General features: G+C 72.2%; 103 protein-coding genes and 1 tRNA gene (2 of these 104 only partly in view). 49 read left to right on the top strand and 55 right to left on the bottom strand.

Features of this window, described 5'->3' with window-relative positions; translation table 11 throughout:
* From ACIQPQ_RS32965 to cseC, 5 genes are all read left to right on the top strand, one after another.
* Positions 1-452: the 3' portion of an A/G-specific adenine glycosylase gene (locus tag ACIQPQ_RS32965; protein ID WP_401311303.1), read on the top strand. The gene continues 622 nt to the left of window position 1, outside the view; only the last 452 of its 1074 coding nucleotides appear in the window; its start codon lies off the left edge, out of view; it ends in the stop codon at positions 450-452.
* A 405-nt stretch (positions 453-857) separates the two neighbouring features.
* On the top strand, positions 858-1400 hold the full coding sequence (locus ACIQPQ_RS32960; RefSeq protein ID WP_383772115.1) for a SigE family RNA polymerase sigma factor: 543 nt from the start codon (positions 858-860) through the stop codon (positions 1398-1400).
* Positions 1385-2050 carry a hypothetical protein gene (locus tag ACIQPQ_RS32955; protein WP_401311300.1) on the top strand — a complete coding sequence of 222 codons (666 nt, stop codon included), beginning with the start codon at positions 1385-1387 and terminating at the stop codon, positions 2048-2050. The genes ACIQPQ_RS32960 and ACIQPQ_RS32955 overlap by 16 nt, the downstream gene beginning before the upstream one ends.
* Before the next feature lie 371 nt (positions 2051-2421).
* Entirely contained in the window at positions 2422-3123 is a 702-nt protein-coding gene (gene cseB / locus ACIQPQ_RS32950) for a two-component system response regulator CseB (RefSeq protein WP_401311297.1), read from the top strand.
* Positions 3124-3133: 10 nt separating this feature from the next.
* A complete protein-coding gene (gene cseC, locus ACIQPQ_RS32945) occupies positions 3134-4477 on the top strand; it encodes a two-component system sensor histidine kinase CseC (protein ID WP_383772109.1) in 1344 nt (447 codons plus the stop codon).
* A 277-nt stretch (positions 4478-4754) separates the two neighbouring features.
* On the opposite strand, the gene ACIQPQ_RS32940 is transcribed toward cseC, so the two are convergent.
* Positions 4755-6374 (bottom strand): MDR family MFS transporter, encoded by a 1620-nt coding sequence (locus ACIQPQ_RS32940; protein WP_401311294.1) that lies wholly within the window; start codon positions 6372-6374, stop codon positions 4755-4757.
* Positions 6375-6546: 172 nt separating this feature from the next.
* Here ACIQPQ_RS32940 and ACIQPQ_RS32935 point away from each other — a divergent pair, with 172 nt between their 5' ends.
* A complete protein-coding gene (locus ACIQPQ_RS32935) occupies positions 6547-7143 on the top strand; it encodes a TetR/AcrR family transcriptional regulator (protein WP_383772105.1) in 597 nt (198 codons plus the stop codon).
* Positions 7144-7165: 22 nt separating this feature from the next.
* On the opposite strand, the gene ACIQPQ_RS32930 is transcribed toward ACIQPQ_RS32935, so the two are convergent.
* A complete protein-coding gene (locus ACIQPQ_RS32930) occupies positions 7166-7798 on the bottom strand; it encodes a M23 family metallopeptidase (protein ID WP_383772103.1) in 633 nt (210 codons plus the stop codon).
* A 518-nt stretch (positions 7799-8316) separates the two neighbouring features.
* Between ACIQPQ_RS32930 and ACIQPQ_RS32925 the strand changes: the two genes are divergently transcribed.
* The gene (locus tag ACIQPQ_RS32925) at positions 8317-8961 is read left to right on the top strand and encodes an HAD family acid phosphatase (RefSeq protein WP_401311290.1); all 645 of its coding nucleotides are present in this window, start codon (positions 8317-8319) and stop codon (positions 8959-8961) included.
* Positions 8962-9053: 92 nt separating this feature from the next.
* Here ACIQPQ_RS32925 and ACIQPQ_RS32920 read toward each other — a convergent pair whose 3' ends face one another.
* Positions 9054-11582 (bottom strand): ATP-dependent Clp protease ATP-binding subunit, encoded by a 2529-nt coding sequence (locus tag ACIQPQ_RS32920; protein WP_401311288.1) that lies wholly within the window; start codon positions 11580-11582, stop codon positions 9054-9056.
* A gap of 533 nt (positions 11583-12115) precedes the next feature.
* On the opposite strand from ACIQPQ_RS32920, the gene ACIQPQ_RS32915 reads away from it, so the two are divergent.
* Positions 12116-12763 (top strand): SCO3374 family protein, encoded by a 648-nt coding sequence (locus ACIQPQ_RS32915; protein ID WP_401311359.1) that lies wholly within the window; start codon positions 12116-12118, stop codon positions 12761-12763.
* On the opposite strand, the gene ACIQPQ_RS32910 is transcribed toward ACIQPQ_RS32915, so the two are convergent.
* The 10 genes from ACIQPQ_RS32910 to ACIQPQ_RS32865 all read right to left on the bottom strand — a co-directional run bounded on the left by ACIQPQ_RS32910 (position 12694) and on the right by ACIQPQ_RS32865 (position 21301).
* Positions 12694-13032, bottom strand: a complete 339-nt coding sequence (locus tag ACIQPQ_RS32910) for an Lsr2 family protein (RefSeq protein WP_383772097.1) — start codon at positions 13030-13032, stop codon at positions 12694-12696. The genes ACIQPQ_RS32915 and ACIQPQ_RS32910 overlap by 70 nt on opposite strands.
* Before the next feature lie 236 nt (positions 13033-13268).
* Entirely contained in the window at positions 13269-13802 is a 534-nt protein-coding gene (locus ACIQPQ_RS32905) for an amino-acid N-acetyltransferase (RefSeq protein ID WP_383772095.1), read from the bottom strand.
* Positions 13803-13811: 9 nt separating this feature from the next.
* Complete coding sequence (locus ACIQPQ_RS32900; protein WP_401311356.1) at positions 13812-14303, bottom strand: BlaI/MecI/CopY family transcriptional regulator; 492 nt, start codon at positions 14301-14303, stop codon at positions 13812-13814.
* A 191-nt stretch (positions 14304-14494) separates the two neighbouring features.
* Positions 14495-14674 (bottom strand): hypothetical protein, encoded by a 180-nt coding sequence (locus ACIQPQ_RS32895; RefSeq protein ID WP_383772093.1) that lies wholly within the window; start codon positions 14672-14674, stop codon positions 14495-14497.
* A gap of 78 nt (positions 14675-14752) precedes the next feature.
* Positions 14753-15481, bottom strand: coding sequence for a hypothetical protein (locus tag ACIQPQ_RS32890; protein WP_401311354.1), 729 nt, complete (start codon positions 15479-15481; stop codon positions 14753-14755).
* 200 nt (positions 15482-15681) lie between these two features.
* Positions 15682-16479 (bottom strand): type III pantothenate kinase, encoded by a 798-nt coding sequence (locus ACIQPQ_RS32885; protein WP_383772091.1) that lies wholly within the window; start codon positions 16477-16479, stop codon positions 15682-15684.
* Positions 16480-16495: 16 nt separating this feature from the next.
* Positions 16496-17494 (bottom strand): carboxylating nicotinate-nucleotide diphosphorylase, encoded by a 999-nt coding sequence (nadC, locus tag ACIQPQ_RS32880; protein ID WP_383772089.1) that lies wholly within the window; start codon positions 17492-17494, stop codon positions 16496-16498.
* A complete protein-coding gene (locus tag ACIQPQ_RS32875; RefSeq protein WP_401311352.1) occupies positions 17491-19191 on the bottom strand; it encodes an L-aspartate oxidase in 1701 nt (566 codons plus the stop codon). The genes nadC and ACIQPQ_RS32875 overlap by 4 nt, the downstream gene beginning before the upstream one ends.
* A 137-nt stretch (positions 19192-19328) precedes the next feature.
* Complete coding sequence (gene panC / locus ACIQPQ_RS32870; RefSeq protein ID WP_401311282.1) at positions 19329-20336, bottom strand: pantoate--beta-alanine ligase; 1008 nt, start codon at positions 20334-20336, stop codon at positions 19329-19331.
* Entirely contained in the window at positions 20333-21301 is a 969-nt protein-coding gene (locus ACIQPQ_RS32865) for a Rossmann-like and DUF2520 domain-containing protein (RefSeq protein ID WP_383772085.1), read from the bottom strand. The genes panC and ACIQPQ_RS32865 overlap by 4 nt, the downstream gene beginning before the upstream one ends.
* Positions 21302-21629: 328 nt before the next feature.
* Here ACIQPQ_RS32865 and ACIQPQ_RS32860 point away from each other — a divergent pair, with 328 nt between their 5' ends.
* Together ACIQPQ_RS32860 and ACIQPQ_RS32855 are read left to right on the top strand one after the other, a co-directional pair.
* Entirely contained in the window at positions 21630-22826 is a 1197-nt protein-coding gene (locus tag ACIQPQ_RS32860) for a threonine aldolase family protein (protein WP_401311279.1), read from the top strand.
* Between the two features lie 102 nt (positions 22827-22928).
* Entirely contained in the window at positions 22929-24035 is a 1107-nt protein-coding gene (locus ACIQPQ_RS32855) for a DUF5937 family protein (protein WP_401311277.1), read from the top strand.
* Positions 24036-24118: 83 nt separating this feature from the next.
* Here ACIQPQ_RS32855 and ACIQPQ_RS32850 read toward each other — a convergent pair whose 3' ends face one another.
* The 3 genes from ACIQPQ_RS32850 to ACIQPQ_RS32840 form a co-directional block, all read right to left on the bottom strand.
* Entirely contained in the window at positions 24119-24748 is a 630-nt protein-coding gene (locus ACIQPQ_RS32850) for an AAA family ATPase (protein ID WP_401311275.1), read from the bottom strand.
* 85 nt (positions 24749-24833) lie between these two features.
* Positions 24834-25505, bottom strand: coding sequence for a response regulator (locus ACIQPQ_RS32845; RefSeq protein ID WP_383772077.1), 672 nt, complete (start codon positions 25503-25505; stop codon positions 24834-24836).
* Between the two features lie 98 nt (positions 25506-25603).
* Entirely contained in the window at positions 25604-26809 is a 1206-nt protein-coding gene (locus ACIQPQ_RS32840; protein ID WP_401311272.1) for a sensor histidine kinase, read from the bottom strand.
* A gap of 118 nt (positions 26810-26927) precedes the next feature.
* Between ACIQPQ_RS32840 and ACIQPQ_RS32835 the strand changes: the two genes are divergently transcribed.
* Entirely contained in the window at positions 26928-28055 is a 1128-nt protein-coding gene (locus tag ACIQPQ_RS32835) for an SAM-dependent methyltransferase (RefSeq protein ID WP_401311269.1), read from the top strand.
* A gap of 68 nt (positions 28056-28123) precedes the next feature.
* Here the strand turns inward: ACIQPQ_RS32835 and ACIQPQ_RS32830 are convergent, their stop codons facing one another.
* Entirely contained in the window at positions 28124-29293 is a 1170-nt protein-coding gene (locus ACIQPQ_RS32830; RefSeq protein WP_383772071.1) for an NADH-quinone oxidoreductase subunit D, read from the bottom strand.
* Positions 29294-29353: 60 nt separating this feature from the next.
* On the opposite strand from ACIQPQ_RS32830, the gene ACIQPQ_RS32825 reads away from it, so the two are divergent.
* Positions 29354-29947 (top strand): PH domain-containing protein, encoded by a 594-nt coding sequence (locus ACIQPQ_RS32825; protein ID WP_401311265.1) that lies wholly within the window; start codon positions 29354-29356, stop codon positions 29945-29947.
* A 182-nt stretch (positions 29948-30129) separates the two neighbouring features.
* Positions 30130-31404: a PH domain-containing protein gene (locus tag ACIQPQ_RS32820; protein WP_401311349.1), complete on the top strand. Its 1275-nt coding sequence runs from the start codon at positions 30130-30132 to the stop codon at positions 31402-31404.
* Positions 31405-31526: 122 nt separating this feature from the next.
* Here ACIQPQ_RS32820 and ACIQPQ_RS32815 read toward each other — a convergent pair whose 3' ends face one another.
* Both ACIQPQ_RS32815 and ACIQPQ_RS32810 read right to left on the bottom strand, forming a co-directional pair.
* Positions 31527-33182: a hypothetical protein gene (locus ACIQPQ_RS32815; protein ID WP_401311262.1), complete on the bottom strand. Its 1656-nt coding sequence runs from the start codon at positions 33180-33182 to the stop codon at positions 31527-31529.
* Positions 33183-33253: 71 nt separating this feature from the next.
* Positions 33254-34387, bottom strand: a complete 1134-nt coding sequence (locus ACIQPQ_RS32810; protein ID WP_401311259.1) for an alpha/beta hydrolase — start codon at positions 34385-34387, stop codon at positions 33254-33256.
* 232 nt (positions 34388-34619) lie between these two features.
* Between ACIQPQ_RS32810 and ACIQPQ_RS32805 the strand changes: the two genes are divergently transcribed.
* The 6 genes from ACIQPQ_RS32805 to ACIQPQ_RS32780 all read left to right on the top strand — a co-directional run bounded on the left by ACIQPQ_RS32805 (position 34620) and on the right by ACIQPQ_RS32780 (position 39890).
* Positions 34620-36449 (top strand): phosphatidylglycerol lysyltransferase domain-containing protein, encoded by a 1830-nt coding sequence (locus ACIQPQ_RS32805; protein ID WP_401311256.1) that lies wholly within the window; start codon positions 34620-34622, stop codon positions 36447-36449.
* Positions 36450-36572: 123 nt separating this feature from the next.
* Positions 36573-37433, top strand: a complete 861-nt coding sequence (gene folP / locus ACIQPQ_RS32800; protein ID WP_401311253.1) for a dihydropteroate synthase — start codon at positions 36573-36575, stop codon at positions 37431-37433.
* Positions 37430-37987 (top strand): nuclear transport factor 2 family protein, encoded by a 558-nt coding sequence (locus tag ACIQPQ_RS32795; RefSeq protein ID WP_383772059.1) that lies wholly within the window; start codon positions 37430-37432, stop codon positions 37985-37987. The genes folP and ACIQPQ_RS32795 overlap by 4 nt, the downstream gene beginning before the upstream one ends.
* 290 nt (positions 37988-38277) lie before the next feature.
* The gene (folB, locus tag ACIQPQ_RS32790) at positions 38278-38637 is read left to right on the top strand and encodes a dihydroneopterin aldolase (protein ID WP_401311250.1); all 360 of its coding nucleotides are present in this window, start codon (positions 38278-38280) and stop codon (positions 38635-38637) included.
* Complete coding sequence (folK, locus tag ACIQPQ_RS32785; protein ID WP_401311247.1) at positions 38634-39245, top strand: 2-amino-4-hydroxy-6-hydroxymethyldihydropteridine diphosphokinase; 612 nt, start codon at positions 38634-38636, stop codon at positions 39243-39245. The genes folB and folK overlap by 4 nt, the downstream gene beginning before the upstream one ends.
* Positions 39246-39404: 159 nt before the next feature.
* The gene (locus ACIQPQ_RS32780; protein WP_401311244.1) at positions 39405-39890 is read left to right on the top strand and encodes a DUF3180 domain-containing protein; all 486 of its coding nucleotides are present in this window, start codon (positions 39405-39407) and stop codon (positions 39888-39890) included.
* Positions 39891-39969: 79 nt separating this feature from the next.
* Here ACIQPQ_RS32780 and folE read toward each other — a convergent pair whose 3' ends face one another.
* From folE to dacB, 6 genes are all read right to left on the bottom strand, one after another.
* Positions 39970-40575, bottom strand: coding sequence for a GTP cyclohydrolase I FolE (gene folE / locus ACIQPQ_RS32775; RefSeq protein WP_401311241.1), 606 nt, complete (start codon positions 40573-40575; stop codon positions 39970-39972).
* Between the two features lie 149 nt (positions 40576-40724).
* Complete coding sequence (gene ftsH, locus ACIQPQ_RS32770) at positions 40725-42761, bottom strand: ATP-dependent zinc metalloprotease FtsH (protein ID WP_401311238.1); 2037 nt, start codon at positions 42759-42761, stop codon at positions 40725-40727.
* Between the two features lie 182 nt (positions 42762-42943).
* Positions 42944-43483 (bottom strand): hypoxanthine phosphoribosyltransferase, encoded by a 540-nt coding sequence (gene hpt, locus ACIQPQ_RS32765; RefSeq protein ID WP_383772159.1) that lies wholly within the window; start codon positions 43481-43483, stop codon positions 42944-42946.
* Between the two features lie 95 nt (positions 43484-43578).
* Complete coding sequence (gene tilS / locus ACIQPQ_RS32760) at positions 43579-44604, bottom strand: tRNA lysidine(34) synthetase TilS (RefSeq protein ID WP_383772047.1); 1026 nt, start codon at positions 44602-44604, stop codon at positions 43579-43581.
* Between the two features lie 222 nt (positions 44605-44826).
* Positions 44827-45966, bottom strand: coding sequence for a zinc-dependent metalloprotease (locus tag ACIQPQ_RS32755; protein WP_401311235.1), 1140 nt, complete (start codon positions 45964-45966; stop codon positions 44827-44829).
* 164 nt (positions 45967-46130) lie between these two features.
* Positions 46131-47822, bottom strand: a complete 1692-nt coding sequence (gene dacB / locus ACIQPQ_RS32750) for a D-alanyl-D-alanine carboxypeptidase/D-alanyl-D-alanine-endopeptidase (RefSeq protein WP_401311232.1) — start codon at positions 47820-47822, stop codon at positions 46131-46133.
* Between the two features lie 79 nt (positions 47823-47901).
* Here dacB and ACIQPQ_RS32745 point away from each other — a divergent pair, with 79 nt between their 5' ends.
* Both ACIQPQ_RS32745 and ACIQPQ_RS32740 read left to right on the top strand, forming a co-directional pair.
* Positions 47902-48393, top strand: coding sequence for an inorganic diphosphatase (locus tag ACIQPQ_RS32745; RefSeq protein ID WP_007452023.1), 492 nt, complete (start codon positions 47902-47904; stop codon positions 48391-48393).
* Positions 48394-48639: 246 nt separating this feature from the next.
* Positions 48640-50298 (top strand): threonine/serine exporter ThrE family protein, encoded by a 1659-nt coding sequence (locus ACIQPQ_RS32740; RefSeq protein WP_383772040.1) that lies wholly within the window; start codon positions 48640-48642, stop codon positions 50296-50298.
* Between the two features lie 43 nt (positions 50299-50341).
* Here the strand turns inward: ACIQPQ_RS32740 and ACIQPQ_RS32735 are convergent, their stop codons facing one another.
* Positions 50342-51442 (bottom strand): DedA family protein, encoded by a 1101-nt coding sequence (locus ACIQPQ_RS32735; protein ID WP_401311228.1) that lies wholly within the window; start codon positions 51440-51442, stop codon positions 50342-50344.
* 137 nt (positions 51443-51579) lie between these two features.
* On the opposite strand from ACIQPQ_RS32735, the gene ACIQPQ_RS32730 reads away from it, so the two are divergent.
* Complete coding sequence (locus tag ACIQPQ_RS32730; RefSeq protein ID WP_401311225.1) at positions 51580-51945, top strand: YbjQ family protein; 366 nt, start codon at positions 51580-51582, stop codon at positions 51943-51945.
* Between the two features lie 55 nt (positions 51946-52000).
* On the opposite strand, the gene ACIQPQ_RS32725 is transcribed toward ACIQPQ_RS32730, so the two are convergent.
* Positions 52001-52765 (bottom strand): MerR family transcriptional regulator, encoded by a 765-nt coding sequence (locus tag ACIQPQ_RS32725; protein WP_401311222.1) that lies wholly within the window; start codon positions 52763-52765, stop codon positions 52001-52003.
* 211 nt (positions 52766-52976) lie between these two features.
* Between ACIQPQ_RS32725 and ACIQPQ_RS32720 the strand changes: the two genes are divergently transcribed.
* Positions 52977-54260 carry an ion channel protein gene (locus tag ACIQPQ_RS32720; RefSeq protein WP_401311219.1) on the top strand — a complete coding sequence of 428 codons (1284 nt, stop codon included), beginning with the start codon at positions 52977-52979 and terminating at the stop codon, positions 54258-54260.
* A 64-nt stretch (positions 54261-54324) separates the two neighbouring features.
* Positions 54325-55725, top strand: a complete 1401-nt coding sequence (locus ACIQPQ_RS32715; protein ID WP_401311216.1) for a glutamate decarboxylase — start codon at positions 54325-54327, stop codon at positions 55723-55725.
* Positions 55726-55880: 155 nt separating this feature from the next.
* Here ACIQPQ_RS32715 and ACIQPQ_RS32710 read toward each other — a convergent pair whose 3' ends face one another.
* From ACIQPQ_RS32710 to ACIQPQ_RS32685, 6 genes are all read right to left on the bottom strand, one after another.
* Complete coding sequence (locus tag ACIQPQ_RS32710) at positions 55881-56639, bottom strand: ABC transporter permease (protein WP_401311214.1); 759 nt, start codon at positions 56637-56639, stop codon at positions 55881-55883.
* Complete coding sequence (locus ACIQPQ_RS32705; protein ID WP_401311211.1) at positions 56636-57742, bottom strand: ATP-binding cassette domain-containing protein; 1107 nt, start codon at positions 57740-57742, stop codon at positions 56636-56638. The genes ACIQPQ_RS32710 and ACIQPQ_RS32705 overlap by 4 nt, the downstream gene beginning before the upstream one ends.
* Positions 57743-57848: 106 nt before the next feature.
* Positions 57849-58490, bottom strand: a complete 642-nt coding sequence (locus tag ACIQPQ_RS32700; RefSeq protein WP_401311208.1) for a PadR family transcriptional regulator — start codon at positions 58488-58490, stop codon at positions 57849-57851.
* Positions 58491-58556: 66 nt separating this feature from the next.
* On the bottom strand, positions 58557-59105 hold the full coding sequence (locus tag ACIQPQ_RS32695; protein ID WP_401311205.1) for a DinB family protein: 549 nt from the start codon (positions 59103-59105) through the stop codon (positions 58557-58559).
* Between the two features lie 138 nt (positions 59106-59243).
* Entirely contained in the window at positions 59244-60704 is a 1461-nt protein-coding gene (locus ACIQPQ_RS32690; RefSeq protein ID WP_401311203.1) for an aldehyde dehydrogenase family protein, read from the bottom strand.
* 135 nt (positions 60705-60839) lie between these two features.
* On the bottom strand, positions 60840-61664 hold the full coding sequence (locus ACIQPQ_RS32685; protein WP_401311346.1) for a helix-turn-helix domain-containing protein: 825 nt from the start codon (positions 61662-61664) through the stop codon (positions 60840-60842).
* A gap of 376 nt (positions 61665-62040) precedes the next feature.
* On the opposite strand from ACIQPQ_RS32685, the gene ACIQPQ_RS32680 reads away from it, so the two are divergent.
* Positions 62041-62523: an ATP-binding protein gene (locus ACIQPQ_RS32680; RefSeq protein ID WP_401311200.1), complete on the top strand. Its 483-nt coding sequence runs from the start codon at positions 62041-62043 to the stop codon at positions 62521-62523.
* 121 nt (positions 62524-62644) lie between these two features.
* On the opposite strand, the gene ACIQPQ_RS32675 is transcribed toward ACIQPQ_RS32680, so the two are convergent.
* From ACIQPQ_RS32675 to rpmG, 5 genes are all read right to left on the bottom strand, one after another.
* Entirely contained in the window at positions 62645-62905 is a 261-nt protein-coding gene (locus ACIQPQ_RS32675) for a DUF397 domain-containing protein (RefSeq protein ID WP_383772016.1), read from the bottom strand.
* An 883-nt stretch (positions 62906-63788) separates the two neighbouring features.
* Positions 63789-64022: a 30S ribosomal protein S18 gene (gene rpsR, locus ACIQPQ_RS32670; RefSeq protein WP_401311197.1), complete on the bottom strand. Its 234-nt coding sequence runs from the start codon at positions 64020-64022 to the stop codon at positions 63789-63791.
* Between the two features lie 5 nt (positions 64023-64027).
* Complete coding sequence (locus ACIQPQ_RS32665) at positions 64028-65254, bottom strand: GTP-binding protein (RefSeq protein ID WP_401311194.1); 1227 nt, start codon at positions 65252-65254, stop codon at positions 64028-64030.
* Positions 65251-65505 carry a type B 50S ribosomal protein L31 gene (locus ACIQPQ_RS32660; protein ID WP_383772009.1) on the bottom strand — a complete coding sequence of 85 codons (255 nt, stop codon included), beginning with the start codon at positions 65503-65505 and terminating at the stop codon, positions 65251-65253. The genes ACIQPQ_RS32665 and ACIQPQ_RS32660 overlap by 4 nt, the downstream gene beginning before the upstream one ends.
* A 6-nt stretch (positions 65506-65511) precedes the next feature.
* Positions 65512-65676, bottom strand: a complete 165-nt coding sequence (gene rpmG, locus ACIQPQ_RS32655; RefSeq protein WP_003999141.1) for a 50S ribosomal protein L33 — start codon at positions 65674-65676, stop codon at positions 65512-65514.
* A gap of 62 nt (positions 65677-65738) precedes the next feature.
* Here rpmG and rpmB point away from each other — a divergent pair, with 62 nt between their 5' ends.
* The 4 genes from rpmB (at position 65739) to ACIQPQ_RS32635 (ending at position 67985) form a co-directional block, all read left to right on the top strand.
* On the top strand, positions 65739-65975 hold the full coding sequence (rpmB, locus tag ACIQPQ_RS32650) for a 50S ribosomal protein L28 (protein ID WP_383772007.1): 237 nt from the start codon (positions 65739-65741) through the stop codon (positions 65973-65975).
* Positions 65976-66078: 103 nt separating this feature from the next.
* Entirely contained in the window at positions 66079-66384 is a 306-nt protein-coding gene (rpsN, locus tag ACIQPQ_RS32645; RefSeq protein ID WP_383772005.1) for a 30S ribosomal protein S14, read from the top strand.
* A gap of 290 nt (positions 66385-66674) precedes the next feature.
* Positions 66675-67229, top strand: coding sequence for a hypothetical protein (locus ACIQPQ_RS32640; RefSeq protein WP_401311189.1), 555 nt, complete (start codon positions 66675-66677; stop codon positions 67227-67229).
* Positions 67230-67439: 210 nt separating this feature from the next.
* The gene (locus ACIQPQ_RS32635; protein WP_401311186.1) at positions 67440-67985 is read left to right on the top strand and encodes a DUF4232 domain-containing protein; all 546 of its coding nucleotides are present in this window, start codon (positions 67440-67442) and stop codon (positions 67983-67985) included.
* A 173-nt stretch (positions 67986-68158) separates the two neighbouring features.
* Here the strand turns inward: ACIQPQ_RS32635 and ACIQPQ_RS32630 are convergent, their stop codons facing one another.
* Positions 68159-69283, bottom strand: a complete 1125-nt coding sequence (locus tag ACIQPQ_RS32630; protein ID WP_401311184.1) for a DUF2786 domain-containing protein — start codon at positions 69281-69283, stop codon at positions 68159-68161.
* Between the two features lie 85 nt (positions 69284-69368).
* Between ACIQPQ_RS32630 and ACIQPQ_RS32625 the strand changes: the two genes are divergently transcribed.
* Both ACIQPQ_RS32625 and ACIQPQ_RS32620 read left to right on the top strand, forming a co-directional pair.
* Positions 69369-70151 carry a Clp protease N-terminal domain-containing protein gene (locus ACIQPQ_RS32625; protein ID WP_401311181.1) on the top strand — a complete coding sequence of 261 codons (783 nt, stop codon included), beginning with the start codon at positions 69369-69371 and terminating at the stop codon, positions 70149-70151.
* Between the two features lie 58 nt (positions 70152-70209).
* Positions 70210-71925 (top strand): bifunctional 3'-5' exonuclease/DNA polymerase, encoded by a 1716-nt coding sequence (locus tag ACIQPQ_RS32620; RefSeq protein WP_401311179.1) that lies wholly within the window; start codon positions 70210-70212, stop codon positions 71923-71925.
* Positions 71926-72013: 88 nt separating this feature from the next.
* On the opposite strand, the gene ACIQPQ_RS32615 is transcribed toward ACIQPQ_RS32620, so the two are convergent.
* The 5 genes from ACIQPQ_RS32615 to ACIQPQ_RS32595 all read right to left on the bottom strand — a co-directional run bounded on the left by ACIQPQ_RS32615 (position 72014) and on the right by ACIQPQ_RS32595 (position 80776).
* Positions 72014-75547 (bottom strand): BTAD domain-containing putative transcriptional regulator, encoded by a 3534-nt coding sequence (locus ACIQPQ_RS32615; RefSeq protein ID WP_401311177.1) that lies wholly within the window; start codon positions 75545-75547, stop codon positions 72014-72016.
* A 443-nt stretch (positions 75548-75990) separates the two neighbouring features.
* Complete coding sequence (locus ACIQPQ_RS32610; protein ID WP_401311174.1) at positions 75991-76896, bottom strand: glycosyltransferase family 2 protein; 906 nt, start codon at positions 76894-76896, stop codon at positions 75991-75993.
* Positions 76897-77098: 202 nt separating this feature from the next.
* Complete coding sequence (locus ACIQPQ_RS32605; RefSeq protein WP_401311170.1) at positions 77099-77614, bottom strand: Lrp/AsnC family transcriptional regulator; 516 nt, start codon at positions 77612-77614, stop codon at positions 77099-77101.
* Between the two features lie 54 nt (positions 77615-77668).
* Positions 77669-79066 carry an NAD(P)/FAD-dependent oxidoreductase gene (locus tag ACIQPQ_RS32600; protein ID WP_401311167.1) on the bottom strand — a complete coding sequence of 466 codons (1398 nt, stop codon included), beginning with the start codon at positions 79064-79066 and terminating at the stop codon, positions 77669-77671.
* 261 nt (positions 79067-79327) lie between these two features.
* Positions 79328-80776 carry an aldehyde dehydrogenase family protein gene (locus ACIQPQ_RS32595; protein WP_401311164.1) on the bottom strand — a complete coding sequence of 483 codons (1449 nt, stop codon included), beginning with the start codon at positions 80774-80776 and terminating at the stop codon, positions 79328-79330.
* A gap of 660 nt (positions 80777-81436) precedes the next feature.
* On the opposite strand from ACIQPQ_RS32595, the gene ACIQPQ_RS32590 reads away from it, so the two are divergent.
* The 4 genes from ACIQPQ_RS32590 (at position 81437) to ACIQPQ_RS32575 (ending at position 85603) form a co-directional block, all read left to right on the top strand.
* On the top strand, positions 81437-82912 hold the full coding sequence (locus ACIQPQ_RS32590; RefSeq protein WP_401311162.1) for an APC family permease: 1476 nt from the start codon (positions 81437-81439) through the stop codon (positions 82910-82912).
* Between the two features lie 415 nt (positions 82913-83327).
* Entirely contained in the window at positions 83328-84434 is a 1107-nt protein-coding gene (locus ACIQPQ_RS32585; protein WP_401311159.1) for a DUF5677 domain-containing protein, read from the top strand.
* A 139-nt stretch (positions 84435-84573) separates the two neighbouring features.
* Positions 84574-85035, top strand: coding sequence for a GntR family transcriptional regulator (locus ACIQPQ_RS32580; RefSeq protein ID WP_401311156.1), 462 nt, complete (start codon positions 84574-84576; stop codon positions 85033-85035).
* A gap of 1 nt (position 85036) precedes the next feature.
* Complete coding sequence (locus ACIQPQ_RS32575) at positions 85037-85603, top strand: HD domain-containing protein (protein WP_401311154.1); 567 nt, start codon at positions 85037-85039, stop codon at positions 85601-85603.
* Here the strand turns inward: ACIQPQ_RS32575 and ACIQPQ_RS32570 are convergent.
* Together ACIQPQ_RS32570 and ACIQPQ_RS32565 are read right to left on the bottom strand one after the other, a co-directional pair.
* On the bottom strand, positions 85591-86064 hold the full coding sequence (locus ACIQPQ_RS32570; protein ID WP_401311151.1) for an NUDIX hydrolase: 474 nt from the start codon (positions 86062-86064) through the stop codon (positions 85591-85593). The two genes, ACIQPQ_RS32575 and ACIQPQ_RS32570, sit on opposite strands and share 13 nt — an antisense overlap.
* A gap of 2 nt (positions 86065-86066) precedes the next feature.
* Positions 86067-86792, bottom strand: a complete 726-nt coding sequence (locus tag ACIQPQ_RS32565) for an XRE family transcriptional regulator (RefSeq protein ID WP_401311149.1) — start codon at positions 86790-86792, stop codon at positions 86067-86069.
* Positions 86793-87501: 709 nt separating this feature from the next.
* Here ACIQPQ_RS32565 and ACIQPQ_RS32560 point away from each other — a divergent pair.
* The 14 genes from ACIQPQ_RS32560 (at position 87502) to ACIQPQ_RS32495 (ending at position 98607) form a co-directional block, all read left to right on the top strand.
* Positions 87502-87759, top strand: coding sequence for a DUF6284 family protein (locus ACIQPQ_RS32560; RefSeq protein WP_401311146.1), 258 nt, complete (start codon positions 87502-87504; stop codon positions 87757-87759).
* Positions 87756-88103 carry a hypothetical protein gene (locus tag ACIQPQ_RS32555; RefSeq protein ID WP_401311143.1) on the top strand — a complete coding sequence of 116 codons (348 nt, stop codon included), beginning with the start codon at positions 87756-87758 and terminating at the stop codon, positions 88101-88103. The genes ACIQPQ_RS32560 and ACIQPQ_RS32555 overlap by 4 nt, the downstream gene beginning before the upstream one ends.
* Positions 88100-89113: a DUF2637 domain-containing protein gene (locus tag ACIQPQ_RS32550; RefSeq protein WP_401311141.1), complete on the top strand. Its 1014-nt coding sequence runs from the start codon at positions 88100-88102 to the stop codon at positions 89111-89113. Before ACIQPQ_RS32555 ends, ACIQPQ_RS32550 begins: the two co-directional genes overlap by 4 nt.
* The gene (locus ACIQPQ_RS32545) at positions 89110-89766 is read left to right on the top strand and encodes a GGDEF domain-containing protein (protein ID WP_401311139.1); all 657 of its coding nucleotides are present in this window, start codon (positions 89110-89112) and stop codon (positions 89764-89766) included. Before ACIQPQ_RS32550 ends, ACIQPQ_RS32545 begins: the two co-directional genes overlap by 4 nt.
* Positions 89763-90092 (top strand): hypothetical protein, encoded by a 330-nt coding sequence (locus ACIQPQ_RS32540; protein ID WP_401311136.1) that lies wholly within the window; start codon positions 89763-89765, stop codon positions 90090-90092. Before ACIQPQ_RS32545 ends, ACIQPQ_RS32540 begins: the two co-directional genes overlap by 4 nt.
* An 83-nt stretch (positions 90093-90175) precedes the next feature.
* On the top strand, positions 90176-92404 hold the full coding sequence (locus ACIQPQ_RS32535) for a cell division protein FtsK (protein WP_401311133.1): 2229 nt from the start codon (positions 90176-90178) through the stop codon (positions 92402-92404).
* A gap of 141 nt (positions 92405-92545) precedes the next feature.
* Positions 92546-92821, top strand: coding sequence for a hypothetical protein (locus tag ACIQPQ_RS32530; RefSeq protein ID WP_401311130.1), 276 nt, complete (start codon positions 92546-92548; stop codon positions 92819-92821).
* Positions 92818-93009, top strand: a complete 192-nt coding sequence (locus tag ACIQPQ_RS32525) for a hypothetical protein (protein ID WP_401311127.1) — start codon at positions 92818-92820, stop codon at positions 93007-93009. Before ACIQPQ_RS32530 ends, ACIQPQ_RS32525 begins: the two co-directional genes overlap by 4 nt.
* Positions 93010-93025: 16 nt before the next feature.
* Positions 93026-93487 carry a hypothetical protein gene (locus ACIQPQ_RS32520; protein WP_401311125.1) on the top strand — a complete coding sequence of 154 codons (462 nt, stop codon included), beginning with the start codon at positions 93026-93028 and terminating at the stop codon, positions 93485-93487.
* Positions 93488-93497: 10 nt separating this feature from the next.
* Positions 93498-94280: a hypothetical protein gene (locus tag ACIQPQ_RS32515; protein ID WP_401311122.1), complete on the top strand. Its 783-nt coding sequence runs from the start codon at positions 93498-93500 to the stop codon at positions 94278-94280.
* A gap of 86 nt (positions 94281-94366) precedes the next feature.
* Positions 94367-95272: a bifunctional DNA primase/polymerase gene (locus tag ACIQPQ_RS32510; RefSeq protein ID WP_401311119.1), complete on the top strand. Its 906-nt coding sequence runs from the start codon at positions 94367-94369 to the stop codon at positions 95270-95272.
* Complete coding sequence (locus tag ACIQPQ_RS32505) at positions 95269-96792, top strand: phage/plasmid primase, P4 family (protein ID WP_401311116.1); 1524 nt, start codon at positions 95269-95271, stop codon at positions 96790-96792. Before ACIQPQ_RS32510 ends, ACIQPQ_RS32505 begins: the two co-directional genes overlap by 4 nt.
* Before the next feature lie 121 nt (positions 96793-96913).
* Complete coding sequence (locus tag ACIQPQ_RS32500; protein WP_401311113.1) at positions 96914-97117, top strand: helix-turn-helix domain-containing protein; 204 nt, start codon at positions 96914-96916, stop codon at positions 97115-97117.
* 89 nt (positions 97118-97206) lie between these two features.
* Positions 97207-98607, top strand: coding sequence for a tyrosine-type recombinase/integrase (locus tag ACIQPQ_RS32495; RefSeq protein ID WP_401311110.1), 1401 nt, complete (start codon positions 97207-97209; stop codon positions 98605-98607).
* A 45-nt stretch (positions 98608-98652) separates the two neighbouring features.
* Here the strand turns inward: ACIQPQ_RS32495 and ACIQPQ_RS32490 are convergent.
* From ACIQPQ_RS32490 to ACIQPQ_RS32450, 9 genes are all read right to left on the bottom strand, one after another.
* Positions 98653-98726, bottom strand: a tRNA-Thr gene (locus tag ACIQPQ_RS32490).
* A 327-nt stretch (positions 98727-99053) separates the two neighbouring features.
* On the bottom strand, positions 99054-100637 hold the full coding sequence (locus ACIQPQ_RS32485) for an alpha/beta hydrolase (protein WP_401311107.1): 1584 nt from the start codon (positions 100635-100637) through the stop codon (positions 99054-99056).
* A gap of 163 nt (positions 100638-100800) precedes the next feature.
* The gene (locus tag ACIQPQ_RS32480; RefSeq protein ID WP_401311105.1) at positions 100801-102006 is read right to left on the bottom strand and encodes a DNA polymerase III subunit delta'; all 1206 of its coding nucleotides are present in this window, start codon (positions 102004-102006) and stop codon (positions 100801-100803) included.
* A gap of 234 nt (positions 102007-102240) precedes the next feature.
* Positions 102241-105600: a dTMP kinase gene (gene tmk / locus ACIQPQ_RS32475; RefSeq protein WP_401311102.1), complete on the bottom strand. Its 3360-nt coding sequence runs from the start codon at positions 105598-105600 to the stop codon at positions 102241-102243.
* A gap of 184 nt (positions 105601-105784) precedes the next feature.
* Positions 105785-108616, bottom strand: a complete 2832-nt coding sequence (gene topA / locus ACIQPQ_RS32470; protein WP_401311100.1) for a type I DNA topoisomerase — start codon at positions 108614-108616, stop codon at positions 105785-105787.
* A 389-nt stretch (positions 108617-109005) separates the two neighbouring features.
* Positions 109006-109203 (bottom strand): hypothetical protein, encoded by a 198-nt coding sequence (locus ACIQPQ_RS32465; protein ID WP_383771973.1) that lies wholly within the window; start codon positions 109201-109203, stop codon positions 109006-109008.
* Between the two features lie 600 nt (positions 109204-109803).
* Positions 109804-111330 (bottom strand): methyltransferase, encoded by a 1527-nt coding sequence (locus ACIQPQ_RS32460; RefSeq protein ID WP_401311096.1) that lies wholly within the window; start codon positions 111328-111330, stop codon positions 109804-109806.
* 83 nt (positions 111331-111413) lie between these two features.
* A complete protein-coding gene (locus tag ACIQPQ_RS32455) occupies positions 111414-112016 on the bottom strand; it encodes a small secreted protein (protein WP_401311093.1) in 603 nt (200 codons plus the stop codon).
* 239 nt (positions 112017-112255) lie between these two features.
* Positions 112256-113254: the 3' end of a sodium-translocating pyrophosphatase gene (locus tag ACIQPQ_RS32450; protein WP_401311091.1), read on the bottom strand. The gene runs 1425 nt beyond the window's last position; the window shows 999 of its 2424 coding nt (coding positions 1426-2424); the start codon falls outside the window, past its right edge — the gene reads right to left on this strand; the stop codon is at positions 112256-112258.

The following is a 113254-nucleotide window of genomic DNA, read 5'->3' as shown; positions in this document are numbered from 1 at the left end:
GTGTGTTCGCGCGGGCCGTCACCGGCGTGCAGTACCCGCCGAACGCGACCACCGCCGCCGAGCGGAAGCTGGCCCGCGCGCTGCTCCCCGAGGACGAGGCGACCGCCGCGCGGTGGGCCGCCGCGTCGATGGAGCTGGGTGCCCTGGTCTGCACCGCGAAGAACGAGACGTGCCACCGGTGCCCGATCACCGCGCAGTGCGCCTGGCGGCTCGCGGGCAAGCCGGACCACGAGGGACCGCCGCGCCGGGGACAGACGTACGCCGGGACGGACCGGCAGGTCCGCGGCAAGCTGCTCGCCGTCCTGCGCGACGCGCACACGCCCGTGCCGCAGGCCGTCCTGGACCGGGTGTGGCACGAGCCCGTACAGCGCGCGCGGGCCCTGGACGGCCTCGTCGCGGACGGCCTGGTGGAACCCCTGCCCGGCGGCCTCTACCGGCTGCCCCTCACCTGACACGACGCGAGGCCACCCACCACCCGACGTCCCGACGTCCCGACGTCCCGACGTCCCGACGTGCCTCGCGCGCGATGCGCGTTCCACGCGCGTACGGCCGCAGCCGGACACCTCGTCCACGGCTGCGGCCGCACTTCTTCACAGCCGTGAACGGCCCTCTGTCACATGTCCCGTGGGCATAAAAACCACCAAACCCTGCCCAGAGGGTGCCGCTCTTTACCCCGGACCTACTTCCGTTACACAACCGACGGACAGCCGAGTGCTAGCCGCAGGCTGCCTCGGACAGTGCCGTGACAACCGCTCCGTAGCTTCTCTTCCGTGCCCGGGACGGCACGAGCGAGAGACCCAGGCAGGACACACCGACAGGGACCAGCCCGTCGGTACGGGGACACGGAGGCGGTTGATATGGCGCAGGGCGAGGTGCTCGACTTCGAGGAGTACGTCCGCACCCGGCAGGACGCGCTGCTGCGCAGCGCCCGCCGGCTGGTCCCGGACCCGGTCGACGCCCAGGACCTGCTCCAGACGGCCCTGGCCCGGACGTACGGCCGCTGGGACGGCATCGCGGACAAGCGCCTGGCCGACGCGTACCTGCGCCGGGTCATGATCAACACCCGGACCGAGTGGTGGCGGGCCCGCAAGCTGGAGGAAGTGCCCACCGAGCAGCTCCCGGACGCCTGCGTGGACGACGCCACCGAGCAGCACGCGGACCGCGCCCTCCTGATGGACGCCATGAAAGTTCTCGCTCCGAAGCAGCGCAGCGTCGTGGTGCTGCGACACTGGGAGCAGATGTCCACCGAGGAGACCGCCGCCGCCCTGGGCATGTCGGCGGGAACGGTCAAGAGCACGCTGCACCGGGCGCTCGCCCGCCTCCGCGAGGAGCTGGAGGCCCGCGACCTGGACGCACGCGCGCTGGAGCGTGAGGAGCGGGAGCGTTGCGCGGCGGCCTGACAGAGGCCGGGCCCCCGGCGGCCCGAGGCGCTTATCCGGCGGCGATCACGGCAGTGGCCGGGCTCGCCGCCCTCGGCCTTTTCGTGTCCTCCTGCGGAACCGGCGGCACGGGCGCGCGCGACGAGGGCCCGGCGCACGCGGACGTCGTGAGCGGCGCGACCAACGCGCCGACGGCCGCCGCCACCCCGGGGCCCGACCGTGAGGGGGCCGTCCGCATCGTGAAGGACGACCCGGCGGTCTCGGCGGAGGTCCGACGCGACCTCCAGCCCTGCGTGGGCGACGAGTACCCGGTGGACGTGTCCTACGGCCAACTGACCGGCGGCCCCGGCAGCGACGTGGTGATCAACGTGCTGACCTGCGGCGACGCGGTCGGCGTCGGCTCGTACGTGTACCGGGAGACCGACGGCCGCTACGAGAACGTGTTCAAGGACGAGGACCCCCCGGTCTACGCCGAGATAGACCGGGGCGACCTGGTCGTGACCAAGCAGGTGTACGAGAAGGGCGATCCGGTCTCCAGCCCGTCCGGCGAGAACGTGATCACGTACCGGTGGTCGTCCGCGGGCCGCTTCGTCAAGGAGTACAGCTGGCACAACGACTACAGCAGCGTGGTCGGGTCGGAGCCCACGGCACCGGTCGACGACGGCGGCTGAACGCGGCGGGAGCGGCCGACCGGGAGCGGGGGGCGGCGGGGACCGGGGCTGACGGGGCCGCGTTCGGTGGGGCCGAGTTCGCTGAGGCCGGGTTCGGTGGGGCCGTGGCCGCGAGGCGGGCAGCAGTGGCAGCCGGTCGGTGGGGCGGGAAAAATCTCCGGCAGAAAGTTCGTCGTGGCGTGAACCGATCGGGCCGGTCGGACCGATGAACGGGTGGAGACCACGGACAGCGGGAAAGCGGCGGACCGCCGGATGAACGCTCCGGGCGCTCCCGGCGTCCCCCCAAGGGAACACCGACAGCGGATCGACAGCCGCGCCCTGGATACCCATGACCTTCACGTACGACCTTCACGAGGACTGAGAGCACCGGGATGGCAGACCAGACACACGTCCTGTTCGTCGAGGACGACGACGTCATCCGCGAGGCCACCCAGCTCGCCCTGGAGCGGGACGGCTTCGTGGTCACGGCCATGCCCGACGGCCTGTCCGGCCTGGAGGCGTTCCGCGCCGACCGGCCCGACATCGCCCTGCTCGACGTGATGGTGCCGGGACTGGACGGGGTGAGCCTGTGCCGACGCATCCGCGACGAGTCGACAGTGCCAGTGATCATGCTCTCCGCGCGCGCCGACTCCATCGACGTCGTCCTCGGCCTGGAGGCGGGCGCCGACGACTATGTGACCAAGCCGTTCGACGGCGCCGTCCTGGTCGCGCGCATCCGCGCGGTGCTGCGCCGCTTCGGCCACGCGGGCGGCAACGACCGGGGCGAGCCCGACACCTCCCCCGTCGGCGGTGTGCTGACCTTCGGAGACCTGGAGGTCGACACCGAAGGCATGGAGGTACGCCGATCGGGGCGCCCGGTCGCCCTCACCCCGACCGAGATGCGGCTGCTGCTGGAGTTCTCCTCCGCGCCGGGCACGGTGCTCTCCCGCGACAAACTGCTCGAACGGGTGTGGGACTACGGCTGGGGTGGTGACACCCGCGTCGTCGACGTCCACGTCCAGCGGCTGCGGACGAAGATCGGCCAGGACCGGATCGAGACGGTCCGCGGCTTCGGCTACAAGCTGAAGGCCTGAGCGGACGGGGATGCGGGGGATGTTGCGGCACCTGGTTCCGGTCCGCGTGGAGCGCGCGGGCATCCGTTCCGGACTGCGGTGGAAGCTCAGCGCGGCCATCGCGTTCGTCGGCGCCCTGGTGGCGATCGTGCTCAGCCTGGTCGTGCACAACGCGGCCCGGGTCTCCATGCTGGACAACGCGCGCGACCTGGCCGACGAGCGCGTCCAGATCGCCCAGCGCAGCTACGAGCTGTCCGGCCGCCCCAACTTCCCGAACATCAAGATCGACGACCCGGCTCTCCCGGCCGAGCTGCGGAAGAAGGTCCGCGAAGGACGCCGGGCGACGTTCGTCTCCGACCACGGGGGCGAGGCACCCGACATCTGGGCGGCGGTGCCCGTGAAGGGCGGCCACGTCCTGTCGCTGCACACCGGCTTCACCGACCGCAGCACCGACATCCTCAACGACCTCGACCAGGCCCTGGTGATCGGCTCGATCGCTGTCGTCCTCGGAGGCAGCGCGCTCGGCGTGCTCATCGGCGGTCAGCTCTCCCGTCGGCTGCGCAAGGCGGCGGCCGCCGCCAACCAGGTCGCCAAGGGCGACACGGACGTGCGGGTGAGGGACGCCATCGGCGGGGTGGTCAGCGACGAGACCGACGACCTGGCCAGCGCCGTGGACGCGCTGACGGACGCGTTGCAGCAGCGCCTGGAGGCCGAGCGCCGCGTCACCGCGGACATCGCGCACGAGCTGCGTACGCCCGTGACGGGACTGCTCACCGCCGCCGAACTGCTGCCCCCGGGACGGCCCACCGAGCTGGTCCTGGACCGGGCCAAGGCGATGCGCACCCTCGTCGAGGACGTCCTGGAGGTGGCCCGCCTCGACGGTGCCTCCGAGCGGGCGGAACTCCAGGACATCCTGCTGGGCGAGTTCGTCACCCGGCGGGTCGCGGCCAAGGACCCGGAGATCGAGGTGCGCGTGGTGCACGAGTCGATGGTCACCACCGACCCACGGCGCCTGGAGCGCGTGCTGTTCAACCTGCTCGCCAACGCCGCCCGGCACGGCAAGCCGCCGATCCAGGTCACCGTGGAGGGCCGGGTCATCCGGGTCCGCGACCACGGCCCCGGTTTCCCCGAGAACCTCCTGGAAGAAGGCCCGAGCCGGTTCCGCACCGGCAGCAGCGACCGGGCGGGCCACGGCCACGGCCTCGGCCTGACCATCGCCGCCGGACAGGCCCGCGTCCTGGGCGCCCGCCTGACCTTCCGCAACGTCAGACCCACCGGCACCCCGGAACACGTCCCGTCCGAGGGCGCCGTAGCCGTCCTCTGGCTCCCCGAACACGCCCCCACCAACACAGGCAGCTACCCGACCCTGCCGTAACAACGGGCCCCCGCCCCCGTCAGGGGCGCGGGGAACCGCGCACCCAGCCCCGACCTCCCCGCACACACCCACGGACGCCCACCCCCACCCACCTCAGGGGCGCGGGGAACTGCGCGACCAGCCCCCACCCACCCGCACCCGCAAACTCCACCTGCTTCCCTCCCCCCGCCTCCCCTCCTCCCCCACACACGGGGAAAGGCCCCCGGAGGCGGACACCACCCGAGGGCCTTCCTGACAGAACCCCGCCCACGCAAGGCGGATCTCCGCGCGAGGCGGATCAGACCGGCTCGACGACCGGAGGCCGCACGGCCTCCCCTTCCGCGTCCTTCGCCCCGGGCGCAGCCCCCCGCAGGGGCACCTCCTTGACGAAGAACGCGGCCACCAGCCCGATCACCGTCACCGCCGCCCCCAGCACGAACGCCGCGTGCGTACCGTCCGACACCGCGAACTGGTAGGCCTCCCGCGCCGCCGCCGGCAGCTTCGCGAGGCTCGCCGCGTCCAGCTGCGCGGACTGCTCGGTCACCTTGGACCCCAGCGCACCGGCCCGCTCGGACATGACGTCCTGGACCCGGCTGTTGAACAGCGCGCCCATGATCGCGACACCGAAGGAGGACCCGAGCGTACGGAACAGCGTGGCCGAGGAGGACGCGACGCCCATGTCCTTCATCTCGACGCTGTTCTGCGCGACCAGCATGGTGATCTGCATCAGGCAGCCCATACCCAGACCGACCACGGCCATGAAGACACCCGAGGTGAAGCGGGAGGTGTCGGTGTCCATGGTCGACAGCAGGTAGAGCCCGATGGTCATCAGCACGCCGCCGAGGATCGGGAAGATCTTGTAGCGGCCGCTGTTGGTGGTGATCCGGCCCACGACCAACGAGGTCAGCAGCATCGCGCCCAGCATCGGCAGGAGCAGCAGCCCCGAGTTGGTGGCCGACGCGCCCTGCACGGACTGCTGGTACAGCGGCAGGAAGAGCGTCGCACCGAACATCACGAAGCCGGTGATGAAGCCGATGATCGACATCAGGGTGAAGTTGCGGCTGCGGAAGATGTGCAGCGGCAGGATCGGCTCGGAGGCCCTGGTCTGCCAGAACACGAAGCCGACGAGGGCGGCGACACCGATGCCGATCAGTTCCATGATCCGCGCGGAGGACCAGGCGTACTCCGTGCCGCCCCAGGTGGTGACGAGGACGATGGAGGTGATGCCGACGGTCAGCAGGATCGCGCCGAGGTAGTCGATCCGGGCCTGCGAGCGCTTCTTCGGCAGGTGCAGGACCGCGGTGATCAGGCCGAGGGCGACGATGCCGAGCGGCAGGTTGATGTAGAAGGCCCAGCGCCAGCCGAGGTGGTCGGTGATGGTGCCGCCGACGAGAGGTCCGCCGATCATCGCGATCGCCATGACGCCGGCCATCATGCCCTGGTACTTGCCGCGCTCCCGCGGCGGGACCAGGTCACCGATGATCGCCATGACGCCGACCATCAGACCGCCCGCGCCGAGACCCTGCACAGCGCGGAAGGCGATGAGCTGGCTCATGTCCTGCGCCATGCCGCTCAGCGCCGAACCGATCAGGAAGATCACGATCGAGGCGAGGAAGGCGCCCTTGCGCCCGTACATGTCGCCGATCTTGCCCCAGAGCGGGGTGGAGGCGGCCGTCGCGAGGGTGTAGGCCGTGACCACCCACGACAGGTGTTCGAGGCCGCCCAGTTCGCCGACGATCGTGGGCATCGCGGTGCCGACGATCATGTTGTCGAGCATCGCGAGCATCATGGTGATCATGAGCGCGAGGATCACGACCCGCACGCTCTGGGGCTGCTTCTCCTGCGCTTCCGTGCCGTCGCCGCCCCCGGAACGGCCGGTGCCGCCGGTGCCCGGCGCTTTGGTCTGTGTGTCCGCCATCGTTTCTCACTCCCCCAGAGCAGCCACTTACTTGCCGCCCGGCTAGTTCACTACACTGGAGGAAGTTAGACCCCGAACTAGCCGGGCGTCAAGTAAGTTCGATGCGGGTGGCGGGTAAGTTTTTCTTACCGGGAGCGGCCCCGGTTTCGGCGGCGGCACGAGGAGTACGAGGATGGACGTCACCATGGACGGCACGAAGCAGCAGCGCCGGGGCAACACCCGTCAGCGCATCCAGGACGTGGCCCTCGAACTCTTCGCCGAGCAGGGCTACGAGAAGACGTCGCTCCGCGAGATCGCCGAACGTCTGGAGGTCACGAAGGCGGCGCTGTACTACCACTTCAAGACCAAGGAAGAGATCATCGTCAGCATCTTCGCGGACCTGACGAGGCCGATCGGTGATCTGATCGAGTGGGGGCGGCAGCAGCCCAGCACCCTGGAGACCAAGCACGAGATCGTGCGCCGCTACAGCCAGGCACTGAGCGAGGCCATGCCGCTCTTCCGTTTCATGCAGGAGAACCAGGCGACCGTGCGCGAGCTGGAGATCGGCGACACCTTCAAGAACCGCATGCGCGACCTGCGGGACATCATCATCGACCAGGACGCCCCCCTCACCGAGCAGGTGCGCGGCGTGAGCGCCCTGGTGACGCTCCACGCGGGCGTGCACTTCCTCCAGGACGTCGAAGGCGACCCCGAGGACAAGCGCAAGGCCGTCCTGGAGGTCGCCACCGATCTGATCACCCGGGCCCATCAGGGCTCGCGGTCGTCCTGACCGCCGGGGGTCGTCACCGTCCTCAGACGGTCACGCCCTTGCCTCGGAGGAACTTGACCGGGTCGATCGCCGAACCGTAGTTGGCGGTCGTACGGATCTCGAAGTGCAGGTGCGGGCCGCTGGAGTTGCCCGTGTTGCCGGACAGGGCGATGCGCTGACCGGTCTTGACGATCTGGCCGACCTTCACCTTCACCTTGGACAGGTGGGCGTACTGCGAGTAGACGCCGTTCGCGTGCTTGATCACGACGGCGTTGCCGTAGGCCGGACCGTCACCGGCGCCGTTGCCGCCGGCCTTGACGACCTTGCCGCCGTGGGCGGCAAAGACCTTGGTGCCGCTCGGGACGGCGAAGTCCTGGCCGCTGTGGGTGGAGTTCCACATGTTGCCGGCCTGGGCGAAGCTGGCGGACAGCTTGTACTTCTTGACCGGGTCGACCCAGCTCGGGGCCTTCTTGGCCGGAGCCTTCTTGGCCACCGGGGCGGCCTTCACGACGGAGGCGGTCTGCGCCGCGGGGGCCGCGGTCTTGGCCTGGGGGGCGACGGCGGACGCCACTCCGGTCCCCAGCACGACCGAGGCGCCGACTGCGACGGCGCCGACGGCCACGCGGGAGCGGAGCTTGGGCGTACGGGAAGAACGGAACGTGACGTGCTGGAACATCGAAACCTCATGAGGCCGGGGACGGGGTCTGCCGCCCGGAGCGAGGACGCTCGCCGGACGGCCATCCCTTGGTAACCCGCACTCCGCCAATGCCCCAAACGTGTGATCTACGACGGAAGCTAGTACTCCGCCTCAAATCAGACACTTGAGGGCACAAGGCCCCCTGAACCCCCCATGCGGCACCCGTCTACGCACGTAGCCTCCGCACCCCGAGGGGACCCAGAACCTTACGCGCGGTATGTCCGAATTGCCCTTACGACTATTCCGCGTAGTACGTGACGTAGCTCCTGTGCCCCAAGTCACCGGCCGCGCCCCGTAGGGCACTTGGGAATGTGACCGCGGCTACTCCCTTGCCCCGCATGGCACTTGTGACCCACGTCACGATGCATGCACGGGGGTGTGACGGGGGTCTCGCCGACCACTACCGTCCAGTAACCCGCTGGTTGCCCTCAAGCCATCACCACCGATGAGCATGCCCACGACACCCGCAGCGCTTGGACGTGAGAGGACCCCCACCCATGACCAGAGGCACCTGGAAGCGCCGTATCGGCATGACCGCCGTGGCCACGGCCGCCGTCACCGCGATGGCCGTCCCGGTCGGCGCCCAGGCCGCACCGGCCAGCGGCACCTCCACCGTCGCCACGGCCAGCGTCGGTGCCGCGGCGGCGGACGTCGACTACGCCACCTGGCAGGCCGACTGCCGGGCCGTGATGAACGAGGCCCTGCCGTATCTGAAGCAGCGCATCGCCGCCACCGAGCCGGGTGAGAAGCAGGCGATCGTCCTCGACATCGACAACACCAGCCTGGAGACCGACTACGGCTTCAGCTACCCGCAGCCGGCCAACAAGCCGGTCCTCGACGTCGCCCGGTACGCCCAGGACCACGGCGTCGCGCTGTTCTTCGTCACCGCCCGGCCGGGCATCATCTCCGGCGTGACCGACTTCAACCTGAAGTACGCGGGCTACAAGGTCGCCGGTCTCCACGTGCGCGGGCTGTTCGACTTCTTCAAGACCGTCGACGCCTACAAGACGGCGCAGCGCGTCAAGATCGAGTCCAAGGGCTACACGATCATCGCGAACATCGGGAACAGCACCACCGACCTCTCCGGCGGCCACGCCGAGAAGACGTACAAGCTGCCGGACTACGACGGCCAGCTCTCGTAGGTCGCGACCCCGCGTCCGCGCGGTGACGTCGCGCAGACACGCGTAGGGGGCCGGTGCCTGTGGCACCGGCCCCCTACGGGCGTTCGGACCGCTTACGCGTCCTTGCTCAGGTTCGGTCCGGCACCGCCGGCCGCCTGCTCGATCGGCGGGACGTCGGGCAGCGCCGACTTCTCCTCACCGCGGAAGGTGAAGGTCTGGGTCTCGCCCTCGCCCTCGGTGTCCACGACCACGATGTGACCGGGACGCAGCTCGCCGAAGAGGATCTTCTCCGAGAGGGTGTCCTCGACCTCGCGCTGGATCGTGCGACGCAGCGGACGCGCGCCCAGCACCGGGTCGTAGCCCTTCTTGGAGAGCAGCTCCTTGGCGGACTGGGACAGCTCGATGCCCATGTCCCGGTCCTTGAGGCGCTCGTCCACCTTGCTGATCATCAGGTCGACAATCCGCAGGATGTCGGCCTGGGTCAGCTGCGGGAAGACCACCACGTCGTCGACGCGGTTGAGGAACTCGGGCCGGAAGTGCTGCTTCAGCTCGTCCGAGACCTTGTTCTTCATGCGCTCGTAGTTGGTCTTCGTGTCGCCCGCGGCGGCGAAGCCCAGGTTGAAGCCCTTGGAGATGTCCCGGGTGCCGAGGTTGGTCGTCATGATGATGACCGTGTTCTTGAAGTCCACGACCCGGCCCTGGGAGTCGGTCAGGCGACCGTCCTCCAGGATCTGCAGCAGCGAGTTGAAGATGTCCGGGTGGGCCTTCTCGACCTCGTCGAAGAGCACGACGGAGAACGGCTTGCGGCGGACCTTCTCGGTGAGCTGGCCGCCCTCTTCGTAGCCCACGTAGCCGGGGGGCGAACCGAAGAGCCGGGAGACCGTGTGCTTCTCGCTGAACTCCGACATGTCGAGGGAGATCAGCGCGTCCTCGTCGCCGAAGAGGAACTCGGCGAGCGCCTTGGACAGCTCGGTCTTACCGACACCGGACGGACCGGCGAAGATGAACGAGCCACCCGGACGCTTCGGGTCCTTCAGACCGGCGCGGGTACGGCGGATCGCCTTGGAGAGCGCCTTGACGGCGTCGACCTGGCCGATGACCCGCTTGTGCAGCTCGTCCTCCATGCGCAGCAGACGAGAGGACTCCTCCTCGGTCAGCTTGAAGACCGGGATGCCGGTGGCCGTGGCGAGGACCTCGGCGATCAGCTCGCCGTCGACCTCGGCGACGACGTCCATGTCGCCGGCCTTCCACTCCTTCTCCCGCTTGGCCTTGGCGGCCAGGAGCTGCTTCTCCTTGTCGCGGAGGGAGGCGGCCTTCTCGAAGTCCTGCGAGTCGATCGCGGACTCCTTGTCGCGGCGCACGCCCGCGATCTTCTCGTCGAACTCGCGGAGGTCCGGCGGCGCGGTCATCCGGCGGATGCGCATCCGGGAACCGGCCTCGTCGATCAGGTCGATCGCCTTGTCCGGCAGGAAGCGGTCCGAGATGTACCGGTCGGCCAGGGTCGCGGCCTGGACGAGGGCCTCGTCGGTGATGGAGACCCGGTGGTGGGCCTCGTACCGGTCGCGCAGGCCCTTGAGGATCTCGATGGTGTGCGGCAGCGACGGCTCGGCAACCTGGATGGGCTGGAAGCGGCGCTCGAGGGCCGCGTCCTTCTCCAGGTGCTTGCGGTACTCGTCGAGCGTGGTGGCGCCGATGGTCTGCAGCTCACCGCGGGCCAGCATCGGCTTCAGGATCGAGGCCGCGTCGATGGCGCCCTCGGCGGCACCCGCACCGACCAGCGTGTGCAGCTCGTCGATGAACAGGATGATGTCGCCGCGGGTGCGGATCTCCTTGAGGACCTTCTTCAGGCGCTCCTCGAAGTCACCGCGGTAGCGGGAGCCGGCGACCAGGGCACCGAGGTCGAGGGTGTAGAGGTGCTTGTCCTTGAGGGTCTCGGGCACCTCGCCCTTGACGATGGCCTGAGCGAGGCCCTCGACGACGGCGGTCTTGCCGACGCCGGGCTCACCGATCAGCACCGGGTTGTTCTTGGTACGGCGGGACAGCACCTGCATGACCCGCTCGATCTCCTTCTCGCGCCCGATGACCGGGTCGAGCTTGGACTCACGAGCGGCCTGGGTGAGGTTCCGGCCGAACTGGTCGAGCACCAGGGACGTCGAGGGGGTGCCCTCGGCAGGCCCGCCGGCGGTGGCGGTCTCCTTGCCCTGCTGGTAACCGGAGAGCAGCTGGATGACCTGCTGCCGCACCCGGTTGAGGTCTGCGCCCAGCTTGACGAGGACCTGGGCGGCGACGCCCTCACCCTCGCGGATCAGGCCGAGCAGGATGTGCTCCGTGCCGATGTAGTTGTGACCCAGCTGAAGGGCCTCGCGGAGCGACAGCTCCAGGACCTTCTTGGCACGGGGGGTGAAGGGGATGTGTCCGGACGGGGCCTGCTGGCCCTGGCCGATGATCTCCTCCACCTGCTGGCGGACCGCCTCGAGCGAAATCCCGAGGCTCTCAAGGGCCTTGGCGGCGACACCCTCACCCTCGTGGATCAGGCCCAGGAGGATGTGCTCGGTGCCGATGTAGTTGTGGTTGAGCATCCGGGCTTCTTCCTGAGCCAGGACGACAACCCGCCGCGCGCGGTCGGTGAACCTCTCGAACATCGTTAATCGCTCCTCAGAGCGGTCAGGCAGTGGGGGGAACTTCCCCTCCCTGTCCTTCCGCAGCTTAGTCCCGCAAGCGGGGACCGCTCATTCCAACTGCCGACACCGTCGATGGCCTCCTGACCCCGAACGCCGACATCTGCTCCAACCCGATGGTGCGAGACGATGTTCCCGCAGGCCAGGCAGTTACCCCAGTCGCCAGTACGCCGATGGCGAACGTGAGACGGCCTGTACCTGCGTGTCGCCCCCTCCCACTAGGGATGTCTTACCCGCCGGGACGGACACTCCATGCCCGGGGCCCCGGTTCCCTCCGCTACGGGCGAACAACCTTGCGCCCCGTGAGACCGCCGGACGCCCCCACTTCGCACACGGTGGGCGATCACGGCGACACCCAGCGTAACTCGGGGGCCCGCGGGACGGTTGCGCTTGGCATGGTTGGCCCCGCCCGCTCCGCCACCCCCGCACCGACGGCGCCCGTGCCCGTCGCGGGCGCCTCCGCCCCTGCCTCGGCCGCCGTCGCAACGCCGGTCGCGATCTCCCCCACGGTGCCCCTCCCTCGTCGTCCACTGGCCTCGCCCCCGTCCCCGGTCCCGGCCCGCGAGGGGGCCGACGGTCTCCGCGGCTGGTACGAGAACGAACTGGGGTGGCCCACGGTGCCCGGCGACCCGGTACTACTTTCGGTGGGCGAGCGCTTCGACGTCCTGGACGTGCCGGCCGAGGCGGGACACGCGGCGCTGCGGCACCTGGCGCCGGACTCTCCGGTGGCCCTGCGGGGCGACCGGATGCGGCTGCTGGTGGCGGCGGGCAGCGCGGATGAGCTGCCGGGGCTGCTCCGGTGGCTTGAGTGGGACGCGGTGGCGCCGGATCTCACGGCGATCGGCGCGGGCGGCGTCATCGAGGCGCCGCTGCCCGCTCCGGCGCGCGGGCCGGGGGCGGATGCGGCAGTGGGGGCCGCCGTATGGATGCGGCCCCCCGTCGGGAGACAAGCGTGCGGGGTCTCGCTGCCGACGATGTCGGCCTTGGGGGGCGTTGGGGGCGCCCCCGACCTGGTACGGCTGGTGGACTCGCTGGCGACCCACTGTCACCGCGTCCGGCTGCGGCGCGCGTGCGCTCAGCCGTTGGCCTTCTCGTACTCCTCGCGAATGGTCGCGGGAACACGGCCGCGGTCGTTGACCTCGTAACCGTTTTCCTTCGCCCACGCGCGGATCTGCGCGGTGTCCTGGCTGCCGCCGCCGGAAGCGGCGCGCGTCTTTCCACGTCCGCCCGAGGCGCGACCGCCGGTACGCCGACCGCCCTTGACATAGGGGTCGAGAAGGCCGCGCAGCTTGTCCGCATTCGCAGTCGTGAGATCGATCTCGTAGGTCTTGCCGTCCAACGCGAACGTCACGGTCTCGTCCGCCTCGCCGCCGTCGAGGTCGTCGACAAGAAGGACCTGAACCTTCTGTGCCACCGGATTTCCTTTCATCGAAAACGTGAGGACCGGGGGTCTGCGGCGTCCGCCGTTTCGCCACCCTTGTTATATGCAGTACTGCAGTACATCGGAAAGCAAACCGCTTTTGCTGGAAAAACACAAACCCCGGGGAGAGACATGGAGCCCGCTCCCCGTCTTGAAACGTGCGCGTTTCGGACATAGGGGCACCGGGCAAGGCGGCCCGCTCGGAACCCGTACGGAAAGGGACCGGGCGATCACAGATGCAGAAGCATCCGGCTGTTGCCCAAGGTGTTCGGTTTCACCCGTTCGAGACCGAGGAACTCCGCGACGCCCTCGTCATAGGAACGCAGCAGCTCCGCGTAGACATCCGTGTCGACGGGCGTCTCGCCGATCTCGACGAAGCCGTGCTTCGCGAAGAAGTCCACTTCGAAGGTCAGACAGAATACGCGGCGAACCCCCAGCCAGCGGGCGGTGTGCAGCAACTTCTCCAGCACGCGGTGCCCGACCCCGGCGCCCTTGAGGCCGGGCTTCACCGCGAGAGTGCGCACTTCCGCGAGGTCCTCCCACATCACGTGGAGGGCGCCGCAGCCGACGACCTCGGCGTTGTCGTCGCGTTCGGCGACCCAGAACTCCTGGATGTCCTCGTAAAGCGTGACCGTCGCTTTGTCCAGCAGGATGCCGCCGCGGACGTACGCGTCAAGGAGTCCGCGTACGGCGGGGACATCGCTGGTCCGGGCCCGGCGGACGGTGATGGCTTTAGCGCTGACTTCGGGGCTCTGTGCGGACATGAGCGGACGCTATCGCCCGGGAGAACCCGTCGCGGAGCCGGGGTTCTCCTCGACGCTCCCGGCTTCCGCGGGACTCGCGGGTTCGACCGCTTCCGCGGGTTCCGCGGGTTCTGGGCGTTCCCCGGCTTCTCCGGGTTCAACTGCGGTTTCTCGGGGTTCCGCGGGTTCCGGAGTTTCCGGTCCCTGGACGATCCGTACCGCATCGCGCAGAGACCGTCGCTGTTCGTCACTCATCATCCCGAAGAAGGCGACGAGTGCGGCGGCGGGGTTGTCGCTCTGCGCCCACGCGTCGTTCATGAGGGCGGCGGCGTAGGCGGGCCGGGTGGAGACGGCCTCATATCGATAGGCCCGGCCTTCCGCCTCACGGCGCACCCAGCCCTTCTGATGGAGATTGTCCAGAACGGTCATCACCGTGGTGTACGCGATGGACCGTTCCCGCTGAAGGTCTTCCAGGACTTCCCGAACGGTGACCGGGCGGTTCCACTTCCACACCCGCGTCATGACCGCGTCTTCGAGTTCTCCCAATGGGCGAGGCACAGCTCAGAACAATAGTGGGAGATGCGGTCGATGACGTGCCGGACGTGCGCTTTCATCAGCAAAAATGAACAAAAAGGGCGTACGGCGCCCGGTGTCGGTCGGGGCCGTACGCCCTTCAGGCGTGCGGGGTGGTGCGGGCCTGCGGGGCTCTGCCGTCAGGCGTCCGGGCCCGCCGCGGTCTGGCGGGCGCCCTCGGCGCGCGCGAGGGCCGCGTCGACGACCGCGTCCTCCTTGGCCTTGTTGGCGCCGCCCTGGGTCTTCACGATGACCCGGATCAGACCGATGAAGAAGACGGCCATGACGACGGGCGGCAGGAGCGCGGAGACGTAGTCCATGGCTCCAGGGTAGCCAGCGGGGAACGGGCCACCGGGGCGGGGTCCGGCGTACCGCCCGCGGGCCCCGCCCGTGCGCGTTCAGCCCGCCGCGAGGCGTTCCTGCGGGTCCGCGGGCGGCGGGGTGGGCTTGCGGCGCGGGAAGACCTCGCCGGGCGTGGGAACGGGCCGACGGGCGGGCGCGGGGTCCTGGGGCCTGACGGGCACCGGGCCGGGGGCGGCCGGTTTCCCGGCGGGCTTCTCGCGGGGCCGCTCGGCCGGTTCGTCGGCCGCGCGCGCGAGGCGGTCGGCGTCGGCGGCCCGGTCCGACCGGCCCGCCTGATCCCTCTGATCGGTCCGGTCTTCGGTCAGGACTCCGGAGCGACCGCCGGGGAGGGCCAGGAGGCGCGTACGGGACGCGGGCACGAGCGGGGCGGCCGGGACGCTGCGTCGGACCGTACGGCGGGCGAGGCGGGCGCGTACGTCCTGTTCCGCGAGGATCTGACAGCGCTCCAGGAGGACGGCCGCCGTCGGGTTGCCGCGCAGCGCGCGCAGGGCGGCGAGGTCGTCGGCCTCGGGGCGGTGACCGGCGGCCAGGACCTCCTCCAGGAGGGCCAGGTAACCGGCCGCGGTGCCGGGGAGGGCGGCGCGGTAGCGGGCGAGGTCGGCCACCAGGAAGGCCCGCAGCCGGGCGGCCTCACGCATCGCCTCGTCGAGGGACTCGGCAAGGCGATGGCAGTCCTGGACGTCCTCGGCCGAGGAGGTGCCGGGGTGGAGGGCGAGGGCGAGGGCGCGACGGAGCACACGCAGCTCCTCCGCACCGAACGCCATGCCGCCGCGAGATCCGTAGGGCGTGGGCATGCCGCGACGATACGCGCTAATCAGACAAATTCGACATACGTGACGGGTGCGGCGCGCCCGACTCCGGCCGCGATTACACCCATCGGCCCTGGTCCGGCCGGTACACCCGGTCCCGTCAGGTGGCCGCGGTCGGCCAGGGAGGGCGCAGGTCCGCCCCCGGCCGACGGGGCTCACATGCGGGACACGTTCCGTTCGTAGACGAGGCGCAGGCCGATCAGGGTGAGCCAGGGCTCGTGCTCGTCGATCACCGAGGACTCGCCCAGGACCATCGGCGCTAGGCCGCCCGTGGCGATCACGGTCACGTCGTCGGGGTCGTCGGCCAGCTCGCGTGCCATGCGCGTGACGACGCCGTCGACCTGGCCGGCGAAGCCGTAGACGACGCCGGACTGCATGGCCTCCACGGTGTTCTTCCCGATGACGCTGCGCGGGCGGGCCACCTCGATGCGGCGGAGCTGCGCGGCGCGGATGCCGAGCGCCTCGACCGAGATCTCGATCCCGGGCGCGATGACCCCGCCGACGTACTCGCCGCGCGCGCTGACCGCGTCGAAGGTGGTCGCCGTGCCGAAGTCGACGACGATCGCCGGGCCGCCGTACAGCTCGTTCGCGGCGACCGCGTTGATGATGCGGTCGGCGCCGACCTCCTTGGGGTTGTCGAAGAGGATCGGTACGCCCGTCTTGACGCCGGGCTCGACAAGTACGGCGGGGACGTCGCCGTAGTAGCGGCGGGTCACCTCGCGCAGCTCGTGCAGGACCGAGGGGACGGTCGCGCAGATGGCGATGCCGTCGATGCCGTCGCCCAGCTCCACGCCGAGCAGCGGGTGCATGCCCATCAGGCCCTGGAGGAGGACGGCCAGCTCGTCGGCGGTGCGACGGGAGTCGGTGGAGATCCGCCAGTGCTCGACGATCTCCTCACCGTCGAACAGGCCGAGCACGGTGTGCGTGTTCCCTACGTCGATCGTCAGCAGCATGGCCGGATACCGCTCCCTACTCCGCAGCTCGCAGATCCAGGCCGATGTCCAGGATCGGCGAGGAGTGGGTCAGGGCGCCGACGGCCAGGAAGTCGACGCCGGTGTCGGCGTAGGCCTTGGCGTTGTCGAGGGTGAGGCGGCCGGACGCCTCCAGGAGGGCCCGTCCGGCGACGATCGCGACGGCCTCGGCGCACTCCCCCGGCGTGAAGTTGTCCAGCAGGATCAGGTCGGCTCCGGCGTCGACCACCTCACGCAGCTGGTGCAGGGTGTCGACCTCGACCTCGATCGGGACGTCCGGGAAGGTCTCCCGCACGGCGCGGAAGGCCTGGGCGACGCCGCCCGCGGCGACCACGTGGTTGTCCTTGACGAGCGCCGCGTCGGAGAGCGACATGCGGTGGTTGACGCCGCCGCCGCAGCGGACGGCGAACTTCTCCAGCGACCGCAGTCCGGGGGTGGTCTTGCGGGTGTCGCGCACGCGCGCGCCCGTGCCGTCCAGGGCGTCCGCCCACGCGCGCGTGGCGGTCGCGATGCCCGACAGGCGGCACACCAGGTTGAGCGCGCTGCGCTCGGCGGTGAGGAGGTCGCGGGTGCGGGTGGTGACCGACAGCAGCGTCTGTCCGGCCTCGACGCGGTCGCCGTCCTCGACGTGCCGCTCGACCTCGAACTCGTCGGTGCAGACGACGGAGAGCACGGCCTCGGCGACCCGCAGGCCCGCGACGACGCCCGCCTCGCGCGCGGTGAAGTCGGCGGTGGCCACGGCCTCCTCGGAGATGGTCGCGACGGTCGTCACGTCCACACCGTGGTCCAGGTCCTCCTGGATGGCGACGTTGGCGATGTCCTCGACCTCGACGGGGTCGAGCCCGGCCTCCGTGAGGAGCGCGGCGAGCGCGGGGTCGAGCCCGCACTCCAGGTACTCCTCGTCGCCGTGCCCGGCGTCGGCACCGCACGCGCAGCCGTCACCGCAGCCGCCGCTGGGGACGAGGGGAAGGTCCTCGGAAGTGCTCACTTCTGTCACTGCTCCTGCTGGTGCGGCCGGGTCGGGGGGAAGTCTGCGGTATCGGTGGTACGCACGGCGAGCGTCCGGTCCGGATTCAGCCGTACGACGATGTGGCGGCGCCAGTCGGTGTCGTCGCGGTCGGCGCGGTCCTCGCGCCAGTGGCAGCCGCGGGTCTCCTCGCGCAGGCGGGCGGCGGCGACCAGCACGCGCGCGACGCACAGGAGGTTGGTGGCCTCCCAGGTGTCGACGCCGGGCTCGGCCGTCTTGCCGTTCTCGTCGAGGGCCTCGCGCGCGTCGCTGTGCAGCCGCTGGAGCTGGTCGGCGGCCCGGTCGAGGGAGGCGGCGGAGCGCAGCACGCCCGCGCCTGCGGTCATGATCCGCTGGATCGCGAAGCGGGCCTCGGACGCGAGCAGCGGGTGCGCGGGCCGCTCGGGGTGCGCGACCGGCGCGGGCACGCGCGCGGGCAGGGCGCCCGCCGTGTGGGCCGCGGCGATGTCGGCGGCGATGCGCTCGGCGTAGACCAGGCCCTCCAGGAGGGAGTTCGAGGCGAGGCGGTTCGCGCCGTGGACGCCGGTGCAGGCGACCTCGCCGCACGCGTAGAGGCCTGGCACGGTGGTGCGGCCGTGCGCGTCGGTGCGTACGCCGCCGGAGGCGTAGTGCGCGGCGGGGGCGACCGGGACGGGCTCGGTGACCGGGTCGATGCCGTGCGCGCGGCAGGCGGCGAGGATGGTGGGGAAGCGCTGCTCCCACATGGTGGCGCCGAAGTGGCGCGCGTCGAGGAACATGTGCTCGGCGTCGCGTTCCTGCATGCGGCGCGTGATGCCCTTGGCGACGATGTCGCGGGGCGCCAGTTCGGCCAGCTCGTGCTGTCCGACCATGAAGCGCACGCCGTCGGCGTCGACGAGGTGGGCGCCCTCGCCGCGGACCGCCTCGGAGACCAGCGGCTGCTGTCCCTCGGCGTCGGGGCCGAGGAAGAGGACCGTGGGGTGGAACTGGACGAACTCCAGGTCGGAGACCTCCGCGCCCGCGCGCAGGGCGAGCGCGACGCCGTCCCCGGTGGACACGGACGGGTTGGTGGTCGCGGAGTAGACCTGGCCCATGCCGCCGGTGGCGAGGACGACCGCGGGCGCGTGGACGGCGCCGACGCCGTCGTGCTGGCCCTCGCCCATGACGTGCAGGGAGACACCGGCCGTGCGGCCCTCGGCGTCGGTGAGGAGGTCCAGGACGAGCGCGTTCTCGACGGTGCGCAGCCCGCGGGCGCGGACCGCCTCGACCAGGGCGCGGGAGATCTCGGCGCCGGTGGCGTCGCCGCCCGCGTGCGCGATGCGGCGCCGGTGGTGACCACCCTCGCGGGTCAGTTCCAGGCGGCCCTCGGCGGACTCGTCGAAGTGGGCGCCGGTGTCGATCAGGCGGCGTACGGCGTCGGGGCCCTCGGTGACCAGGAGGCGTACGGCGTCCTCGTCGCACAGGCCGGCGCCCGCGACCAGGGTGTCGCCGAGGTGCTGCTCGGGGGTGTCGCCCTCGCCGAGGGCGGCGGCTATGCCGCCCTGCGCCCAGCGGGTGGAGCCGTCGTCCAGGCGGGCCTTGGTGACGACGACGGTGCTGAGACCGGCGGCCTCGCAGCGCAGCGCGGCGGTGAGACCGGCGACCCCGGAGCCGACGACCACGACGTCCGCGGCGACGGACCAGCCGGGGGCGGGCGCGTGCAGGCGGATGCCGGTGACGGGTGCCGCGTCGGAGCCCGCGTGCGTGCCCGTGGCCGCGTCGGCGCCCGTGGCCGCGTCGGTTGCGGTGGCCGCGTCGGTTCCCGTGGTTGTGGCCGTGCGGGGGTCTGTGCTGGTGCCTGTGCTGGTCACGAGGCGGCTCCGAAGGTCAGGGGGAGGTTGTCGATCAGCCGGGTCGTCCCGACCCGGGCGGCGACGGCGAGCACGGCCTCGCCGGTGTAGTCATCCCGGATGTCGCCGAAGTCGGACGGGTCGACCAGGGCGAGGTAGTCCAGCCTGAGCGGCGGGTCGAGGCGGGCGGCCTCGTCGAGGACCACGCGCGCGGCGGCGCGGACGGCGGCGGCCGAGCCGGGGACCGGCGCGGCGGGGCCCGCTTTGGCGACGGCGTGCGCGTCGGCCGCGGCGCGGGACTCGCCGATCGCGCTGAGCGCCTCGGCGCGCGCGTGCGAGGCGGGCACCTCGCGCGCGCGGGCGCGCAGCGCCTCCTGGGCGGCGAGCCGGTCGCGGCCCGCGAACAGGGACCGGGAGAGCGCGAGCGCGGTGCGTCGCTCGGCCGGGGAGAGGTAGCGGTTGCGGCTGGACAGGGCGAGGCCGTCGTCCTCGCGCACGGTGGGGACACCGACGATGTCCACACCGAAGTTCAGGTCGCGCGCCATGCGGCGGATCAGGGCGAGCTGCTGGGCGTCCTTCTGCCCGAACAGCGCCACGTCCGGCCGGGTGAGGTGGAGCAGTTTGGCGACGACCGTGAGCATGCCGTCGAAGTGGCCGGGGCGCGAGGCGCCCTCCAGGCGCTCCCCCATGGGGCCGGCGCTGATCCGGACCTGAGGCTCGCCGCCCGGGTAGACCTCGTCGGCGGACGGGGCGAACACGGCGTCGGCGCCCGCCTCCTCGGCGATCTTGAGGTCGGCGTCCAGGGTGCGCGGGTAGCGGTCGAGGTCCTCGCCCGCGCCGAACTGGAGCGGGTTGACGAAGACCGTGACGACGACCTCGCCGCCGGGTCCGGCGTACTCGCGCGCGGTGCGCACGAGCGTGGCGTGGCCCTCGTGCAGGGCCCCCATCGTCATCACGACGGCCCGGCGGCCCGTACGCGCGCGTGCGTGCAGCTCGGCCGCGGTACGCAGGGGGGTGAGCGTCATCGGGGGCCTCCCTCAGGGCCGTCGCTCCCGCGCGGGCCGTCGGTCCCCGCGGGGCCGGTGGCGGTGCCGTGGGCGAGCACGCCGAGGAGGTCCTCGGCGAGTTCCGGCTTGAGCAGTCCGTGGGCGAGCGCGCGGTCGGCCGTCGCGCGCGCCATCGCCAGATAGCCGTCGACGGCCAGCGGGGCGTGCCGGCGCAGCTCGGCGACGTGCGCGGCGACGGTTCCGGCGTCCCCGCGCGCGACGGGGCCGGTGAGCGCCGCGTCGCCGGAGCGCAGGGCGTTGTCGAGGGCGGCGCCGAGCAGCGGGCCGAGCATCCGGTCGGGGGCGTCGACCCCGGCCGTGCGCAGCAGTTCCATGGACTGGGCGACCAGGGTGACGAGGTGGTTGGCGCCCAGGGCGAGCGCCGCGTGGTAGAGCGGGCGGTTCTCCTCGGCGATCCACTCCGGTTCGCCGCCCATCTCGATCACCAGGGCCTCCGCGGCGAGCCGCAGCTCGTCGGGGGCGGTGACGCCGAAGGAGCAGCCCGCCAGGCGCTGGACGTCGACCGGGGTGCCGGTGAAGGTCATCGCCGGGTGCAGGGCCAGCGGCAGGGCGCCCGCGCGCAGGGCGGGGGCGAGGACCTTCGCGCCGTACCGTCCGGAGGTGTGCACCAGGAGCTGGCCGGGGCGGACGGCGCCGGTGTCGGCGAGGCCCTCCACGAGGCCGGGCAGGGCGTCGTCGGGGACCGTGAGGAGGACCAGGTCGGCGCGGCGCAGCACCTCGGCGGGGGTGACGAGCGGGACGTCCGGCAGCAGGTGCGCGGCCCGCCTCCGGGAGGCGTCGGAGACGCCGGAGACGGCGACCGGGCGGTGCCCGGCGAGCTGGAGGGACGCGGCGAGCGCCGGACCGACCCGGCCCGCGCCGACCACGCCGACGGTGAGCCGCGCGGGGCGGTCCCTGGGGTCTGGCGGTTGGACTGTACTCACGCGACGGTGGCCTTCCCGTTCCAGTCCGCTCTGGGTACCGGACGATTTCTCGTCATGTTAACGCGATCGGTTCGCGAGGGGTCCGGTCGTCCACAGCCTGTGGGCGACCCCGGCGGCGCCGGAAGGGGGCACGGGGGCGCCCGGAGCGGGCGGAGGGCGTGGCGGACGCGGGAACGGGAGCGGCACGGCGGTGCGCCGGGGCGTCCGGCGGGAGGGCGGTGCGCCGGAGCGGGGCGGGGGCCGACGTGCGCACCACGCTCGCCGGGGGCCGCGCGGGGCGCGGCATATCCGGGTGCCCGCGCGGACGGGCGCACGGCATGATCCGAGCATGACGGACACGGCGGAAGAGACCCCGGTGGACCCCGGGCGGACGGCGGAACGGACGGCGGAACGGATCTCCGAACGGCGGGCGCGGGCCCACCGGGAGGCCACGCGCGCGTTGTCGCGTTCAGGCTTCCGCAGGACGCTGCGCGAGCGGCTCTCGCTGCTCCAGGAGGCCGCCCCGGAGGCGTACGACCTGGACGAACGCGGCGACCTGTACGGCGACGGGATCGTGGAGGTCCTGGAGGAGCGCGTCGCCGCCCTGCTGGGCATGGAGGCTGCCGCCTTCTTCCCGACCGGCACGATGACCCAGCAGATCGCGCTGCGCTGCTGGGCGGGCCGTACCGGCAACCCCGCGGTGGCCCTGCACGCGATGGCCCACCCCGAGGTCCACGAACGGAGCGCGTTCAGCACGGTCGCGGGCCTGCGCCCGCTCCGGGTGACGACCGCGCCCCGGCCGACGTCCGCCGAGGACGTGCGTGCCTTCGAGGAGCCGTTCGGGGCGCTGATGCTGGAGCTGCCCCTGCGGGACGCCGGTTTCCTGCTGCCCACCTGGGACGAGCTGACGGAGGTCGTGGAGGCCGCGCGCGAGCGGGACGCGGTGGTCCATTTCGACGGCGCGCGCCTGTGGGAGTCCACGGTCCGCCTGGGCCGTCCCCTGACGGAGATCGCGGGCCTCGCGGACAGCGTCTACGTGTCGTTCTACAAGTCCCTCGACGGCTTCGGGGGCGCCGCGCTCGCCGGTCCGAGGACGCTGGTCGAGGAGGCGAAGGCCTGGCGCCACCGCTACGGGGGGACGGTGTTCCAGCAGTTCCCCACGGTCCTGTCGGCCCTCGTCGGCCTGGACCGGGAGCTGCCCCGGCTCCCGGAGTACGTCGCCCACGCGCGCGTGGTGGCCCGCGCCCTGCGCGAGGCGTTCGCCGCGGCCGACGACGTGCCGTGGGCGCGCGTGCACCCCGAGGAGCCGCACACCCACGAGTTCCAGGTCTGGCTGCCGTACGAGGCGGATGCGCTCGCCGAGGCGTCGGTGGGGCAGGCCGAGGAGACCGGGACGCTGCTCTTCGGCGGCGCCTGGCAGCAGGCCGGGCCCGGACTGAGCCGCACCGAGGTCACCGTCCGCGCCGACGGGCTGACCTGGACGGCGGACGACGTACGGACCGCCGTCGCCGACTTCGTCGCGCGCGTGGACCGTCCGACCACGTGACCGGCCCCCTTCCCGGCGGGGGGAGGCGTCGTCCGTCGCGTCGATTGACGGCCGTCGTCAATCGACGGCGGCGTTGTCGGTGGCCGGGTGCACCATGAGGTCATGAGCGTGAGCATCGACATCGCGGGGTTGCGGCCGGAGAGGGTCGCCATCACGCCGTCCCCCCTGGCCGAGCTCGGCATGGCGCTGCACGCGCTGTCCGAGCCGGGCCACCACCCGGGGCTGCGCGGCTGGGCGGCGGGCGTCACCGCGGGCCTCGACCCGCACCTCGCGGACCGGATGTGCGACGCGGACTTCCTGTGGCGGACGACGTTCTCCGACCTGTTCATGCCGTACGCGGGCATCCCCGGCCGGAGCACGCTCCCGCGCGCGACGCTCGCCGAGGAACTGGACCTCCTGGACAAGCTGACGGACGAGCAGTTCGTCGACGCGGCGACGGAGTTCGTGTGCGTGCTCAGCCGCGGCCCCCACGAACCGCTGGTGCTCAGCGACGCGCGCGTGCGGCGCCGGGTGCTGGACGTGGCCGCCTCGCGCGGGCCCCGGCAGGCGCGGTTCACCCGGCGGCTGCTCGACGACACTCCGGCCGTACGGGCGTGGCTGCGGCGCTTCCTGGAGGACTGCGAGGAGGCGTTCTTCGCGGAGACCTGGTCCCGGCTGAGCCAGCAGCTCACGGCGGACACCCGCCACAAGACGGAACTGCTGCGGCACCGGGGCCTGGCGGAGGCCCTGGGCGCGGTCTCGCCCGCCCTGTCGGTGGACGAGGCGGCGGGCCGCATCGAGGTCGACAAGCTCATCGAGGGCCGGACCGTCACGGCGGGCGGCGGCCTCCTGCTCGTCCCGACCAGCCTCGGCTGGCCGCACTTCAGCGTGCTGCACCGCAGCGGCTGGCAGCCCGTGCTGCACTACCCCGTCGGCTCCCCCGACCTGGCCTCACCGCCGTCCGTCGAGCAGCTCACGCTGCGGATGACAGCCCTGTCCCACCCGCTGCGGATGCGGCTGTGCCGGCACCTTGCGCGCAGCGCGTACACCACGACCGAACTCGCGCGCATCCATGACGTGACGGCGCCCGAGATATCCCGTCACCTGGCCGTCCTGAAGAAGGCGGGCCTGATCTTGACCCGCCGCCGGGGCCGGTACGTGCTGCATCAGCTGGACGTCGCGCGCGTGGCCCGCCTGGGCGGCGACTTCCTGGAGGGGCTGCTCCGCTAGGGCAGCCGACAACCATGCGCGTGGCCGCGAGCCCCGCCCCCAGGACGTACACGGCCCTCCGGCGCACCAGGCCGCCCCGCGTCTCAGTCGAACCGGACGTGCCGCAGGCCCACCCGCGCCTGGCGCAGCCGGGTGCGCAGCGCGCCCTCGGTGTTCGGCCGCAGCGTCAGGCCCGCGAGGACCGCGATCCGGTCGGCCGTCTTCGGCACGCTGGTGCGGTCCGTCCACAGGTGCTCGGCGAACTCCGGCTCCCGCAGCCGCTCCAGGCAGTGGTCGAGCCGCCGGACCGCCCAGCTCTCCCCCGCCGGGCGCGCGCGGCGCGTGACGCGCCGGAGGAGGCGTCCCACCCGCCGCTCGCGCAGCCGCCGCAGCACGGTCTCGCGCTCGGCGAGCAGGGTGAAGTGGTGGACGTCGTGGCCGCGCTCGCGCAGCGCGCCGACCGTCTCGGCGAAGCAGCGGGGATCGGTGACCGTCATGGGCGCGATCACCACCCCGTCGTGCCGGGTCAGCGCCAGGTCGAGGGTCTCGACGACGCCCTGCCGCCAGGCGGCCAGGTCCTGGAAGTCGGCGCGCAGGGCGGGTGGCAGCGTGCGGAGCAGCCCGAAGCCGATGTGCTCGGGGTCGCAGACGACGCTGCCGGGCAGCCGGCGCCGTATCTCGTGTGCGGTCTGTGTCTTGCCGCCCCCGTGGGGGCCGTTGATCCACAGGAGCATGCGCCGACCCTAGTGGCCGCACGAGGACGGCGGAGCCACTTCGCGGGCGGTCGGAGGCCGCGCGCGGCCCCCTCGGCGCGACGGCTCAGCCGTGCCCGCCCGCGCGCACCAGCCCGGTCTCGTACGCCAGGACCACCACCTGGACCCGGTCGCGCAGTCCCAGCTTGGTGAGGATGCGGCCGACGTGCGTCTTGACGGTCGCCTCGGAGAGGACCAGGCGGGCGGCGATCTCCCCGTTGGACAGCCCCTGGGCGACCAGGATCATGACCTCGCGTTCCCGCTCGGTGAGCCGCTCCAGCTCCTTGTGCCGGGGCTCCTGGCCCGCGCTGGGCAGCATCGGCGCGAACCGGTCGAGGAGGCGGCGGGTGGTCGAGGGCGCCACGACGGCGTCGCCGCTGTGCACGGACCGGATGGCCGCCAGCAGCTCACCGGGCGGCACGTCCTTGAGCATGAAGCCGGAGGCGCCCGCCTTGAGCCCGGAGAAGGCGTACTCGTCGAGGTCGAAGGTGGTCAGGATCAGGACCTTCGGCGGCTCGGGCTCCGCGCAGATGCGCCGGGTCGCCTCGACCCCGTCCAGTTTCGGCATGCGGACGTCCATCAGGACCACGTCGACCGCCGTGGACCGTACGACCTGAAGGGCCTCGACGCCGTCCCCCGCCTCGGCGACGACCTCCATGTCCGGCTGGGCGGCCAGCACCATCCGGAACCCGGTGCGCAGCAGCACCTGGTCGTCGACGAGCATCACGCGGATCGCCATCGGGGTCCTCTTCCGTCCTCTTCGTGTCTCTGTGCGTGCCGTCACGCGCGGCGGCCGCCGGAATCCTGACAGGTGTCACCGGGGGGCGTACGGCGGCGTCAGTGCGCCGCCTTGAGCGGGAGCAGCGCGCTGATGCGGAATCCTCCGCCCGGACGCGGTCCGGCGTCCAGGGTGCCGCCGACCATGCCGACCCGCTCGCGCATGCCGATCAGGCCGTGTCCCGCGCCGTCGGCGCCGCCCTCCTCGTACAGCTCGTGCGGGGCGCCCTTGCCGTCGTCCTCGACGAGCAGACCGAGTCCGTCGTCGAAGTAGACCAGCCGCACGCTGGCGCCCGCGTTCGGGCCGCCGTGCTTGCGCGTGTTGGTCAGCGCCTCCTGCACGATCCGGTACGCGGTCAGCTCGACGCCGCTCGGGAGGGGGCGCGGGGTGCCCTCTATCTTGAAGTCGACCGGCAGTCCGGAACCGCGGCACTGCTGCACCAGGTCCTCGATCTGCTCGACGTCGGGCTGCGGGACGTACTCCCCGCCCTCCTGGTGCTCCCCGGTGCGCAGGACGCCCAGCAGGCGGCGCATCTCGGCGAGGGCCTGACGGCCGGTGGAGGAGATCGTCTCCAGCGCCTTCTTCGCCTGGTCGGGCGCGGCGTCGAGGACGTAGGCGGCGCCGTCGGCCTGGACGACCATCACCGACACGTTGTGCGCGACCACGTCGTGCAGCTCGCGCGCGATGCGCGCGCGCTCGGCGGCGACCGCCACCTTGGCCTGCGCCTCCCGCTCCTTCTCCAGACGGGCCGCCCGTTCCTCCAGCTGCGCGAAGTACGCGCGGCGCGTGCGCATGGAGTCGCCGAGCACCCAGGCGAGCGCGAACGGCACGGTCTGGAAGACGGTGACCGCGATGTTGCCCGCCACACCCGCCTCCTCGCTGGGCCAGCGCAGCTGCGCCAGGGTCGCGGCGCACAGGCTCATGCCGAGCGCCAGCCGGGACGCCCAGCGGGCGCCCGTCGCGGCGACCGTGTAGACGATCACGAGGAACGCGAAGTCGGCGACCGTCGTGGGCACGTCCAGCGCCAGCTGGGCGACGCCCAGGCCGCCCGCCAGCAGCAGCATCCGCTCGGGCATCCGCCGTCGCAGCGCCACCACGAGCGACAGCAGGAGCGCGATGGGCACCAGCAGCGCCAGGGAGTCGGTGCCCCGGTGGTCGGGGCCGGAGGCGGAACCGGCCGCCACAGCGATCCCGAACAGGACGACGGCCCAGAAGCCGTCGACCCAGGTCGGGTGTCTGCGGAGGAAGTCATAGAGGCGCTGCACGTAACCCAGCGTAGGGAAGCGTGATGCGTGCAGGGGTCAACCGGAGGGCCGATCCGGGCCGCGCGCGCGTACTCCCCAAGGTGGAGACTGTGATCACCAGTACGCCTACTCTGATGCGGTGGCGGAAGCGGAACACGACGGCGCGGGCGACCCGGACGGCACCCCGGAGGCGCGGCGCGACCCGCACGCCCCGCAGGGCTCGGGCCGGCGGACCTGGCGCGGCTGGAGTACGGCGGCGCAGGAGGCCCTGTACGGCCCTGGGGGCTTCTATCTGCGCCCCGAGGGGCCGGCGGCCCACTTCCGTACGTCCGTGCACGCCTCCCCGCTCTACGCGGAGGCCGTGGCGCGGCTCCTGTGCCGGGTCGACGAAGCCCTCGGCCGCCCGGCCACGCTCGACTTCGTGGACCTGGCCGCCGGGCGCGGCGAACTGGTCACCAGGGTGCTCACCGCGCTGCCCGCCGAGGTCGCGGCCCGCACGCGCGCGTACGCCGTCGAGATCGCCCCCCGCCCCGAGGGTCTCGCAGGACGTGTCGCCTGGCTGCACGAAGCGCCGCCCGCGATCACCGGGCTGCTGTTCGCCAACGAATGGCTCGACAACGTCCCCGTCGACGTCGCCGAGGTCGACGCCGAAGGCGTGCCCCGCCTGGTGGAGGTCCGCGCGGACGGCACGGAGCGGCTGGGCGGGCCGGTGACAGGGGCGGCGGCGGAGTGGCTCGGGCGCTGGTGGCCGACACCGGCGGAGGAGGGGCTGCGCGCGGAGGTCGGTCTGCCGCGCGACGAGGCGTGGGCCGCCGCGGTCTCCCGGATGGCCGGGGGCCTCGCCGTGGCCGTCGACTACGCGCACACGGCGGGCGCGCGTCCCCCGTTCGGGACCCTCACCGGCTTCCGGGACGGCCGGGAGACGGCGCCCGTCCCGGACGGGTCGTGCGACATCACCGCGCACGTGGCCCTGGACGCGTGCGCCGGGGCGGGAGCGGCGGCGGCCCGGGGGGCGGGACCGTCGGCGGGGGCGCGCAGGAGTCCCCGCCCGCGCCTCCTGCGCCAGCGGACCGCCCTGCGCGCCCTGGGCGTGACGGCCGGACGCCCGCCGCTCTCCCTGGCGTCCACCGACCCGGCGGGCTACGTACGGGCCCTCACGCGCGCGGGCGAGGCGGCGGAACTCACCGCCCCCGGCGGGCTCGGCGACTTCGGCTGGCTGCTCCAGCCGGTGGGCGTCCCGGACCCGCTGGACGGGGACGCCGGCTGACCGCACGCCGCCACCGGCCGATGTCTGCGTGTCGCCTGCTCGGCGCCTGCCTGTCGCCTGCTTGACGCCTACTTGTCGATGTCTCCGACCACGAAGAACATCGACCCCAGGATGGCCACCATGTCCGCGACCAGCGTGCCCGGCAGCAGCTCGGTGAGGGCCTGGATGTTGTTGAACGAGGCCGACCGCAGCTTCAGCCGGTACGGGGTCTTCTCGCCCTTGCTGACGAGGTAGTAGCCGTTGATGCCGAGCGGGTTCTCGGTCCAGGCGTACGTGTGCCCCTCGGGCGCCTTGAGGACCTTCGGGAGCCGCTGGTTGACCGGGCCGGGCGGCAGGTCGGCCAGCCGGTCGAGGCAGGCCACCGCGAGGTCGAGGGCGTTGTGGGTCTGCTCCAGGAGGCATTCGAAGCGCGCGAGGCAGTCGCCCTCCGTGCGGCCCACCACCCGCAGCGTGTCCCGCAGTTCGCCGTACGCGAGGTAGGGCTCGTCGCGGCGGAGGTCGAAGTCGACGCCGGACGCGCGGGCGATCGGCCCGCTCACGCCGTACGCGTGCACGGCGCGCGCGCTCAGGGTGCCCACGCCGCGCGTGCGGCCGCGGAAGATCTCGTTGCCGAGGACGAGGTCGTCGTAGACGTCCATGCGCGAGCGCACCGCGGCGACGGCAGCCCGCGCGCGCGTCGTCCATCCGGCCGGGAGGTCCTCCTTGAGGCCGCCCACCCGGTTGAACATGTAGTGCATGCGCCCGCCGGAGACCTCCTCCATGACGTTCTGGAGCACCTCCCGCTCGCGGAAGGCGTGGAACACGGGCGTGATCCCGCCCAGCTCCAAGGGGTAAGAGCCGAGGAACATCAGGTGGTTCAGCACCCGGTTCAGCTCGGCCAGGAGAGTGCGCAGCCACACCGCGCGCGGGGGGACCTCCATGCCGAGCATCCGCTCGACGGCGAGGACCACGCCCAGTTCGTTGGAGAAGGCGGACAGCCAGTCGTGCCGGTTGGCCAGCATGATGATCTGCCGGTAGTCACGGGCCTCGAACAGCTTCTCCGCGCCCCGGTGCATGTAGCCGATCACCGGCTCGGCGTGCCGGATGCGCTCGCCGTCCAGCACCAGCCGCAGCCGCAGCACGCCGTGCGTCGAGGGGTGCTGCGGGCCGATGTTGAGCACCATGTCGGTGCTCTCCGCGGCACCGCCGATCCCGACCGTGGTCTCCGTGGGCCGCGCGCTCTCCGTCGTGGGAGTCATGGGCCCCAGTCTCCCCCACGCGCCCGCCCGTCCACGCCTCCGCCTCCGTACGCTGGCCCCATGGAGACGGGGAGCCCCGCGGACACGGGAACGACGCAGGCCGGAGCGGACGGCCCGACCGGGCCGGAGGGGCAGGCGCCCCCGGAGAGCCGGGGGCCGCAGGAGGGCCAGGTGCCGCGGGAGGGGCTGCCCTCGCCGGAGTGGACGGGGCTGCCGCCGGGGCTGCTGAGGATGCGGCGGCTGCTGCTCGTGGTGTGGCTGGGGCTCGCGGCGGTCGCGGCGGGCGTGCTGCCCGGGGTGTTCGCCGGTCCGGCGTGGGCCGCGTTCGCCCTGCTGCCGCTGGCGCTCATGGGCTGGGGGTGGGTCCTGCTCGGCCGTAACTGGCGCTCCTGGCGGTACGCCGAGCGCGCCGACGACCTGCTGATCAGCCGGGGGGTGCTGTGGCACGAGGAGACGGTCGTGCCGTACGGCCGCATGCAGCTCGTGGAGGTGACCTCCGGGCCCGTCGAGCGGCGCTTCGGACTGGCCGCCGTGCAACTGCACACCGCCGCCGCGGCGAGCGACGCGCGCATCCCCGGTCTGGACCCGGCGGAGGCGGAGCGGCTGCGCGACCGGCTCACCGCGCTCGGCGAGGCCCGATCGGCGGGGCTGTGACGACGCCGGACATCGAGGGCATCGGGGGCATCGAGGGGGCCGAAGGCGCGAAGGGTGTGCTCGGCGTCGGGGGTGCGGGTGGGGTGGACGGCGAGGGCGCGCGTGACGCCGCTGTCGCCAAGCGGTCGGGGACGACGGCCGCGGGCGGGCCGCCCGCGCGTGACGGCGGGGCGGAGCGGCGGCTGCACCCGGTGACGCCGTTCCGGCGGGCCTGGGCGCCGCTCGCGGTGGTCGTGGGCTGGGCGGCGCACGACCCGGGGCAGGCGCAGGAGCAGCTGACCCGGCTGACGACGACCGGCCTGCTGATCGCCGCCGCCGTGGTCGTCCCGGCCGCCTCCCTCTACGGCTTCCTGTCCTGGTGGTTCACCCACTTCGCGGTGACCGACAGCGAACTGCGCATCCGGACCGGCCTGTTCTTCCGGCGCACCGCGCACATCCGCCTCGAACGCATCCAGGCGATCGACGTCACCCAGCCGCTGCTGGGCCGGATAGCGGGCGTCACGAAGCTCCGCCTGGACGTCGTCGGCGCCGACGACAAGGACGAACTGGCCTACCTGGGGGAGGCGGAGGCGCGCGCGTTGCGTGCGGAGCTGCTCGCGCGCGCGGCGGGTTTCGCCCCCGAGACGGCGCACGAGGTCGGCGAGGCTCCCGCGCGCGAGCTGCTGCGCGTGCCCGCGCGCGAGCTGGCGATCGCGCTGGTGCTGACCGGCGCGACCTGGGGCGCGCTCCTGGCCGCGCTCGTGATGCCGACGGTGCTGTGGCTGGCCACCGAGAGCGTGTGGACGGTCCTCGTCACCGGGCTGCCGCTGCTCGGCGCGGCGGGCGCGAGCAGCGTGGGGCGGTTCGTCGCGGAGTACGACTGGTCGGTCGGCGCCTCGCAGGACGGGCTGCGCATCGACCACGGCCTGCTGGACCGCTCCCACGAGACCGTGCCGCCGGGGCGCGTGCAGACCGTACGGATCGTCGAACCGTTGCTGTGGCGGCGGCGCGACTGGGTGCGCGTCGAACTGGACGTGGCCGGGTCGGAGAACTCGGTGCTGGTCCCGGTCGCCCCGCGCGCGGTGGCCGAGGCGGTCGTCGCGCGCGTGCTGCCCGGCGTCGCCGTACCCGGTACGGCGTCGCTGTCCCGCCCGCCGCGCCGGGCCGCCCGGTGCCTGCCGCTGTGGTGGCGCGGCTACGGCATCGCCGTCACGGACGAGGTGTTCGTGGCCCGGCACGGCCTGCTCCGGCGCCGCCTCGACCTCGTCCCCCACGCGAAGGTGCAGAGCGTGCGGCTCTCCCAGGAGCCCTGGAAGCGGCTCTGGGGGCTCGCGGACGTCCACGTGGACACGGGGGCCGGTGAGACCGTGACGGCCCGTCTGCGGGACGCCCACGAGGCGGCGGACCTGCTGCTGGCGCAGGCGGAGCGGTCGCGCACCGGGCGCCGGAAAGCGGTGCCGGACCGGTGGATGGCGTAGTCCCCTGCTCCTGGGACGGCGGCTGGGGCGCCTCGCGGCGGGAACACCGCGGCCCGCCACGCTCCGGGAGGCCGGGCGGGGCGGGCCGTGAGCGTCATGCGACGGGACGCGCGCGCGGGCTGTCAGGAGGCGGCGCTGCGCAGGCCCTCGACGTCGATCTGCTGGGTCTCGTCGTGCGCGGTCAGGTCGATCACCTGGCCCACGGCGCGTGCGCGCGCGTCGGCGGGCTTGAACTCCGCGTCGGACTCGGCCTTGTGCAGCGCCAGCGCCTCCTGCCCGACCACGTCGGCGAGGTCCTCGTTCTGCACGGCGTCCAGCGGGTCGGCCGACGACGGCTGCTGCGTACCGAAGAAGTCGAACCCGCCCTCGGCGGCGGGCCGGCGTACGGGCTGCGCGGCCGGTACGACGGCGACGGCGGTAGGGACGGTGAAGTGGCCCGCGGGACGGCCCGCCGGACCGGTCGGGCGGGGCTCCGGCGTGTCGGCGGCCTGCCCGGGTTCCGGGGCGGCCTGCTCGGCGGGGGTGTGGTGCTGGTCTGTGTCCGGGTGAACGGCGGTCGCGCGCGCGTGCTCGTCGACCGCCTCGGGCTTCCCCTTGGCCTCGTCCTCCCGTGCGGCCTCCGCGTCCTTGCCCGTGGCCGCGCTCCCGGCACCGCCCGGTCGCGGGGGCCCCGCCGTGCCGCTCTCGGCGGCGCCCGCGGACGGGCCCCGCTTCGCTCCCGGACCGTCGAAGCGGTCCAGGGCGGCCCCGGCGCGCAGGAACGACGGGGAGACGGTCGGGGTGGACGGGACGGAGGGGGCGGGTGGAGCGGGCGGGGCGGATGCCATGGGGGCGGGCGTCACCGTCGTGGCGTCGCCGCTCGCGCCGTCGGTCTCCGCGCCCGTGCCACCGTCCTTCGCGCCGGTCTCCGTCGCGTCCTCCGCGTCGGCGGCCGGGGCCTCTTCGGCCTCCGCATCCGTATCCGCCTCCGAGGCTGCGGCCTCGATGTGCTCGTCCTCCGCGGAGTCGTCCTCGGTGCCCTTGGCGCCCTCCGTGTCCTCGGCGACGACCTCGTCGGCTTCGTGAGCCTCGTCGGTGCCGTCCGCGGCTTCGGCCTCGTCGACGGCGGCCACCTCGCCGTCCGCTGCGTTCTCGACGGGCTCAACGGCCTCCGTAGAGCCGCGGTCCTCCGCCGTCGCGGCCTCGTCCACCTCAGCCGCCTTCACCGCCGCCGAAGCCGACTCGGCCGACGGGAACGTCTCCGCCGACTCGTCGCCGACCGGCTTCCCGGTCTCCGCGTCGTCCTGCGCCGCGCGCGCGGGCGGCAGGGCACGGGCCGGGACCGTGGTCTCTATCTCCAGCAGGCGGCGGCCCTCCAGGGCGGTCGCCCGTTCCGTCTCCGCGGTGGCGTACCGGCGCAGCAGGGACGCGTGCTCGTTGCGCAGCCCCGCCAGTTCCGACCGCTTCGCGCGCAGCCGCTGTTCCAGCTTGGCGCGCAGCTCGCGGGACTCCTCCAGGTCGCTCTCCAACTCCGCGACCCGCTCCTCGAAGCGCCACTCGTCGCTCGCCCGCGCGCGCACGAGGTCAGCGACCTGTTTCCCGGCCTGGATGTCCCAGTGCCGCATGACGACCGCGCCCACGACCGCGGTCACCGCCGCGGCGGCGGCCAGCACCCGGAGCAAGAGTTGCTCCGTGAACAGCCAGGGGCCCAGGGCGCAGACTACGGAGACGCCTGCGATCGCCGACGGGGGAAGCAGCCTGTGCAGAGGCGGGGAATGACGGTGACGTCCACGTGGCATGGCCAGAAACTTACCGCGCGTAGGCGAATGTTGGCGCCCCACCCCGGAAAAACACAGCCATAACGAAACCCTCACACCCCGTCAGGAATCGGGCCGCCCAGTCGGCCGCTGATCCACTCCAGTGTCGGCGGGATCTCCCGGCGCCAGGTGTTGAAGTTGTGGCCTCCGCTTTCGAGGATGATCGAGGAGATGCGTGTCCGGTTCGTCGCCTTCACCTTGTCGATGAATTTCAGGGTGGCCTTGTAGTTGGATTCTCCGACTTTGCTGCTCGTGACGAGCAGGGAGGTGTCCGGCGCGGGCCGGTGCTTGATGAACCAGCGCAGGTCCGCCTCGTTGCGCCGGGTGCGGTCGCCCTGGAAGAGGTCACCGGTCGTGGCGTCGGTCGGCGCCTTGTAGTACGCCGAGAGGCCCGCGCCCGCCGCGTAGACCCGCGGATGGTGCAGGGCCAGCTTGAGCGCGCAGTAGCCGCCCGTGGAGTCGCCGATGACACCCCAGCTGCCGGGGCCGCGGGCCACCCGGTAGTGCGCCGTGACGGCCTCCGGGAGGTCTTTGGCGAAGAACGACTCCGTCTGCGGGCCGCCCGGCACGTCCACGCACTCGGTGTCGCGCGGCGGCGCCACCGTGGGCCGCATCATCACGAGGATCATCGGCCGCATGCGGCCGTCCGCGGCCAGCTCGCGCGCGACGCGCGGGTAGTCCAGCTTGTCCACCAGTGACCGCGCCGTCCCCGGATAACCCGTCAGGACCACGGCCGCCGGGAACGTACGCATCTTCTGCGCCGGGTCGAAGTACTCCGGCGGCAGGTACACGTACGCGGGCGACGCGATGCGTGTCGTACGGCCGTTGACGTCTATCTCCTGGATCTGCCCGGCCGCCCGCGGGTCCCGGCCGCCGCCCTCCACGCGCTGCGTGTCCACCACCTTCAACTGCCCCGCCGTACGGCCCGCGTGGTCGACGACGACGCCCTGCCCGGTCTCCTTCCCGAACAGGTCGGCCCAGCTGGCGTAGAAGCCGAAGGCCTGGTTGGCGGCGAGGCCGATCGCGGCGAACAGGGTCACCTGGGTGGCCAGGAGGAGGCCCACGCGCGCGATGACGGTCCACCAGGTGAGGCGCGCCAGCCGCGGCCACTGCCAGACGGTGCCGACGAACAGCAGGACGGCGGTGAGTACTGCCAGCAGCAGCACTTTGTTGCTCATGAGACCCATGGAGTGTTCCTGCCTGCGCTCTCCGTCCGGGCCCCGCGGGCCCCGGCATGCGCGCCGAGGGGCGTGTTCCGGACGTTCCTTGGCCTTGACGGCGGCTTTGACGGGGTGAGTGAACCTCGCTCCCCGAGACGACGTCCTAGAGGGCGCAATGTCGCCGGATGCCCGATCGGCACCGGATTCACGGTCTCTCGCGGAACTACGGGATGCGATGTCTGTCAGGGAAGATGGCGAAATGTCGGGTGGGGTTCCGGGGCGCCCGGTGAGCGGGCTCCGGCGGGTGCTGAGGGGCCCGCGTCCCGAGTCGGTACCGCTCCTGGTCGGCCGCGCCTGCGCGCTCGTAGGGCTGCTGGACGTCGCCGCCGGCGTCTTCCCCCGGTTCCGCAACAGCCGGATGCACACCCTCGCCGAAGTGCTCCCCGGCGCGCTCGGCCCGTTCGCGGCGGCGCTCTCGCTCAGCGCGGGCGTCCTGCTGCTCCTCCTCGCGCACGGCCTCAAGCGCGGCAAGCGGCGCGCGTGGCGCGCGGCGGTCGCCCTGCTCCCGGCGGGCGCCGTCGCCCAGTTCGCCTACCGGCACTCGCTCCTGGGCGCGCTGCTCTCGCTGGCGCTCCTGGTGCCCCTGCTGCGCCACCGCGACCAGTTCGCGGCCCTGCCCGACCCGCGCAGCCGCTGGCGCGCGCTCGCCAACTTCGTCCTCATGGGCGCCGGTTCGCTCGGACTCGGCCTGGTCATCGTCAGCGCGCACCCGGGCCGCCTGGTGGGCGACCCGAGCCTGGCCGACCGCATCGCGCACGTGCTGTACGGCCTGTTCGGCTTCGAGGGCCCGGTCGCGTACCGGGACAACACCTCCTGGACGGTGGCCTTCTCGCTCGGCGCGCTCGGCCTGCTGACCGCCGTCACCACCATCTACCTCGCCTTCCGGCCCGAACACCCCGCCGCGCGCCTCACCGAGGACGACGAGCACCGCCTGCGCGCGCTGCTCGCCAAGCACGGCGGCCGGGACTCGCTCGGCCACTTCGCGCTCCGCCGCGACAAGGCCGTGGTCTTCTCCCCGAGCGGCAAGGCGGCCGTCACCTACCGCGTCGTCTCCGGCGTGATGCTCGCCAGCGGCGACCCCATCGGGGACGTGGAGGCCTGGCCCGGCGCCATCGAACGCTTCATGGACGAGGCCAAGGCGCACTCCTGGACGCCCGCCGTCATGGGCTGCTCGGAGACGGGCGGCGAGGTCTGGACCCGCGAGACCGGGCTGGACGCGCTCGAACTCGGTGACGAGGCGGTGGTGGACGTGGCGGATTTCTCCCTGGCCGGCCGCGCGATGCGCAACGTGCGCCAGATGGTCAAGCGCATCGAGCGCGCCGGTTACGAGACGCGGGTCCGACGTGTACGTGACCTCGGCGAGGCCGAGCTGGAGCGCGTCCGGCGGGCCGCCGAGGACTGGCGCGGCACCGACACCGAACGCGGCTTCTCCATGGCGCTGGGCCGCATCGGCGACCCCGCCGACGGCGACTGCCTGATCGCCACCGCCCACAAGGCCGACCCCGAACCCGGCCCCTACGGCGACCTGAAGGCGATCCTCCACTTCGTGCCGTGGGGCACGGACGGCGTCTCCCTCGACCTGATGCGCCGGGACCGCTCGGCCGACCCGGGGATGAACGAACTCCTCATCGTGGCCGCCCTCCAGGCCGCACCGAGCCTCTCCGTCGCGCGCGTGTCGCTGAACTTCGCCATGTTCCGGGCGGCCCTCGCGCGCGGCGAGAAGATCGGCGCGGGCCCGGTGCTGCGCGTCTGGCGCGGCCTGCTGGTCTTCCTGTCGCGCTGGTTCCAGATCGAGTCGCTCTACAAGTTCAACGCCAAGTTCCAGCCCCGCTGGGAACCCCGCTTCGTCATCTACCGGGCCTCCGGCGACCTGCCCCGCATCGGCTTCGCCGCCATGCAGGCCGAGGGCTTCGTCGACCTCGCCCTCCCGCTCCCCCGCTTCCTGCGCCGCCGTACGTCCGCGGCCCGCGCGTGCGCGCACGCGGTGGCGGAACGCACGGTCGCCGAACGGGACGTACGGGCCGCCTAGACGCTCCCCCGGCCGTCCCGCGCGCGCGGGACGCGCAGGGCCCCCCGCGCGCGGGGCGCTCGTCCCGTGAATCCGGGCAGGCCGCCCCGCGTGGCGGCCCGGTACGGGGCCTACGCTGAACGTATGAGCAAGCAGAGCGGACGAGGGCGCGTGGCCGGCCTTCCGGACTGGGACCGCTGCGGGGTCATGGGGGTCGTGAACGTGACCCCCGACTCGTTCTCCGACGGCGGCCGCTGGTTCGACACGACGGCCGCCGTCAAGCACGGCCTCGCCCTGGTCGCGGAAGGCGCCGACCTGGTCGACGTGGGAGGCGAGTCCACCCGGCCCGGAGCGAGCCGGGTCGACGAGGACGAGGAGCTGCGCCGGGTCATCCCCGTCGTGCGCGGCCTGGCCTCCGAGGGAGTCGCCGTCTCCGTGGACACCATGCGCGCGTCCGTCGCCGCGCAGTCCCTCGCGGCGGGCGCCCTCCTCGTCAACGACGTCAGCGGCGGCCTCGCCGACCCCGAGATGATCCCGGTCGTCGCCGACGCGGGCGCCCCCTTCGTCGTCATGCACTGGCGCGGCTTCCTGGAGGGCGGCACCATCCAGGGCGTCTACGACGACGTGGTGCGCGAGGTCCTCGACGAGCTGCGCGCGCGGGTGGACGCCGTCCTCGCGGGCGGCGTCACCCCCGACCGCGTGGTCGTCGACCCCGGGCTCGGCTTCTCCAAGGGCGCCGACCACGACCTCGCCCTGCTCGCCCACCTCGACCGTCTGCACGACCTGGGCCACCCCCTGCTGGTCGCCGCCTCCCGCAAGCGGTTCCTCGGCCGGGTGCTGGCCGGCCCCGAGGGCGCGCCACCGCCCGCGCGCGAGCGCGACGCGGCGACGGCCGCCGTCTCCGCGCTGGCCGCGCAGGCGGGCGCCTGGGCGGTCCGCGTCCACGAGGTCCGCGCGACGGCCGACGCGGTACGGGTCGCGCGCGCCGTGGAAGGAGCCCGGTGAGCGCCCCCCACACCGACGTCGAAGAGGTCGAGGCGGCCAACACCGCCTTCTACGAGGCGCTCGAACAGGGCGACTTCGACGGCGTGTCGGCGCTCTGGCTGACCCCGTCCGACCTCGGCGTCGACGAGGAGTACCACGACCCGGCGGACACCGGCGTGATCTCCTGCGTCCACCCCGGCTGGCCGGTGCTCACCGGGCGCGGGGAGGTGCTGCGGTCGTACGCGCTGATCATGGCGAACACCGACTACATCCAGTTCTTCCTCACCGACGTCCACGTGTCCGTCACGGGCGACACCGCCGTCGTGACCTGCACCGAGAACATCCTCAGCGGCGGGCCCGCGCCCGAGGACGGCGAGGAGCTGGGCCCGCTCGTCGGCCAGCTCGTCGTCGCCACCAACGTGTTCCGCCGCACCCCCGAGGGCTGGAAGCTGTGGTCGCACCACGCCTCCCCGGTCCTGGCCGAGAACGACGAGGACGGCGACACCCCGCGCGAGGGCGACGACGGTGACGGCGACGGCGAGACCGACGCGGGCCCGGACGGCCCGCTGTCCTGACCGGCACCCCAGCGGGGCCGCCCCCACCCCTGCCCCCCACGGGCGCCGCGCGGCGGAGGCGGGCGGCGAGTGGCGGGAATCACGCGCGCGGGAGCAACAGCGGCCACCGGCCGGTGAACCGCCGGTTCCGCGTCGGCGCACGCGGGGTGAAACGTCCTGGTTTCCGGCCGGGCCGACACCCCGGTGGCCCGGCTCTGTCGGTGCCCGCGGGTAGATTCGTCCGAGGCCGGTGCGCCGCCCGCGCAGGGCGCCCGCCGGGCCGCATCCGACGATGGCAGGGAGTGATTCGCGTGGACCGTGTCGCGCTGCGGGGCCTCAAGGCCCGCGGGTACCACGGAGTGTTCCCCCGGGAACGCGAGGAGGGCCAGACCTTCGTCGTGGACGTCGTGCTCGGCCTGGACACCCGCCCGGCCGCGGCCGACGACGACCTGGCGAAGACCGTGCACTACGGCATCGTGGCGGAGGAGGTCGTCGCCGTCGTCGAGGGCGAGCCCGTCGACCTGGTCGAGACCCTCGCCGAACGCATCGCCACGACCTGTCTCCAGCACGAAGGGGTCGAGGAGGTCGAGGTCTGCGTCCACAAGCCGGACGCGCCGATCACCGTCCCCTTCGACGACGTGACCGTCACGATCACCCGGAGCCGAGCATGACCGCGTCCTTCACCCGGGGCCCGAGCGACCCGACCGTCCAGCCGGTGCCCGCCTCCGTCACGGAGCAGGTCGACGCCGCCGACAGCACCCTGCACAACCCGCGGCGCGCGGTGCTCTCCCTCGGCTCCAACCTGGGCAACCGCCTGGAGACCCTCCAGGGCGCCGTCGACGCCCTGGAGGACACCCCCGGCGTCCGCGTCAAGGCCGTCTCGCCGGTGTACGAGACGGAGCCGTGGGGCGTCGAGCCGGGCAGCCAGCCCTCGTACTTCAACGCGGTCGTGGTCCTGAAGACGACGCTGCCCCCGTCGTCCCTGCTGGAGCGGGCGCACGCGGTGGAGGAGGCCTTCCACCGCACACGGGACGAACGCTGGGGCGCGCGGACCCTGGACGTCGACATCGTTGCCTACGCCGACGTCGTCTCCGACGACCCGCACCTCACACTCCCTCACCCCCGCGCCCACGAACGCGCGTTCGTGCTCGCGCCCTGGCACGACGTGGAGCCCGGCGCGCAGGTCCCTGGGCGGGGCGCGGTCGCCGATCTCCTCGACGACATCACCCGTACGGGTGTGACGGGTCGCGCCGACCTGGAACTCCGGCTGCCCGAGTAGTCGTTGTAGCCGTTGGGACCGACCGGGACCGCTCCGGGCCGGTTCACCGACGATGAGGTCGTCGCGGCCGTCGGGGCCGACGACGTCAGTCCCGCACAGCGGCCGCCGCGGGACACGGGGGACGACCGGGGAAGCCCACCGGGGGAACGAAGGGACAGCGTGAACGAGCTGCGTATCAGGACGCTGGCGGGGGTCTTCGTGATCGCCGCCGCCCTGTCCTGGGCGGGCGCCCGCCTGTGGAACTCGGTCGGAACCCTGCCCAGCGTGCCGCTGGCGGCGCCCATCGTCCTCGCGGTGATCGCCGTGATCCTGCTGGCCACCGCGCTGTCGATCCGCGCGCGCCTCAGGGCCCAGCGCGAGCGCCGCCCCGAGGCCAAGGGCGTCGACCCGCTGATGGCGGCCCGCGCGGTCGTCTTCGGCCAGGCCAGCGCCCTGGTCGCCGCCCTCGTCGCCGGGATGTACGGCGGCACGGGCGTCTTCCTGCTGGAGTCGCTGGACATCCCGGCCCGCCGCGACCAGGCGATCTACGCCGGGTTCTCGGTCCTGGCCGGTCTCGGCGTGATAGCGGCCGCGCTCTTCCTGGAGCGGGTCTGCAAGCTCCCCGAGGACGACGACAACAACACGGGCGCCGCCAGCACCGCCTGACGGAAGGCACGGAAGGCCCCTCCCCCGCGGGGAGAGGCCTCCGGCCGACGCCCGACCCGCGCCCGCGGGACGGTCCGTATCAGCGGGCCATGATCAGGCTCATCGCCTCGTTGCGCGTCGCCGCGTCCCGCAGCTGACCGCGCACCGCCGAGGTCAGCGTCTTGGCGCCCGGCTTGCGGATACCGCGCATCGACATGCACATGTGCTCGCACTCCACGACCACGATCACCCCGCGCGGCTCCAGGATGTCCATCAGGGAGTCCGCGATCTGCGTGGTGAGACGTTCCTGCACCTGGGGGCGGCGGGCGTACACGTCGACGAGCCGGGCCAGCTTGGACAGCCCGGTGATCTTGCCGGTGGCGGACGGGATGTACCCGACGTGCGCGACGCCCCGGAACGGCACGAGGTGGTGCTCGCAGGTGCTGTAGACCTCGATGTCCTTCACCAGGACCATCTCGTCGTGCCCGAGGTCGAACGTCGTCGTCAGCACGTCCTCGGGCCGCTGCCACAGCCCGGCGAATATCTCCCGGTACGCACGTGCCACGCGCGCCGGTGTCTCCCGCAGGCCCTCCCGGTCGGGGTCCTCGCCCAGCGCGAGCAGCAGCTCGCGTACGGCGTTCTCGGCCCGCTTCTCGTCGAACTCACCGGCGGGCTCGACGCCGTCCAGCGTCACGGGGTCGGTCATCCTGTTGCCTCGTTCCTGTGCGGGTCGCGTGTACGGCACGCGCGGGGTGCGGGCACAACGGAGAAATGCCGCGCCCCCCAGGCTAGAACCTGGGGGGCGCGGCATCCATTCCGGGCCTGGTGGGGAGCCCACCGGGCGGCCGGGAAGCGTCAGTGGTCGGGACGCTCCTCGGGGGCCGGTTCCGCCACCGGGGTGGGGTCCACCGCGGCCTTGGCGGTGGAGATCGCGGGCGTCGAGCCGTTGGCCCCGTTGGTCAGTGCCAGCTCCTTGGGGGAGAGCACCGGCGGACGGGTGGACGGCGTACGCCGCGAGGAACCGGTCCATGCGGGCCGGGGCGGGCGCTTGACGATGGGGGCGAAGATCTCGGCGATCTCCTCCTTGCCCAGCGTCTCCCGCTCCAGCAGCTGAAGCACCAGGTTGTCGAGGACGTCGCGGTTCTCGACCAGGATCTCCCAGGCCTCGTTGTGCGCGTTCTCGATGAGCTTCTTGACCTCTTCGTCGACCAGCGCGGCGACCTCTTCCGAGTAATCGCGCTGGTGGGCCATCTCACGGCCGAGGAAGGGCTCGGTGTTGTCGCCGCCGAACTTGATGGCGCCGAGCCGCTCGGTCATGCCGTACTGGGTGACCATCGCGCGGGCCGTGGTGGTGGCCTTCTCGATGTCGTTCGCGGCGCCCGTGGTCGGGTCGTGGAAGACCAGTTCCTCGGCCGCGCGACCGCCCAGCATGTACGCGAGCTGGTCGAGCATCTCGTTGCGGGTCGTGGAGTACTTGTCCTCGTCCGGGAGCACCATCGTGTACCCGAGCGCGCGGCCGCGGGACAGGATCGTGATCTTGTGGACGGGGTCGGAGTTCGGCGAAGCCGCCGCGACCAGGGCGTGTCCGCCCTCGTGGTACGCGGTGATCTTCTTCTCCTTGTCCGACATGATCCGGGTCCGCTTCTGCGGGCCCGCGACCACCCGGTCGATCGCCTCGTCCAGCATGTGGTTGTCGATCAGCTTCTTGTCGCTGCGCGCCGTGAGGAGCGCCGCTTCGTTCAGCACGTTCGACAGGTCGGCGCCGGTGAAGCCGGGGGTGCGGCGGGCGACGGCCGAGAGGTCGACGTCCGGCGCGACCGGCTTGCCCTTCTGGTGGACCTTGAGGATCTCCAGACGGCCCTGCATGTCCGGGCGGTCGACCGCGATCTGGCGGTCGAAGCGGCCGGGCCGCAGGAGGGCCGGGTCGAGGATGTCGGGGCGGTTGGTGGCGGCGATGAGGATCACACCGCCCTTGACGTCGAAGCCGTCCATCTCGACGAGCAGCTGGTTCAGCGTCTGCTCGCGCTCGTCGTGACCGCCGCCGAGGCCGGCGCCGCGGTGGCGGCCGACCGCGTCGATCTCGTCGACGAAGACGATCGCCGGGGCGTTCGCCTTGGCCTGCTCGAAGAGGTCGCGCACCCGGGAGGCACCGACACCGACGAACATCTCGACGAAGTCGGAACCCGAGATGGAGTAGAAGGGGACGCCCGCCTCGCCGGCCACGGCGCGCGCGAGGAGCGTCTTGCCGGTGCCGGGCGGGCCGTACAGCAGCACGCCCTTGGGGATCTTGGCGCCGACGGCCTGGAACTTGGCCGGTTCCTGGAGGAACTCCTTGATCTCGTGGAGCTCCTCGACGGCCTCGTCCGATCCCGCGACGTCGGCGAACGTCGTCTTCGGGGTGTCCTTGGTGATGAGCTTCGCCTTGGACTTGCCGAAGTTCATGACGCGGGAGCCGCCGCCCTGCATCTGATTCATCAGGAACAGGAAGACGACGACGATGAGGACGAAGGGGAGCAGGGAGAGCAGGATCCCGACGAAGGCGTTCTGCTTCGTCGGCGAGACGGTGTACCCGTCCGGGATCTGCTTGTCCTGGAACTTGGTCTGCAGGGTGTTGGCGATCGTCACACCCTGATCGCCGATGTAGCTCGCCTGGACCTTGGAGCCGCCCTTGACCTTCTCGCCGTCCTTGAGCGTGATCTTGATGATCTGCTCGTCACCGGTGGTGAGTTTGGCCGACTCGACCTTGTTGTCGTTGATCGCTGCAATGACCTGGCCGGTGTCCACCGTCTTGTAGCCGCCGGACGAGCCGACGACCTGCATCAACACGACCACGGCAAGGACGGCCAGCACGATCCACATGACCGGCCCACGGAAGTATCGCTTCACGTCCATCCATACGGAGCGGTGTCGCCCCGTCCCTCCTGCCATAGTGAGTTTGATAAGACAGTTCTTGTGACGGTACCCCAGCATCGCCGCGCGAGGCCGCACGGACGGCTGGCAAGCCCGTCTGCATGCTCCAACGGCGCGGGACCCGCTGGGGTTCCCGGTAGCCCCGTGAGGGACGCTCTAGTGGCTCAGCCGCCGTACACGTGGGGCGCGAGCGTCCCCACGAACGGCAGGTTGCGGTACTTCTCGGCGTAGTCGAGGCCGTAGCCCACGACGAACTCGTTGGGGATGTCGAAGCCCACCCACTCGACGTCGATCGCGACCTTGGCCGCCTCGGGCTTGCGCAGCAGGGTGCACACCTTGAGCGAGGCCGGCTCGCGCGAGCCCAGGTTGGACAGCAGCCAGGACAGCGTCAGCCCGGAGTCGATGATGTCCTCGACGATCAGGACGTGCCGTCCCTTGATGTCGGTGTCGAGGTCCTTGAGGATGCGCACCACACCGGAGGACTGGGTGCCCGCGCCGTACGACGACACGGCCATCCAGTCCATGGTGACGGGGGTGGACAGCGCCCGCGCGAGGTCGGCCATGACCATCACCGCGCCCTTGAGGACACCGACGATCAGGAGGTCCTTGCCCGCGTACTCCGCGTCGATCTTCGCGGCCAGCTCGGTCAGCTTGGCGTCGATCTCTTCTTTGGTGATGAGCACCGACTTGAGGTCGGCACCCATGTCTTTCGCGTCCACCGCATCACTTTCGGTCGTCCCACCGGCCGGCCGGTCCCCCCGTGGGGTGCAGCTCCGTGGAGTGCGGGGAGGACCGGGACTCAGCCTTGCCGAATCACCAGTCTGCCACCCTGGCGCTGGGCGACGACCCGGCCGGGGAGATTGATGGCCCCCTGACCTCGCCAGCCGGTGATCAGCCGGTCGACCTCCTCGATGTGCCGGGCGAAGAGCGAACCGGCGGGGGCGCCCGCGTCGATGGCGGCGCGGCGCAGGACGCGGCGGCGGACGGCGGGCGGCAGCGCGTAGAGCTTGGCGCACTCCAGGAGGCCGGTGGCGTCACGGACGGTGGACGCGGCCTGACCGGCCCAGGCGTCGAGCGCGTCGGCGTCGTCGCGGGAGAGCTGGGCCGTCCGGGCAAGCGCCTCGACGACGCCCTTGCCGAGGGCCTTCTCCAGCGCGGGCAGGCCTTCGTGGCGCAGCCGGGAGCGGGTGTAGGCCGGGTCGGTGTTGTGCGGGTCGTCCCAGACCGGGAGGGACTGCGCCATGCAGGCCTTGCGGGCGGTCTGCCGGTCGAGGGCGAGGAAGGGCCGCCGGTAGCGGCCGTCGGCCCCCGAGACCGCGGCCATCCCGGACAGGGAGCGGATGCCGGAGCCGCGGGCGAGGCCGAGGAGGACCGTCTCGGCCTGGTCGTCGCGGGTGTGGCCGAGGAGGACGGCGGTGGCGCCGTGGCGGTCGGCCGCGGCGTCGAGGGCGGCGTAGCGCGCGTCGCGGGCGGCGGCTTCGGGGCCGCCTTCCCGGCCGACGGTGACGGCGGTGGACTCGACGGGGTCGAGGCCGAGTTCGCGCAGGCGCAGGACGACTTCGTCGGCGCGGATGTCCGAGCCGGGCTGGAGGCCGTGGTCGACGGTGACGCCGCCGGCTCGGATGCCGAGTTTGGGTGCTTCGAAGGCGAGGGCGGAGGCGAGCGCCATGGAGTCGGCGCCGCCGGAGCACGCCACGAGCACGAGCGGCGACGGGGGGCGCTCGTGCGGGGGGACGCCGGTGAGGGCGGCGTGGTGGGTCAGGATGTCGTGGAGGACGCGGCGGACCGCCAGGCGTATCGCCGCGACCGCAGGATGGGGACCCATGTCCGGTTCCCTTCATGAAGTTTTCGGGAGGTGAGCCCGAGATCGGTCACGCAGAGTGTGTAGATGGTGACAGAACCGGGCCGTTCCCCGAGCATTGCACGCCTGCGGGTGCCCCACGGTCCCTCGGACGGGTGATTGAAGAGGCGTTCCCCTGCCGTCGGCCGGTTTCGGCGCACCGTGTGCACGCGGCTCACCCGCCGCTTCGGGTCCGGCGCGCGGGGCTCACGAGTCGGCCTTGCGGTGCACGCGCGCGACCCAGTCCGCCGGTTTGGCGATCTCGGCCTTGGTGGGGAGGGTGTTGGGCGAGGTCCACACCCGGTTGAAGCCGTCCATGCCGACCTCGTCGACGACGGACCGCACGAAGCGCTCGCCGTCCTTGTACTGCCGGAGCTTGGCGTCGAGGCCGAGGAGCTTGCGCAGCGCGCCGTCGAGGCGCGAGGCGCCCTTGGCGCGCCGCTGCTGGAACTTCTCACGGATCTCTCCGACGGAGGGCACGACCTCGGGACCGACGCCGTCCATCACGAAGTCGGCGTGTCCCTCCAGGAGGGACATCACGGCGGTGAGGCGGGCGAGGATCTCGCGCTGGCCGGGGCTCTGCACGAGTTCGACCAGGGAGCGTCCGCCGTCGTCCTCCTCGCCCTCGGGGCGTCCGCCCGCGAGGGACTGGGCGGCCTCGCGGACGCGCTCCAGGAAGGTCATGGGGTCGACGTCGGTCTCCGCGAGGAACGACTGGATCTCGCCCTCCAGGTGGTCGCGGAGCCAGGGGACGGCGGAGAACTGGGTGCGGTGCGTCTCCTCGTGGAGGCAGACCCAGAGGCGGAAGTCGTGCGGGTCGACGTCGAGTTCACGCTCGACGTGCACGATGTTGGGGGCGACGAGCAGGAGGCGGCCGCCGCCCTGGGAGCCGGCCGGGAGGTCGCGGGCGGCGGGGGCGAAGGTCTCGTACTGGCCGAGGACGCGGGAGGACAGGAACGACAGCAGCATGCCGAGTTCCACCCCGGTGACCTTGCCGCCGACGGCGCCGAGGACGGCGCTGCCCGCGGCTCCGCCGCCGTTGCCGCGGCGTTCCTGCATCTTGTCGAGGAGGGGCTTGAGGAGTTCGCGGAAGCCCGCGACGTTCGCCCGGACCCAGCCGGGGCGGTCGACCACGAGGACCGGGGTGTCGTGGGTCTCCTCGGTGCCCAGCAGGGTGAACCCCCGGACGTGTGCCTCCGAGGCCTTGGCGTGCCGGCGCAGTTCGGCGACGACGGCACGGGCCTCGTCGCGGCTCACCTCCGGCCCCGGCCGTACGAGCCGGGTCGCCGTCGCGACCGCGAGATTCCAGTCGACCATCCCGGAAGAGGCACCACCGATGCTCGTCATGCGTCAACGGTACGTGAGCCCCGGCGTCGCGGGCAGGGCGCGAGCGACGAGTGGGGGATGCGTCAGGGTCGGCCCCCGAGAACGGCGGTCAGGCCTCGGGGTCCTGTTCGAGCGGTACGGCCGCCCGGAGCCGCTGTTCAGGGTGAGGGGGCAGGGGGCAGGGGTCAGCGGCAGCCGCAGGCGGCCAGGGCTCCGGCCGCGCGGTCCAGGGCGCTCTGGGCGGCGGTGCGGTCGGTCGTGCCGGACGCCAGGAGGGCGAAGGCCAGGAGGTGGCCGTCGCGGTCGACGACCGTGCCCGCGAGGGAGTTGACCCCGGTCAGGGTGCCGGTCTTGGCGCGGACGACACCGGCCGCCCCGGTCACCGTGTCGGCGCCGGGGGCGGTCGCCGCGTACCGCTCGCTCAGCGTGCCGGTGAATCCGGCGACGGGGAGTCCGGTGAGGGCCGCGCGCAGGTCGGGGCGGTCGGGGTCGGCGGCCTTGGCGAGCAGGGCGGTCAGCAGGTCGGCCGTGAGGCGGCCCTCCCGGTCGAGGCCGCTGCCGTCCCTGAAGTCGGCCCCGGAGAGCGGCAGTCCGAGTCGGCCGAGCTGGGTGCGGACCGCCTTGGCGCCGCCCGCGAAGTCGGGGCGGACGCCGGTCGCGAGGGCGGTCTGGCGGGCGAGCGCCTCGGCGATGTCGTTGTCGCTGTTGGTCAGCATCCGCTCGACGAGGGCGGCCAGCGGCGGGGAGGAGACCATGGCGAGGGTCTTCGCGCGCGAGGTGGCCTTCGACGGGCCGGGGGCGGAGGCGGTCACGCCGCGCGCGCGCAGGAACCCGGCGAACTTCTTCGCCGCGTCGGCGGCCGGGTCCGGGACGCGGGTCACCGCGCCGCTGGTGGAGTCGTCGGAGCGCCCCTCGTCGGCGGTGAGGGGGGTAACGCGCGCGAGGTTCCCGTCGACCCCGATCGGGTGAACCTCGGTCCCCGCGTAGAGCGTGGTGTCGTACGACAGCGTCGCCTGGGTGACGCCGCGCTTCTTCAGGGCGGCGGCCGTGGTGGCGGCGAGGGTGCGCAGGCTGGCCCAGCCGTCGGCCTCGGCGCGCGCGGTGAGCGTGGGGTCGCCGCCGCCGACGAGGACGACCTCGTCCGTGCCGGGTTCGAGGGCCGTACGGGTGGCGATGCGGTGGTCGGGGCCGAGGGCGGCGAGCACGGCGACGGCGGTGGCGATCTTGGTGGTGGAGGCCGGGGTGAGGGCCTGGTCGGCGCCGGAGCCGAAGAGGCGCTTGCCGGTGGTGACGTCGAGGACGGCGGCGGACCGGCGGGTGCCGAGGGCCGGGTCGGCGAGGAGCGGACCGAGCACGCGCGCGAGGGCGGCCGCCTCCGGCCCGGACCTGATCTTCGTCGTCGGGCCGCCGAGTCCGGCGAGCACGGCGGCGGCGCTCGGCGCGGGCTTCGGCGCGCCGCCCGCGGCACCGGACGAACCGGACCCTCCGGCCGTGACGGACGTATCGTCACCGCGGCCGTGATCTGCGCCACCCGTCCGTTCGAGGGCGACCGCCCGGTCCCGCTCGGCCGTACGCTGACCCGTGGAGTCCCAGGGGCCGGCGGCGGTCGCCACGCCGACGGCCAGCGCCAGCCCGGCGGTTGCCGCACCCGCGGTGTACTGCCAGGACCGGCCGGCCTTCGGCCCCGTGACGCGCGCGAGCTGTGGTTTCGCCGCCTGCGCCAGCCGCGCGACCCGCGGCTGCGTGGCGGCCGCCACGCGCGCGAGACGCGGCCGTACGGCCTCTGCGGCCCGTGCCAGACGCGGTCGTACGGCGTCCGCGGCCCGCACCACGTGCGGGCGCGCGGCGCGCCAAGGCCTCAGCTCGGGCACGATCACCAGCCCCTTTCGCGATCACCCACCTGCGTGAGGGACACTTAACCACCAGAACTATGTGCTGATCATGGAGGAGCGTCCGGTGGAGTTCGACGTCACGATCGAGATCCCGAAGGGTTCGCGGAACAAGTACGAGGTGGACCACGAGACCGGTCGGATCCGCCTGGACCGTCGGCTCTTCACCTCGACCGCCTACCCGACCGACTACGGCTTCGTCGAGAACACCCTCGGCGAGGACGGCGACCCGCTGGACGCGCTGGTCATCCTGGACGAGCCGACCTTCCCGGGCTGCCTGATCCGCTGCCGCGCGATCGGCATGTTCCGCATGACCGACGAGGCGGGCGGCGACGACAAGCTGCTCTGCGTCCCGTCGACCGACCCGAGGGTGGAGCACCTGCGCGACATCCACCACGTGTCGGAGTTCGACCGCCTGGAGATCCAGCACTTCTTCGAGGTCTACAAGGACCTGGAGCCCGGCAAGTCCGTCGAGGGCGCCGACTGGGTCGGCCGGACCGACGCCGAGGCCGAGATCGAGCGGTCCTACAAGCGCTTCAAGGACCAGGGCGGTCACTGACACCGCCGCGAGAGGGGCCGTACACGCGCGTGTACGGCCCCTCTCGCATGCGCGCGTGCGTTCCGCCGCCCGCGCGGGGGCCGTACGGGTCATACGCGCGTGCACCGGACCGTACGTGTCGCACGCGCCTGGACCGTACGTGTCGCACGCGCGCGGGCCGTTCGCGGTGGGGGCCCAGGGTGTACGAACGGCACGGCTGCGCATACTGAGGCGGACGGAATGTGTCGTTCCAGGGAGCGTTGCTCAGTGATGGAGGCGGAGGACCGCAAGCCAGGGTCGGACGAGGCGAGGGGGGCGTTCGACCCGGAGATCACCTCCGAGTTCGCGATCCCGCGGGGGCTGGCCGTCCCCCGGGGCGGGGGCGAGCCGGAGACCACCTCGGAGTTCGCCGTCCCGGACGGGCTGGACACCCCTCAGCAGTCGGGCGAGCCGGGCGGGTCGGCGTTCAGCCCGCCGCGCACGTACAGCGCGCGCGACGCGCCCAGCGCGTTCACGCCCGCCGAGGGCTTCCCCGTAGTGAGCCTGACCAAGGACGTGCCCTGGCAGGACCGGATGCGCACGATGCTGCGGATGCCGGTGGCCGAACGGCCCGCGCCGGAACCGCCGCCCCGCGCCGAGGAGGGCGGTCCGGCCGTCCCGCGCGTGCTCGACCTGACCCTGCGCATCGGTGAACTGCTGCTGGCGGGCGGCGAGGGCGCCGAGGACGTGGAGGCCGCCATGTTCGCGGTCTGCCGCTCCTACGGCCTCGACCGCTGCGAACCGACCGTCACCTTCACGCTGCTGTCCATCTCGTACCAGCCGTCCCTGGTGGAGGACCCGGTGACGGCGTCGCGGACCGTCCGCCGCCGGGGCACCGACTACACGCGGCTCGCGGCCGTCTTCCAGCTCGTCGACGACCTGAGCGACCCGGAGACCCACATCTCCCTGGAGGACGCCTACCGGCGGCTCGCGGACATGCGCCGCAACCGGCACCCCTACCCGACCTGGGTGCTGACCTCGGCGAGCGGGCTGCTCGCGGGCGCGGCCTCGGTGCTGGTCGGCGGTGACGTGGTCGTGTTCGTCGCGGCGGCGATCGGCGCGATGCTCGGTGACCGGCTGGCCTGGCTGTGCGCGGGGCGCGGGCTGCCGGAGTTCTACCAGTTCCTGGCCGCCGCGATGCCCCCGGCCGCCATCGGCGTCGCCCTGACGCTCGGCCATGTCGACGTGAAGGCCTCGGCGGTGATCACCGGTGGGCTGTTCGCGCTGCTGCCCGGACGGGCCCTCGTGGCGGGCGTGCAGGACGGCCTGACGGGGTTCTACATCACCGCCGCCGCCCGGCTGCTGGAGGTCATGTACCTCTTCGTCGGCATCGTGGTGGGCGTCCTGGTGATGCTCTACGTCGGTGTGCAGCTCGGCGCGCACCTCAACCCGGACGCCGCCCTGGGCATCAGCAAGCGGCCGCTGTGGCAGATCGGCGCGTCCATGCTGCTGTCGCTGACCTTCGCCGTACTGCTCCAGCAGGAGCGGTCGACGGTGCTGGCGGTGACGCTCAACGGCGGCGTCGCCTGGTCCGTGTACGGCGCGATGCACTACACGGGCGAGATCTCACCGGTGGCCTCCACGGCCGTCGCGGCGGGCGTGGTGGGCCTCTTCGGGCAGTTGCTGTCGCGCTACCGGTTCGTGTCGGCGCTGCCTTACACGACGGCCGCGATCGGGCCGCTGCTCCCGGGTTCCGCGACCTACTTCGGGCTGCTGGCGATCGCCCAGAACGAGGTGGACGCGGGGCTCGTCTCGCTGACCAAGGCGGCGGCCCTCGCGATGGCGATCGCCATCGGGGTCAACCTCGGGTCCGAGATCTCGCGGCTGTTCCTGCGGATCGGCTCGGTGGAGAAGCGGCGCGCGGCGAAGCGGACCCGGGGGTTCTGAGGGGACGGAGGACCCGCCTCCGCCCCGTCGTGCCACGGGATGCTCAGTAGCCCTGGCGGTAGGGGTGCTGGCCGTTGTGCTGCTGCGCGTCCGGGTACGGCTGCTGGGGCTGCCGGCCGTCCGGGTACGAGCCGTCGGAGTAGGGGCCGTCGGGGTACTGGCCTTCGCCGTACTGCCCTTCGGCGTACTGGCCGTCGTTGCGGCCGTTCTGCTGCGGGGTGCCGTAGGGCTGCTGCTGGGGCGGCCACTCCTGCTGCTGGGGGTACGGCTGCTGCGGCGGGTACGGCTGCTGCCGGGGGTCCCGGGGCTGCTGCTGGGGGTAGGCCTGCTGCTGCGGGTAGGGCTGCGCGCCGTAGGGGTCGTTCCCGTACTCGCCGCGGTGGCCGTTGCGGTCCTGGCCGTGGTCGCCGTACGGGGCCTGGCCGTGCTCGTCGATGCGGCGCAGGCGGGTGGTGGCGTCGTCCATCGGCTGGTGGGGCTGGTGCGGGGCCGGGGTCGCTTCGTCGGCCTCCTGGGGGGCCTTCTTCGCCTTCGAGCGCGCGCGCAGGAACTCGATGATGATCGGGACCACCGAGATCAGGACGATCAGCAGCAGGATGGGCTCGATGTTCTGCTTGACGAAGTCGATCCTGCCCAGCCAGGAGCCGAGCAGGGTCACGCCCGCGCCCCACAGGACGCCGCCGATGACGTTGAAGATCAGGAACGAGCGGTACCGCATGCCGCTGACGCCCGCGATGATCGGCGTGAAGGTGCGCACGATGGGCACGAAGCGGGCCAGGACCAGCGACTTGGGACCGTACTTCTCGAAGAACTCGTGCGCCTTGGTGACGTTCTCCTGCTTGAAGAGGCGGGAGTCGGGGCGCTTGAAGAGCGACGGGCCGACCTTCTTGCCGAACATGTAGCCCGCCTGGTCGCCCAGGACGGCCGCGACGCAGATCAGGGCGATCGCCGCCCACAGCGGGAAGTCCAGCTGGTTCGAGGTGATCAGCAGACCCGCCGTGAACAGCAGCGAGTCACCCGGCAGGAAGAAGCCGATGAGCAGGCCCGACTCCGCGAAGACGATGAGCAGCAGACCCCAGATGCCGAAGCTGTCCAGCAGATAGTCGGGGTCCAGCCAGCTCGGTCCTAGGGCAAGGGTCGTCACGGTTCCGGGCTCCTGACGGGGGTGGGGAGTGCGCGTCCTTCTACGGCCGCACAACGCTACCAACGCATTGTCTACGCCCCGGGTTCCATGCGGTTCCCCAGGATGCACGGAGCCCCCGATGGGGCAAACCTGTGACCATGGGTATCGAAGAATACGGCGGCGGCCAGGGGCCCCAGCCGGACGTGCTGGTCGTGACCACCAACGACGTACCGGGTCACCGGGTCCAGGAGGTCATCGGTGAGGTCTTCGGCCTCACGGTGCGCTCCCGGCACCTCGGGAGCCAGATCGGCGCCGGTCTGAAGTCGATGATCGGCGGCGAGCTCAAGGGGCTCACCAAGACCCTCGTGGAGACCCGCAACCAGGCCATGGAACGGCTCGTCGAGCAGGCACGCGCGCGCGGGGCGAACGCCGTGCTGGCGTTCCGCTTCGACGTGACGGAGGCCGCGGACGTGGGTACCGAGGTGTGCGCGTACGGCACGGCGGTGATCCTGGCCCGGGAGTGACCCCGGGCCGGGACCGGTGACAGCGGACCCCGGGGAGCCGACGCGGACCGGCGCGCTACGCGCGCGTGCGCCGGTCCGCGTTGGCGTCGATCGCCGCGCGCAGGTGCGCGGCGAACCCCGGGTGCTGTGCGTCGTAGTACGCCGTGAAGCGCGCGTCGGCGACGTACATCTCGCCCAGGCAGCGGTGGAGTTCGTAGGGGCACTCGTAGAACCAGCCGCAGATGTGCAGCCGGTGTTCCTCGGCCAGGTCCATGGCCGTGTCCCCGGTGGGCGGTTCACCGGCGGTCAGGGCGGCGACGTAGCGTTCGCTCCAGGCCGCCGACTCGTCGCGCATGCGCTGCCAGTCCCGCTTGGTGTAGCGGGCGGTGCGACGGCGGGACTCGGCGTACGCGGGGGTGTCGCCCCAGCGCTGACGGGTCTCCTCGGCGTACTGCTCCGGGTCCTGGTCGCCGAAGACCTCGAAGCGTTCCTCGGGGGTCAGGTAGATGCCCATCTCACGTGCCTCCATGGCGTGTTCCACGGCCGCGGCCATCTTCTGGAGCGTCTCGATCCGGGCGGTCAGCAGGTCGTGCTGCCGGCGCAACTGCGCGCGCGGGTCCACGTCCGGGTCGTCGAGCAGGGCCGCGACCTCGTCGAGGGGGAAGCCGAGCGCGCGGTGGAACAGGATGCGCTGGAGCCGGTCCAGGTCGCCGTCGCCGTAGCGGCGGTGGCCCGCGTGGCTGCGTTCGCTCGGGACGAGCAGACCGATGGCGTCGTAGTGGTGCAGGGTGCGCACGGTCACCCCGGCGAAGCCCGCCACCTGTCCCACGGAGTAGCTCACGGTGCCGCTCCTCCCTTCCGTTCCGCACCTGGCCCGCGCGGGCGGTCGTCGTCGATCGCGCGCGTTCTCGGCCGTACTGGTCGCGTCCTCCACGATGGGCCCTCACGTGACGTGAGGGGCAAGCCCGGTTCCCGGGCCCCCGTCCCCGCGCGGACCACTCCTCCGCCCGCCCCAGGGTGTTACGTCCCTTTGATCCGCTTATGGTGAGCGCGTGGCCCAGGACACCGCCCGGCAGAAGCCCTCCGCTCCGGCGACTCCCGCGCGCGCGTTGCTGCCCTCCATCCTGCCCGCGCTCGTCGTGGGCGTGCTGGTGAGCCTGCTGTTCGTGCTGGTCAGCGGGGTCGCCGAGCAGCTGGAGCACGTGCTGTGGAAGAACCTGCCCGACGCCCTCGGCATCGGCCGCTACTCGGTGCTCTGGATGATGGTCATGCTCGTCGCGACCGGGATCGCGGTGGGCCTGGTGGTGTGGAAGGTGCCCGGTCACGCGGGCCCCGATCCGGCGACGACCGGCCTGGACGCGCCCGTGCCGCCGCCCGTGGTCCTGCCCGGCCTGGTGCTGGCGACGATGCTGATGCTGGCGGGCGGACCGAGTCTGGGCCCGGAGAACCCGCTCATCGCGGTGAACGTCGGCGTCGCCTACTGGCTGGGCAGCAAACTGCTGCCGCGGGCGCCGGGACAGGTCTGGCCGGTGCTGGCGGAGGCGGGAACGATCGGGGCGCTGTTCGGCACGCCGGTGGCGGCCGCCCTGCTGCTCTCCGAGGCGATGGCGGGCCGCAAGACCGACCGGCCCCTGTGGGACAGCGTCTTCGCGCCGCTGGTCGCGGCGGCGGCCGGTTCGATGACGGTGACGCTGCTGGACCATCCGTCGTTCGACCTCGACCTGCCCGCGTTCGGCACGCCGGGCTGGGACGACCTGCTGGCCTCGCTCGTGATCGCGTCGGCCGGCGCGCTGCTCGCGATGTGCGCCGTTCGGGCCTTCCCGTACGTGCACGCCGCCTTCGCCCGGCTCCGGCACCCGATGCTGATGCTGCCCGCGGGCGGGGTCGTGCTGGGCCTGCTGGCGGCCGTGGGCGGCCATCTGACGCTCTTCAAGGGCCTGGACGAGGTCGGCGAGCTGGCCCGCGATCCCGACGGCTGGACGGCGGGCGAGTTCGCCACGATGACGGTGGTGAAGCTGGCGGCGCTGCTGGTGGCCGCGTCCTGCGGATTCCGCGGCGGCCGGATCTTCCCGGCGGTGTTCGTGGGGGTGGCGCTGGGGCTCACCGCCCACGCCCTGGTGCCCGCGGTCCATCCGGCGGTGGGGGTGGCGACCGGCGTGCTGGGTGTGCTCCTCGCCATCACCCGGCAGGGCTGGGTGAGCCTGTTCGTCGCGGCGGTCCTCGTCGCCTCGCCCTCAATCATCGCGCTGCTCTGCATCGCCTCCCTCCCGGCCTGGCTGCTGGTGACGGGACGGCCGCAGATGCAGCTGCGGGAAAACGGGTCGGCGGTTCGGTGAACCGATCGGGCCCCCTCATCCGATGAAGCGGCAGGAGGCCGCTGACGAACGACGGGAGAACCCCATGGCACTGCACGAAGGTCCGAAGAAGCGCGACGAGCGCCCGCTGGCCGTCAACCCGTTCTTCGGGGAGGCGAATCCGGTGTCCGGCATGGCCGAGGCGCCGCCCAAACACCGGTTGCCGGACGGCCCGACACCTCCGTCCACGGCGTATCAGCTGGTGCACGACGAGTTGATGCTGGACGGCAATTCGCGGCTGAACCTGGCCACCTTCGTCACCACCTGGATGGAGCCGCAGGCGGGGGTGCTGATGGCGGAGTGCCGCGACAAGAACATGATCGACAAGGACGAGTACCCGCGCACCGCCGAGCTGGAGCGCCGCTGCGTGGCGATGCTCGCCGACCTGTGGAACGCGCCGGACCCGTCGGCCGCCGTGGGCTGTTCCACCACCGGCTCCAGCGAGGCGTGCATGCTCGCCGGGATGGCGCTGAAGCGGCGGTGGAAGAAGCGCGCCGCCGACCCGACCGCCCGCCCGAACCTGGTCATGGGGGTCAACGTCCAGGTGTGCTGGGACAAGTTCTGCAACTTCTGGGAGGTCGAGCCGCGGCTGGTCCCCATGGAGGGCGACCGGTTCCACCTCGATCCGCAGGCCGCGGCCGAGCTGTGCGACGAGAACACCATCGGGGTCGTCGGCATCCTCGGCTCCACCTTCGACGGGTCCTACGAGCCGATCGCGGACCTGTGCGGTGCGCTGGACGCCCTCCAGGAGCGCACCGGCCTCGACATCCCGGTGCATGTGGACGGGGCCTCGGGCGGGATGATCGCGCCCTTCCTGGACGAGGACCTGGTGTGGGACTTCCGGCTGCCGCGCGTGGCGTCGATCAACACCTCGGGGCACAAGTACGGGCTGGTGTACCCGGGCGTCGGCTGGGCGCTGTGGCGGGACAAGGAGGCCCTGCCGGAGGAGCTGGTCTTCCGGGTCAACTACCTGGGCGGTGACATGCCGACCTTCGCCCTGAACTTCTCCCGGCCGGGGGCGCAGGTCGTCGCGCAGTACTACACCTTCCTGCGGCTCGGCCGGGAGGGCTTCCGGGCGGTGCAGCAGTCGACCCGTGACGTCGCCCGGTCGCTGGCCGACTCGGTGGAGGCGCTCGGTGACTTCCGGCTGCTCACCCGTGGCGACCAGCTGCCCGTCTTCGCCTTCACCACCGGCCCGGACGTCACCTCCTACGACGTGTTCGACGTCTCCCGGCGACTGCGGGAACGCGGCTGGCTGGTCCCCGCGTACACGTTCCCGCCGAACCGGGAGGACCTGTCGGTCGTGCGCTTGGTCTGCCGCAACGGGTTCTCCTCGGACCTGGCCGAACTGTTCATCGACGACTTGAGTCAGCTCCTGCCCGAACTGCGCAGACAGCAGGGTCCGCTCACCCGGGACAAGACCGCGGCGACCGGGTTCCACCACTGAGGGAGGGGTGCCCGGGCGAGGGGGGGCGGTGCGAGGCAGGCGTTGGTCGGGGCGGGGGTTGACCGGAGCAGGGGTTGGCCGGAGCGGGGGGTGGTCGGAGCCGGGGGGCTGGTCGGAGCGGGGCGCCGTCCGAGGCACCCCACCCCGCCCCGCAGCTACCGGCTCATCCGCGCGAACCTCCGTACCGCCAGCGGCAAGAAGACCGCGAGCAGTGCCAGGGGCCAGACGACGGCGGCCAGGACGTGGTCCGAGGAGCCTGCCGGGCCGAACAGGTCGCGGACCGCCGAAGCGGTCTGGGACATCGGGTTCCATTCGACGGCCGTGCCGAGCCAGTCCGGCATGGAGGAAGGAGTGGCGAGGGCGTTGGAGAGGAAACCGACGGGCCAGACCAGGATCTGCACGGCCTGCACCATCTCGGGGCGGCCCGCCACCAGGGCCAGGTGGATGCCGATCCAGAGCATGGCGAACCGGAACAGCAGCAGCAGACCGACCGCCGCCAGGAAGGCACCGGTCCCGCCGTGCACGCGCCAGCCGAGCGCCGCGCTCACCCCGAGCAGCACGACGAGACCCACCGCCGACTGGAGCATGTCGGCCGCAGACCGGCCCACCAGGACCGCGCCATCGGCCATCGGCATCGCCCGGAAACGGTCGATGACGCCCTTGTCGAGGTCCTGGGTGACGGCGAGCATCGTGCCCTCCAGACCGAAGGCCATGGTGAGCGCGAGCATCCCCGGCACGAGGTAGTCCAGGTAGTCGCCGCTGACGCCGCGGCCGCCGCCGATCAGGTAGCCGAACATCAGCAGCAGCATCACCGGGAAGACCAGCCCCACGGCCACGCGGCCCGGCTGCCGCGCCCAGTGGGCGAGTTCACGCCGGGTCATGGTCCAGGAGTCGGTCAGGGCATGGACGGTCACGCGGTCTCCTTCAGGGTGGTGGGCCGGTCCGCGCGGCGGTCCTCGCCACCGCGACCTCGCCGCCGGCCGTCCTCGCCGCCACGGCCGTCGGCGTCGCGGTCGGCCGACTCGTCGCCAGCGCGACCGTCGCGGTCACGGTCATCGCGGGCGTGACCGTCACGGTCGCGGTCATCGTGGTCGGTGAGGTGGAGGAAAACCTCGTCGAGGGTGGGGCGGCGCAGGGCCACGTCCTCCGCCTCGACACCGGCCTCCTCCAGCGCGCGGAGGACGGCGGACAGCGCGGCCACGCGGTCGGTGACAGGGGCGCTGAGCAGCCGCCGGTCGGGGTCCACGGTGACGGTGTCCGGGGGTACGGGCAGCAGGGCGCGGGCGGCGTCCAGGAGAGCGGCGTCGCGCAGGACGACGTCGACGCGGTCGCCGCCGATGAGCGCCTTCAGCTCGTCGGGGGTGCCGTCGGCGGCGACCCTCCCCCGGTCGATGAGGCAGACCCGGTCGGCGAGCTGGTCGGCCTCCTCCAGGTACTGGGTGGTGAGGACCACCGTGGTGCCGCCGCCGACCAGGGAACGGACCGCCGCCCAGACCTCGGACCGGCCGCGCGGGTCGAGTCCGGTGGTCGGCTCGTCCAGGAACAGCACCTCGGGATCGGTGATCAGGGACGCCGCCAGATCCAGGCGACGGCGCATGCCGCCGCTGTAGGCGCGGACCGGCTTGCGGCCGGTGTCGGCCAGGTCGAAGCGCTCCAGCAGCTCGGTGGCCCGGACGCGGGAGCGGCGGGCGCCCAGGTGGTGGAGGCGGCCGAACAGGTCCAGGTTCTGCCGCCCGTCCAACTCCTCGTCCAGCGCGGCGTGCTGGCCCAGCAGGCCGATGCGGAACCGCACCTCGCGCGCCTGCCGGACCACGTCGTACCCGGCCACCACGGCCCGCCCGGAGTCGGGCCGCAGCAGCGTGGACAGGATTCTGACGAGGGTGGTCTTGCCCGCCCCGTTCGGGCCGAGCACGCCCTGCACCGTGCCGCGCCCGACCGTGAGGTCGAGTCCGGCCAGGGCCTCGGTACCGCCGTACCGCTTGCGGACGTCCTCGACGGTGATCGCCGCGTCGGTCATGTCCGATCCCCCCGCTTCCCGGCCGCCGGACTGCCCCGGCAAGCCAACTAATCAAACTTGACTACCGGGCCAAGGTAAGACACCGGACCTCACTCGTCAAACTTGATTAGTGACCGTCTCCCGGATGGCGCTCCCCGGTGGCGTACGGGTTCTCCTGGTCGGCGGCGAGGATGCCGACGAACGGGTCGCCCTCGCCGTGGAAGGTGTAGGCGCCGCCCTCGATGCGGGCGATGAGGCCCTGCGCCCAGGCGGCCTCGGCGTCGGCCGTGTGCAGCCAGAGGTTCATGATCTCGCCGATGTGCCCGAGCTGCTCCGGGCCCTCCTCGGGCACGTAGTGCTCGGTGACGGCCGCCCGCCACTCGTCGATCCGCCGGGTCCGTTCCCGCAGCAGGGACACCGCCTCGGCGCGCGGCAGGTCAACGACGAAGCCGATGGCCGCCGACTTCACGTCGACCTTCTGGTCGTAGGAGGTGAGCGCCTCGCGCAGCAGGCGGAAGTACTCCTCGGCGCCCTGCTCGGTGAGCTCGTACTCGGTGCGGGGCGGGCCGCCCGCGGTGGACGGGGCGATCTCGTGCGCGCGCAGCAGGCCCTGCTTCGCCATCTGCTTCAGGGCGTGGTAGATCGAGCCCGGCTTGGCGTTGGACCACTCGTGGGCGCCCCAGTACTCCAGGTCGTTGCGCACCTGGTAGCCGTGGGCCCGCCCGTGCTGGCGCACCGAGCCCAGCACGAGAAGACGGATCGCTGACATGACGTCCAGGTTAGAGCGCGGGTCCCGGCGGAACCCCGCCGCTCCCCGCGCTCCGGCCCGGCGGGCTCAGCCCCAGGACGAGCCCTGCTCCTTCGCGACCAGGTCCCAGGCGGAGGCGCCGTCCAGGGACTCGCGGATGATGTCGGCGTGACCCGCGTGCCGGGCGGTCTCGCGGATCAGGTGCAGGACCATCCAGCGGATCGACACCCGCGCGTCCGGCGGGAACCAGGGCTCGTTCGGCAGCGGGAAGGTGTCGTCGAGGCTCGGCACGGCGCGGACGTAGGCCTCGGTGGCGGCCGCGACCTCCCCCCAGTGGGCGAGCTGGGAGGCGACGGTCTCGCCGTCGACCAGGACGAAGCACTCGTGCCAGTTGGACTCGTCGCGCCGGACGGCCGGCGGCACGCCCTGGGCGCGCGCCAGCCAGCCCTGCTCGACCTCGGCGACATGCTTGAGCAGCCCGCCTAGGGACAGCTCGCTCGCGGTCGGCCGCTCGGCGGCCTGCTCCTCGGTGAGCCCGAGCACCGAGCGCCGGATGCCGCCGCGCTGCTCCGCCAGGAACGCGAGCAGCGCGCCCCGCTCGTCGCCCTTCGCCTCGGCCGGTACGTGCGTGACCATGGTGGCCGCCTCTCGTCGTCGCTGGCCCGGCTCCCCCGGGGACTACGACGACACTACGGACCCTTGCGGTCAGGAACGGTCCTCAAGGGTCCGCCGCGTGTTGCGGACAGCGCGAGCGGGGAGGCCCTGGGCTCGGCTCTAGAAGGGCCAGCCGCTGCGGCCGTGCTGCACGGAGATCCACTTGGTGGTGGTGAAGGCCTCCAGGGTGGTCTCGCCGTTGAGGCGGCCGAGGCCGGAGTTCTTCTCGCCGCCGAAGGGGACGATCGGCTCGTCGTGGACGGTCGCGTCGTTCACGTGGAACATGCCGGTGACGATCTGCCGGGCGAAGGCGACGCCCCGCTCGACGTTCCCGGTGTGGACGGCGCCGCTCAGGCCGTACGGGCTGTCGTTGACCAGGCGTACGGCCTCCTCCTCCCCGTCGAAGGTGGTGAGGAAGACGATCGGGCCGAAGACCTCCTGCTGGAGGAGGGCCGAGTCGGCGGGGAGGTCCGCGAAGACGGACGGCTCGACCAGGTTGCCCTCGGTCGCGCCGCGCAGCAGGACGGTGGCGCCCTCCGCGACGGCCTGCTCGGCGACGCCGGTCAGCGACTCGGCCTGCGAGGAGTTGATCACCGGGCCGATGACGGTCTGCGGGTCGCGCGGGTCGCCCGCCTTGAGGGTGCGGACCTTGGCGACGAACTTCTCGGTGAACGCGTCGGCGACCGAGCGGTCGACCAGGACGCGGTTGGCGGCCATGCAGACCTGGCCCTGGTGGATGAAGCGGCTGAACACGGCCGCGTCGACGGCGTAGTCGATGTCGGCGTCGTCGAGGACGACGAAGGCGCTGTTGCCGCCGAGTTCGATGACGGACCGCTTGAAGTGCGAGGCGGCGACGGTGGCGACGTGGCGGCCGACCTTGTCGGAGCCGGTGAAGGAGATGACGCGCGGGACGGGGTGCTCCAGGAAGGCGTCGCCGATCTCGGCGATGTCGGTGACGACGACGTTCAGCAGGCCCGGGGGGAGTCCGGCGTCCTCGAAGAGGCGGGCGATGACGGTGCCGCCGGAGATCGGGGTGTTCTGGTGGGGCTTGAGGACGACGCCGTTGCCGAGGGCCAGGGCGGGGGCGACCGACTTGAGCGACAGCAGGAACGGCACGTTGAAGGGGCTGACCACGCCGACGACGCCGACCGGCTCGCGGTAGACGCGGTTCTCCTTGCCGTCGATCGGGGAGGGGAGGATGCGGCCCTCGGGGGTCAGCGCGAGGTGGACGGCCTCGCGCAGGAACTCCTTGGCGAGGTGGATCTCGAAGGCGGCCTTGCCGAAGGTGCCGCCCGCCTCGGCGACGAGGACCTCGCTGATCTCCGCCTCGCGCTCCTCGACCAGCCGCAGTGCCTTCTCGAAGACCGCGCGGCGGACGTACGGGCTCGTGGCGGCCCAGTCGCGCTGGGCGCGGGCGGCGGCGCGGTAGGCCTCGTCGATCTCGTCGACGGTGGCTATCGTGATCGAGGCGAGTTTCTCGCCGTCGTAGGGATTGAAGTCGATGATGTCCCAGGACCCGGTCCCCGGACGCCACTTGCCGTCGATGTACTGCTGTGCCAGGTCGGTGAAGTAGCTCGACATGTGATCCCTCAATCCCCTGCTGCGATCGGCTGCGATCGGCATCACGATCTGATCACACGTCATCGTACGTGTGTTTCAGGTGAGTTGGGGGGTAGCTGAGGTATCCGCGACAGCCCTGGGGCGGGGCGGGCGGCGTCAGGAGAGCTGGAGCAGTCCGCGCAGCAGGTCACGGCTCTCGTCGGGGCCGGGGCTGTCCTGCTGGAGCTCCTTGAGGGCGTGCTCGTACTGGGCGACGTCCTCGCGCTTGTCGAGGTAGAGGGCGCTGGTGAGCTGCTCCAGGTAGACCACGTCCGAGAGGTCGGACTCGGGGAAGCTCAGGACGGTGAAGGCGCCGGACTCGCCCGCGTGCCCGCCGAAGCCGAACGGCATCACCTGGAGCCGTACGTTGGGGCGTTCGGAGATGTCGATGAGGTGCTGGAGCTGTCCGCGCATGACGTCGCGGTCGCCGTAGGGGCGGCGCAGGGCGGCCTCGTCGAGGACGATGTGGACGTCCGGGGCGTTCTCCGCGACGAGGTACTTCTGCCGTTCGAGGCGCAGGGCGACGCGGCGGTCCACGTCGGCCCTGCTGGCGCCCTGCATGCCGCGCAGGACGACGGCGTGCGCGTAAGCCTCGGTCTGGAGCAGACCGTGCACGAACTGGACCTCGTAGGCGCGGATCAGCGAGGCGGCGCCCTCCAGACCGACGTACGTCGGGAACCAGTTGGGCAGCACGTCGGAGTAACTGTGCCACCAGCCCGCCACGTTGGCCTCGCGGGCGAGTCCGACCAGCGCCTTGCGCTCGGTCTCGTCCGTGATGCCGTACAGCGTCAACAGGTCTTCCACGTCCCGCGTCTTGAAGCTCACCCGGCCCAGTTCCATCCGGCTGATCTTCGACTCCGACGCCCGGATCGAGTACCCCGCCGCCTCGCGCGTGATGCCACGGGCCTCACGCAGCCGCCTGAGTTGCGAGCCGAGCAGCATGCGTCGCACCACCGATCCGGGCTCTCCCGCGCTCACGTTCGCCAGCCTCCCCAACCGTCCTACAGGGCCCGCAGTCTGCCACTAAAACACTTCGAGCAGTACTCGGCTGATTACAGAGATGGAAAGAAGCCAAAGGATACGCACACGGCGCCGTGAGGGAACAGTGAGGAAGGAGCAAGAGAAGTGCTCGTTCCGGGAAGGAAGATGGCGGAAAAAATGGCCAAGAAGCGGTACGGGCGGGTCCAATTCGGTCACGTGCACGTGCATCTGCCCTTGCATCTGTTGTGCGCATCCGAAACCATGGTCCCGCGCCACCGCTGCATCGCAACGACCGCGAATCCCGGGAGTGCCTCGCATGGGGACGAATGGATCGACCATGCTCGAGCCGTTACGGCAGGGCCTTCCGCCGCTTGATCCCGCGGCTGTGTCCGACGCGGCCTCCTGCGCCCTTCCCGCCCGACTGGAAGCCGTGCGCGAGGCACGGCGGTTCACCCGGGGCACGCTCGGTCAGTGGGAGGTGGAGGAGCGCTTCGACGACATATGTCTGGTCGTCTCGGAGCTGGTCACCAACGCCCTGCGTCACGGTCTCTCCCCGGAGTGCGCCCGGCAGGCGCCCGACCGTCAGCCGCAGGTGCGGCTGCACCTGATGCGCTGGACCGAGCGGCTCGTCTGCGCGGTGCGCGACCACAGCCGCGACACCCCGCTGCCCCGCGAGGCGGAGGACTTCGCGGCGGAGTCCGGCCGCGGGCTGTTCCTCGTCGACTCCTTCGCCGACGGCTGGGGCTGGCAACCGCTGTCGAGCGGCCTCGGCGGCAAGGTCGTGTGGGCGCTGTTCCGGCTGCGCACCGACGCCGAATGACGGTGAACCGCGGCACCTCCGGGTGCCGCGGTTCTCCGCGCGTGGTGATTCCGGCCCTGATCCCGGCTGTCATCCGCGCGACGACTCCGGCCCGTCCCCGTGCGGCGGGCGCGGCGGGAGGTCAGCTCGCGATCAGGTGGTCGAACTCGCCGTCCTTGATGCCCAGGAGCATCGCCTCGATCTCGGCGCGTGTGTAGACGAGCGCGGGACCGTCCGGGAAGCGGGAGTTGCGCACCGCGACGTCACCGCCGGGCAGCCGCGCGAACTCCACGCAGGAACCCTGCGAGTTGCTGTGCCGGCTCTTCTGCCAGGCGACGTTGTCCAGCTGTGTGGCGGCCATGCCGTTGTACACGTCGTGCCCCCCGTCAACGTCGTGGTCCACAGGTCGCTCCCTGGTGGTGCACTGGCTGGTGTGGCCATCGGTGCCATGGTCAACTGTCCCGGATCATAACCCCGTTCACGTGCAGTTGCATGAGCAGATGCACGTGCACGCCGGGTGCCCGCACGGTTACAGCTCTTGACGCCCGCTTTACCGGCCACGCGTGCGCCCCTGAGCCTCCCCCGCGCCTGCCCCCGGCGGTCCCGACGCATGCGACCTCGGGTTTTCCCGGGAGCGCGGTCGCCCCCCTTGGTCGAGGACACGGGCGGGGATGCGTACGGGGGTCGCGAGGTGGGGCGAGCCGGTCGCGAGGGGATCGCGAGGTAGTACGGATCGAACCACTTGTGCAGAGGGTGAGACGCACCGGGGGTCGCGGATGTTCCGCGCCCGGGGACACGGTTCGGCCACCGCCCGCCGGGACGGTGTTGCGGGGGCGGCCGGAACAGGTCTGCGCGGGCGGATGAGTGTCGTCCGTTCTGTCCGGTCGTGCGACGGCGGCCGACCGCCGCCGCACCGGAATGCCTCCGTCTGTTTCCGGCCGCGCGGACCGACGCCCCGACCCGAACTGCCCGGGGCGGAGGCCTCCGGTTCGGGCTCGTGGAAAGCGCTCACCCCCGTGCGCGACGGGGAGGTCGTCCACGGGGGTGAGGGTCGCTCGGGCCAAGGGCGGCAGCGCACGGACGTCCACCCGTCGGGCTCCGCCCTCCGTGGCCCGACTGCGGCGGGTGGACACGGGGCCGCCCTCCCCTCGTACGGCCGGGGGAGGGAGCCGTACGGAGACGGTGCGAGCCGGAGCGGAACGGGTGGAGCGCGGCGGAACGGGGCGGGGCGGAACGGGGTGGAGCGGGCCGGGGCCGGGTGGCGAGCCGCCGGGCGGTCCCCGGGCTCAGCGGCCGGTGTACGGGAGCAGTGCCATCTCGCGCGCGTTCTTCACCGCGCGGGAGAGCTGCCGCTGCTGCTGGGCGGAGATACGGGTGACCCGGCGGCTGCGGATCTTGCCCCGGTCGGAGATGAACTTCCGGAGCAGGTCGGTGTCCTTGTAGTCGATGTAGGTGATCCCGGCCTCGTCCAGCGGGTTGGGCCGGTTGCGGACGGGCTTGCGTTCGGTCTTGCGGGGCACGGGGGTCAGACCTCCAGGAGGGTGTCGAAGGCGGGCGGGAGCCGCTTCCAGGCGGCGCGCCCGGCGGCGTACTCGACGTCGGTGAGCAGGCAGGACTCCAGCAGGCTCTCCAGTCCGTCACGGTCGAGGCCGGGCGAGGTGAAGACGAGGTGCTGGCAGCAGTCGCCGTGCTCGGGGTGCCAGTCGAGGGCGGCGGCGGCCCGGCGTACCGGCGGCAGCAGCTCCCAGGCGGCGTCGGGCAGCGAGGCGAGCCAGGGCCCCGCGGACTCCACGCAGAGGGCGCCCCCGGCCGCGTCCCAGTGCAGCAGCGTGTCCGGCTTGTCGGCGAGCCAGAACCGTCCCCGGCTGCGGGCGGCGGCGCAGGTCAGGTCCTCCAGGGCCGCGTAGAGCCGCTCGGGGTGGAAGGGGCGGCGGCGGTGCCAGACCAGGGTGGTCACGCCGTGCGCGTCGGCCTCGGCGGGCAGCAGCGCGCAGGCCGGGTGCTGGGCCGCCGCGGCGGCCTCGACGTCGAACCCGGCGAGCGCGGCGTCCGCGAGGGCGGAGCGTCGGCGCGGGGCGGCGCCCCGACCGGTGGGCCCGGGGTCCGCGGCGGCCGGGGGCAGGGGTACGGCGACCTGACGGGCCGTGGGGTGCAGCTGGGCGAGGAGTTCGCGGTCCTCGTCGTCGGCCTCCGGGGAGTCCAGGACGGCGAGGACGGGGGCGTACTCCAGCTGGCGGGCGAAGGTGTCCGCCACGGTCCGCTGGTCGGTGGCCGCCGCCGCGAGGCCGCGTTCGGCGAGGTCGTCGCCGTTGCCGAGGTACGGCAGGAGCAGCGCCGGGTCGAGGGCGGTGATCACGCCGGTCACGGTCAGGGGGCCGCGGGTGGAGCCCCGGGCGCCGGAGCCGACGGCGCCCGCGGCCTCGGCCACCACCTCCGCCATCGCCTTGGGCTCGACCGAGTCCCACAGCTCGACCACGGCGAGGCGGGTGGTGCCGTCGTCCGCTAGGCGCAGCAGTTCGGGCACCAGGTCCTCGCGCAAGGCGCAGCACGCGCAGTCGTTGACCAGGGGCGCCTCCCCTGCGGAGAGGATGCCGCTGGCGTCCCGGATCGTGCGGACGACCGTGCCGGCGGCGGCGGTCGCCAGGTCGTGGTGGAGGACGACGCTGCCGGGCACCTCGGCGAGCAGCCGGTCCACGGTCGCGCGGCGGGCCTCGGCATGCAGCCCGCCGACGATCGCCACCGCCAGGCTCACGCCCCGCCCCGCATCCCGTAGCGGCGCTCGAAGCGCTCGACGCGGCCGGCGGTGTCCAGGACGCGGGCGGTGCCCGTGTAGAAGGGGTGGCTGACGTCGGAGATCTCGACGTCGACGACCGGGTAGGTCCGGCCGTCCTCCCACTCGATCGTCTTCTCGCTCGTCATGGTCGAGCGGGTCAGGAAGGCGTAGTCGGCGGCCCGGTCACGGAAGACGACGGGACCGTACGGCGGGTGGATTCCCTCACGCATCGCGGATCAGCGCTCCTCTCGGAAGTCGACGTGGCGGCCGACGACGGGGTCGTACTTGCGCAGGGTCATACGGTCCGGGTCGTTGCGCCGGTTCTTGCGGGTGACGTAGGTGTAGCCGGTCCCCGCGGTGGAGCGGAGCTTGATGACCGGGCGCAGTTCGTTGCGTGCCATGCTGCTATCTTACTGAAAATGAATTCCATTAACAGCACGCTTCGACGAGAGGTACGTCACCTGTGTCCGCGCACTGCATGCTGACCGGCGCCCAGCCCGGCTTCGGCAACTCCATCTCCCACTCCCACCGGCGCACCTCGCGCCGCTTCGACCCCAACATCCAGTCCAAGCGGTACTGGCTGCCCAGCGAGCGGCGGCACGTCCGGCTGCGGCTCAGCACCAAGGGCATCCGCACGGTCGACGCGATCGGCGTCGAGGCGGCCGTGGCCCGGATCAGGGCGCGGGGGGTGCGGGTGTGAGGGGTGCGGATGTGAGCGGTGCCGGGACCACAGCAACCACCAGGACCACCGGGACAAGCGGGATCACCGGGACCACCGGGACCACCGGCAACGAGGAGTAGGCGTGGCGAAGAAGAGCAAGATCGCGAAGAACGAGCGGCGGCGGGAGGTCGTCGCGCGGTACGCCGAGCGGCGGGCCGAGCTGAAGGAGATCATCCGGCGGCCGTCCTCCACGGAGGCGGAACGGCTGGCCGCGCGCCGGGAGTTGGACCGCCAGCCGCGCGACGCGAGCGCGACGCGCGTACGCAACCGGGACCAGATCGACGGACGGCCGCGCGGCTACTTCCGTACGTTCGGCCTGTCCCGGGTGAGCCTGCGCGGGCAGGCGCACGCGGGCCATCTGCCGGGGGTGCGGAAGGCGTCCTGGTAGCCCACGGGAAACGGCGGCCTCGGCAGGCGGCGGGAGGCCCGAAAAGGAGGCGAACGGGCGGCGAAGGAGCGGCCAAGGGGCACGGGACGGGGAGCCGGTGGGCGCCGGGCAGGGCGTACGGCGGGTCTGGGCGCCGGGGTTTCCGGCTGGTAGCTTGCTGCGGTCCTGGCCGGTCCGCCGGTCCGCCGACGTGTTCCGGGGCCGGCCGTCGCCGGTCGGTCCAGACGCGTCGCCGGGTCCGCCGGTCCGCCCGCCCGCCGGTTCGTCCGGCCACAGCTCGGGAGCCCGCCGTGACCCTGGTGACCTGCTCACGTCCGTACCGGCGGGCGGTGCGCGCCGCCACCACCGCCGTCCTGGCGGGATCGCTCCTGCTCACCGCGTGCAGCGGGGGCGGCGGTGACGACGACGGGGGCAGCGGGTCCGACTCCGCGCCCCCGGCCTCGGGCGGCGGGACCTCCAGCGCGGAGACCGGGGGCGGTACGGGCGGGGGTACGGGGGGTTCGGGGTCGGCGCCCGCCTCCGGCGATCTGGAGGGCAGTTGGCTCGCCACCGCGGACGGCAAGGCCGTCGCCCTGGTCGTCACCGGCAAGCAGGCGGCCCTGTTCGTGACCGGCGGGACCGTGTGCAGCGGCAGCGCGGGCGACGAGGCGGACATGACGATGATCCGCCTGAAGTGCGCGGGCGCGAACAACGACAAGGCCCCGCGCACCGTCGGCATGGTGGACTCCGTGGACGGCAAGACGCTCCAGGTCACCTGGGAGGGCGGCGCGGGCAAGGAGACGTACACCAAGGCCGAGGGCGGCCAGTGGCCGTCGGACCTGCCGACGGTGGGGCTGGGGTCGTAGCGCCGTAGCAGCGCAGCGGTAACGCCGTAGCAGCGCCGTGGCACCTTGGCGTGGCGGGGTTCCGGTCGGTTCGAAAGGCCGCGCGTGTGAGGGGTGTTGTGTGCTCCGGGCGGGCGGGGCGCGTGGCGGACGGGTGGGGCGCGCGGTGGACGTGCGCGCGCGTACGTGATGATCCTTCGAGCACCGTCACGTCGTCACCCGGGGATTCACATGCGCGCCGTTCCGATCACCGTCACCGCTCTCGCCGCGGCCCTTCTGCTCACCGCCTGCGGCGGCGGGGGCGACGACACCGCCGGGGACGGGGAGAGCAAGGCCTCGGGGTCGTCCGCCGCCCCCGCCGACTGCGCGGGCGGGGACCTGGGGCTCGCCGTCGGCGCGGTCAACGCGGCGCCCGCGGCCGGGGACACCGGCAACGTCACCGTCACGGTCACCAACAACGGCGGCACCTGCACCCTGAAGGGCTTCCCGAAGGTCGCGCTGGCGGCGGAGGACGGGACCGAGGTCACGGTGCCCCGCGACCCGGCCGCCCAGGCCCAGCCGCTGCCCCTCGCCGAGCAGGGCACAGCCGCCTTCACCGTCACGTACGTGCGCGCCGCGGACGGCGCCGACGGCGGCCTGGCCGCGACGACGCTGACGTACGGCCTGCCGGACGCCGCCGAGACGGAGAGCGCCACGTGGTCGTACGGCGCCGTGGCGCTCAAGGACGCGAAGACGCCGGACGCGACGGTGAGCGGGTTCCAGGCGACGGGCGACTGACCGGCGGGGACGGACGACCGACCGGCGGGACGGGCTGTCGACCGGCGGGACGGGCTGTCGACCGGCTGGTCGGGCGACCGGCTCGGGGGCCGGGAGCCGCGTGCGACGCGCGCGGTGAACGTTCCGCGCGCGTGTCGTACGGGTCGCACGCGCGGCCGGGGTCCGCGGGAGTGTCAGGGCAGGCTGGGGCGGTCGTGGACGCGGGCGCGGTCGGCGGCCTCGGCGCCCTCGGTCCAGCCCGCCTCGTCGGTGACGCCGCGCAGCCGGGTGGTGGTCGTGGCGGGGAACATGCGGTCCGTGGCCGCCGTGACGGCGACCTCGCGCGAGGCGAGGACCGGCAGCAGGTCGGCGGTGACCGGGGTCTCGGCGGCGGTGACCAGGCGGTCGCCCATGCGGTGCGCGTAGGCGGCCAGGAAGGACTGGCGGAAGGTCTTGGTGCGGCGGCGCCCGCCCGCGCGCTGGGCCGCCTCCGCCTTCGCCATCGCGGACTGGGCCTGCACCAGGAGCGAGGTGTGCAGCAGTTCCACCACCTCCAGGTCGGCCTCGAAGCCGACGACCGTGGAGAAGCAGTACGCCTCGTTCCACACGGCGCGGCAGTGGTTCGCGCGCGCCACCGCGTCCAGCAGCACTGCCTTGGCCTGCTCGTACGGCGGCTCGACGCCGATCCGGCAGGCGCCGGGCGCGTCCGGTGCCGGGGCCTGCGCGTCGAGCAGCGCCTCGTCGACGCTGTGCCGGGCCATCAGCTCCTGCGCCTTGGCGGTGAGCGCCTCCGCCTCCTCCGGGAACCCGGTCGCCTCCGCCTTGGCGAGCAGCGCGCGGATACGGCCCAGCATCGGCGAGGCCGAACGCGGCTGTCCGCTCGCGGTGACCTCCTGGAGCGGTTCGAGGGTGGGCAGCCGCAGCAGCAGCCGGTACAGCTCCAGGACCGTCGTCGCGTGCGAGAAGCGGTCGGCGCGCGGCGGGGCGTCGGCGTCCCCCGCGGCGCCGGGCAGCTCGGCGAGCTGCGCCGCCCAGCGCGGGCCGCGCGCACGGTCCTGCGGGGCCTGCGCGCGCACGAGGTCGGCGAGCAGGCGTACGTGGACGTCGTCCAGGTCGCGCGCCGCGATCCGTACAAGGTCGGCGGGCTGCCAGCCGCGCCGCCAGGCCGTGGCCACGAACTCCCGGCCCTCGCGCGCGAGGTCGGCGTCGGCGGCCGGGTCGGAGGCCAGGAGGGAGGCGCCCGTGTCGAGGGCGGTGTCGGTGGCGTCGTAGAGGGCCGCGCGGAAGGCGCGTGCGACGGTCGTGGTGGAGCTGCTCACCCCTGGATCGTGCCACGCGCGCGTAGCGGCCCGTCCATGTCAACCCAGGGTTGACACTCACGGGTGTCAACCCTACGTTGACAGTATGACCTCGCGACCGGAACCCACGGCAGCCGTCCGTCTGGACGACCTCATCGACGCCATCAAGAAGGTGCACCCGGAACCGCTCGACCAGCTCCAGGACGCCGTCATCGCCGCCGAGCACCTCGGGGACGTGGCCGACCACCTGATCGGCCACTTCGTCGACCAGGCGCGGCGGTCGGGCGCCTCCTGGACCGACATCGGCCGCAGCATGGGCGTGACCCGCCAGGCGGCGCAGAAGCGGTTCGTGCCGAAGGAGTCCGCCGACCTCGACCCGAGCCAGGGCTTCAGCCGGTACACGCCGCGCGCGCGCAACGTCGTCATGGCCGCGCACAACGCGTCGAAGACGGCCCGCAACGCCGAGGGCGCACCCGTCCACCTGGTCCTCGGCCTGCTGGCCGAGCCGGACGGCCTGGCGGTGCACGCGCTCGCCGAGCAGGGCGTCTCGACCCAGGCGGTGCTGGAGGCCGCGGGCGCCGCGCTGCCGCCGCCCGTCGCCGAGGTGCCCGAACTGGTCCCCTACGGCTCGGACGCCAAGAAGGTCCTCGAGCTCACCTTCCGCGAGGCCCTGCGCCTCGGCCACAACTACATCGGCACCGAGCACCTTCTGCTGGCCCTGCTGGAGTTCGAGAACGGCACCGGCGTCCTCAGCGGGCTCGGGGTGCGGAAGGCGGGCGTGGAGGAGTACGTGGCGCGGGCCCTGGCGCAGTTCGTGGCGGCGCGGGGCCAGGACACGGACGGCCAGGAGACCAAGAGCCCGGAGGCCGGGGGCCAGGCGGGGGTCTGACGCGCCGGGGGACCTCTGCGGGCGGGCCGTTGTCAGACCCCCCTGCGAGACTCGCGGCATGGCCTTCGAACGCTGGGCGCTCGTCCCGGCCGAGGGGGGCGGCGCATGGGTCGCCCCCCTCGGCCGGGACGGGCTGCCCGCGGGGCCGGTGGTCCAGGAGGCGGACCTGGCGGAGGCGGTCCGCTCCCGCCCCGGCGTGAGCCGGTGGGTCTGGCGTTCCACGGCGGAGGTGTATCCGCGCCTGCTCGCCACGGGGGTGCGAGTCGAGCGGTGCTACGACGTCGAGGACGCCGAGACCCTCCTCCTGGGCCACGAGGGACGGCACGGCGAGCCCCGCTCGGCCGCCGCCGCCCTCGCCCGCCTGCGCGGCGGTCCCGTACCGCCGGACCCGCCACCGCGGGCCGCCGCGCCGGGGGCGCAGTCCCCGCTGTTCGAACCGCAGGACACCGGCCTGCCGCTCACCGACCTCCTGGAGGTCTACGCGGAACAGCAGCGGCGGCACGACCGGGCGGAGCACCCCGACCGGATGCGGCTGCTGACGGCGGCCGAGTCGGCGGGGATGCTGGTGGCCGCCGAGATGAACCAGGCGGGGCTGCCGTGGAGCGCCGACGTCCACCGCGAGGTGCTGCACGACCTGCTCGGCGAGCGGTACACGGGCGGCGGCGAGCCCCGCAGACTGGCCGAGCTGGCGGAGGAGGTGTCGGCGGCCTTCGGCCGCCGGGTCCGCCCGGATCTCCCCGCCGACGTGGTGAAGGCGTTCGCACAGGCCGGTATCCGTGTCCGGTCCACGCGCCGCTGGGAGATCGAGTCCCTGGACCACCCCGCCGTGAAACCGCTCGTCGAGTACAAGAGGCTGTACCGCATCTGGGTCGCGCACGGCTGGTCCTGGCTGCACGACTGGGTCCGCGACGGCCGCTTCCGCCCCGAGTTCCTGGCGGGCGGCACCGTCACCGGCCGCTGGGTGACCAACGGCGGGGGCGCCCTCCAGATCCCCAAGGTGATCCGGCGGGCCGTGGTCGCCGACCCCGGCTGGCGGCTCGTCGTCGCCGACGCCGACCAGATGGAGCCCCGCGTCCTCGCCGCGATCTCCCGCGACCCCGGACTCATGGAGGTCGCGGGCCGCGGCACCGACCTCTACCAGTCCGTCTCCGAGCGCGCCTTCTCCGGCGACCGCGAGCAGGCCAAGCTCGCCGTGCTCGGCGCGGTGTACGGCCAGACCTCCGGCGACGGCCTCAAGAACCTCGCCGCGCTGCGCCGCCGCTTCCCGCGCGCGGTGGCCTACGTCGACGACGCGGCGCGCGCGGGCGAGGAGGGCCGCCTCGTACGGACCTGGCTGGGCCGCACCTGCCCGCCCGCCGCCGGTGCCGGAGCCGGTGAGGAGGGCGGCGCCGAGGACACGGGGAACGACGAGGCGGGCATCCCCACCGGCGACGACGACACCGGCCCCGCCCGCCCGTGGGTGCCGGGATACGCCTCCTCCGACGCCCGCGCGCGCGGCCGGTTCACCCGCAACTTCGTCGTCCAGGGCAGCGCCGCCGACTGGGCCCTGCTGATGCTGGCCGCGCTGCGCCGGTCCTGCACGGGCCTCGCCGCGCGCCTGGTCTTCTTCCAGCACGACGAGGTGATCGTGCACTGCCCGGCAGAGGAGGCCGAGACGGTGGTCGCCGCCATACGGGAGGCGGCGGAACTGGCGGGACGGCTGACCTTCGGGGAGACGCCGGTGCGGTTCCCGTTCACCACGGCGGTCGTGCGGTGCTACGCGGACGCCAAGTGAGGAGACGTAGGGAGGGGGAAGCCCGTTGAGGAGGAGGGAAGGCCGGGTGGGGAGGGGTGAGGCCAGGTCGAAGCCCGGCGGGGAGGGGTCAGGGACCGGGGGGCGTGTCCAGCAGGGCGCGGAGTTCGGTCAGGACCGCCTGCTCGTCGGTGCCCTCCAGCGCGGCGAGCGCGCGCCGCCACTCCTCACGCGCCGCCTCCCCCGCACCGCGCCCGCTCAGCAGCAGCCCGCGCTGGTGCCGGGCCAGGCCCCCGGTGTAGCGGTCGCCCCGGGCGTCGGCGCGCGCGAGGAGTTCTTCGCACTCGGCGTCGGCCCGCTCCGTCCGGCCGAGCAGCCGGAGAGCGCGGACCAGGCCGAGGCGCGTCTGGGACTCGCCGTGCCAGTCGCCGTGACCGCCGAGGAGACGAAGGCTCTCCTCGAAGTGCGGGCGCGCGGCGGCCGGTTCGCCCAGGGTGAGATGCGCGTAGCCGATGTTGCAGTGCGCCGAGAGCCGGACGAGCACGGCACCGGTCTCCTCGGCGAGGGCGAGCGACAGCCGGTGCTGCTCGATCGCGGCGCGCGGGTCGGTGTGCTCGTACAGGTTGCCCAGGTGGCTGCGGGTGACGGCCTCGCCGTGCCGGTCCCCGAGCTGACGGGAGTACCCGAGACTCCGGCTCAGCGCCTCCTCCGACTCGGCGTACCGGCCGAGGCCTTCCAGCAGCAGGCCCCGATTGTTGAGGCAGCGCCGAATCCAGGGGAGCCCGTCGAGACGCCGCCAGATCTCCAGGGCGCGGTCGTTGAGGGCGAGGGCGTCCTTCTGGCGGCCGGTGAGGAAGTGCAGGGCGGCGAGGTCGCCGAGGGCGTAGGCCTCGGCCGCCGCGTCCCCGAGCCGACGCGCCACCCGCAGGGCCGCCCGCCCCAGCACGTCCATCTCGGCCAGCCGGCCACCGTGCCGGAGACAGGGGAAGAGGAGGCGGAGAAGGGTGGAGACGAGGGCGTCCTCGGCGGACGGCGGGGTGTCCGGGGGCCGCCGGTCGTCGGGGGACGGCGGCCTGTCCGGGGTCCGGTCGTCGGCAGGCCGCAGCTCGTCCCGGGGCGAGGCGTCGGCAGACGACTGCGTGTCCCCCGTTTCCCCCGTACGGCCCGCCGCCGTACGGCCCGCCGCGTCCGCGGCTGCCTCACCCGGCGCCTCGCCCCCGCTCTCCCCCACCACATAGCTCACCACACCGCTCACCACATCGCTGACCAGGGCGACGATGTTCTCCAGCTCTCCGTCGGCCCAGGCGAAGGCGGCCTCGGGGCCGTCGAAGGGCGGGACGTCGTGGACGTGGGCCGCGTGGGCGGGCGGCTGGGCCGAGGTGGGGACGCGGCGGTCGTCCCGGTCGGGCCCCGGTGCCACGACGGCCGTGAGGACCCGCTCGGCGACGGCCGCGTACCAGTGCAGGGCGCTCAGGCGGGAAGCGGCGGGAGAGGGAGCGGGGGTGCCGTGCTCCGCCCGCGCCCCGGTCTCCGCTTCGGCCAGCTCGCGGGCGTAGTCGCGGACCAGGTCGTGGGGCGCGTACCGGCCGTACGAGACCTCCTCCAGGAGGGCCACCTCGACGAGGCGGTCGAGGGCGGCCTCGGTGCGGCGGAGGTCGGTGCCGGTCAGCCGGACGAGCAGGGGGACTCCGTAGGAGGGCAGGTCGAGCGCGCCGATCCGGCGCAGGGTGAGGGCGGCGTCGCGGTCGGCCGCTCGGTCGGACGCGGCGAGGGCGTCGTGGGCGACGGCCAGGGAGCGGCGCACGCTGAGGTCGTCGTACTCCAGGTGGGACAACCGGCTCCCCGTGTCGGTGAGTTGACTGGCGAGGGCGTCCGGGGTGAGGGCGCGGCGGGCGGCGAGCCGGGCGGCGACCACACGCAGGGCGAGCGGCAGCCGTCCGGTGAGGCCGACGAGCGGATGCCCGGCCCGCAGGCCCGCCCGGCCCGAGACGGCTCGCAGCAGGGCGGCGCTGTCCTCGTCGGGGAGCGGCCCGAGGGGGAAGCGGTGGGCGCCGTCGAGCGCGGTGAGCGGTGAGCGGCTGGTGACGATCACCGCGCAGCCCGGCCCCGCCGGGAGCAGCGGGCGTACCTGCGCGGCGTGCGCGGCGTCGTCCAGCACGAGCAACGTGCGGGTGGGGGCGAGCAGGGTACGCAGCAACGCGGCGGCGGTGTCCGGGTGTTCGGGGATGCTCCGGGGGTCGGTGCCCAGGTCGCGCAGGAGGGCGGCGAGTGCCTGCCCGACCGGGAGGGGGGTCATGCCCGGGGTGGCGCCGTGCAGGTTGAGGTAGAGCTGACCATCGGAGAAACGTTCCTTCAACGCGTGGGCGACGTGCAGGGCGAGCGCGCTCTTGCCCACGCCGGCCATCCCGCTGACGACGAGCGGACCGGCGCCCTGGTGCTCGCCGGGACGGGCGGCGAGGGCCCGGTGGAGACGGCGGACGGTGTCCGCGCGGCCGGTGAAGTGGGCCGGGGGCGGCGGGAGCTGGGCGGGGCGGGGGGTGACGGGTGGGGTGTACGGGGCGGTGGGCGCCGGGGACGGGGACGGGGGCGTTGCCGGGGTCGGCGCCTCGGTGGCAGGCACCGCGGACGCGGATGGCGGCACCGTGGACACGGCCGACGGCACTGCGGACGTGGATGGCGACTTTACGGACGCAGATGGCGGCTCCGCGGCAGGCACCCCAGGCCGCGCCGCTGACTCCGCGGGCGTCTCCGGCTCGCCGCGCAGCACCTCCATGTGGACCTCGCGCACGGCCGGGCCCGGCTCGATGCCGAGTTCCTCGACGAGCCGGGTGCGCAGGTCCCGGTGGACGGCGAGCGCCTCGGCCCGGCGGCCACCCCGGTGCAGGACGGCCATCAGCTGCCGGTGGAACGCCTCGCGCAGCGGATGCTCGGCGGTGAGCGCGGCCAGCTCCGGCACCAGCCGGTCGGGGCGGGCGCAGCCGACGGCCAGTTCGGCGTCGTAGCGCCATTCCAGGAGGAGCAGGCGGGCCTCGTCGAGGCGCTGGACGAAGGCGTAGCCGCCCAGGTCGGCGGGGAGACCGCTGAGCGGGGTGCCCCGCCACAGGGCGAGCGCCGCCGCGCACGCGTCGAGGACGCGCCGCCATTCGCGCGCGGCGTGCGCCCGGCGCGCGACGGCGAGGTGTGCCTCGAAGAGGTGGACGTCCAGTTCGCCGTGCTCGACCCGCAGCCGGTAGCCGGGCGGTACGGCGCGCAGCCGCCCGGGATCGTCGATGAGCCGCCGCAGCCGGGTCACGTGGTTGTGCAGCGAGGCCTGCGCGGACGCGGGCGGGGCGCCGCGCCACAGCGCCTCCTTGAGGGCGTCGACGGGGACGATCCGCCCGGCGTCCAGCAGCAGGGCGGCGAGCAGGACACGGGCCTTGGGGCTGCGGATGCCGCGGACGCCCTGGGGGTGGGGGTACGGGTCGAGGGCGAGCGCCTGCCCAGGACCGGAACCAGCACCGGCACCGGCACCGGCACCGGCACCGGCACCGGCACCGGGCGGGAGGTCAGGACCATGACCATGACCAGGACTGGGACTGGGACTGGGACCAGTACCGGAAACGGGTCCGGGGTCGTAAAGGACGGGCGGCCCCAGCAGTCCGAACCGCAGCCCGTACCGCCGCATCGCCGACCATCGCCTTTCCGCACGCCCGCCGCCGGGAGCGCTCCGTGCGCGCAGCGTGTGCGCGCGTTGCGCCGCCCCGGTAGCGGGTTCCCGCCCGGACACGGCAGTATTCCGCCATCCTGTCTGTACCGGTTCCCGGGTGATCGGCCGAAGTCACGGCGCTCCCCGGTGGCCGCCCGGCGACTTCAGGCCAGGCGACCAGCGACGATGCGGCGAACCGTTGACCTTATGTTAGCGATCTGTTGGTGCGACCTGATGTGATCACAACATCGGAGCCGGCCCGACGGTACGCGCGTACACGCGTCGCTCGGGGGAGTGTCGCCGCCGCGGCCGGGTCCGTAGGCACGTGTGGCCTCGGTCGGTGGAGGTGAACGACCGGGGCCCGCGCTGTCCCCCCTCCCCCCAGCCCCTCCCCCGCTTCCCGGCGGTCCCGACACGGGTTTCTAGATGACCGGGGGGCGGCCCAGCCGGGTGAGCGCCCAGACCGTCCGCCAGCGCATGGGGCGCCGGGGTCCGGCCGGTTCCCGCAGGCCCTCCGCGAATCCGCCGAACCAGGCGCGCAGCGCGGCGGCCGAACGGGTCCGCAGCAGCGTGACGCCGATCCACACGGCGAGGTGCACGGGCACGAGCGGCCACGGAAGGTTGCGCCGGACCAGCCAGACCCGGTTGCGGGCGGTGACGCGGTGGTAGATGGCGTGCCGGGCGGGCGAGGTGCGCGGGTGCTGGAGGAGGATCTCGGGGGCGTAGAGGATGCGCCAGCCCGCGTCCGCGGCGCGCCAGGCCAGGTCGGTCTCCTCGTGCGCGAAGAAGAAGGCGGCGGGCCAGTCGCCGGTCTCGTCGAGGGTGGCGAGGCGCAGGGCGTGGCCGCCGCCGAGGAAGCTGGTGACGTATCCGCCGCGCATCGGGTCGGCGTCCCCGGCGCGCGGGACGTGGCGGCGCTGGGTGACGCCCTGCTCGTCGGCGATCCGGAACCCGACGATCCCGAGGCGGGGGTCGGCGGCGTAGAGGTCGCGGACGCGGCGCAGGACGTCCGCGTCGACGAGGAGGCCGTCGTCGTCCAGTTCGACGACGACGTCGATGTCGCCGTGGGCCCGCAGCCGGGCGAGGGCGACGTTGCGGCCACCGGGGCAGCCGAGGTTCTCCGGGAGTTCCACCGCGGTGACCTCGCCGGGGAGGGAGAGCCGCCGGGCGAACTCGGGCAGCGGGCAGCCGTTGCCGACGATCACGATCCGGGCGGGCGCGAGGTCCTGTTTGGCCACGGACTCCAGCAGGGCGTCGACCTCGGCGGGCCGGTTCCCCATGGTCACCACGGCGACGGCGATCCTCGGCTCCATCACGTCGTCCCTCATCCCGTCCCGTCCTGCCCCCGCGGCGGCCGCCCCGCCCTGACCACGCGGCGCCCGCCGTTCACCTAGATGGTGCCCCAGGGTGGGACGTCGTCCGGGGAGGGCGTCGAAGTGCCTCGATTCTGCGGGGCGCGGGGCGGGTCGGCGAGGCGGGTGGGCCGAGGGAGGGACGCGACGCGTGCCCGCGGCGCCCAGGGTGCCGGGCTCACGCCCCCGCGGCGTCCTCCCGAGACTCCTCCAGATGGGTGTCCACCGCCGGTACCCCCCACCCGTAGGCCAGCTTGTGGACCTCCAGGACGAAGAAAGACTCGGTGGCGAGGACGCCGTCGATCTGGTGGAGGCGCCGGTTGACGAGGTCGGTGAAGTGGTCGGTGTCCTTGCAGATGACCTCGGCCATCACGTCGAACCGGCCCGCCGTCATGATCACGTAGGAGGTCTCGGGCAGGTCGCGCAGCTCGCGGCAGACGTCCTGGGCGGCGCCCGCGCGCACCCGGATGCCGATCATCGCGAAGCGGTCGAAGCCGATGGTGAGGGGGTTGGCGATGCCGACGACCTGGAGGGTGCCGCTCTCCTCCAGGCGCTGCACGCGGTACCGGACCGACGAGGCGGGGATGCCCAGTTCCTCGGCGATCTGGCTGTAGGGGCGACGGCCGTCCGCCTGGAGGATCGCGATGATTCTGCGGTCGATGTTGTCCAGGGTGTCGGCTCCCGTGATGCCCATGCCGTCGGCTCCCGTGGGGTTCGTTGAACGTGTCGAGGCGTCCATCATGCCGGGTCAGGAATCGAACCCGAGACCGAGCCGGTCGAGCGTCCGCAGCCATGGATTGCGCCTGCCGTGCAGGTCCTCGCGGGCCAGGGACCAGCGGGTGGCCTGCACCCCCAGGTAGCGGAACGGTTCGGGCGGGAACGGTACGGGCGGCCGCCGGATCATGGCCGGGCGGGTGCGTTCCGTCGTCCGTCCGGCCAGCAGGTCGAGCATGACCTCCGCGCCGTAGCGGGTGGCGCCCACGCCGAGGCCGGTGAACCCGAGGGCGTAGCCGATCCGGCCGTCCGCGGCGCCCGCGAACATGCAGAACCGGGTGGTGGAGTCGATGATGCCGCCCCAGGCGTGCGAGAAGGGCACGTCGGCGAGGGCGGGGAAGGTCTCGGCGAACTGCGCGGCGAGGACGTCGAAGGTGGCGGGCCGCTGGGTGAGGCGTTCGTCGACGCGGTTGCCGTAGTGGTAGACGGCGTCGTAGCCGCCCCACAGGACGCGGTTGTCGTCGGTCTTGCGCAGGTAGTGGAACTGGTTCCCGGCGTCGGTGATGCCGTGGTCGCCGTGCCAGCCGACGGCGGCGAGCAGGTCGTCGTCGAGCGGCTCCGTGACGAGGGCGTAGTCGTAGACCGGCACCATGGTGAGGGAGAGACGGCGCAGGAGCGGCCGGTAGATGTTGGTGGCGAGCGCGACACGGCGGGCGTTGACGGTGGCGTACGGGGTGTGCAGGACGACGTGGCTGCGGTGCCGGTCGTCGAGCGAGGTCACCTCGGTCCGCTCGGCGATACGGACGCCGAGCGCGAGGCAGGCGTCGCGCAGGCCCCAGACCAGGCGGGCCGGGTCGAGCAGCGCGTAGTCGGGCTGCCACAGCCCAGCGTGCCAGAGCGGGGAGTCGACGTAGTCGCGCAGCTCGTCGCGGTCGAGGTAGACCGCCTTCTCGCCGTGGCGTTCGTGCAGTACGGCGGCGGAACGCAGCGCCTGCGCCTGCCAGGGGGTGGCGGCCACCGCGACCTTCCCGGAGCGGGTGAAGCCGCAGTCGATGCCGTGGGTGTCGAGGTCGCGTTCGAAGGCGTCCAGGTTGGCGGCGCCGAGACGTTGCAGGAGCGCGGTCTCCCCCGGCCAGCGCTGGGCGGCGTTGGCCAGCCCGTGGGTGAGGCTGGGTGAGCAGAAGCCGCCGTTGCGCCCGCTGGCGGCGTGCCCGCAGGTGGACTGCTCGATGACGAGGACGTCCCGGTCGGGGGCCTCCCGCTTGGCGAGGAGCGCCGTCCACAGCCCGGTGTAGCCGCCGCCCACGACCGCGAGGTCACAGGTGACGTCCTCGGTCAGCCGGGGCAGCGGGGCGGGACGGATCTCGGGACGGTCCAGCCAGTACGGCGTCGCCGCGGTGTCCCGGAGCTGGGCACGGTGTGGGGCAGTCATGACGTCCTCGGGAGGGGGCGGACGGAGGTGGGGCGGGGGCGGGGGGCCGGGGGGCCGTATCGACGACGGTCCGGGCCCGCGCACCGCGCCCGGCAGGCGGCGGGCGAGGGGCGACGGGTGACCGGCGAGGGGCGGCGGGCGACGGGGGTGGCAGCCGGTCGAGGAGGCCCTCGGCGGCCGCGGGAGCCCCAGAAGCTCGCAGAGGCCTCAGAGGCTTCCTAACCTTCGTAGGCTTCCTAACCTTCGTAGGCTTCGTACGCCTCAGATGCTGATCACACCGGTACGTACGTCCGTCATGTCGAGCAGCGTCCACTTGCCGCCGATGCGGCCCCAGCCGGTGCCCCGGGCGCCGGCGCCGCCGAAGGGCATGTTGATGTCCCAGTAGCAGGTGGAGTCGTTGACGACGACCTGGCCGACCTCCATCTCGTCGATGAAGCGGTACGCGGCCGTCATATTCTGCGTGAACACGGCGCCCTGGAGGCCGAGCCGGTCGTCGTTGGCGATGCGCAGCAGTTCGTCGTCGTCCGCGCCGGTGATGATCGGGACCACCGGCCCGAAGGACTCCTCGCGGGACAGCAGGCTGTCGAGGGGCACCTCGTCGACCACGGTGAACTCGTAGTAGAGGTCGGTCGGCATGCCGTCGCGGCGCTTGCCGCCGAGCAGGATCTTGGCGCCGCGCTCGCGGGCGTCGGCCATGTGACGGTCCATCTTGGCGGCCACGCCCTCGTTGTTGAGGGGGCCGAGGTTGGTCGCGGGGTCGAGCGGGTCCCCGAGGACGACGTCCTCGGCGGCACGGAGTACGGCCTGGACGAACGCGTCGTGCACGTCGGCGTGCACGACGACCCGCTCGGTGGCGCAGCAGACCTGTCCGGCGTTGAGGTACGCGCCGTAGACCGCGGCCCGCGCCGCCGCTTCGAGGTCGGCGTCGGCGAGGACGACCAGGGGGCCGTTGCCGGAGCACTCCATGATCGAGCGCTTGAGCCCCGCGGCGGCCTGGATCTTGGCGCCGGTGGCGGAGGACCCGATGAAGCCGATCGCGTGGATGCCGGGATGCCGGACCAGCGCGTCCCCCGTGGCACCCTCGCCGGGCACGATGTTGACGAGCCCGGCGGGCAGGCCGGCCGCGACGAAGGCCTCCATGGCCTTGAGCACGGTCAGCGGCGTGTTGGCGGGCGGCTTGATGACGTGGGCGTTGCCGGTGGCGAGGCCGGGCGCGACGAACTCGGCGAGCATGAGCAGCGGGAAGTTCCAGGGGGTGATGATGCCCCAGGTGCCGACCGCGCGGTGGTACGTGAACGTGCGCTTGCTGTTGCTGGTGGGCAGCAGGGTCTCGCCGTTGAGGCGGACGGCGTCCTCGGCGTGCAGGTGGAACAGCTGGGCGGCTTCCTTGATGTCGTCGACGGCCTCGGCGAGCGGCTTGCCCTGCTCCAGGGTGAGCAGGCGGGCCAACTCGTCGGTCCTCTTGGCCAGTTCGTCTCCGATGCGGTGACAGACCTCGGCCCGTTCCCAGACGTTGAGCCGCGCCCAGGGGCGCTGCGCTTCGTTGGCGCTCCGGACGGCGGCGTCCAGGTCGGCCTGCGTGGGGACGGGGACGGTGCCCAGCAGTTCGGCGGTGGCCGGGCTGATCACGTCGTACGTCTCGGTGCCGGTGCTGTCGGTGAAGGCGCCGTCGATGAACAGCTGGTGCGGGGCGGGGGCGGGGGTGCTCATGGTTGGTGCCTCTCTGTGCATACGGATGCAGGCCGTGGCCTGAACCTGGACGGCGCTCCGGTACAGGGCGTTGCCCGACGTGGACGCGAGCTCCCTTGCAGAGTGCATCGAGCAGATCTCGACTGTCAACGCTCACGACTCAGCAAATTCAGGCACCAAAATCTGCGGCATTCACAAGGCGAGGCACCGGGCGGTACGCGGTGACGGCGCATGACAGCCGCAGACCGGGCGCGCGACGCGGACGGAACCGGACTGACGGCGAACCCGCGACGGGAACTCACAGCGAGCACCCGCCCCGGCGATAGCGAGCCCCTGCACCGGCGACGGCGGACACCGCCCCGGCGATGACGAGCACCCGCCCCGGCGACGGCGGACACCGCCCCAGCAGTGGCGGGACACCCGCCCCACCGATGGCGAGCACCCAGCGAACCGCGCCCCACAGATTTGCTGATTCCTCAGCATTGACAGCCAGTTTTTGTTGCATCTATAACGAGAGAAGGCTCCCGTTGCGATCCACGCCACATCCCGCCGAGGTTTCCAGCCACCCCAGCCAGGGCGCCTCCGCAGCCACGGCCTCCGCCACAGCGGCTACCACCCCAGCCCCGGCCTCCGCGATCTCCCGCCCCCGCGTTCCCCGTGCGCCCTATGGAGGGGACTCCCATGTCAACTCAGTCGCCGCTCCCGAGCGAGCCGACAGCTCAGCCCGACGGACAGGCCGCCCTGCCCAAGAAGATGCGCTGGTACGACGGCTTCGCCATGTCGCTCACCATGCCGGCCGCCCTCATCGCGAGCCTGGGCGCGTCCATCGGCGGCCTCGGCGCGTGGGGCGCGATCGCCCTGTGGGCCGCGTCCATGGTGCTCGCCACCGCCACCAACTGGATCTACACCGAACTGGCCGCGATGTTCCCCGAGTCCTCCGGAGGCATCGCCCACTACGCCGCGGAGGGCTGGAAGAAGCGCGCGCCCGCCGTCGGGCCGATCGCCGCCATCGGCTACTGGTTCCCCTGGACCACGGCCCTCGCCGTGTACGCGGGCATCATCGGTTCGCTCGTGCAGGCCCAGTGGTTCCCCGACCAGGACTGGACTGTGTCACTCGGCGTGACGGAACTGTCGTTCCCGATCGTGGTCGGGCTGGTGGTGATCGTGCTGCTCTTCGGCGCCGCGATGATCGGGCTGCACGCCGCGATGTGGGTCGTGTACGTGACCGGCGGACTGCTGCTCATCCCCCTGGCCGTCTTCATGGTGGTGCCGTTCCTGAAGGGCGACTGGAGCGCGAGCGGCCTGCACTGGAACCTGCACGGCATGCAGGGCCTGCGCGAGGCGCTGGTGTGGATGTACATCATGGCGTGGACGTCGTTCGGCGTGGAGGTCTGCGCGACGTTCGCACCCGAGTACAAGGACACGGTCCGCGACACCTCACGCGCGCTGCGCGCCGGGGTCCTGTTCTGCCTGGGCGTCTTCATCGTGCTGCCGCTGTCGCTGTCCGGCTACCTCGGCGAGAAGACCATCGCGGCGGAGCCCACGACCTTCTACGTCAAGGCGTTCCAGGACCTGGTCGGCGGGGCCTCGGACCTGATGGTGCTGTTCATCATCGCGTCCCTGCTCCTCATCATGATCACCGGCCTCGCCGACGGCTCCCGCGTCCTGTACGCCATGGGCCGCGAGGGACTCACCGTCCGCCAGGTCGGCGTCCTCAACCGCCGTGGAGTGCCGGCGCGCGCCCTGACCGTCGCCCTGGTGATCAACGTCCTCGTCCTGGTCTTCCTCAAGTCCCCGCTGGCCATCATCGTCACCGGCAACCTCGGCTACATCCTCACCCACCTGCTGGCCGTCACCGCCTTCGCCCTCCTCCGCAAGGACCGCCCCGACGCCGTCCGCCCCATCCGCCTCCCCGACTTCTTCGTCCCCCTCTCCTACGTCCTCGCCCTCGTCATAGCCGCCGTCCTCGTCGTCGGCGCCACCGGCTTCTCCATCACCGGCTACGGCGGCTACAAGGAACTCTCCATCGCCGGAGCGGTCCTGCTCTCCTCGATAGCCCTCTGGCTCTACCGAACAAGAATCCAGGACAAAAACCCCACCCCCGAGGCCACGCCCACAGCTCCAGCCCCAGCCCCCGTCCCCAGCAAGACGGACTGACCCCCCGTCACCCATCCACCGACCACAACACAAAAAAGCCCAGGTCAGACAAATCCTGACCTGGGCTTTCCACTGAGCCGCCTTCGGGATTCGAACCCGAGACCTACGCATTACGAGTTGTCCGATCTTGGTCCGGGGGCGTCCATGGGCGTCCACCGGACACCTTCCACGCCTGCTCAGAGAGGTTGCCGGACTCAGGCGGACGGCAGGGGACCACCTCGGAACGTCCCTCAATCGAGACCACAAATGAGACCCGGCACGCGACTGTGCGGCTCTCCGGCAGCGGCGGTTCCGCTGCTGCGCAGCCGTCGGGGACGAGCACAACACCCCTCAGCGACCGTACGTGCTGAAAACGGGGCACCGACGGGCACCCGCGTGTCCTACTCTGAACTTCTCCGACTTCAGGGGCCCGCCGATGCACATTCTCAGGAAACGAAGAAATTCCAGCATAGACGATAAATTCCACGAGTATGTCATGAAAATAATCGAGGAATCCGGGATCGAAGTAACCGAAGAGCAAGCCCTGACCGACATAGCCGCAGGGTCGGTCGAGAAATTCGCCGACCGAATGGGGACACGCGTAGCCGATCACGCACTGAAGAACAGGAAGTCATTCCGAGCAAATCGCAAAATGGACCAGGGCTTCAATAGGCGCCTCTACCGTCGCTACAAATCCGCCTTCGAGGCATACGCTATCGCTTCCGCCTGCGCACGCGAGGCAGGGGAGGAGGTGGCCACGAAACCACGGGAATCTCTCACTGACTCGCAGGCTGCGACACTGCATGCCCTGATCAGTATTCACGCCAAGGCTTGCCGGATCTCGGGCGAAGTGTATGCACTTCTGGGTAATGGATATCCCGAGGGCGCCCTAGCGCGATGCAGAACCATGCACGAAATGGCGGTGATCGCCGGATCTCTAGCTGACTGCGTAGACGATCCCGATAATAACGACTTGGCAATAAGGTATCTCGACCACGAAGTGGTCGACCTATTGAGTAGCGCCAAACAGTACCAGGCAGACCACATTACTTTGGGTATGGAACCACTCGAAGCGGGCTACCTTGACCAGCTCCAAGACCGCTACGATGCCGCGATCGCAAAGTATGGCCCGGACTTCAAGGGACAGTATGGATGGGCTAAGAAATACTGCCCAAACGCGAATTTCGCTGGTCTTGAGAATAGAGTTCGCATGAGCCACATGCGAGGCTACTACAAGTGGGCCAACAATGAAGTGCATGCCGGTTCACGCAGTCTAAGTCTAAATGTCTCTACATTTCGAGGGCAACGCGCCCTACGGGCAGGTAAAATTAATGTTGGCCTAACGGAGCCTGCGTCGATGGCCCTTAACTCCCTCTATCAGATCACTGTGGCGCTTCTGGTTAAAGGTCTCCCTAGCGACATAAATCTCACCGGACTCGTAACAATGAAAGCGTTGGACGAGCTACGGATACGGGCGCCAGAGCTATTTCAAGAAGCCGCCGACGAAATCAGAAAAGACGAAGCGAAGTACGCTAGTCGCTGAGATTGAGAGTTCCAATCCGCTAGCTACCATGTGCAGCGCTAGAGACGGCCGGGCGCAACAACTTTCCCCAGGGAAGCCGCTCGCACCGTGGCATGCGACGCTGGAGACGTCGAACGTGGAGTGCAGGGAGGAAGAGTGCATGTCGCAGCAGGCCAACCCTCGGGGAACCTTCCTGAAGATTGCCGACGCGGTGAAAAGGCAGATCGAGGATGACCCGAGCATGACGGAGCTGCCGTCTCTGGCAGAGATCATGCGCGATCACAAGGTCTCGCGGGGGGTCGCAGTCCGCGCGTTCAGTGTGCTGCGGCAGGAAGGCGTAGCCGAACCCGCGAAGGGTGGGCGGTGGCGAGTCGTACGAACCGGCGCCCCTGTGGACCGGCGCCCGCTGGAACAGCGGATCACAGACATCATCACGGCTGAGAAGCTGGAAGTAGGGGAAGCGTTCCCCAGTGCCTCCGTGCTGGCTATGCGGTTCGGGGTCTCACGCCCCACGGTGACCAAGGCTCTGGACAAGATGGAGTCTGCCGGCGTGCTGGCGAGCGGGGGGCAGGGCAAGGTGCGGACAGTCCGCGCCGTGCCGATTCGAGAGGAGCGTTCCTAGCTTGTCGGAGTTGACGGAGTGGGCCTATCCCCTGGCTGAGTCGCTGTTGGCTGAGCCGCTGCCGCGCCGATGGCGGCACTCGCAGGGCGTCGCCGAACGGGCACGCACCATCGCGCCCATCCTCGGGGAAGACGCCGCGTTGCTCGAAGCCGCGGCCGTCCTGCATGACATCGGGTACTCCCCCGACCTTGCCAAGACTGGCTTTCACCCCCTTGACGGCGCCCGCTACCTCCGGGACGTCGCCAAAGCTGACGAGCGAGTCATCAACCTCGTTGCGCACCACTCGTGTTCGTGGATGGAGGCGGACGCGCGAGGCTTGCGTGAGGAGCTGGAGGGCGAGTTTCCCCGCGAGCACGCGCACCTCAATGACGCGCTGTGCTTCTGCGACATGAACACCACACCGGACGGCACGCCCACGAACCCGATCGACCGGGTGAACGAGATCACCGGACGGTACGGGCCGGACAGCCTGATCGGGACGTTCATCCGGCGAGCCGAACCGGAGATCCTCGCCAGCACTTCGCGAGTGCTCGAACGGGTGGCCGCCGCCAAGCGTCAGCCGATGTAGGGAGCGCCGTGCGGCCGGTCCATGGCGTGCTGGATGCGGAGCCACATCGTGGGGTGGATGTCGAGTTGAGACAGGTCCGCCGGGGTGACCCAGCGGACCTCTGTCGTCTCGTTGCTCGTACGCACCTCACCGCCGACCGGCCGGGCCCGGAAACAGATGCTGAACTGCTGCCGGACCTCCCCGTCGTCGTACTTCATCACGTGCCCCGGGTCGGTGTAGATCCCGGACATGTCGAGGACTTCCGCCTTGATCCCGGTCTCTTCCCAGACCTCCCGGACGACGGTGTCACTGATCGACTCCCCCACGTCGTGGCCACCGCCAGGCAGTGCCCAACGGCCATTGTCGGACCGCCGGATCATCAGCACCTCACCGTCGTCTTTCTGTACGAACGCGACGACCGACGGCACAACCGAGTTGGCCGGCGGCGCGTCGGGGTCGTGAAGGTAGTCGATCCGTCCCATGGTCAGGCTCCCGTGTTGCTCGCAAAGTCCGCGTCGGTGATCTGACGCGCGTTCTCCCAGGTGTGTTCGATGCTATTCGCGTACGTGTCGAACAACCCGCCATCGGCCAAGCGTCGCAGGTGCAGCACGGGGGCTAGGTAAGCACCGATGCCGTAGACGTGCGGGTTGACGAGCATCTCGTCATCGGCCCGGTAGATCGAGTTGTAGAGAGTCGAGTCATGCAGCCGGAACCCGATGTCCGGGTGACTCCGCATGAGCGGACGGTAGAGCACCATGGCGTTGCGAATCTTGCCGTCCATGATCCGGTGACCTTCGTCTACGCCGCGCTGTTGGACAGCCGCGCTGCCAGGGTCCCCAAGCAGGATGCGCACCCGCACGCCCGCCGCCACCTTCGCCCTTAGAAGGTCGTGGAAGAGCGGATCTTCCGACAGGAACAGACCGGAGTAGACGAGCACGTCAAGGCTGCTCTGTGCCCGACCGTAGATCTCACGCCACAGCCCCGGCGGCACCGTGTGCCGGTGGGGGTAGACAGTGCCAATCTCTGCCTTGGCCAGGTCCGTTGCGCTGTCAACGGTGCGGGCGTCATCCCACAGCGTCGTGACGTCGACCTTCAGCACTGCGGCCGTCGCGTACTGATGACGCCGGTAAGGCACCTTGCCCTGCGTGATCCAGCGTTCAACGGTCTTCGGGTTGACCTCAAGCTCTTCAGCGAGCCCCTGAATGGTCATGCCCCGAGCTAAGAGGGCCGAGCGCAAGCGTTCGTTGGACATCCGTACCCCCGTTGGGACTTCTAGGGAGTTCTTGACGGTAGCCAGAACTCCCGTAGCTGTCTACGTATGGGGTGAACAACTCCCCTGACCTGCGGTGATTCTGAGTGTGCGCCAAGAAGTCCCGGCGCAAGGCCAAGAGGTTTCGTCGGCAGGCTTGACGGACCACCATGCAGTACCTGTAAAACAGGTACTGCAACGGCCGAGCGCAACACATCGGCTGGTAAGCGGCTTCGTGCCGCGTGTAACAACTCCACAGCGTGATCCGCCACAGCTACGACGGCCGTGACAACGCCAGCCGAGGTGAGCGGAGACCAGTCGGTCATCTCCCGTCAGGGACACGTGCCGACTCAAAAGAACGGATCTGCCCAAGGGCACGGACGCCGCGCGAAGAGACCGAGATGCGATTCCTCGGAAGAGCGGGACTGAGGCACAGATCCATATCGCGCAGTACGGGCCGTCACCTCCCGCAAAAGGTCTCCGGCGCGGCTCAGGCCCGCGCATCTCTGACCTCCGCCGCATCCGTGCGGCAGCCGGTTGCCTCCGCTGCTCGTCTCGTACGAGCGGCGCTGAGGGGAGCCGGACATTCCGACTTCAACGGCGCGCGGCCCCGGGTGGCTAGACCCGGGACCGCTGTAGGGCCGTTCCTGTGTGAGAGGAACCATGACCCATGGAGCACATCGGTGCTGATCAGGCGGGTGTTACCGCCGACAGCGACAACCGCGAGCCGACGGCCGCGGAACTGCACGCGATCGAGAACGAGTGGCCCGCCATCGAGGCGGACGTCAAGCGGCTCGACGCGCTGATCAAGACCCTGAACCACCACCCCGACGAACTGAGCGTGCGGCGGGTGCGCCGTGCGCAGCGCAGGGTGCTGGCCGCGCGGCGTGCGCTGGTCAACGGCGAGTTGAGCGGGGGTGCCGCATGAGCGAGTCCCTGACGCTGAACGGTCTGTCGGCGCCGCTGGCCGCGTTGCGGCTGCTGGCGGTCGACTTCCCGGAGCTGCCGGCCCCGAACGTCGACGTGAACCCGATCTACCCGGACCGGCTGGCCCTGGCGTGGCACGAGTTCAACGGCGGGTTCGCCGCGTTCGAGACGTGGCGGGCCGCGCTCGGCATCAACGCCGACGCGGTCACCTTCCACGTGCAGTGCGACGGCCGGACCGGCGTGATGGGAGCGCAGACCGTCTACGGCGGTGCCGACATCGAGCTGACCGGCTACACGCAGGTTCCCGCCGACATGCGGTTGTCCGAGGCGGTGAGCGCGGCGTGAGCGGTATCGAGACGGCACGGTCGGTGCCGCCCCTGTCAAAGCCGGAAACGGGCCTCGCCGTGACCGGCGCGCTCGCCGCGGCCGGCGTAGGGGCGCTCGGTCTGATCTCCTCTTTCGACGCCGTGTCCGCCGCCGCCGCGCGCTGGGGGTTCAGCTCCCCGTGGATGCTGCCCGTCGGAATCGACACGGCCATTCCTGTGTTCACCGTGGCCAATCTGCTGTTGATCCGGATGGACATGGCGTTGGCGTGGGTGCGGTTCGTGCCTTGGGTGCTCACCCTGGTCACCTGCGGGTTGAACGTGGCTGCGGGTGACGGGCTGTGGGCGAAGGTGGCGCACGGCACGATGCCGCTGCTGTGGGTGGTGTTTTCCGAGATCGGCGCGCACGTCTACGCCGTGCGGATCGGCGCTGCCACCGGTCGGAGGTTGGAAAAGATCCGGTTCTCCCGCTGGCTGCTGGCCCCGCTGTCGACGTTCGCGCTGTGGCGCCGGATGACGCTGTGGGAGGTCACTTCCTACAGTCTGGCGCTCGGCTGCGAGCGGGAACGCCTGTTGGCCCGCGCAGACCTGCGGGAGAGCTACGGGCCGCTGTGGCGTTGGAAGACACCACGGCGTGCGCGGGTGATGCTGCGGATGGGCGAACTCGCCCCCGCCGCGGACACCGTGCCGGTCATCCCCGAACCGGAGCCGGAGCCGGAGGCCACGGAGCCGAAGGGCGAGGCGCCCAAGCCACCACGACCGCGGACAACCAAACCCCGGCCGAAGAAGGCTGCTGTCTCGCCGCAGCGCACGGCGGCCGAACTGCTCGCCGAAGCGCGTACGGTCACGGCCGACTGGTCTGACGGGCAGATCAACGGCGAGGCGCTGCGCAAGGTGCTGCACTGCGGTTCCGGTCCGGCCCGGCAGGTGCGTGACGCCCTGCTCGCCGAACGCGCGCAGACCCTCACCGCGCACATCGTCGGCACCGACGCACCCCCGTCCGGCGCTGAGGCTGAGGGGGTGGCCGCGTGAACACCCTGGCCACGATTCTGTTGTCCGCTCTGCCGCTCGCCGCCGGGTGGGTGGTGCACGTGTGGTGGCTGCGCAGCTGCCTGAGCACCGCCCGGCGTGACCCGCTCACCGGGCTGCGCACCCGCGATGGCTTCACCCGCCGCGCCACCACCCTGCTGAAGGACCCGCGCGCGGTGGTCGTCCTCGCCGACGTCGACCGCTTCAAGCACATCAACGACACCTACGGGCACGCGGCCGGGGACACGCTGTTGAAGGCGACCGCCGACCGGCTCGCCCACCACGTTGGAATGCGCGGGGTGGCCGGTCGTCTCGGGGGTGACGAGTTCGCCGCCGTCGTGATCGATGACCACGGCATGGCCGGCGACATGCTCGCCGTGCTGCACGGTGTGCTCGCCCGCCCGGTCGACGGCCAGGACCCGGCCGTACGCACCACGGTCTCTCTCGGGTGGGCGCGCGCCGCGGACTTCCCCGCAGACGATCTGTCCGCTCTGCTGCGGCGCGCGGATGAGGCCATGTACGCGGCCAAGCAAGCCCGCTCCGGGACCCGCCGGGCGGGACTGGGCAGGCTGTTCGCCACCCTCGCCGGACGGCGCGCCGGACGTTCCGGTGCGAGCCCGGACCCGGCCGCGCCGGTCGTGGGGGTGGCGGCGTGAAGTCACAGCCCATCGTCGGCGCCGCCGTCTTCAACACGGTGATGGAGGCGGCCGGCCACCGCTGCCAGTGCGGCGGCGAGTGCGGCAACCCCCACAACCGGGACGGCGGACGCTGCCCGCGCGAGCACGACCACTACACCAGCAAGCACGGCCGACGGGTCCGGCTCATGGCCGCGCCGACCGACCCGCTGGCCACCGACCTCACCGCCGCCCGCCTGCCCGCGAGCGAACTGCGCGCGTGGTGCCCCGGCTGCCACACCGCCGCCGCCCGACTCGCCCGCAAGCGGCTGCCCGCGGCCTCTACGGATCAGTGCGGCCTCTTTTAGACACATGTCGTTCGGGGCCCGGTCACGACCGACCAAGACAGCGGCCGGGCCCCATCCCCTCCCTTGCGAGAGAAGGACTCTCAGTGAAGCACCCCGACGACGACCACGAACTCTTCAACCGTCTCGAAGCCGAGATGTCCGCCGCCTTCGGCGGCGAGGTGGTCGACTTGGACAAGGCCCGATCCGCCCGCACCGAGTCGACCGACCCGGCCCCCCGACCGACCACCGACCGGTCGCCCGACTCGATGCCCGGTGAGTCGGGGGCGGAGTCGGCCGACCCGACCACGGCCGTGTTGGTCGACTCGCCGACGCTGAAGGCGGCCGGTCCCGGCTACCTCGGTCGGCTCGCCGCCGCCCGCCGTCGCCCGGTCGTCCCGGCGTGGCTGCGCTCCGTGGCGGAGCTCAAGACGGCGTCGGCATGGGTCGCGCGCCACTACGCTCACGCCGCCGGCTACCACGCCCTTCGCACCCCGGTCTACGCCGCTCGGCTCGCCCTTCAGGTCCCGACCGGTGCCGCCCGGTTCGTCGGGGGCACGATGCGGTGGGTGGCTGACCGGGAGGGCGACCCCGTCCGCCTGGCCGCCGTTCGCCGGGAGGACGCGGCCGAGTACCTGAAGCTGTCGCGGCAGCGTGACGGCCGGGTGCGGCTGCGGACCCTGGTCACCGTGCTGGGGATGTTCATCGGACTCGGTACGGCGCTGGCCATGTACGTGCTCGCCCCCGGCTGGCTTCAGGCCGTCTCGGTCACCGCGCTGGTGATGGCGCTGGGAGCCGTCGGCCGCAAGGCGGACGCCCCGGTTGTCCACCGAGCGGTGGAGCTGCCCAAGGCCACCAAGCTCACGTCCGACATCGTGCTGCGCGCCCTCGGTGCGCTGGGCATTCCGGCGATCAACCAGGCGCAGGCCAAGGGGCGGGACGGGTTCGAGTTCTCCGCCCCGATCACACGCGACGGCCCCGGCTGGCGTGCTCAGGGCAACCTCCCCTACGGCGTGACCGTGACCGACGTGATCGAGCGTCGCGACCGGCTCGCCTCCGGTCTGCGTCGCCCGCTCGGCTGTGTGTGGCCGGAGGCGGTGGCGCAGGAGCACACCGGGCACCTGGTGCTGTGGGTGGGTGACCAGGACCTGACCACGGCGAAGAAGCCGCAGTGGCCGCTGGCCAAGGCTGGCGCGGTCGACCTGTTCAAGCCCGTCGCGTACGGAACCGATCAGCGCGGACGGTGGATCGACGTCACCCTGATGTACATCGCCGGGGTGATCGGTGCCATCCCCCGCATGGGCAAGACGTTCCTGCTGCGTCTGCTGCTGCTCATTGCCGCGTTGGACCCGCGGGCGGAGCTGCACACGTACGACATGAAGGGCACGGGCGACCTGGACCCGGTCGGCAACGCCGTCTCCCACCGGCACGCCGCCGGCGACGACGACGAAGCCATCGGCTACGCGCTCGCCGACTGGCGGGCGCTGCGCGAGGAACTGCGCCGCCGCACCAAGGTGATCCGCTCCCTCCCGCGGGACATCTGCCCCGAGTCGAAGGTGACCAGCGCGCTCGCCGACAAGCGGTCGCTGGGGCTGCACCCGATCGTGGTGGGGGTGGATGAGTGCCAGGTGCTGTTCGAGCACCCAGAGCACGGCAAGGAGTTCGAGGAGATCGCCACCGACCTGGTCAAGCGCGGCCCCGCCACCGGCATCGTGATGCTGCTGGCCACGCAGCGCCCCGACGCCAAGTCGCTGCCCACCGGCATCAGCGCGAACGCGTCCGCCCGGTGGTGCCTGAAGGTCATGGGCCAGACCGAGAACGACATGGTGCTGGGCACGTCCGCCTACAAGCGCGGCGTGAGAGCGACCATGTTCGCGTGGGGCGACAAGGGCATCCACTACTTCGTGGGTGAGGGGGCGGACGCCCGGATCGTCTCGGGTGTCTACGTCGACGCCCCCGGCGCCGAGACCATCGCGGCCCGTGCCCGCAAGGCCCGCGAGACGGCCGGACTCCTCTCCGGTCACGCGCTCGGGGAGGCGCTGGAGGCGGTGACCGGTCCGTCCTACGACCTGCTCGCCGACATCCTCGCCGTCGTCCCCGCCGCTCAGGCCAAGGAGTGGTCCGAAACGGTCGTGGCCCGGCTCGCCGAACTGCGCCCCGACGTCTACGGCGGATGGGAGCCCGACGCGCTCGCCGCCGCGCTCAAGCCGCACGGCATCGCCACCATCCAGGTGGGCCGCCGGGTGGACGGCAAGGTGGTCAACCGGCGCGGCGTCGACCGCTCCCACATCACGGCCGCGATTGCGGAGCGTGACGGAAAGCGGGACGCGGGCTGAGGCTCCGGGGCCGCTAACGATAGCGGCACGCCCCGCTAACGTTAGCGGCCTCGCTAGCGCCCCAAAACTGCGTTGATCAGGCCGCTAGCGGATAGCGGCCCACCTGCGGAAACCCCCGAAACTCCGCCCGGAGGGCATCTCATGACCCCCATCCTCCTTGCTATCGCCTGCCTGTTCGCCGTCACGTTCGGTTACGGCGGGCTGTGTGTGGCCTCGCCGTTCGGCGACTGCCGCAAGTGCCGCGGCATGGGCCACGCGCTGAAGACGGACCGCAAGGGCCGGCTGAAGCGCGGCAAGGACTGCCGCCGCTGCAAGGCCACCGGCAAGCGCATACGCGTCGGCCGCTGGCTCTACAACCGCTGGGCCCGCGTCTACCGCGCCGGCACCGACACCCCCCGCCCGGAAGGCTTCCGATGATCCTCAACATCTCCGCCGTCCTGCTGTTCGGCGCCGCGTCCGCGTTCGCCGTCAAGACCAAGTCCGCCGGCAGCGGCGCCGCCCTCGTGCTGTTCCTGTTCGGGTTCTTCACCGCCGGGACCGGCGCCTACGAGCCCATCCACAACCTCGTCGAGGCGTTCGCCGCCGCCCTCAACGACATCGGCTGAGAAGGGAAACCCGACCGTGAACGAGCCCACCCGCTACGGGACTTCGGCCGAACTGACGGCCCTGGAAATCCACCACCCCACCCCGATCACGCCCACGCACCCGGCGCCGATCCTGCCCCTACAGCCCGGCACGATCCCGGCCGTGGCGAGCATCGTCCTCCCGGACGGCCGTGTCGTCACCGGCTACGCCGTCCACCCCGCGCAGCCCGAACCGCTCGCCCACAAGCCTGCCGTCTCCCGCGCGGCGGTGAACGTCGCCCTCGGAGGCGTCGGGTTCCTCGCCGTGTGCGGCGGGCTGCTGCTGCTCACCACATTCATCACCGCCCTCACCGCCCTGGTCACCCAGCTGGTCATCCTCGCCGCCGTCGTCTTCGGCGGATGGATCGCCATACAGGTGTTCAGCGCGAGCGGCCACAAGGGCGCCACCACCGTGAACATCCGCAAGACCGTCATCAAGCGCAGCCACTTCCACGGCTGAGGGAGGTTCGTTGAGGTTCTTCCTCGGCACGCATCAGCCCGGATGGCTCGCCACGGCGAACGTTCCCCTGTTCGTCTCCTACCGCCGCCTCGCCCACCGCCGAATCCTGCCCCGTGCCGCAGCACCGTGGGCGCTGGACTCCGGCGGGTTCACCGAACTGTCCATGCACGGCACCTGGCACACCCCCGCCCCCGTCTACCTCGCGGCCGTGCGCCGCTTCCGCGACGAGATCGGCCGCATGGAATGGGCCGCGCCCATGGACTGGATGTGTGAGCCCTGGATCACCGGACTCACCGGCCTGAGCGTGGCAGAGCACCAACGGCGCACGATCGACAACTTCCTGTCCCTGCGCCACGCGGCGCCCGACCTCCCCATCGTCCCCGTCCTTCAGGGCTGGGAACTCAGCGACTACCACCGCTGCGCCGACGACTACGAGAAAGCGGGCGTCGACCTTGCAGGCGAACCCGTCGTCGGACTCGGCTCCGTCTGTCGCCGCCAGGCCACCGGCCAGGCCGCAACGATCGTCACCACGCTCGCCGAACGGGGCCTGAACCTGCACGGCTTCGGCTTCAAGACCCTGGGCCTGCGCAGCTGCGGACATGCCCTCACGTCGGCCGACTCCCTCGCATGGTCCTACGACGCCCGTCGCAAACCCCCTATGCCAGGCCACACCCACAAGAACTGTGCCAACTGCCTCGACTACGCCCTGAACTGGCGCCGCCGCGCGCTCAGCTCCCTGCCGTCCTGGCACCAACCGCCTCTTGGGGACACCACCCCCGACCACGCCGCCTAGGTACGCCAAGGGCGGCCCCCGTCTCGCCAAAGTCCGGGGCCGCCCTTGTCCCCCAGCACCCTGCAACAGGACTGGAGACACCCAGCATGACCCAACCCACCCCCCTTCGGCGAGCCCGAACCGCCCCGCCTGAAGCCCTGCGCATCGCGCTGGAACTCGCCGCGCACGGTGTGCCGGCGTTCCCCCTGCGCGCGGGAAAGCGGCCGTTCGGCAACTGCCCCGACTGCAAGAACAGTGCATGCGGCGACCGGCCCCACATGAAGCACACGGGCCCCTGCCAGTGCCCCGCACCGTGCCACGGATGGGCCGCCGCCACCACCGCCCCCCACGTCCTCACCTCCCCCGCGTGGGCCGCCGCCTGGCACCGGGCGCACGGCGTCGGCTACCACCCCGGAGGCGCCGGCGTCACCGTGGTCGACCTGGACAACCCCGCCGCCATCGCATGGGCCCGCGCGCAGCTGCCCGCCACCCGCATCGTGCCGACCACCCGCGGCGAACACTGGATCTACCGCGGCGTGATGCGCTCCGCCAACGGCGTCCGGCCCGGCGTCGACATCAAGTCGCACATGCAGTACGCCCGTTGGCTCGGCACCGGCACCGGCCGCATGCTCGAACTCCCGCCGCCCGTGCGCGCCCTGACCGTGAAGGAAGACACCACTCCCGCCACCGGAGGAGTGGTGTCTTCCCTCCCCCGCGCCGTCTGGGACCGCCACGCGGCCACCGGGTGCCGCCACAACGAACGCTTCGTCCGTACCGGTCTGGAACGCGGCCTGACCCTCGTACGCGCCCGCGCCGAATCCGGCGCCGGATCACAGGCGTTCGGCGCCGCGCGGTTCCTCGCCGTACAGCACACCGCATGCCCCGGCCCCTGCGGACTGGCCGCGCTCGGGGAAGAGATCGTGGCCGCCGCCGTCGCCGTGGGCGTCCCGGAGGCGTACGCCCGCCGCGCGGTCGCCAACGGCCTCAACACCGGCCAGGGAGCCACCGCATGATGCAAAGGCCCCACACCCCCGACAACGGCCCGCAGGACGCCGTACAGCCCGCACCGAGCACGGCCGCAGGCGAGCCGACAGGCGCCGCCCGCAAGGGCGTCCCTTCTGCGCTTCGCCCTGAGCCGCAGACGGAAGAGCTGCCCGCACCGTCCAACCCGCTCGCCGTCGCCCGCCGGCTGCTGCCGGACTGGCAGACCGAGGACGGACAGCTTATCTGCCGACGCTGGCGCGCATCGTGGATGCGATGGACCGGCACATCGTGGCGCGAGATGGACGAAGCCCAGATGCGCGCCCACATGTACACCCGCCTCGAACACGCCACCTACCAGGCACCGGGCAAGGACGGTCAGTCCGAGGAACGCGACTGGGCACCGACGAAACAGAAGATCAGCAACCTTCTTGACGCCCTCGGAGCCATCACCCTGCTGCCCACCGACACCGACGCCCCCGCATGGATCGACCGCGACGGCGAGCCGGACGGCGGCCCGATCGTGGCGTGTGAGAACGGTCTGCTGCGCATCCGTGACCGCGCGCTGTTGCCGCACAGCCCCGGATTCTTCAACCTCGTATCCGTCCCCTTCACCTACGACCCCACCGCCACCGCACCGACGTGGGAACGCTTCCTGGCCCAGCTCTGGCCCGACGACCCCGACGCCATCCACGCCGTACAGGAGTGGTTCGGCTACATCCTGTCCGGCCGCACCGACCAACAGAAGATCCTGCTCATGGTCGGCCCGACGCGTTCCGGCAAAGGCACCATCGCCCGCGTCCTCAAAGAGCTGGTCGGCAAGGAGAACCTTGCGGGCCCCACGCTCGCCGGACTCGGCACGAACTTCGGACTGTCCACCCTGCTGGGCAAGCCGCTCGCGGTGATCTCCGACGCGCGTCTGTCCGGGAACGACAACAGCCAGGTGGTTGAGCGGCTGTTGACGATCTCCGGTGAGGACACGATCGACATTGACCGCAAGTACCGCGAGCCGTGGACGGGAAAGCTCCCCACCCGGCTGATGATCCTGTCCAACGAGCTGCCGCACTTCGGCGACTCTTCCGGGGTCATTGCCCGCCGGTTCGTCCTGCTCAACATGACCGTGTCGTGGCTGGGCAAGGAAGACACCACCCTTACCAACAAGCTCGCCGCAGAGATGCCCGGCATCCTCAACTGGGCCCTTGACGGACTGGCCCGGCTGGAGCGCACCGGACGGATCACCGAGCCGCAATCCAGCCGCGAAGCGGTCACCACGATGCGCGACACCGCATCCCCCACCAGCGCGTTCATCCGTGAACGCTGCACGACCGGCCCGACGTGCACCATCCCCGTAGACACGCTGTGGAGCGTCTGGCGGGACTGGGCAGAGGACAACGGCGTCAAGCCCGGCACGAAGCAGGTGTTCGGCCGCAACCTCCTCTCCGTCGTCCCCCAGCTCAACCGCACCCGCCCCCGGGACGCATACGGCCGCCAGGTGGCCATCTACGCCGGCATCACCCTCAGGCCCTCCGAACCACATCAGCCAGAGTCGTGACTCACCGCGACTCAGACCGCCCCCGGCACCACGCTCTGAGTCGCGGTGAGTCACGGCTCAGAGCAATGTCACCCCAACCCTGTTCCGGCCCGGAGTCGTCCCGCCACGGAGGTACGTCCCAATGAGTGCCGCCATCGCACCGCCCACAGATCAGTTGCTCTACACCCCGGAGGAAGCTGCCAGGGTTCTCCGCTACGGCCGTTCAACCGTCTACGAACTCATGGCCGAAGGGACCTTGATCTACGTCAAGCGCGGTCGCTCGCGCCGCATCCGCCGCAGCGACTTGGAGGCGTACGTCAACGCTCTCGAACCGGTCGCAGCCTGATCACACACCCCACTCGGCTCCGGGCACTGTGCCCGGAGCCGTTCTGTTGCACAGAGGAGCACATGAGCCCCCGCCCCAAGAAGCCGAACATGGAGTCGTCCGTCTACGAGGGCAACGATGGTTGGTGGCACGGACGCGTCACCATGGGCGTGAAGGACGACGGTAGCCCCGACCGGCGCCACCGCCGGGCCCGGACGGAAACCGAAGTGAAGCGCAAGGTCCGAGAGTTGGAGGACCTGCGGGACAAGGCGCGGGCCCCCAAGGCGGGCCGGAAGCCGACCGTAGAGCAGTGGATGACCACCTACCTGACCGATATCGCATCCCTGAAGCTCAAGCCGCGCTCACTGGATGACTACTGGTCCAAGACCAGGAACGACATCGTGCCGGGCATTGGCAAACACCGTCTCGACAAGCTTCAGCCGGAGCACCTGGAACGGATGTACCGCGTCATGCTCGACGAGGGCCACGCGCCCTCACACGTGCTGAAGGTGCACCGCATCCTTTCCCGCGCCCTGAAAATCGCTCACCGCCGGCGCCTCGTTGTCGAGAACGTGGCCACCCTCGTTGACCCGCCCACGGTCGACGAGACGGAGGCGAACCCGTTCACGACGGAAGAGGCAAAGGCGTTCTTGAAGGCCGCCGCGAAGCGCCCCACGTTCATGCGGTGGTGCGTCGGTGTCGGCATGGGGTTCCGGCAGGGCGAGACCCTCGGTCTCAGGTGGCCATACGTCGACTTCAACAACGAACTGTTCCGCCCGGAGTGGCAGCTTCAGCGGCTGACGTGGCGGCACGGCTGCGAGGACCCGCGCGGGTGCGGCGCCAAGTTCCACCGGTTCGAGCCGTGCCCGCCGGACTGCCGGGCCCACAAGGGCTACAAGCGCGGTTGCCCGAAGCCGTGCACGGAGGGCTGCACACGCCATGCCCGCGCCTGCCCAGACCGCAAGGGCGGGGGCCTGGTCTTCACTCGCCCCAAGACCAAGAAAAGCCGGAACGCCGTCCCCATCCCGCCCCCGTTCATCCCCTACCTGCACGAGCACAAGGCACAGCAGCAGGAAGCGCGCGCCGCAGCTCCCGACGCGTGGGAGGAAACCAAGCTGGTCTTTACCCGCCCGGACGGCCGTCCCCTCGACCCGCGGCAGGACTGGGAAGAGTTCAAGGAGCTGTTGGCGGAAGCTGGGATCGACGACCGCCGCCTGTATGACGGGAGCCGCCACACGGCCGGCACGATCCTCAACGAACTCGGGGTGGACATGCCCACGATCATGGAGATCCTGCGGCACACCCAGATCAGCCAGACCCGGCGGTACGTGAAGGGGCGCTCACACCTCTCGAAAGACGCCATGCGACGTATGGGCGACACCTTCATGCCCCGCCCGGAACCCGCCGCAGAGGCTCAGCCGGAACCCCGCCCCGAACCGTTCATTGAGACCAGAATTGAGACCAGGGACAGCCGCACGGCCCGCGCGCAACGCCGTCGCCGTATCCGCTGAACGAGAAAGCCCAGCTCAGACAGTGTCTGGGCTGGACTTAGAAAGAGCCGCCTTCGGGATTCGAACCCGAGACCTACGCATTACGAGTGCGTTGCTCTGGCCATCTGAGCTAAGGCGGCGTGCCGTCTGGACCATGGTGGGGTCAGCGACGTCGGTAAGTCTACACAGTTTCCGGGGGTGCTCCGTACCGCCCCCGGAGGGTGGGATTCCGGGGGCGGAGAGGCGCTGTGAGCTGCGGGGGAACGCGCTGGGACGGGACCACCGGAGATGATCACCGGACGGGCTGAGCGGGACCGCGGGGCCTGGCCGGACCGGAACGCAGGGCCGGGTCGGGCGGGATCGCAGGGCCGGGCCTGACTGGCCAGACGGGACCGCAGGGCCCGGCCGCCGCATGGTCCAACAGACCTCCTCCAAGCCACCCCGGCCGAACGCCGCCCCCTCCCCCGCTAAGAGCAGCGCTTCCCCTCCGCCGGAGCCGTCCCCTTGAGGAGGTAGGTGTTGATCGTGGAGTCGATGCAGGTGCTGCCGCGGCCGTACGCGGTGTGGCCGTCGCCCTCGTAGGTGAGGAGGCGGGCCGAGGCGAGTTGGCGGGACAGGGACTGGGCCCAGCGGTACGGGGTCGCCGGGTCGCGTGTCGTGCCGACGACGACGATCGGGGCGGCGCCCTTCGCCTCGATGCGGTGCGGTTCGCCGCTGGGTGCGACGGGCCAGTAGGCGCAGTTCAGGGAGGACCAGGCGAGGCCCTCACCGAAGACGGGGGACGCCTTCTCAAATTCGGGCAGGGCACGCCGTACCTCGTCGGGGCCGTTGAAGGCGGGCGGCAGATCCAGGCAGTTGACGGCGGCGTTGGCGGGCATCAGGTTGGAGTAGCCGCCGTCGGCGTCCCGCTCGTAGTAGCTGTCGGACAGGACCAGGAGTCCGGCGCCGTCGTTCTGGCGCATCGCCGTGGTCAGCGCCTCGCGCAGTTGCTCCCACGCGCTCTCGTCGTACATGGCGGCGATGACGCCGGTGGTGGCGAGGGATTCGGTGAGGCGGCGGCCGTCGGCGTCGCCCGTGGGGAGCGGGCGGGTGTCGAGCCGGTCGAAGAAGGCCTTCAGGTTCGGGCCGATCTTCGCCGGGTCCGTGCCCAGGGGGCAGTCCTTCTGGCGCGCGCAGTCCTCGGAGAAGGACCGGAACGCCGTCTCGAAGCCCGCCGTCTGGTCCAGGTTCAGGCGGCGCGCGGGCAGCGACGGGTCCAACGCCCCGTCCAGCACCAGCCGTCCGACGCGCGTGGGGAACAGCCCGGCGTACGTCGCGCCGAGGAACGTCCCGTACGACGCTCCGACGTATGTCAGCTTCCGGTCCCCCAGCGCCGCGCGCAGGACGTCCATGTCGCGGGCGGCCTCCACGGTCGAGACGTGCCGGAGCACCTTCGTCGAGCGAGCGCCGCAGGATTCCGCGAACTCCTGGTAGGCGTCGACCAGTCCGTCGGTCTCGCGCTGGTCGTCGGGGGTCACGTCGGTCTGTGTGTACGCGTCCATGTCCCGCCCGTCGAGGCACTTCACGGGCTCGCTGCGGGCCACGCCCCGCGGGTCGACGGCGACCATGTCGTACCGGGCGCGCACCTCGGCCGGGTATCCGATGCCCGCGTACTGCTGGAGGTAGCCCACCGCCGAGCCGCCCGGACCGCCCGGGTTCACCAGCAGGGAGCCGATGCGCTTCCCCGGGCCGGTGGCCTTCTTGCGGGCGACGGCCAGCTTGATGTCGCCGTCGCCGGGCTTGGCGTAGTCCAGCGGCGCCTTCATCGTGGCGCACTGGAATCCGGGGACTCCGCAGTCGCGCCAGGACAGCTTCTGCCCGTAGTACGGCGTCAGCGCGGCCGGGGTGGTGCTGGGCAGCGGGGTCAGCGCCGCCTCGGCCGCGGCGGGGCTGGCGGAGCCCGCCGAACTCCCGGTCGAGCAGCCGGACATCAGAAGGGCGGCGAGGGAGACGGCGGCCGCGCCGACGGTACGGGCCTTGCGGGAGCGGTGTGGGGAGCGCCTGGTGTGCATTCACCGAGCGTAACTCTGGGCACTGACATGCATGCTCTGCGTGCATGTCAGTGCCACGGATGAGTGACGTCGGCGGCCGGTCGGGCTGCCCGCAACCCCTTCCGGCCGGGCTGCACGTAGTCCCTTCGGTCGGGCCGCACGCAGCCCCTTCTCCGTGCCGCCGTCAGCCCGTTCTCAACGCCATAGTCATCGCCTCCACCGCCAGCAGCGGCGCCACGTTGCGGTCGAGTGCCTCTCTGCACGCGCCGATGGCCTCGATGCGGCGGAGGGTCGCCTCGGGGGTGCTGCCGCGGGCGAGGCGGTCGAGGGCGTCCTCGGCGTCGATGTTGGCGAGGGCGATGCGGGAGCCGAGTTGGAGGGCGAGGACGTCGCGGTAGAAGGCGGTGAGGTCGGTGAGGGCGAGGTCGAGACTGTCGCGCTGCGTGCGGGTTCTGCGGCGCTTCTGCATGTCCTCCAGGTCCTTCATGACGCCCGCCGTGCCGCGCGGCATGCGGCTGCCCTGGCCGCCGCCCAGCGCCGCCTTCAGCTCCTCGGTCTCCTTGCCGTCCCGCTCCTCGGCCAGTTGCTTGGCGTCCTCCGTCGCGGCGTCGACCAGTTCCTGCGCGGCCTTGAGGCAGCCGCCGACGTCGCCCACGCGCAGCGGCAGCTTGAGCACGGCGGCCCGGCGTTCGCGGGCGGCGGGGTCGGTGGCCAGGCGCCGCGCGCGGTCCACGTGTCCCTGCGTCGCGCGCGCGGCGGCCGCGGCGACGGCCGGCTCGATGCCCTCGCGCCGTACGAGCATGTCGGCGACGGCGTCCACGGACGGGGTGCGCAGGTTCAGATGGCGGCAGCGGGAGCGGATGGTCGGCAGGACGTCCTCCAGGGAGGGCGCGCACAGCAGCCAGACCGTGCGGGGCGCCGGTTCCTCGACCGCTTTGAGGACGGCGTTGGCCGACTTCTCGTTCAGCCGCTCGGCGTCCTCGACGAGGATGACCTGCCAGCGGCCGGTCGCCGGTGAGGTGTACGACTTGCGGACCGTGTCCCGCATGTCGTCGGCGAGGATCTGGGTGCCCACCGCGGCGACCGTCGAGACGTCGGCGTGCGTGCCGACGAGCGCGGTGTGGCAGCCGTCGCAGAAGCCGCAGCCCGGCACGCCGCCGAGCGCGCGGTCCGGGCTGACGCACTGGAGGGCGGCGGCGAAGGCCTGCGCGGTCTGAGTGCGGCCCGCGCCGGGCGGGCCCGTGAACAGCCAGGCGTGCGTCATCTTCGACGCCTCGGGCGGCGGGGCGCCGGTGGTGGCCGCGGTGACGAGCGCGTCGGCGTCCCGGGCGGCCGCGGTGAGCTGCTCGCTCACCTTCTCCTGCCCGACGAGGTCGTCCCACACGGTCATGGGTCACGCCGCCCTTCCGTCACGCCCCGCACCACAGGTCACCGGCACGCGGCGGAGCACAGGTCGCGTTGCCGGTTCCATTGTGCGGGCCGCCACTGACAACGAACGCCGCCCGCCCCGGGAGCCGCCCCGCCCGGAGCCGACGACGCGCGCAGTCCGGCCAGGTCAAAGGGGCGGGGCGGGCTCCGCAGAGCCCGCCCCGCCCCTTTCTCCGTTCAGCGCCGACGCTCCCGCTCAGCCCCTTCGGCCCCGGCCACGTCCACGTCCGCCGCCGCCCTGCTCGCCACTGCCGCCCCCGCGCCCGTCGTGGGGATCGTCGTCGTCCCGGTGCGGTCCCAGCAGTTCGTCGGCCAGCGTCGGGAGGTCGTCCAGCGGGGTCTCCTCCGCCCAGTCCGGCCTCGGCCGCCGCCGCGGTACGCCCTCCTCGTCGACCTGCGGCAGCTCGCGCGTCCGGTCCTCGGCCGGTTCGTCCCGCTCCGCCGTACGTTCCGCCGGGCGCTCGTCCCGGAAGAATCCCCGCGGCACGCGGTCGTCGGGCCGGTCCGCCCGCACGGGCGGCAGCACGGCCGTCTCCTCCACCGCCGACTCGGGCCGTACGGGCGGCAGTACGGCGGTGTCGTCGGCCGCGCGCGCGTCACGCACCGGCGGCAGCACGGCCGTCTCGGCGCCGGCGCCGGGGGTCCGGGCAGGGTCGGCGGGCGTGGGCAGCTCCGCCGTCACCTCGGCGTCGGAACCCCGCGCACCGGAACCCGGCCCGTCGGAACCCGGCCTGTCGGAGCCGCGCGCACCGGACGCGCCCTCCCTGTCACCGGGCTTCACCACGGGCGTGGGCACCGTCAGCGCCTCGGCAGCCGACGGCGCGGACGGCTTGGCGGGCCTGGACGGCGCGGCCGACTCAGGCGGCGTCCCGGAAGGCGACGCGGACGGCGTCGACTTGACAGATGAAGCACCCGGCGCGGGCGGCGGCGTCCGCGGTCCCGCCTGGGCCGCAGCGGACGCCTCCTCGGCCGCGCGTCGCGCGCGCTCGGCCCGCAGCAGGGCCTCCTCCGCCTTGCGCTGCTTCTCCAGTCGCCGTTCCTCGGCCTCAGCGCGCAGCCGGGCCTCCTCCTCGGCCTGCTGGCGGCGCCGTTCCTCGTCGGCGCGGCGACGGGCCTCCTCCTCGGCGCGCGCCTTCTCCTCGGCGAGCAGCCGGACCCGCTCCTCCTCAGCGCGCCGGCGGGCTTCCTCGGCGCGCTGCCGCGCCTCCTCTGCCTGCCGTTCGGCCTCGCGCTGCTGCGCCTCCTCCAGCTCGCGGCGCTTGCGCTCCTCCTCCTCGGCGCGGAGCTTGGCGAGCTGGGCCTGGCGCTCACGCTCCAGGCGCTCCTCCTCGGCCTTGCGCGCGGCCTCCTCCTCGGCCTTGCGGCGGGCCTCCTCCTCGGCCTTCTTCCGCGCCTCCTCCTGGGCCTTGATCTCGGCCTCGGACAGCGGCAGCATCCGGTCGAGCCGGTGGCGTACGGCGGTGGTGACGGCCTCGGGCTCCTGGCCGGCGTCTACGACGAGGTAGCGGCCGGGGTCGGCGGCGGCCAGGGTGAGGAAGCCGGAGCGCACGCGCGCGTGGAACTCGGCGGGCTCCGACTCCAGACGGTCCGGCGCCTCGGTGAACCGTTCGCGCGCGGTCTGCGGGTCGACGTCGAGCAGCACGGTGAGGTGCGGTACGAGGCCGTCGGTCGCCCAGCGGGAGATGCGCGCGATCTCGGTCGGCGAGAGGTCGCGGCCCGCGCCCTGGTAGGCGACGGACGAGTCGATGTACCGGTCGGTGATGACGACGGCGCCGCGCTCCAGCGCGGGCCGGACGACGGTGTCGACGTGCTCCGCGCGGTCCGCCGCGTACAGCAGGGCCTCCGCGCGGTGGGACAGGCCGGCGCTGGAGACGTCCAGCAGGATGGACCGCAGCCGCTTGCCGACGGGGGTGGCGCCGGGCTCGCGGGTGAGGACGACCTCGTGGCCCTTGGCGCGGATCCAGTCGGCGAGGGCCTCGGCCTGGGTGGACTTCCCGGCGCCGTCGCCGCCCTCCAGGGCGATGAAGAAACCGTTCGTCGCGGGGAGCTGGGCCGGGTCGTCGCCGCCGAGGAGCGCGTCGCGCAGGTCGTGCCGCAGGGGGACGCCGGAGCGGTCGTCGACCTTGGCGAGCACGAGGGCGGCCACCGGCAGCAGCAGCGCGCCGACCAGCATCAGGGTGAACGCGGCGCCGCCGTGCGCGAAGACGAACTTGCCGTTCTCCAGGCGGTGCGGCCCGATCAGCGCGGCCACCACGGGGGCGATTAGCGCGCCCAGGGCGACGAGGACCCGGACGACCGCGTGCAGGTGTTCCGTCACGCGCGCGCGTCGGTGTTCCTCGGTCTCCTGGTCGAGCAGCGCGTGCCCGGTGTGGGCGGCGACGCCCGCGCCGACCCCGGCGAGGGCGGTGATCAGCAGCACGGTGGCGACGTCCGGGACGAGGCCGGCGGCGAGCAGGGCGAGGCCGGTGAAGGCGACGGCGAGCGCGAGCAGGCGCCGCCGCGACAGCGTGACGAGCACCTTCGGCGACACCCGGACGCCGACGACGACCCCGCCGGTCAGCGCGAGGACGAGCAGGCCGTACGTCACCGGGCCGCCGCCCAGGTCCTTGGCGTGCAGGACGGCGACGGCCACGGCGGCGGCGATCGCGCCCGCGACGGCGGCGCAGGCCAGGACGAGCACCGGGATCGCGCCCGTACGGCCCTTGTCGGAGCCGGGGCCCGCCTTGGGGCGGCGCAGGCCTTCGAGCGGGGACCGCGCGCGCGGGGTGCGCGTGCCGGGCAGCTCCAGGAAGACGACGACGGAGAGCGATCCGGCGAACAGGCCGCCCGCGACGTACGACGCGAGGGCCGCCTGGTGCTGCGCGAACCAGTCGATGCCGGTGCCCAGCAGGTTGTTCAGGAGGGCGGCGGCGACGAGCGTGGCGGCGGCCAGCGGGACGGAGAGGAAGGCCGTGCGCAGGGACAGGCGACGCAGGGCGTCCAGGTGGTCCGGCAGCGGGCGGACCGTCGCGCCCTCCAGGGGCGGGGCGGGCAGCAGCGCGGGGGCGGCGCCCTCGCGCGCGATCGTCCAGAACCGTTCCGCGACTCCGGAGACGAAGACGGTGACGAGGAGCAGGGCGAGCGCGTCGTCCGGCGTCCAGTCGATCCACAGGGGCGCGACGATCAGCAGGGCCACGCGGACGCCGTCGGCGCCGACCATGGTCCAGCGCCGGTCGAGGGGCCCGTCGGGCGAGGTGAGCGAGGTGAGCGGTCCGAGGAGGACCGCGCCGAAGAGCACGGTGGCGAGGGCGCGTACGCCGAAGACGGTCGCCACGGCGAACGCGACGCCCCGGTAGCCGCCGCCGAACGCGCCCTCGGCGATGGCCGCCTGAAGGGCGAGCAGGACGAGCACCAGCAGCGCGAGGGCGTCCGCGACACCGCTCACCAACTGCGCGCTCCACAACCGCTTGAGCTGCGGATGGCGCAGGAGGGAGCGCACGGCGCGCTCGCGGGAGTCCGCCACCAGGGCGTCGTCCGGGGCCGGGTGGTGGGCCGTTGGCTGCTCGGCTCGCGTCATGCGTTCAGCCTATCGGCAGCGACTGACAGCTCATGGTGCCCGTCCGCGCACGGCGGCGCCCCGACACCAAAGTGATGCCGGGGCGCGCGTTTCACGTGTCCGTCGCGGGGCACCGCGCCTCACGCGCGCGTGGTGCCCCGCGGTGCGGGTCTTACTGGTCGTACAGGTCGCCGGGTCGCGCGGTTCAGTCGTCCGACGGCGTCTTCGCGGCCGTCGCCTTCTTGGCCGCGCTCGTGGTCGTCTTCTTGGCGGTCGTGGTGGTCTTCTTCGCCGTGGTCTTCTTGGCGGCCGTCTTCTTGGCCGGGGCGGCCTTCTTGGCGGTCGCCTTCTTCGCGGGTGCCTTCTTCGCCGTCTTCTTGGCGGGGGCCTTGGCGCGCTTCTCGGCGAGCAGTTCGAAGCCGCGCTCGGGGGTGATCTCCTCGACGCTGTCGCCGGAGCGCAGGGTCGCGTTGGTCTCCCCGTCGGTGACGTACGGCCCGAAGCGGCCGTCCTTGACGACGACCGGCTTGCCGCTGACCGGGTCCTCGCCCAGCTCCTTCAGCGGCGGCTTGGCCGCGGCCCGGCCGCGCTGCTTGGGCTGGGAGTAGATCTCCAGCGCCTCTTCGAGGGTGATCGTGAAGAGCTGGTCCTCGGTCTGGAGGGACCGCGAGTCCGTGCCCTTCTTCAGATACGGGCCGTAGCGGCCGTTCTGCGCGGTGATCTCCACGCCCTCGGCGTCCGCGCCGACGACGCGCGGCAGCGACATCAGCTTGAGCGCGTCCTCCAGCGTGACCGTGTCCAGGGTCATCGACTTGAACAGGGAGGCCGTGCGCGGCTTGACGGCGTTCTTGCCGGTCTTCGGGGTGCCCTCGGGCAGCACCTCGGTGACGTACGGGCCGTAGCGGCCGTCCTTGGCGATGATCTGGTGCCCGGAGACCGGGTCGGTGCCCAGCTCGAAGTCGCCGCTCGGCTTGGCGAGCAGCTCCTCCGCCATCTCCACGGACAGCTCGTCGGGGGCGAGGTCCTCCGGGATGTCCGCGCGCTGGTGGTTCTCGGAGTCCTTCTCGCCGCGCTCGATGTAGGGGCCGTAGCGGCCGACGCGCAGCACGATGTCGTTGCCCACCGGGAACGAGGACACCTCGCGCGCGTCGATCGCGCCCAGGTCGGTGACGAGTTCCTTGAGGCCGCCGAGGTGGTCCCCGTCGCCGTTGCCCGCCTCGGCGGCGCCGCCGACGCCGTTGCCCTCGCCGAAGTAGAACCGCTTCAGCCACGGCACGGCCTGTGCCTCACCGCGCGCGATGCGGTCGAGGTCGTCCTCCATGCGCGCCGTGAAGTCGTAGTCGACGAGGCGGCCGAAGTGCTTCTCCAGCAGGTTGACCACGGCGAAGGAGAGGAACGACGGGACGAGCGCCGTGCCCTTCTTGAAGACGTAGCCGCGGTCGAGGATGGTGCCGATGATCGAGGCGTACGTCGACGGGCGGCCGATCTCGCGCTCTTCGAGCTCCTTGACGAGGCTGGCCTCGGTGTAGCGGGCCGGGGGCTTGGTGGCGTGCCCGTCGACCGTGATCTCCTCGGCGGAGAGGGCGTCGCCCTCGGCGACCTGCGGCAGGCGGCGCTCGCGGTCGTCCAGTTCGGCGTTCGGGTCGTCGGCGCCTTCGACGTACGCCTTGAGGAAGCCGTGGAAGGTGATCGTCTTGCCGGAGGCGCTGAACTCGACGTCCCGGCCGTCGGCCGCGGTGCCGCCGATCTTGACGGTGACGCTGTTGCCGGTCGCGTCCTTCATCTGGGAGGCGACGGTCCGCTTCCAGATCAGCTCGTAGAGCCGGAACTGGTCGCCGGTGAGGCCGGTCTCGGCGGGGGTGCGGAAACGATCACCCGAGGGACGGATCGCCTCGTGCGCCTCCTGCGCGTTCTTGACCTTCCCGGCGTACGTGCGGGGCTGCGGCGGGAGGTAGTCGGCGCCGTACAGCTGCGTGACCTGGGTGCGGGCGGCCGTGACGGCGGTCTCGCTCAGCGTCGTGGAGTCCGTACGCATGTACGTGATGTAGCCGTTCTCGTACAGCTTCTGGGCGACCTGCATGGTCGCCTTGGCGCCGAAGCCGAGCTTGCGGCTGGCCTCCTGCTGCAGCGTCGTCGTACGGAACGGGGCGTACGGCGAGCGGCGGTACGGCTTGGACTCGACCGAGCGGACGGCGAACCGCGTCTGCTCCAGGGCGGCGGCGAGGGCGCGGGCGTTCGCCTCGTCGAGGTGGAGGATGTTCGCGCTCTTGAGTTGTCCCAGGGAGTCGAAGTCGCGGCCCTGCGCGACCCGCCTGCCGTCGACGGTCTGGAGGCGGGCGACCAGCGACGACGGGTCCGACGGGTCTCCGGCGCGGCCGGTCGCGAAGGTGCCCGTCAGGTCCCAGTACTCGGCAGAACGAAAAGCGATGCGCTCGCGTTCCCGCTCGACGACGAGCCGGGTGGCGACGGACTGGACGCGGCCGGCCGACAGGCGCGGCATGACCTTCTTCCACAGGACCGGCGAGACCTCGTAGCCGTAGAGGCGGTCGAGGATGCGGCGGGTCTCCTGGGCGTCGACGAGCTTCTGGTTGAGCTGGCGCGGGTTGGCGACGGCGGCCTGGATCGCGGACTTGGTGATCTCGTGGAAGACCATCCGCTTGACCGGGACCTTGGGCTTGAGGACCTCCTGGAGGTGCCAGGCGATGGCCTCGCCCTCCCGGTCCTCATCGGTGGCGAGGTAGAGCTCGTCGGAGTCCTTGAGGAGGTCCTTCAGCTTCTTGACCTGCGCGCGCTTGTCGGCGTTGACCACATAGATCGGCTCGAAGTCGTGGTCGACGTCCACACCGAGGCGGCGGACCTCGCCGGTGTACTTCTCCGGCACCTCCGCGGCGCCGTTGGGGAGGTCGCGGATGTGCCCGACGCTCGCCTCGACAACGTATCCGGGGCCGAGATAGCCCTTGATCGTCTTCGCCTTGGCAGGCGACTCGACGATGACGAGTCGGCGGCCGCCCTTCGCGGTCTCGCTGGTCGGGGACAACTTCGCTCTTCTCTCCGGTCGACGCTGGGGCCTCCCCAGGCCTTGCTCCCGGGGTCGGGTCATGGTGACGCTGCGGAGTGTGACGGTACATCCCGCCCCCGTGTCAAACGGGAAAAGCCCGCAACGGCCACTCGAACGGTAACCCGACTACCGCCATTCCTGCCGCCCGGAGTGGCCGGTCGTTCCACCGCGCCCCACCGGAGCGGCTTCTCCCACATTCCGGCCCGACCTGCGGTCCGTCGTCTGCGGAGATCACGGGGAAGGCGTCCCGAAGATCTTGTGGGTACGTTGCCGAAGACGCCTGAAGATCTTCGGGAACCCGCCGGGACGGGGCCGTTCCTCGCGTCGTGACGATGTCGGCGCGACGTCTGAGCGAGGCCGGGGTGGGGTCAGAGGCGGGTCAGGCACCATGCCGCGGCGAGCAGCGCGACGACGGCCACGCACACCGCGACGGCGGCCGAGGCGACCGGGCTCACGCCCAGCGCGACGGGCTGACCCTGCCGTACGCGCACGGCGGTCCACGTCAGGAGACCGCCTCCGAACAGCGCGAACACCAATCCGGCGAAGATCGCCGGGCCGCTCTCCATGATCGTCCGCGCTCCTTCTGTGCCGCACGCGCCTGCCCCGTTCCGGGCACAGTGGCACGCGCGGGCGGCGTCCGGACGAACCCGGGGTGAACGCCCGGTCCACGGACGACGACGGCGGGGTCCCGGGGCACGGAGGGGGGTGATCCCTGTGGGCGCCGTGATGATCGTCCGGTGGTCCGGGCCGGGCGGAGGGGTAGGCGGGGAGGGCGAGCAGGCCGGGTGCCCGTGACGCGCGGGGACGCTCCAGGGGCGCGATCGGCGGGCGGCTGCGGGCCGCCGATCGCCGTTCGCGGGTGACGCAACCCACGTCGGCGATCCCCGGAGCTACGCCCGGGAAGTGTCCGGAACGGCTGGGACCGGAACGGCTGGGACTCGACGGCCGGGAGACGCGGCTCCGGCGCACGCCCAGGCAGAGGCGCCGTCCCGGGCGGGACACCCCGCCAGCCCTCCCCGGTCGCCCCGCGCCCGGCAAGGCCGACCCGGCCACGCAGAACGCGCGCTCCCGGCCGGACCGATCCCGCCACGCAGAACGCGCCCTTACGGCCGGGTCACCCTTCCACGCCGGAACTACGACCTGGCCAGCCCGCCCCCGCCCTCCGCTCAGACCGGCTCCAGGAACCCCTGTTCCACCAGCAGCCGGATCTGGGCCGGGGTGCGGTCGCGCAGGAGGACCGGGTCCTCGCCGACGAGCTGGGCGATGGCGTCGAGGATGCGGCCCGCGCTGAGCGAGCCGTCGCACACGCCCGCGAAGCCCGCGCCGACGGTGTCGACCTTGGTGGCGCGGCGCATGCCACGGTGCTGCCGCAGGACCACGTGCTCGGGGTCCTCGGCGCCCGGCAGGCCGACCTGCTCCTGCACGACCTCGGCGACGAGCCGGAAGTGCCCCGCGAGCAGGGCGGCGTCGTCGTGGGCGCGCAGGTGGTCGAGGCGGTCGAAGTGGGCCCGGATGGTCTCGCCGAGCGGCTGCTCGACCGGGTGCGGCCACTCCTCCACGGTGATCACGGGCTCGGCGGACCCGGTCCGGCGCAGGGTGATCCAGCCGAAGCCGACGGCGCGGACCTTGCGCGCCTCGAACTCGTCGAGCCACGCGTCGTACCGCGCGCGGTACTCGGCGGGGTCGTCCCGGTGGTCACCGGCGTCCCGCAGCCACAGTTCGGCGTACTGCGTGACGTCCTGGACCTCGCGCTGCACGATCCACGCGTCGCAGCCGCGCGGCACCCACGACCTGAGTCTGTCCTGCCACTCCTCCCCCTCGACGTGCTGCCAGTTGGCGAGGAACTGCGCGAACCCGCCCTCGCGCAGCCGCTCCCCCGCTCCCTGAACGAGCGAGCGGCACAGATCGTCCCCGCCCATCCCGCCGTCGCGGTATGTCAGGCGCGCGCCCGGCGAGATGACGAACGGCGGGTTGGACACGATCAGGTCGAACGTCTCGTCGTCGCGGACGGGCCCGTACAGGGAGCCCTCGCGCAGGTCGGCCGCGGGCGCTCCGGACAGGGCGAGGGTGAGCGCGGTGATGTGCAGCGCGCGCGGGTTGAGGTCGGTGGCCGTCACGCGTGTGGCGTGCCGGGCGGCGTGCAGGGCCTGGATGCCGGAGCCGGTGCCGAGGTCGAGGGCGGCTTCGACGGGTGTGCGGACGGTGATCCCGGCGAGGGTGGTGGAGGCGCCGCCGACGCCCAGGACGACGCCTTCGTCCCGGCTGCCGATGCCTCCGGCGCCGCCGACCGCGCAGCCCAGGTCGGACACGATGAACCAGTCCTCGCCGTCCGGGCCGCCGTAGGGGCGTACGTCCACGGTCGCGGCGACGTCGGCGGTGCCCACGCGCGCGAGCCAGCCGCCGTCCACGCACGCGTCGACCGGCAGGACCTCCGTCACGCGCGCGTGCGGCACGGGCTGCTGGAGCAGGAACAGCCGGACGAGGAGCTCCAGCGGGGAGTCCCCGCGCGTGGCGCGCAGCGCGGGCACGGTCTCGCTGCGCGCGAGAGCCGCGTACGCGGGGGCGCCGAGCAGGTCGAGGAGGCCGTCGGCGGTGAAGGAGGCCGCGAGGAGGGCCTCGCGCAGCCGGGCGGCGGCCTCGGGGCGGTCGGCGGCGGGCAGGGGGGACGGGGTGGCGTTACTCACGCCCCCCATTGTGTCGCGCGCGCGTGCCGCTCGTCTGCGGCGCGTGACGCGGCCCCCAGGTCGGTCACCCGCCGCCCGTGGCTTCCCGGCGGTCAGCTGGTGGTGGCGCGGGAGGAGGCCGAGGCGGCGACCTTCTTGCAGCTTTCCTGCTTGGCCATGGCGGCCTTCACGTCGCCCTGTTCGAGGTTCTGGAGGGCGGTGTTGCTGCTCTGGCTGAGCTTGCCGAGTTCGGTGGCGATGTCCGCCAGGCCTTCGGCGAACTTGGCCTGATCCTTGACGTCGAGCGCGTCGACCTTCGTCTTGAGGTCGGCGTAGGAGGCGGAGAGACCGTTGAGGGCGGTCACCGCGTCCTTCTGCTTCTTCTCGCCGCCCTCGACACCGGGCGGCGTCCCGGCCTTCTGGACGGCCGTGCCGAGCGCCTTGTAGGCGTCGGACATGTCCTGGAAGGCCTGGGAGTCGGTCTTCTGGACGTCGGCGGGAGCGTTGTTGTCCGACGCGGCCTTCTTGATCGCCGCGTTGGCGGCGTCGACCTTGGAGTCCTGAGCGGGCAGCGCGTCGCAGACCTGCTTCGCCCAGGCGTCCAGCTCCTTGTTGCCGTCGTCGCCCCCGCCGCATCCCGTCAGCGCCAGTACCAGTACCGCACCGCCGGACAGTGCGGCCGCGAGCTTCTTGTTCACCGGGTTGGTCCCTTCCATGGCCTTCGGCCCGGAACATACACGCCGACCCGGCGACAACCCCAGAACGAATGCCCGCTATATAACGAAGAGAGGCATTTAAACCAGGAGAGAGAAGGCTCACGGCAGCATCACGGACACCGCGGGGCGGGCGTACGGCGCGCCAACACACGCCGTACGCCCGCCCCTTGCTCCGTACGAGGGCCGCCGACGCACCGACCGGTCGCCGCGGACCGCCCCGCGGCCCTCTGCCCTCTGCCCTACGGGACCACCGCCGGGTCCGCCGACGTGGGGGTGCCGCCGGGACCGCGCCCGGCATCGCCGTCGCCGTCGTCGCCCATGGTGATGCCGCGCCGCTTGGAGACGTAGACCGAACCGACGATCACCAGTACCGCGAGGACGGCGATGGCGATCCGCGCGCCGGGGTTGGCGTCGTCGCCGTAGCTGAACTGGATCACCGCGGGCGCGATGAGGAGCGCGACCAGGTTCATGACCTTGAGGAGCGGGTTGATCGCGGGTCCGGCGGTGTCCTTGAAGGGGTCGCCGACGGTGTCGCCGATGACGGTGGCCGCGTGCGCCTCGCTGCCCTTGCCGCCGTGGTGGCCGTCCTCGACGAGTTTCTTCGCGTTGTCCCAGGCGCCGCCGGAGTTGGCGAGGAAGACCGCCATGAGCGTGCCCGTGCCGATCGCGCCCGCGAGGAACGCGCCGAGCGCGCCGACGCCGAGCGTGAACCCGACGAAGACGGGCGCCAGTACGGCGAGCAGGCCGGGTGTGGCGAGTTCGCGCAGGGCGTCGCGGGTGCAGATGTCGACGACCTTGCCGTACTCGGGCGTCTCGCTGTAGTCCATGATCCCGGGCTTCTCGCGGAACTGCCGCCGCACCTCGTGGACCACGGATCCCGCCGACCGGGCCACGGCGTTGATCGCGAGGCCCGAGAAGAGGAAGACGACCGCCGCGCCCGCGATCAGCCCGACGAGGTTGTTGGGCTGCGAGATGTCCATCATGAGCGTCATCGGCGCTCCGTCGCCGGAGAGTTTCTCCCCGACGTCGCGCGCGCCGGTCGTGATCGCGTCCCGGTACGACCCGAAGAGCGCCGACGCCGCCAGCACGGCCGTGGCGATCGCGATGCCCTTGGTGATGGCCTTGGTGGTGTTGCCGACGGCGTCGAGGTCGGTCAGCACCTGCGCGCCCGCGCCCTCGACGTCGCCGGACATCTCCGCGATGCCCTGCGCGTTGTCGGAGACCGGCCCGAAGGTGTC

The organism is Streptomyces sp. NPDC091281, assembly GCF_044757425.1.
In the GTDB taxonomy this organism is placed as follows: Bacteria; Actinomycetota; Actinomycetes; order Streptomycetales; family Streptomycetaceae; genus Streptomyces.
Note: the sequence above shows the minus strand (reverse complement) of the source record. Positions and strands in the feature narration are given on the sequence as shown.

What these genes read in the sequence shown, in the direction of transcription:
- ACIQPQ_RS32960 (WP_383772115.1), top strand. Translation starts at nt 858, where the DNA reads ATGGCGCAGGGCGAGGTGCTCGACTTCGAGGAGTACGTCCGCACCCGG.
- cseB (WP_401311297.1), top strand. Translation starts at nt 2,422, where the DNA reads ATGGCAGACCAGACACACGTCCTGTTCGTCGAGGACGACGACGTCATC.
- cseC (WP_383772109.1), top strand. Translation starts at nt 3,134, where the DNA reads ATGCGGGGGATGTTGCGGCACCTGGTTCCGGTCCGCGTGGAGCGCGCG.
- ACIQPQ_RS32940 (WP_401311294.1), bottom strand. Translation starts at nt 6,374, where the DNA reads ATGGCGGACACACAGACCAAAGCGCCGGGCACCGGCGGCACCGGCCGT.
- ACIQPQ_RS32935 (WP_383772105.1), top strand. Translation starts at nt 6,547, where the DNA reads ATGGACGTCACCATGGACGGCACGAAGCAGCAGCGCCGGGGCAACACC.
- ACIQPQ_RS32930 (WP_383772103.1), bottom strand. Translation starts at nt 7,798, where the DNA reads ATGTTCCAGCACGTCACGTTCCGTTCTTCCCGTACGCCCAAGCTCCGC.
- ACIQPQ_RS32925 (WP_401311290.1), top strand. Translation starts at nt 8,317, where the DNA reads ATGACCAGAGGCACCTGGAAGCGCCGTATCGGCATGACCGCCGTGGCC.
- ACIQPQ_RS32920 (WP_401311288.1), bottom strand. Translation starts at nt 11,582, where the DNA reads ATGTTCGAGAGGTTCACCGACCGCGCGCGGCGGGTTGTCGTCCTGGCT.
- ACIQPQ_RS32905 (WP_383772095.1), bottom strand. Translation starts at nt 13,802, where the DNA reads ATGTCCGCACAGAGCCCCGAAGTCAGCGCTAAAGCCATCACCGTCCGC.
- ACIQPQ_RS32900 (WP_401311356.1), bottom strand. Translation starts at nt 14,303, where the DNA reads ATGACGCGGGTGTGGAAGTGGAACCGCCCGGTCACCGTTCGGGAAGTC.
- ACIQPQ_RS32895 (WP_383772093.1), bottom strand. Translation starts at nt 14,674, where the DNA reads ATGGACTACGTCTCCGCGCTCCTGCCGCCCGTCGTCATGGCCGTCTTC.
- ACIQPQ_RS32890 (WP_401311354.1), bottom strand. Translation starts at nt 15,481, where the DNA reads ATGGCGTTCGGTGCGGAGGAGCTGCGTGTGCTCCGTCGCGCCCTCGCC.
- ACIQPQ_RS32885 (WP_383772091.1), bottom strand. Translation starts at nt 16,479, where the DNA reads ATGCTGCTGACGATCGACGTAGGGAACACGCACACCGTGCTCGGCCTG.
- panC (WP_401311282.1), bottom strand. Translation starts at nt 20,336, where the DNA reads ATGACGCTCACCCCCCTGCGTACCGCGGCCGAGCTGCACGCACGCGCG.
- ACIQPQ_RS32860 (WP_401311279.1), top strand. Translation starts at nt 21,630, where the DNA reads ATGACGGACACGGCGGAAGAGACCCCGGTGGACCCCGGGCGGACGGCG.
- ACIQPQ_RS32855 (WP_401311277.1), top strand. Translation starts at nt 22,929, where the DNA reads ATGAGCGTGAGCATCGACATCGCGGGGTTGCGGCCGGAGAGGGTCGCC.
- ACIQPQ_RS32850 (WP_401311275.1), bottom strand. Translation starts at nt 24,748, where the DNA reads ATGCTCCTGTGGATCAACGGCCCCCACGGGGGCGGCAAGACACAGACC.
- ACIQPQ_RS32845 (WP_383772077.1), bottom strand. Translation starts at nt 25,505, where the DNA reads ATGGCGATCCGCGTGATGCTCGTCGACGACCAGGTGCTGCTGCGCACC.
- ACIQPQ_RS32830 (WP_383772071.1), bottom strand. Translation starts at nt 29,293, where the DNA reads ATGACTCCCACGACGGAGAGCGCGCGGCCCACGGAGACCACGGTCGGG.
- ACIQPQ_RS32825 (WP_401311265.1), top strand. Translation starts at nt 29,354, where the DNA reads ATGGAGACGGGGAGCCCCGCGGACACGGGAACGACGCAGGCCGGAGCG.
- ACIQPQ_RS32815 (WP_401311262.1), bottom strand. Translation starts at nt 33,182, where the DNA reads ATGCCACGTGGACGTCACCGTCATTCCCCGCCTCTGCACAGGCTGCTT.
- ACIQPQ_RS32810 (WP_401311259.1), bottom strand. Translation starts at nt 34,387, where the DNA reads ATGGGTCTCATGAGCAACAAAGTGCTGCTGCTGGCAGTACTCACCGCC.
- ACIQPQ_RS32805 (WP_401311256.1), top strand. Translation starts at nt 34,620, where the DNA reads ATGTCGGGTGGGGTTCCGGGGCGCCCGGTGAGCGGGCTCCGGCGGGTG.
- folP (WP_401311253.1), top strand. Translation starts at nt 36,573, where the DNA reads ATGAGCAAGCAGAGCGGACGAGGGCGCGTGGCCGGCCTTCCGGACTGG.
- folK (WP_401311247.1), top strand. Translation starts at nt 38,634, where the DNA reads ATGACCGCGTCCTTCACCCGGGGCCCGAGCGACCCGACCGTCCAGCCG.
- folE (WP_401311241.1), bottom strand. Translation starts at nt 40,575, where the DNA reads ATGACCGACCCCGTGACGCTGGACGGCGTCGAGCCCGCCGGTGAGTTC.
- ftsH (WP_401311238.1), bottom strand. Translation starts at nt 42,761, where the DNA reads ATGGACGTGAAGCGATACTTCCGTGGGCCGGTCATGTGGATCGTGCTG.
- hpt (WP_383772159.1), bottom strand. Translation starts at nt 43,483, where the DNA reads ATGGGTGCCGACCTCAAGTCGGTGCTCATCACCAAAGAAGAGATCGAC.
- tilS (WP_383772047.1), bottom strand. Translation starts at nt 44,604, where the DNA reads ATGGGTCCCCATCCTGCGGTCGCGGCGATACGCCTGGCGGTCCGCCGC.
- ACIQPQ_RS32755 (WP_401311235.1), bottom strand. Translation starts at nt 45,966, where the DNA reads ATGACGAGCATCGGTGGTGCCTCTTCCGGGATGGTCGACTGGAATCTC.
- ACIQPQ_RS32730 (WP_401311225.1), top strand. Translation starts at nt 51,580, where the DNA reads ATGGGTATCGAAGAATACGGCGGCGGCCAGGGGCCCCAGCCGGACGTG.
- ACIQPQ_RS32715 (WP_401311216.1), top strand. Translation starts at nt 54,325, where the DNA reads ATGGCACTGCACGAAGGTCCGAAGAAGCGCGACGAGCGCCCGCTGGCC.
- ACIQPQ_RS32705 (WP_401311211.1), bottom strand. Translation starts at nt 57,742, where the DNA reads ATGACCGACGCGGCGATCACCGTCGAGGACGTCCGCAAGCGGTACGGC.
- ACIQPQ_RS32700 (WP_401311208.1), bottom strand. Translation starts at nt 58,490, where the DNA reads ATGTCAGCGATCCGTCTTCTCGTGCTGGGCTCGGTGCGCCAGCACGGG.
- ACIQPQ_RS32695 (WP_401311205.1), bottom strand. Translation starts at nt 59,105, where the DNA reads ATGGTCACGCACGTACCGGCCGAGGCGAAGGGCGACGAGCGGGGCGCG.
- ACIQPQ_RS32690 (WP_401311203.1), bottom strand. Translation starts at nt 60,704, where the DNA reads ATGTCGAGCTACTTCACCGACCTGGCACAGCAGTACATCGACGGCAAG.
- ACIQPQ_RS32685 (WP_401311346.1), bottom strand. Translation starts at nt 61,664, where the DNA reads ATGCTGCTCGGCTCGCAACTCAGGCGGCTGCGTGAGGCCCGTGGCATC.
- ACIQPQ_RS32680 (WP_401311200.1), top strand. Translation starts at nt 62,041, where the DNA reads ATGCTCGAGCCGTTACGGCAGGGCCTTCCGCCGCTTGATCCCGCGGCT.
- ACIQPQ_RS32660 (WP_383772009.1), bottom strand. Translation starts at nt 65,505, where the DNA reads ATGCGTGAGGGAATCCACCCGCCGTACGGTCCCGTCGTCTTCCGTGAC.
- rpmG (WP_003999141.1), bottom strand. Translation starts at nt 65,676, where the DNA reads ATGGCACGCAACGAACTGCGCCCGGTCATCAAGCTCCGCTCCACCGCG.
- ACIQPQ_RS32635 (WP_401311186.1), top strand. Translation starts at nt 67,440, where the DNA reads ATGCGCGCCGTTCCGATCACCGTCACCGCTCTCGCCGCGGCCCTTCTG.
- ACIQPQ_RS32625 (WP_401311181.1), top strand. Translation starts at nt 69,369, where the DNA reads ATGACCTCGCGACCGGAACCCACGGCAGCCGTCCGTCTGGACGACCTC.
- ACIQPQ_RS32620 (WP_401311179.1), top strand. Translation starts at nt 70,210, where the DNA reads ATGGCCTTCGAACGCTGGGCGCTCGTCCCGGCCGAGGGGGGCGGCGCA.
- ACIQPQ_RS32615 (WP_401311177.1), bottom strand. Translation starts at nt 75,547, where the DNA reads ATGCGGCGGTACGGGCTGCGGTTCGGACTGCTGGGGCCGCCCGTCCTT.
- ACIQPQ_RS32610 (WP_401311174.1), bottom strand. Translation starts at nt 76,896, where the DNA reads ATGAGGGACGACGTGATGGAGCCGAGGATCGCCGTCGCCGTGGTGACC.
- ACIQPQ_RS32605 (WP_401311170.1), bottom strand. Translation starts at nt 77,614, where the DNA reads ATGGGCATCACGGGAGCCGACACCCTGGACAACATCGACCGCAGAATC.
- ACIQPQ_RS32600 (WP_401311167.1), bottom strand. Translation starts at nt 79,066, where the DNA reads ATGACTGCCCCACACCGTGCCCAGCTCCGGGACACCGCGGCGACGCCG.
- ACIQPQ_RS32595 (WP_401311164.1), bottom strand. Translation starts at nt 80,776, where the DNA reads ATGAGCACCCCCGCCCCCGCCCCGCACCAGCTGTTCATCGACGGCGCC.
- ACIQPQ_RS32590 (WP_401311162.1), top strand. Translation starts at nt 81,437, where the DNA reads ATGTCAACTCAGTCGCCGCTCCCGAGCGAGCCGACAGCTCAGCCCGAC.
- ACIQPQ_RS32585 (WP_401311159.1), top strand. Translation starts at nt 83,328, where the DNA reads ATGCACATTCTCAGGAAACGAAGAAATTCCAGCATAGACGATAAATTC.
- ACIQPQ_RS32580 (WP_401311156.1), top strand. Translation starts at nt 84,574, where the DNA reads ATGTCGCAGCAGGCCAACCCTCGGGGAACCTTCCTGAAGATTGCCGAC.
- ACIQPQ_RS32570 (WP_401311151.1), bottom strand. Translation starts at nt 86,064, where the DNA reads ATGGGACGGATCGACTACCTTCACGACCCCGACGCGCCGCCGGCCAAC.
- ACIQPQ_RS32565 (WP_401311149.1), bottom strand. Translation starts at nt 86,792, where the DNA reads ATGACCATTCAGGGGCTCGCTGAAGAGCTTGAGGTCAACCCGAAGACC.
- ACIQPQ_RS32560 (WP_401311146.1), top strand. Translation starts at nt 87,502, where the DNA reads ATGGAGCACATCGGTGCTGATCAGGCGGGTGTTACCGCCGACAGCGAC.
- ACIQPQ_RS32555 (WP_401311143.1), top strand. Translation starts at nt 87,756, where the DNA reads ATGAGCGAGTCCCTGACGCTGAACGGTCTGTCGGCGCCGCTGGCCGCG.
- ACIQPQ_RS32530 (WP_401311130.1), top strand. Translation starts at nt 92,546, where the DNA reads ATGACCCCCATCCTCCTTGCTATCGCCTGCCTGTTCGCCGTCACGTTC.
- ACIQPQ_RS32525 (WP_401311127.1), top strand. Translation starts at nt 92,818, where the DNA reads ATGATCCTCAACATCTCCGCCGTCCTGCTGTTCGGCGCCGCGTCCGCG.
- ACIQPQ_RS32510 (WP_401311119.1), top strand. Translation starts at nt 94,367, where the DNA reads ATGACCCAACCCACCCCCCTTCGGCGAGCCCGAACCGCCCCGCCTGAA.
- ACIQPQ_RS32505 (WP_401311116.1), top strand. Translation starts at nt 95,269, where the DNA reads ATGATGCAAAGGCCCCACACCCCCGACAACGGCCCGCAGGACGCCGTA.
- ACIQPQ_RS32500 (WP_401311113.1), top strand. Translation starts at nt 96,914, where the DNA reads ATGAGTGCCGCCATCGCACCGCCCACAGATCAGTTGCTCTACACCCCG.
- ACIQPQ_RS32495 (WP_401311110.1), top strand. Translation starts at nt 97,207, where the DNA reads ATGGAGTCGTCCGTCTACGAGGGCAACGATGGTTGGTGGCACGGACGC.
- ACIQPQ_RS32485 (WP_401311107.1), bottom strand. Translation starts at nt 100,637, where the DNA reads ATGCACACCAGGCGCTCCCCACACCGCTCCCGCAAGGCCCGTACCGTC.
- ACIQPQ_RS32480 (WP_401311105.1), bottom strand. Translation starts at nt 102,006, where the DNA reads ATGACCGTGTGGGACGACCTCGTCGGGCAGGAGAAGGTGAGCGAGCAG.
- tmk (WP_401311102.1), bottom strand. Translation starts at nt 105,600, where the DNA reads ATGACGCGAGCCGAGCAGCCAACGGCCCACCACCCGGCCCCGGACGAC.
- ACIQPQ_RS32465 (WP_383771973.1), bottom strand. Translation starts at nt 109,203, where the DNA reads ATGGAGAGCGGCCCGGCGATCTTCGCCGGATTGGTGTTCGCGCTGTTC.
- ACIQPQ_RS32460 (WP_401311096.1), bottom strand. Translation starts at nt 111,330, where the DNA reads ATGGGGGGCGTGAGTAACGCCACCCCGTCCCCCCTGCCCGCCGCCGAC.
- ACIQPQ_RS32455 (WP_401311093.1), bottom strand. Translation starts at nt 112,016, where the DNA reads ATGGAAGGGACCAACCCGGTGAACAAGAAGCTCGCGGCCGCACTGTCC.